General features: G+C 63.5%; 102 protein-coding genes (2 of these 102 cut by a window edge). 52 read left to right on the top strand and 50 right to left on the bottom strand.

Annotation, left to right across the window (positions count from 1 at the left end):
* The 10 genes from PCLY_RS06260 to PCLY_RS06305 all read right to left on the bottom strand — a co-directional run.
* On the bottom strand, positions 1-1,266 hold the 5' portion of the coding sequence (locus PCLY_RS06260; RefSeq protein WP_061238426.1) for an FAD-dependent oxidoreductase. The gene continues 153 nt to the left of window position 1, outside the view; the window shows 1,266 of its 1,419 coding nt (coding positions 1-1,266); it begins with the start codon at positions 1,264-1,266; the stop codon falls past the left edge of the window.
* A 34-nt stretch (positions 1,267-1,300) separates the two neighbouring features.
* The gene (gltB, locus tag PCLY_RS06265; protein WP_061238427.1) at positions 1,301-5,749 is read right to left on the bottom strand and encodes a glutamate synthase large subunit; all 4,449 of its coding nucleotides are present in this window, start codon (positions 5,747-5,749) and stop codon (positions 1,301-1,303) included.
* Between the two features lie 237 nt (positions 5,750-5,986).
* A complete protein-coding gene (locus tag PCLY_RS06270) occupies positions 5,987-7,534 on the bottom strand; it encodes an AAA family ATPase (RefSeq protein ID WP_061238428.1) in 1,548 nt (515 codons plus the stop codon).
* 10 nt (positions 7,535-7,544) lie between these two features.
* Entirely contained in the window at positions 7,545-8,648 is a 1,104-nt protein-coding gene (aroB, locus tag PCLY_RS06275) for a 3-dehydroquinate synthase (RefSeq protein ID WP_061238429.1), read from the bottom strand.
* Between the two features lie 51 nt (positions 8,649-8,699).
* A complete protein-coding gene (gene aroK, locus PCLY_RS06280) occupies positions 8,700-9,218 on the bottom strand; it encodes a shikimate kinase AroK (RefSeq protein ID WP_082768026.1) in 519 nt (172 codons plus the stop codon).
* A gap of 5 nt (positions 9,219-9,223) precedes the next feature.
* On the bottom strand, positions 9,224-11,308 hold the full coding sequence (gene pilQ / locus PCLY_RS06285) for a type IV pilus secretin PilQ (RefSeq protein WP_061238431.1): 2,085 nt from the start codon (positions 11,306-11,308) through the stop codon (positions 9,224-9,226).
* 54 nt (positions 11,309-11,362) lie between these two features.
* Positions 11,363-11,890 (bottom strand): pilus assembly protein PilP, encoded by a 528-nt coding sequence (locus tag PCLY_RS24395; protein ID WP_082768027.1) that lies wholly within the window; start codon positions 11,888-11,890, stop codon positions 11,363-11,365.
* The gene (gene pilO, locus PCLY_RS06295) at positions 11,887-12,510 is read right to left on the bottom strand and encodes a type 4a pilus biogenesis protein PilO (protein WP_061238433.1); all 624 of its coding nucleotides are present in this window, start codon (positions 12,508-12,510) and stop codon (positions 11,887-11,889) included. The genes PCLY_RS24395 and pilO overlap by 4 nt, the downstream gene beginning before the upstream one ends.
* Positions 12,507-13,082: a PilN domain-containing protein gene (locus tag PCLY_RS06300; protein WP_061238434.1), complete on the bottom strand. Its 576-nt coding sequence runs from the start codon at positions 13,080-13,082 to the stop codon at positions 12,507-12,509. Before PCLY_RS06300 ends, pilO begins: the two co-directional genes overlap by 4 nt.
* The gene (locus tag PCLY_RS06305; protein ID WP_061238435.1) at positions 13,082-14,146 is read right to left on the bottom strand and encodes a pilus assembly protein PilM; all 1,065 of its coding nucleotides are present in this window, start codon (positions 14,144-14,146) and stop codon (positions 13,082-13,084) included. The genes PCLY_RS06300 and PCLY_RS06305 overlap by 1 nt, the downstream gene beginning before the upstream one ends.
* Before the next feature lie 373 nt (positions 14,147-14,519).
* Between PCLY_RS06305 and PCLY_RS06310 the strand changes: the two genes are divergently transcribed.
* Complete coding sequence (locus PCLY_RS06310; RefSeq protein ID WP_394326847.1) at positions 14,520-16,739, top strand: penicillin-binding protein 1A; 2,220 nt, start codon at positions 14,520-14,522, stop codon at positions 16,737-16,739.
* An 89-nt stretch (positions 16,740-16,828) separates the two neighbouring features.
* Here the strand turns inward: PCLY_RS06310 and PCLY_RS06315 are convergent, their stop codons facing one another.
* The 4 genes from PCLY_RS06315 to rpmE form a co-directional block, all read right to left on the bottom strand.
* The gene (locus PCLY_RS06315) at positions 16,829-18,097 is read right to left on the bottom strand and encodes a malic enzyme-like NAD(P)-binding protein (RefSeq protein ID WP_061238437.1); all 1,269 of its coding nucleotides are present in this window, start codon (positions 18,095-18,097) and stop codon (positions 16,829-16,831) included.
* Positions 18,098-18,200: 103 nt separating this feature from the next.
* A complete protein-coding gene (locus tag PCLY_RS06320; RefSeq protein WP_061238438.1) occupies positions 18,201-19,637 on the bottom strand; it encodes a M48 family metalloprotease in 1,437 nt (478 codons plus the stop codon).
* Positions 19,634-20,434 carry a thermonuclease family protein gene (locus tag PCLY_RS06325; protein WP_061238439.1) on the bottom strand — a complete coding sequence of 267 codons (801 nt, stop codon included), beginning with the start codon at positions 20,432-20,434 and terminating at the stop codon, positions 19,634-19,636. The genes PCLY_RS06320 and PCLY_RS06325 overlap by 4 nt, the downstream gene beginning before the upstream one ends.
* Positions 20,435-20,460: 26 nt before the next feature.
* Positions 20,461-20,673: a 50S ribosomal protein L31 gene (rpmE, locus tag PCLY_RS06330; protein WP_003459015.1), complete on the bottom strand. Its 213-nt coding sequence runs from the start codon at positions 20,671-20,673 to the stop codon at positions 20,461-20,463.
* A 158-nt stretch (positions 20,674-20,831) separates the two neighbouring features.
* On the opposite strand from rpmE, the gene PCLY_RS06335 reads away from it, so the two are divergent.
* The 10 genes from PCLY_RS06335 to PCLY_RS06380 all read left to right on the top strand — a co-directional run bounded on the left by PCLY_RS06335 (position 20,832) and on the right by PCLY_RS06380 (position 33,856).
* On the top strand, positions 20,832-23,051 hold the full coding sequence (locus tag PCLY_RS06335; RefSeq protein WP_061238440.1) for a primosomal protein N': 2,220 nt from the start codon (positions 20,832-20,834) through the stop codon (positions 23,049-23,051).
* Positions 23,052-23,175: 124 nt separating this feature from the next.
* On the top strand, positions 23,176-24,915 hold the full coding sequence (gene argS / locus PCLY_RS06340; RefSeq protein ID WP_061238441.1) for an arginine--tRNA ligase: 1,740 nt from the start codon (positions 23,176-23,178) through the stop codon (positions 24,913-24,915).
* Positions 24,916-25,590, top strand: a complete 675-nt coding sequence (locus PCLY_RS06345; protein ID WP_061238442.1) for an SPOR domain-containing protein — start codon at positions 24,916-24,918, stop codon at positions 25,588-25,590. It abuts the gene before it with no gap.
* Between the two features lie 95 nt (positions 25,591-25,685).
* Positions 25,686-26,216: an ATP-dependent protease subunit HslV gene (hslV, locus tag PCLY_RS06350; RefSeq protein WP_003459006.1), complete on the top strand. Its 531-nt coding sequence runs from the start codon at positions 25,686-25,688 to the stop codon at positions 26,214-26,216.
* Between the two features lie 96 nt (positions 26,217-26,312).
* Positions 26,313-27,653, top strand: a complete 1,341-nt coding sequence (hslU, locus tag PCLY_RS06355; protein WP_061238443.1) for an HslU--HslV peptidase ATPase subunit — start codon at positions 26,313-26,315, stop codon at positions 27,651-27,653.
* Positions 27,654-27,814: 161 nt separating this feature from the next.
* Entirely contained in the window at positions 27,815-28,186 is a 372-nt protein-coding gene (locus PCLY_RS06360) for a gamma-butyrobetaine hydroxylase family protein (RefSeq protein ID WP_061238444.1), read from the top strand.
* Between the two features lie 295 nt (positions 28,187-28,481).
* Positions 28,482-30,161: a class II poly(R)-hydroxyalkanoic acid synthase gene (gene phaC, locus PCLY_RS06365; protein WP_061238445.1), complete on the top strand. Its 1,680-nt coding sequence runs from the start codon at positions 28,482-28,484 to the stop codon at positions 30,159-30,161.
* Between the two features lie 143 nt (positions 30,162-30,304).
* The gene (gene phaZ / locus PCLY_RS06370; RefSeq protein ID WP_061238446.1) at positions 30,305-31,162 is read left to right on the top strand and encodes a poly(3-hydroxyalkanoate) depolymerase; all 858 of its coding nucleotides are present in this window, start codon (positions 30,305-30,307) and stop codon (positions 31,160-31,162) included.
* Positions 31,163-31,488: 326 nt separating this feature from the next.
* Positions 31,489-33,171: a class II poly(R)-hydroxyalkanoic acid synthase gene (gene phaC / locus PCLY_RS06375; protein ID WP_061238447.1), complete on the top strand. Its 1,683-nt coding sequence runs from the start codon at positions 31,489-31,491 to the stop codon at positions 33,169-33,171.
* Between the two features lie 70 nt (positions 33,172-33,241).
* On the top strand, positions 33,242-33,856 hold the full coding sequence (locus PCLY_RS06380) for a TetR/AcrR family transcriptional regulator (RefSeq protein ID WP_061238448.1): 615 nt from the start codon (positions 33,242-33,244) through the stop codon (positions 33,854-33,856).
* Positions 33,857-33,947: 91 nt separating this feature from the next.
* Here PCLY_RS06380 and PCLY_RS06385 read toward each other — a convergent pair whose 3' ends face one another.
* The 3 genes from PCLY_RS06385 to PCLY_RS06395 all read right to left on the bottom strand — a co-directional run bounded on the left by PCLY_RS06385 (position 33,948) and on the right by PCLY_RS06395 (position 35,708).
* Positions 33,948-34,772, bottom strand: a complete 825-nt coding sequence (locus tag PCLY_RS06385; protein ID WP_061238449.1) for a phasin family protein — start codon at positions 34,770-34,772, stop codon at positions 33,948-33,950.
* 10 nt (positions 34,773-34,782) lie between these two features.
* Positions 34,783-35,229 (bottom strand): phasin family protein, encoded by a 447-nt coding sequence (locus PCLY_RS06390; RefSeq protein WP_061238450.1) that lies wholly within the window; start codon positions 35,227-35,229, stop codon positions 34,783-34,785.
* Between the two features lie 203 nt (positions 35,230-35,432).
* Positions 35,433-35,708, bottom strand: coding sequence for a polyhydroxyalkanoic acid system family protein (locus tag PCLY_RS06395; protein ID WP_061238451.1), 276 nt, complete (start codon positions 35,706-35,708; stop codon positions 35,433-35,435).
* A 147-nt stretch (positions 35,709-35,855) separates the two neighbouring features.
* Between PCLY_RS06395 and ubiE the strand changes: the two genes are divergently transcribed.
* The 9 genes from ubiE to PCLY_RS06440 all read left to right on the top strand — a co-directional run bounded on the left by ubiE (position 35,856) and on the right by PCLY_RS06440 (position 41,728).
* Positions 35,856-36,626: a bifunctional demethylmenaquinone methyltransferase/2-methoxy-6-polyprenyl-1,4-benzoquinol methylase UbiE gene (gene ubiE, locus PCLY_RS06400; RefSeq protein WP_061238452.1), complete on the top strand. Its 771-nt coding sequence runs from the start codon at positions 35,856-35,858 to the stop codon at positions 36,624-36,626.
* Entirely contained in the window at positions 36,626-37,243 is a 618-nt protein-coding gene (locus PCLY_RS06405) for a ubiquinone biosynthesis accessory factor UbiJ (RefSeq protein ID WP_061238453.1), read from the top strand. Before ubiE ends, PCLY_RS06405 begins: the two co-directional genes overlap by 1 nt.
* Entirely contained in the window at positions 37,240-38,823 is a 1,584-nt protein-coding gene (ubiB, locus tag PCLY_RS06410; RefSeq protein WP_061238454.1) for a ubiquinone biosynthesis regulatory protein kinase UbiB, read from the top strand. The genes PCLY_RS06405 and ubiB overlap by 4 nt, the downstream gene beginning before the upstream one ends.
* Before the next feature lie 70 nt (positions 38,824-38,893).
* On the top strand, positions 38,894-39,292 hold the full coding sequence (hisI, locus tag PCLY_RS06415) for a phosphoribosyl-AMP cyclohydrolase (protein WP_061238455.1): 399 nt from the start codon (positions 38,894-38,896) through the stop codon (positions 39,290-39,292).
* Positions 39,285-39,620: a phosphoribosyl-ATP diphosphatase gene (locus PCLY_RS06420; protein WP_061238456.1), complete on the top strand. Its 336-nt coding sequence runs from the start codon at positions 39,285-39,287 to the stop codon at positions 39,618-39,620. Before hisI ends, PCLY_RS06420 begins: the two co-directional genes overlap by 8 nt.
* A gap of 22 nt (positions 39,621-39,642) precedes the next feature.
* Positions 39,643-39,876 carry a Sec-independent protein translocase subunit TatA gene (tatA, locus tag PCLY_RS06425; protein ID WP_061238457.1) on the top strand — a complete coding sequence of 78 codons (234 nt, stop codon included), beginning with the start codon at positions 39,643-39,645 and terminating at the stop codon, positions 39,874-39,876.
* A 3-nt stretch (positions 39,877-39,879) separates the two neighbouring features.
* The gene (tatB, locus tag PCLY_RS06430; protein WP_061238458.1) at positions 39,880-40,224 is read left to right on the top strand and encodes a Sec-independent protein translocase protein TatB; all 345 of its coding nucleotides are present in this window, start codon (positions 39,880-39,882) and stop codon (positions 40,222-40,224) included.
* On the top strand, positions 40,221-41,021 hold the full coding sequence (gene tatC / locus PCLY_RS06435) for a twin-arginine translocase subunit TatC (protein WP_061238459.1): 801 nt from the start codon (positions 40,221-40,223) through the stop codon (positions 41,019-41,021). The genes tatB and tatC overlap by 4 nt, the downstream gene beginning before the upstream one ends.
* Positions 41,018-41,728 (top strand): 16S rRNA (uracil(1498)-N(3))-methyltransferase, encoded by a 711-nt coding sequence (locus PCLY_RS06440; protein ID WP_061238460.1) that lies wholly within the window; start codon positions 41,018-41,020, stop codon positions 41,726-41,728. Before tatC ends, PCLY_RS06440 begins: the two co-directional genes overlap by 4 nt.
* Before the next feature lie 43 nt (positions 41,729-41,771).
* Here the strand turns inward: PCLY_RS06440 and dtd are convergent, their stop codons facing one another.
* A complete protein-coding gene (gene dtd / locus PCLY_RS06445; protein ID WP_061238461.1) occupies positions 41,772-42,209 on the bottom strand; it encodes a D-aminoacyl-tRNA deacylase in 438 nt (145 codons plus the stop codon).
* Positions 42,206-43,177 carry a prolyl aminopeptidase gene (gene pip, locus PCLY_RS06450; protein WP_061238462.1) on the bottom strand — a complete coding sequence of 324 codons (972 nt, stop codon included), beginning with the start codon at positions 43,175-43,177 and terminating at the stop codon, positions 42,206-42,208. The genes dtd and pip overlap by 4 nt, the downstream gene beginning before the upstream one ends.
* A gap of 78 nt (positions 43,178-43,255) precedes the next feature.
* Between pip and PCLY_RS06455 the strand changes: the two genes are divergently transcribed.
* On the top strand, positions 43,256-43,693 hold the full coding sequence (locus PCLY_RS06455; RefSeq protein WP_061238463.1) for a hypothetical protein: 438 nt from the start codon (positions 43,256-43,258) through the stop codon (positions 43,691-43,693).
* Positions 43,694-43,735: 42 nt separating this feature from the next.
* Here the strand turns inward: PCLY_RS06455 and PCLY_RS06460 are convergent, their stop codons facing one another.
* The 7 genes from PCLY_RS06460 to PCLY_RS06490 all read right to left on the bottom strand — a co-directional run bounded on the left by PCLY_RS06460 (position 43,736) and on the right by PCLY_RS06490 (position 53,100).
* A complete protein-coding gene (locus tag PCLY_RS06460) occupies positions 43,736-44,278 on the bottom strand; it encodes a lipocalin family protein (protein WP_061238464.1) in 543 nt (180 codons plus the stop codon).
* Between the two features lie 11 nt (positions 44,279-44,289).
* Positions 44,290-44,541, bottom strand: coding sequence for an outer membrane protein assembly factor BamE domain-containing protein (gene bamE / locus PCLY_RS06465; RefSeq protein ID WP_061238465.1), 252 nt, complete (start codon positions 44,539-44,541; stop codon positions 44,290-44,292).
* 69 nt (positions 44,542-44,610) lie between these two features.
* Positions 44,611-45,213, bottom strand: coding sequence for a DUF924 family protein (locus PCLY_RS06470; protein WP_061238466.1), 603 nt, complete (start codon positions 45,211-45,213; stop codon positions 44,611-44,613).
* The gene (locus PCLY_RS06475) at positions 45,213-46,220 is read right to left on the bottom strand and encodes a class 1 fructose-bisphosphatase (RefSeq protein ID WP_037004510.1); all 1,008 of its coding nucleotides are present in this window, start codon (positions 46,218-46,220) and stop codon (positions 45,213-45,215) included. Before PCLY_RS06475 ends, PCLY_RS06470 begins: the two co-directional genes overlap by 1 nt.
* 35 nt (positions 46,221-46,255) lie before the next feature.
* Entirely contained in the window at positions 46,256-47,956 is a 1,701-nt protein-coding gene (locus PCLY_RS06480; RefSeq protein ID WP_061238467.1) for a histidine kinase N-terminal 7TM domain-containing diguanylate cyclase, read from the bottom strand.
* 192 nt (positions 47,957-48,148) lie between these two features.
* Positions 48,149-49,492: a DUF3999 domain-containing protein gene (locus PCLY_RS06485; protein ID WP_061238468.1), complete on the bottom strand. Its 1,344-nt coding sequence runs from the start codon at positions 49,490-49,492 to the stop codon at positions 48,149-48,151.
* On the bottom strand, positions 49,489-53,100 hold the full coding sequence (locus PCLY_RS06490) for a DUF2339 domain-containing protein (protein WP_061238469.1): 3,612 nt from the start codon (positions 53,098-53,100) through the stop codon (positions 49,489-49,491). The genes PCLY_RS06485 and PCLY_RS06490 overlap by 4 nt, the downstream gene beginning before the upstream one ends.
* 229 nt (positions 53,101-53,329) lie before the next feature.
* On the opposite strand from PCLY_RS06490, the gene PCLY_RS06495 reads away from it, so the two are divergent.
* Positions 53,330-53,725, top strand: coding sequence for a YkgJ family cysteine cluster protein (locus tag PCLY_RS06495; RefSeq protein WP_061238470.1), 396 nt, complete (start codon positions 53,330-53,332; stop codon positions 53,723-53,725).
* Positions 53,726-53,781: 56 nt separating this feature from the next.
* Here the strand turns inward: PCLY_RS06495 and PCLY_RS06500 are convergent, their stop codons facing one another.
* The 4 genes from PCLY_RS06500 to choX form a co-directional block, all read right to left on the bottom strand.
* Positions 53,782-54,255, bottom strand: coding sequence for a thioesterase family protein (locus tag PCLY_RS06500; protein WP_061238471.1), 474 nt, complete (start codon positions 54,253-54,255; stop codon positions 53,782-53,784).
* A 112-nt stretch (positions 54,256-54,367) separates the two neighbouring features.
* Entirely contained in the window at positions 54,368-55,333 is a 966-nt protein-coding gene (locus tag PCLY_RS06505; RefSeq protein WP_061238472.1) for an L-carnitine dehydrogenase, read from the bottom strand.
* Positions 55,334-55,485: 152 nt separating this feature from the next.
* Entirely contained in the window at positions 55,486-56,370 is an 885-nt protein-coding gene (gene cdhC / locus PCLY_RS06510; RefSeq protein WP_061238473.1) for a 3-dehydrocarnitine:acetyl-CoA trimethylamine transferase CdhC, read from the bottom strand.
* 99 nt (positions 56,371-56,469) lie between these two features.
* Complete coding sequence (choX, locus tag PCLY_RS06515; protein ID WP_061238474.1) at positions 56,470-57,402, bottom strand: choline ABC transporter substrate-binding protein; 933 nt, start codon at positions 57,400-57,402, stop codon at positions 56,470-56,472.
* 431 nt (positions 57,403-57,833) lie between these two features.
* On the opposite strand from choX, the gene PCLY_RS06520 reads away from it, so the two are divergent.
* From PCLY_RS06520 to PCLY_RS06555, 8 genes are all read left to right on the top strand, one after another.
* Positions 57,834-58,781: a GlxA family transcriptional regulator gene (locus tag PCLY_RS06520; RefSeq protein WP_061238475.1), complete on the top strand. Its 948-nt coding sequence runs from the start codon at positions 57,834-57,836 to the stop codon at positions 58,779-58,781.
* 221 nt (positions 58,782-59,002) lie between these two features.
* Complete coding sequence (locus PCLY_RS06525; protein WP_061238476.1) at positions 59,003-59,980, top strand: dipeptidase; 978 nt, start codon at positions 59,003-59,005, stop codon at positions 59,978-59,980.
* Positions 59,981-60,101: 121 nt separating this feature from the next.
* Positions 60,102-60,632: a 4-vinyl reductase gene (locus tag PCLY_RS06530; protein ID WP_061238477.1), complete on the top strand. Its 531-nt coding sequence runs from the start codon at positions 60,102-60,104 to the stop codon at positions 60,630-60,632.
* Between the two features lie 89 nt (positions 60,633-60,721).
* A complete protein-coding gene (dgcA, locus tag PCLY_RS06535) occupies positions 60,722-62,782 on the top strand; it encodes a dimethylglycine demethylation protein DgcA (RefSeq protein ID WP_061238478.1) in 2,061 nt (686 codons plus the stop codon).
* 159 nt (positions 62,783-62,941) lie between these two features.
* On the top strand, positions 62,942-64,903 hold the full coding sequence (gene dgcB / locus PCLY_RS06540; RefSeq protein WP_061238479.1) for a dimethylglycine demethylation protein DgcB: 1,962 nt from the start codon (positions 62,942-62,944) through the stop codon (positions 64,901-64,903).
* Between the two features lie 115 nt (positions 64,904-65,018).
* Positions 65,019-66,251, top strand: coding sequence for an electron transfer flavoprotein subunit alpha (gene etfA, locus PCLY_RS06545; protein ID WP_061238480.1), 1,233 nt, complete (start codon positions 65,019-65,021; stop codon positions 66,249-66,251).
* A gap of 101 nt (positions 66,252-66,352) precedes the next feature.
* Entirely contained in the window at positions 66,353-67,126 is a 774-nt protein-coding gene (gene etfB / locus PCLY_RS06550) for an electron transfer flavoprotein subunit beta (RefSeq protein ID WP_061238481.1), read from the top strand.
* A gap of 224 nt (positions 67,127-67,350) precedes the next feature.
* On the top strand, positions 67,351-67,602 hold the full coding sequence (locus tag PCLY_RS06555; protein WP_061238482.1) for a hypothetical protein: 252 nt from the start codon (positions 67,351-67,353) through the stop codon (positions 67,600-67,602).
* Positions 67,603-67,785: 183 nt separating this feature from the next.
* Here the strand turns inward: PCLY_RS06555 and gbdR are convergent, their stop codons facing one another.
* The gene (gbdR, locus tag PCLY_RS06560; RefSeq protein WP_061238483.1) at positions 67,786-68,880 is read right to left on the bottom strand and encodes a choline metabolism transcriptional regulator GbdR; all 1,095 of its coding nucleotides are present in this window, start codon (positions 68,878-68,880) and stop codon (positions 67,786-67,788) included.
* 630 nt (positions 68,881-69,510) lie between these two features.
* Between gbdR and PCLY_RS06565 the strand changes: the two genes are divergently transcribed.
* From PCLY_RS06565 to betA, 8 genes are all read left to right on the top strand, one after another.
* The gene (locus PCLY_RS06565) at positions 69,511-70,410 is read left to right on the top strand and encodes a glycine betaine ABC transporter substrate-binding protein (protein ID WP_061238484.1); all 900 of its coding nucleotides are present in this window, start codon (positions 69,511-69,513) and stop codon (positions 70,408-70,410) included.
* 956 nt (positions 70,411-71,366) lie between these two features.
* Positions 71,367-72,572 carry a quaternary amine ABC transporter ATP-binding protein gene (locus PCLY_RS06570; RefSeq protein ID WP_061238485.1) on the top strand — a complete coding sequence of 402 codons (1,206 nt, stop codon included), beginning with the start codon at positions 71,367-71,369 and terminating at the stop codon, positions 72,570-72,572.
* Positions 72,565-73,443: an ABC transporter permease gene (locus PCLY_RS06575; RefSeq protein WP_061238486.1), complete on the top strand. Its 879-nt coding sequence runs from the start codon at positions 72,565-72,567 to the stop codon at positions 73,441-73,443. The genes PCLY_RS06570 and PCLY_RS06575 overlap by 8 nt, the downstream gene beginning before the upstream one ends.
* Before the next feature lie 29 nt (positions 73,444-73,472).
* On the top strand, positions 73,473-74,417 hold the full coding sequence (locus PCLY_RS06580) for a choline ABC transporter substrate-binding protein (protein WP_061238487.1): 945 nt from the start codon (positions 73,473-73,475) through the stop codon (positions 74,415-74,417).
* A 206-nt stretch (positions 74,418-74,623) separates the two neighbouring features.
* A complete protein-coding gene (locus tag PCLY_RS06585) occupies positions 74,624-75,475 on the top strand; it encodes a glycine betaine ABC transporter substrate-binding protein (RefSeq protein WP_061238488.1) in 852 nt (283 codons plus the stop codon).
* A 135-nt stretch (positions 75,476-75,610) separates the two neighbouring features.
* Positions 75,611-76,204 (top strand): transcriptional regulator BetI, encoded by a 594-nt coding sequence (betI, locus tag PCLY_RS06590; protein ID WP_061238489.1) that lies wholly within the window; start codon positions 75,611-75,613, stop codon positions 76,202-76,204.
* 170 nt (positions 76,205-76,374) lie between these two features.
* Positions 76,375-77,847, top strand: coding sequence for a betaine-aldehyde dehydrogenase (gene betB, locus PCLY_RS06595; RefSeq protein ID WP_061238490.1), 1,473 nt, complete (start codon positions 76,375-76,377; stop codon positions 77,845-77,847).
* A gap of 104 nt (positions 77,848-77,951) precedes the next feature.
* A complete protein-coding gene (betA, locus tag PCLY_RS06600) occupies positions 77,952-79,658 on the top strand; it encodes a choline dehydrogenase (RefSeq protein ID WP_061238491.1) in 1,707 nt (568 codons plus the stop codon).
* Here the strand turns inward: betA and torT are convergent.
* A complete protein-coding gene (gene torT, locus PCLY_RS06605) occupies positions 79,647-80,666 on the bottom strand; it encodes a TMAO reductase system periplasmic protein TorT (RefSeq protein WP_061238492.1) in 1,020 nt (339 codons plus the stop codon). The two genes, betA and torT, sit on opposite strands and share 12 nt — an antisense overlap.
* A 132-nt stretch (positions 80,667-80,798) precedes the next feature.
* On the opposite strand from torT, the gene mdtD reads away from it, so the two are divergent.
* Genes mdtD through PCLY_RS06620 form a run of 3 tightly spaced genes read left to right on the top strand, consistent with a single transcriptional unit; the run spans position 80,799 to position 84,923 of the window.
* Positions 80,799-82,220 carry a multidrug transporter subunit MdtD gene (gene mdtD / locus PCLY_RS06610; RefSeq protein WP_061238493.1) on the top strand — a complete coding sequence of 474 codons (1,422 nt, stop codon included), beginning with the start codon at positions 80,799-80,801 and terminating at the stop codon, positions 82,218-82,220.
* 49 nt (positions 82,221-82,269) lie between these two features.
* Positions 82,270-83,646, top strand: a complete 1,377-nt coding sequence (gene dbpA / locus PCLY_RS06615) for an ATP-dependent RNA helicase DbpA (protein WP_061238494.1) — start codon at positions 82,270-82,272, stop codon at positions 83,644-83,646.
* Between the two features lie 41 nt (positions 83,647-83,687).
* Positions 83,688-84,923, top strand: coding sequence for a GGDEF domain-containing response regulator (locus PCLY_RS06620; protein WP_061238495.1), 1,236 nt, complete (start codon positions 83,688-83,690; stop codon positions 84,921-84,923).
* Here PCLY_RS06620 and PCLY_RS06625 read toward each other — a convergent pair whose 3' ends face one another.
* Positions 84,924-85,655, bottom strand: a complete 732-nt coding sequence (locus PCLY_RS06625; RefSeq protein WP_061238496.1) for a substrate-binding periplasmic protein — start codon at positions 85,653-85,655, stop codon at positions 84,924-84,926.
* A gap of 206 nt (positions 85,656-85,861) precedes the next feature.
* On the opposite strand from PCLY_RS06625, the gene PCLY_RS06630 reads away from it, so the two are divergent.
* Complete coding sequence (locus PCLY_RS06630; protein ID WP_061238497.1) at positions 85,862-87,046, top strand: BaiN/RdsA family NAD(P)/FAD-dependent oxidoreductase; 1,185 nt, start codon at positions 85,862-85,864, stop codon at positions 87,044-87,046.
* Positions 87,047-87,156: 110 nt separating this feature from the next.
* Entirely contained in the window at positions 87,157-88,965 is a 1,809-nt protein-coding gene (locus PCLY_RS06635) for an SLC13 family permease (protein WP_061238498.1), read from the top strand.
* 9 nt (positions 88,966-88,974) lie between these two features.
* On the opposite strand, the gene ald is transcribed toward PCLY_RS06635, so the two are convergent.
* The 6 genes from ald to PCLY_RS06665 all read right to left on the bottom strand — a co-directional run bounded on the left by ald (position 88,975) and on the right by PCLY_RS06665 (position 94,394).
* A complete protein-coding gene (gene ald, locus PCLY_RS06640; protein WP_061238499.1) occupies positions 88,975-90,096 on the bottom strand; it encodes an alanine dehydrogenase in 1,122 nt (373 codons plus the stop codon).
* Between the two features lie 92 nt (positions 90,097-90,188).
* Entirely contained in the window at positions 90,189-90,872 is a 684-nt protein-coding gene (locus PCLY_RS06645; protein WP_061238500.1) for a glutathione S-transferase N-terminal domain-containing protein, read from the bottom strand.
* Complete coding sequence (locus PCLY_RS06650) at positions 90,869-91,570, bottom strand: glutathione S-transferase family protein (RefSeq protein ID WP_061238501.1); 702 nt, start codon at positions 91,568-91,570, stop codon at positions 90,869-90,871. Before PCLY_RS06650 ends, PCLY_RS06645 begins: the two co-directional genes overlap by 4 nt.
* Before the next feature lie 52 nt (positions 91,571-91,622).
* A complete protein-coding gene (locus tag PCLY_RS06655; protein WP_082768029.1) occupies positions 91,623-92,162 on the bottom strand; it encodes a TetR/AcrR family transcriptional regulator in 540 nt (179 codons plus the stop codon).
* Between the two features lie 88 nt (positions 92,163-92,250).
* Positions 92,251-93,012, bottom strand: coding sequence for a slipin family protein (locus PCLY_RS06660; RefSeq protein ID WP_061238503.1), 762 nt, complete (start codon positions 93,010-93,012; stop codon positions 92,251-92,253).
* Positions 93,012-94,394 carry an NfeD family protein gene (locus tag PCLY_RS06665; RefSeq protein ID WP_061238636.1) on the bottom strand — a complete coding sequence of 461 codons (1,383 nt, stop codon included), beginning with the start codon at positions 94,392-94,394 and terminating at the stop codon, positions 93,012-93,014. The genes PCLY_RS06660 and PCLY_RS06665 overlap by 1 nt, the downstream gene beginning before the upstream one ends.
* Before the next feature lie 268 nt (positions 94,395-94,662).
* Between PCLY_RS06665 and yccS the strand changes: the two genes are divergently transcribed.
* Genes yccS through PCLY_RS06685 form a run of 4 tightly spaced genes read left to right on the top strand, consistent with a single transcriptional unit; the run spans position 94,663 to position 99,518 of the window.
* Positions 94,663-96,834, top strand: coding sequence for a YccS family putative transporter (yccS, locus tag PCLY_RS06670; protein ID WP_061238504.1), 2,172 nt, complete (start codon positions 94,663-94,665; stop codon positions 96,832-96,834).
* 57 nt (positions 96,835-96,891) lie between these two features.
* A complete protein-coding gene (locus tag PCLY_RS06675) occupies positions 96,892-98,697 on the top strand; it encodes a diguanylate cyclase (protein ID WP_061238505.1) in 1,806 nt (601 codons plus the stop codon).
* 44 nt (positions 98,698-98,741) lie between these two features.
* Entirely contained in the window at positions 98,742-99,224 is a 483-nt protein-coding gene (locus PCLY_RS06680) for a GreA/GreB family elongation factor (RefSeq protein WP_061238506.1), read from the top strand.
* Positions 99,225-99,284: 60 nt separating this feature from the next.
* Complete coding sequence (locus PCLY_RS06685) at positions 99,285-99,518, top strand: DUF2789 domain-containing protein (protein ID WP_061238507.1); 234 nt, start codon at positions 99,285-99,287, stop codon at positions 99,516-99,518.
* A gap of 42 nt (positions 99,519-99,560) precedes the next feature.
* Here PCLY_RS06685 and PCLY_RS06690 read toward each other — a convergent pair whose 3' ends face one another.
* Genes PCLY_RS06690 through PCLY_RS06700 form a run of 3 tightly spaced genes read right to left on the bottom strand, consistent with a single transcriptional unit; the run spans position 99,561 to position 101,691 of the window.
* Positions 99,561-100,061: a YgjP-like metallopeptidase domain-containing protein gene (locus PCLY_RS06690; protein WP_197432154.1), complete on the bottom strand. Its 501-nt coding sequence runs from the start codon at positions 100,059-100,061 to the stop codon at positions 99,561-99,563.
* 39 nt (positions 100,062-100,100) lie between these two features.
* A complete protein-coding gene (locus tag PCLY_RS06695; RefSeq protein WP_061238509.1) occupies positions 100,101-101,201 on the bottom strand; it encodes a PQQ-dependent sugar dehydrogenase in 1,101 nt (366 codons plus the stop codon).
* 13 nt (positions 101,202-101,214) lie between these two features.
* Positions 101,215-101,691 carry a hypothetical protein gene (locus PCLY_RS06700; protein ID WP_061238510.1) on the bottom strand — a complete coding sequence of 159 codons (477 nt, stop codon included), beginning with the start codon at positions 101,689-101,691 and terminating at the stop codon, positions 101,215-101,217.
* Between the two features lie 359 nt (positions 101,692-102,050).
* Here PCLY_RS06700 and PCLY_RS06705 point away from each other — a divergent pair, with 359 nt between their 5' ends.
* The gene (locus PCLY_RS06705) at positions 102,051-102,734 is read left to right on the top strand and encodes a polysaccharide lyase family 7 protein (protein WP_061238511.1); all 684 of its coding nucleotides are present in this window, start codon (positions 102,051-102,053) and stop codon (positions 102,732-102,734) included.
* Between the two features lie 79 nt (positions 102,735-102,813).
* Here the strand turns inward: PCLY_RS06705 and fba are convergent, their stop codons facing one another.
* The 7 genes from fba to PCLY_RS06740 all read right to left on the bottom strand — a co-directional run bounded on the left by fba (position 102,814) and on the right by PCLY_RS06740 (position 110,228).
* On the bottom strand, positions 102,814-103,878 hold the full coding sequence (fba, locus tag PCLY_RS06710; RefSeq protein WP_061238512.1) for a class II fructose-bisphosphate aldolase: 1,065 nt from the start codon (positions 103,876-103,878) through the stop codon (positions 102,814-102,816).
* A gap of 123 nt (positions 103,879-104,001) precedes the next feature.
* Positions 104,002-104,328 carry an MliC family protein gene (locus PCLY_RS06715; RefSeq protein WP_061238513.1) on the bottom strand — a complete coding sequence of 109 codons (327 nt, stop codon included), beginning with the start codon at positions 104,326-104,328 and terminating at the stop codon, positions 104,002-104,004.
* Between the two features lie 12 nt (positions 104,329-104,340).
* Positions 104,341-104,526, bottom strand: a complete 186-nt coding sequence (locus PCLY_RS06720; protein WP_061238514.1) for a hypothetical protein — start codon at positions 104,524-104,526, stop codon at positions 104,341-104,343.
* Positions 104,527-104,630: 104 nt separating this feature from the next.
* Entirely contained in the window at positions 104,631-105,791 is a 1,161-nt protein-coding gene (locus PCLY_RS06725) for a phosphoglycerate kinase (RefSeq protein WP_061238515.1), read from the bottom strand.
* Between the two features lie 12 nt (positions 105,792-105,803).
* Positions 105,804-106,859 (bottom strand): erythrose-4-phosphate dehydrogenase, encoded by a 1,056-nt coding sequence (gene epd, locus PCLY_RS06730; RefSeq protein WP_061238516.1) that lies wholly within the window; start codon positions 106,857-106,859, stop codon positions 105,804-105,806.
* A gap of 104 nt (positions 106,860-106,963) precedes the next feature.
* Positions 106,964-108,964, bottom strand: a complete 2,001-nt coding sequence (tkt, locus tag PCLY_RS06735) for a transketolase (RefSeq protein ID WP_061238517.1) — start codon at positions 108,962-108,964, stop codon at positions 106,964-106,966.
* Between the two features lie 109 nt (positions 108,965-109,073).
* Complete coding sequence (locus PCLY_RS06740) at positions 109,074-110,228, bottom strand: TDT family transporter (RefSeq protein ID WP_061238518.1); 1,155 nt, start codon at positions 110,226-110,228, stop codon at positions 109,074-109,076.
* Between the two features lie 109 nt (positions 110,229-110,337).
* Here PCLY_RS06740 and PCLY_RS06745 point away from each other — a divergent pair, with 109 nt between their 5' ends.
* The 3 genes from PCLY_RS06745 to metK all read left to right on the top strand — a co-directional run bounded on the left by PCLY_RS06745 (position 110,338) and on the right by metK (position 113,485).
* Positions 110,338-111,219 (top strand): LysR family transcriptional regulator, encoded by an 882-nt coding sequence (locus PCLY_RS06745; RefSeq protein WP_061238519.1) that lies wholly within the window; start codon positions 110,338-110,340, stop codon positions 111,217-111,219.
* 73 nt (positions 111,220-111,292) lie between these two features.
* Positions 111,293-112,294: an ArsR/SmtB family transcription factor gene (locus PCLY_RS06750; protein WP_061238520.1), complete on the top strand. Its 1,002-nt coding sequence runs from the start codon at positions 111,293-111,295 to the stop codon at positions 112,292-112,294.
* Entirely contained in the window at positions 112,295-113,485 is a 1,191-nt protein-coding gene (metK, locus tag PCLY_RS06755; protein ID WP_061238521.1) for a methionine adenosyltransferase, read from the top strand.
* 62 nt (positions 113,486-113,547) lie between these two features.
* Here metK and PCLY_RS06760 read toward each other — a convergent pair whose 3' ends face one another.
* The gene (locus PCLY_RS06760; protein ID WP_061238522.1) at positions 113,548-113,766 is read right to left on the bottom strand and encodes a hypothetical protein; all 219 of its coding nucleotides are present in this window, start codon (positions 113,764-113,766) and stop codon (positions 113,548-113,550) included.
* A 90-nt stretch (positions 113,767-113,856) separates the two neighbouring features.
* Between PCLY_RS06760 and ligB the strand changes: the two genes are divergently transcribed.
* Positions 113,857-115,002, top strand: partial view of an NAD-dependent DNA ligase LigB gene (ligB, locus tag PCLY_RS06765; RefSeq protein WP_061238523.1) — the 5' portion only. It continues 552 nt past the right edge of the window; only the first 1,146 of its 1,698 coding nucleotides appear in the window; its start codon is at positions 113,857-113,859; the stop codon falls past the right edge of the window.

Genomic DNA, 115,002 nt, shown 5'->3' on the forward strand with positions numbered 1-115,002 from the left:
GACGCGGCCCTGGCTATCGGTCTGAATCTCGAACTGCTCGAACCAGGGTGCCGGGCTCGGGCGGAAACCGAAGGCGATCAGCACGGCCTCGGCCGGGATGACTTCCTCGGAACCGGGGATCGGCTCAGGACTGCGGCGGCCACGGGCATCCGGCTCGCCGAGACGGGTCTCGACCACCTTGATGCCTTCCACCTTGCCGTCGCCAACGATGGCGATGGGCTGGCGGTTGAAGAGGAACTTCACGCCCTCTTCCTTGGCGTTCTTCACTTCCTTGCGCGAGCCCGGCATGTTCTCTTCGTCACGACGGTAGGCGCAGGTCACGGCCTTGGCGCCCTGGCGAATCGAGGTGCGGTTGCAGTCCATCGCGGTGTCGCCACCGCCGAGTACCACGACGCGCTTGCCCTTCATGTCGATGAAGTCTTCCGGCGACTTCTCGAAACCGAGGTTGCGATTGACGTTGGCGATAAGGAAGTCCAGCGCGTCATAGACGCCTGGCAGATCCTCGCCCGGGAAACCACCCTTCATGTAGGTGTAGGTGCCCATGCCCATGAACACGGCATCGTACTCATCCAGCAGTTGCTGCATGGTCACGTCCTTGCCGACTTCGGTGTTCAGGCGGAACTCGATGCCCATGCCGGTGAAGACTTCACGGCGGCGGCTGAGTACGGTCTTTTCCAGCTTGAACTCGGGAATGCCGAAGGTCAGCAGACCACCGATTTCCGGGTTCTTGTCGAACACCACCGGGGTCACGCCGTTGCGCACCAGCACGTCGGCGCAGCCCAGACCGGCCGGGCCGGCACCGATCACCGCGACACGCTTGCCGGTCGGCTTGACCTTGGACATGTCCGGGCGCCAGCCCATGGCGAAAGCGGTATCGGTGATGTACTTCTCCACCGAACCGATGGTCACCGCGCCGAAGCCGTCATTGAGGGTGCAGGCACCTTCGCACAGACGGTCCTGCGGGCACACGCGGCCGCAGACTTCCGGCAGGGTGTTGGTCTGGTGCGAGAGCTCGGCGGCAGCCAGGATGTTGCCTTCCGACACCAGCTTGAGCCAGTTCGGAATGAAGTTGTGCACCGGGCACTTCCACTCGCAATACGGGTTGCCGCAACCCAGGCAGCGATGCGCTTGGTCGGCAGCTTGCGCCGGCTTGAAGTTGTCGTAGATCTCGACGAACTCCTTCTTGCGCTGACGCAGCAGTTTCTTCTTCGGGTCTTTGCGCCCGACTTCGATGAACTGGAAGTCGTTATTCAGACGTTCAGTCATTGCATTACCTCATCAAACCACTTCAGGCGCATTCTTATTGCGGGTTGGCACGGGTGCTGGACAGCAGCGACTTCAGACTGGCCGCTTTCGGTTTCACCAGCCAGAACTTGCGCAGGTAATCGTCCAGGTTTTCCAGCAGGTTCTGGCCCCACTCACTGCCGGTCTCTTCGACGTACTCGGCGAGCACGCTTTCGAGGTGGCTGCGGTAGGCCTCCATCGCTTCATTGTTGATGCGTTGGATTTCCACCAGCTCGTGGTTGACGCGGTCGTAGAAGCCGTTGTCCATGTCGAGCACGTAGGCGAAACCGCCGGTCATGCCCGAGCCGAAGTTGTAGCCGGTCTTGCCCAGTACGCAGACGAAACCGCCGGTCATGTACTCGCAGCAGTGGTCGCCAGTGCCTTCCACCACGGCATGGGCGCCGGAGTTACGCACGGCGAAACGCTCACCCGCGGTGCCGGTGGCGAACAGCTTGCCGCCGGTTGCACCGTACAGACAGGTGTTGCCGATGATGGCGCTGTCCTCGGTGGCGAACGGGCTGCCAGCGGGCGGGGTGATGACGATCTTGCCTGCCGTCATGCCCTTGCCGACGTAATCGTTGGCGTCGCCTTCCAGGCGCAGGTGCAGACCACCGGCGTTCCACACGCCGAAGCTCTGCCCGGCAGTGCCCTTGAAGCGGAAGGTGATCGGCGCGCCATTCATGCCCTGGTTGCCATGCACGCGGGCGATCTCACCGGAAATCCGCGCACCGATGGAGCGGTCGCAGTTACCGATGTTCAGCTCGAACTCACCGCCAGTCTTGCCGGCGATGGCGTCCTTGGCCAATTCGACCATCTTCTCGGCCAGCAGGCCTTCGTCGAACGGCGGGTTCTTCGGCACCTGGCAGAACTGCGGCTTGTCAGCCGGGATATGCGCGCTGGCCAGCAGCGGCGACAGATCCAGGTTGCCTTGCTTGGCAGTTTCGCCCGGCAGCATTTCGAGCAGGTCGGTACGCCCGATCAGCTCTTCCAGGCTGCGTACGCCCAGCTTGGCCAGCCACTCGCGGGTTTCCTCGGCGACGTAGGTGAAGAAGTTCATCACCATTTCGACGGTGCCGATGAAGTGATCCTTGCGCAGCTTGTCGTTCTGCGTGGCCACGCCGGTGGCGCAGTTGTTCAGGTGGCAGATGCGCAGGTATTTGCAGCCCAGAGCGACCATCGGCGCGGTACCGAAGCCGAAGCTCTCAGCACCCAAGATCGCGGCCTTGATCACGTCCAGGCCGGTTTTCAGACCGCCGTCGGTCTGCACCCGCACCTTGCCGCGCAGGTCGTTACCGCGCAGGGTCTGGTGGGTTTCGGCCAGGCCCAGCTCCCACGGCGCGCCGGCATAACGGATGGAGGTTAGCGGCGATGCGCCAGTACCACCGTCGTAACCGGAGATGGTAATCAGGTCGGCGTAGGCCTTGGCCACACCCGCGGCGATGGTGCCAACACCGGCTTCCGCTACCAGCTTGACCGACACCAGCGCCTTCGGGTTGACCTGCTTGAGGTCATAGATCAGCTGCGCCAGGTCTTCGATCGAGTAGATGTCGTGGTGCGGCGGCGGCGAGATCAGGGTCACGCCCGGTACCGCATAGCGCAGCTTGGCGATCAGACCGTTGACCTTGCCGCCCGGCAGCTGGCCGCCCTCACCAGGCTTGGCGCCCTGGGCCACCTTGATCTGCAGCACCTCGGCATTGACCAGGTATTCCGGGGTCACGCCAAAGCGGCCGGTAGCCACCTGCTTGATCTTCGAGCTCTTGATGGTGCCGTAGCGGGCCGGGTCTTCGCCGCCCTCACCGGAGTTGGAACGGCCACCCAGGCGGTTCATCGCCTCGGCCAGGGCCTCGTGGGCCTCCGGCGACAGCGCGCCGAGGGAGATACCTGCGGCATCGAAGCGCTTGAAAATAGCCTGCAGCGGCTCGACTTCGCCCAGGGCGATCGGCGAAGCGGACTCCTTGACCTTGAGCAGGTCGCGGATCATCGACACCGGGCGGGTGTCGACCAGCGTCGAGTATTCCTTGTACTTCGCGTAGTTGCCCTGCTGCACGGCTTCCTGCAGCGTACGCACCACGTCCGGGTTGTAGGCGTGGTATTCGCCGCCGTAGACGAACTTGAGCAGACCTCCCTGCTGGATCGCCTTACGGTTGTTCCAGGCTTCGAAGGACAGCAGCTTCTGCTCGCTTTCGAGGTCGACGAAACGCGCGCCCTGAATACGGCTGGCCACGCCACGGAAGCACAGCTCGGTGACTTCATCGGCCAGGCCGACCGCTTCGAACAGCTGCGCACCGCGGTAGGACGCGACCGTGGAGATCCCCATCTTCGACAGGATCTTCAGCAGGCCCTTGGAGATGCCCTTGCGGTAGTACTTGAAGACTTCGTACAGATCGCCCAGCACTTCGCCGGTACGGATCAAGTCGCCCAGCACTTCGTAGGCCAGGAACGGGTAGACCGCCGAGGCGCCGAAGCCCAGCAGCACGGCGTAGTGGTGCGGGTCACGCGCGGTGGCGGTTTCCACCAGGATGTTGCAGTCGCAGCGCAGGCCTTTCTCGGTCAGGCGGTGATGCACGGCGCCAGTGACCAGCGCGGCATGCGCCGGCAGCTTGCCCGGGGCGATGTGACGGTCGGTCAGCACCAGCAGCACCTTGCCGGCGCGCACGGCTTCCTCGGCCTGGTCGGCCATGTTGCGCACGGCGGCTTCCAGACCCAGCGACTCGTCGTAGTTCATATCGATGACATGACGGTCGAAACCAGGGCGATCCAGGCTCATCAGCGCGCGCCACTTGGCCGGCGAGATCACCGGGCTACTGAGGATCACGCGGGTAGCGTGCTCCGGCGACTCGCTGAAGATGTTGCGCTCGGCGCCCAGGCAGATTTCCAGGGACATGACGATCGCTTCGCGCAGCGGGTCGATCGGCGGGTTGGTGACCTGCGCGAACTGCTGGCGGAAGTAGTCGTACGGCGAACGCACGCGCTGGCTGAGCACCGCCATCGGCGTGTCGTCACCCATGGAGCCGACCGCTTCCTGGCCCTGCTCACCGAGCGGGCGCAGCACCTGGTCACGCTCCTCGAAGGTGACCTGGAACATCTTCATGTACTGCTTGAGCTGATCCGGGTCGTAGAAGGCCGAACCATGGTCACGGTCTTCCAGCGTCGCCTTGATCCGCTGGGCATGCTTGCGCAGCCACAGTTTGTAGGGGTGGCGCGACTTCAGGCGGCTGTCGATGGACTCGGTGTCCAGCACCTGGCCGGTCTCGGTGTCGACGGCGAGGATCTGCCCCGGGCCGACACGGCCCTTGGCGATAACGTCCTCGGGCTGGTAATCCCACACGCCGATTTCCGACGCCAGGGTGATGTAGCCGTTCTTGGTGGTGACCCAGCGCGCCGGGCGCAGGCCGTTACGGTCGAGCAGGCACACGGCATGGCGACCATCGGTCAGCACCACGCCGGCCGGGCCATCCCATGGCTCCATGTGCATGGAGTTGTATTCGTAGAACGCGCGCAAGTCGGCGTCCATGGTTTCGACGTTCTGCCAGGCCGGCGGAATGATCATGCGCAGACCGCGGAACAGGTCGATGCCACCGGTGACCATCAGCTCGAGCATGTTGTCCATGCTCGAGGAGTCGGAACCGACGCGGTTGACCAGCGGGCCCAACTCGTCGAGATCGGGGATCAGCTCGTTGGCGAACTTGGTGCGCCGGGCCTGCGCCCAGTTACGGTTGCCGGTGATGGTGTTGATCTCACCGTTGTGCGCGAGGAAGCGGAACGGCTGCGCCAGTGGCCACTTCGGCAGGGTGTTGGTGGAGAAGCGCTGGTGGAAAACCGCGATGGCGGTCTGCAGGCGCTCATCACCCAGATCCGGGTAGAACTGCTGCAGGTCCGCCGGCATCATCAGGCCTTTGTAGATGATGGTCTTGTGCGAGAAGCTGCAGATGTAGTGATCGCTGTCGCCGGCATTGGCAACCGACGAACGGCGACGGGCACTGAACAGCTTGATGGCGAATTCCTGGTCGCTCAGGCCTTCGCCGCCGATGAACACCTGCTCGATCTGCGGCAGGCGCTCCAAGGCCAGTTGGCCGAGCACGCTGGTATCGATCGGCACCTTGCGCCAGCCCACCAATTGCAGGCCGGCCGCGAGGATTTCGCGGTTCATGTTCTCGCGCGCGGCTTCGGCCTTGGCCGAATCCTGGTTGAGGAACACCATGCCCACGGCGTATTGCCCAGGCAGTGCGACACCAAATTGCTCCTGGGCGATTGCGCGCAGGAATTGATCAGGCTTCTGGATCAGCAGGCCGCAGCCATCACCGGTTTTGCCGTCGGCGTTGATACCGCCGCGGTGGGTCATGCAGGTGAGGGCTTCAATAGCGGTATTGAGCAGGTGATGACTAGGTTCACCTTGCATGTGGGCGATCAAGCCGAAGCCGCAGTTATCCTTGAACTCATCAGGACGGTACAAACCTGCTTTCATAGGGGAACTCTCACCAGGCTGCCTAGACCTCAGGCAAATTACTTTCTAATTCAATTACTTAAACCCGAAAAGCGGGCACGGGCCAGCTTTGCGTGGGCAAAAGGGAGGTCATTGTACATATCCCCCCATGTCGTCACAAATCTTCGTGACGAGGGGGTGAAAATTAATGTCGCAAAACCGAAGGATAAGACCGCAAGGTCGTGCTAACGACCAGGCGGTCATCTTGCGACAGAGCGCTTAGCGGCTCATTTCCTGCTGGATGCTGCCCAAGGTCCGAGGCCAGGGCTTGCCCGCCTGAAGCTTGGCCGGCAGGGTTTTGACCGCTGCCTGAGCGGCGTCGCGACTGGAGAAACTACCATAGGTCAGCACGTACAGCGGCTGTCCTTGATGGATCTTCTTGAAGTAGCGGTATTCGCTACCCCCCTCACGCACCAGCGCCTGGATATTGGCCTCGGAGCGCGAGCCGACCACCTGCAGGGCGTAGCGGGACGCAGGTTGTTGCGCGTACCAGCCTCCTGAAGCGGCACTAGGCGTCGCAGCTTGAGCGGGCGCGGGCTTGGGGGCAGGTTTCGGCGCAGGGGGCGGAGCTGGAGCTGCAGGCTTGGGCGCAGCAGGCTCAGGCTGCTTGGCCGGTGCCGGTGCCGGTGCCGCAGCGACTGGAGCCGAGGGCGCAGTCACTGTCGAGGGCTCAGTCGATGCCGGCGGCTCGAAGTCGTCCAACTCCTCACCTGCAGCCTCGGCCAAGGGCTGGCGAATCACCGCTTGCGACTCACCCACCAGCGGTAGTGGCAGCGGCTGACTGGCCCCCGCGAATTCGATGGCGGGAGCAGGCCCCTCGGCGGCCGGCGTTTGCGCCGGCTCTTCAGCTTCCACGGCAGGTGCAGAGGACTGCAGAGGCAGCGAGGTATTGCTGGCCACCGGCGCCGACGAAGAAGACTCACGGCCCTGCATGAACCACGCCGCGGCAACGCCCACCAACACGACAGCCAGTGCCAGCACATGCTTCTTCGGCAGCGAGAAACCGCCACCGGGTCCGCGCCCAGAGGAGCGCTGCGCAAGCATCTGCTCGACCAGCAACTCACGAGCTTCCTGATTGATCGCCCCCGGCCACCCCTGGGAACGGGCATGAATGTCTTCGATCTGCTCCTCGCTCAGCACATCGATATCCTGACCAGCACCCTCGAGACGCTGCGCCAGATAGTCGCGCGTCTCGTCCTCGCCATAAGGCTGCAGCTCGATGGCGTGATAGCACTCTTCACCGCCCGCCAAAGCCTCCAGTCGAGCCAGCAATTCCTGCTCGGCGAACAGAAAGACGTGAGGCCGCCCCTCGCCGCCCCCGGCAGCGAGCACCAACAGATTCTTCAGGGCCACGTCGTCCAGCTGATCAGCATCATCGACCAGCAGATAGACCTCCTGCCCCGTCAGTGCCAACTGCCCAACTTGCGCCAGAATCGAGCGCACATCAGCCTGCGCAACGGACAAGCCCTGCGCCACCTGGCGCAACAGCGCCTCGCTACTGGTGACACCCTGCGCAATCACTACGCTCTGCACCGCCTGCTTGTTGGTACTGGCGACAAGCGCCTGCCGCAACAGCGTTTTACCACTGCCCTGCGGCCCAACCACCGCCAGCAAAAGCTGGCTGTATCGCGCCAGGTGGTGCAACTGCCCCAGCACCGGCTTGCGCTGGGCAGGAAAGAACTTGAAGCCGGGCACGCGCGGCGCAAAGGGGTCGTGACTGAATTGGTAATGCGCCAGGAAAGCTTCGTCAGCATGCAAACTGGTCATGAATCACTCTTCAAGAGTTGGACGACTGAGCCAGCGCGACGTAATCGCTACGCAGCGTGGCGTCGAGAATTTCACGCGGATAATCAGCGGTCACTACCGCTTCACCCAGGCGTTTGAGCAACACGAGGCGCAACTGCCCATCGAGGACCTTCTTGTCGACCGCCATATGTTCCAGGAACTGCTCTGGCGTCATGTCCTGCGGAGGCACGACAGGCAGGCCGGCAGCCTGCAGCAGGCGCACACCACGATCGCGCTCTTGTGCCGACAACCAGCCCAGACGATAAGACATTTCCAGCGCCATCACCGTTCCGGCGGCGACAGCCTCGCCGTGCAACCAGACACCATAACCCTGCTCGGTCTCGATGGCATGACCGAAGGTGTGCCCCAGATTCAACGTCGCACGCACGCCGGACTCACGCTCATCCGCACCGACCACCTGGGCTTTGGCCGCACACGAACGCTCGATAGCATAGGTCAGCGCAGCACCATCCAGAGCACGCAGGGCAGACATATTGCCCTCGAGCCAGTCGAGAAAAGGCTCGTCGCAGATCAAACCGTACTTGATGACCTCGGCCAAGCCGGCGGAAAGCTCACGCGGCGGCAAGGTATGCAGGCTAGCCGTATCGATCAGCACCGCCTTGGGTTGATAGAAGGCGCCCACCATGTTCTTGCCCAGCGGATGATTGATCCCGGTCTTGCCGCCGACCGAAGAATCGACCTGCGACAAAAGCGTGGTCGGCACCTGAATGAAATCCACGCCGCGCTGGTAGCAAGCGGCAGCGAAACCCGCCATATCACCGATCACGCCACCGCCAAGGGCAACAACAGTGGTGCGCCGATCATGGCGTGCCGTCAGCAGTCCATCAAAGATCAGTTGCAGGGTTTCCCAATTCTTGAAAGCTTCGCCATCGGGCAAAACGACCGACGCGACCTTGAAACCCTCGAGGGAGCGCATCAGCGATTCGAGATAAAGAGGCGCCACGGTCTCATTGGTAACCACCGCCACCTGCCGCCCAGCGATATGACGCGTGAGCAGCTCGGAGCGCGCCAACAGGCCATCGCCGATGTAGATGGGATAACTACGCTCGCCGAGTTCAACGTGAAGAGTCTGCATGAGGCCCCCAGAGTAAAAAGGCCACTAGGATAGCGCAGTTCGCTCCGCGCTTTAACGGGGCGACAAGGCTTCCAGACGCGAGAGAATTTCCTGAACGACCATACGCGGCGGACGCTCGTCAGTCTCGATGATGATGTCAGCGACCTCTCGATACAGAGGATCGCGCATGGCCATCAGATCCCTGAGCACCTGAGCGGGATTGGCCGTACGCAACAAAGGACGATTTCGATCACGCGATGTGCGGTCGATCTGCTGCTCGACCGACGTATGCAGGTAAACCACACGCCCACCGGCATGCAACGCCTGCCGGTTCTCTGGACGCATGACCGCCCCACCACCAGTAGCCAGGACAAGGCCATCCTGCATCGAAAGCTCGGCGATCACCGCCTGCTCCCGCTCACGAAAGCCCTGCTCCCCCTCGACATCGAAGATCCAGGGAATGTCGGCACCGGTACGCTGCTCGATCTCCTTATCGGAGTCCTTGAAAGGCACACGCAGCTCTTTGGCAAGCAAACGCCCGATGGTGCTCTTTCCAGCACCCATCGGGCCAACGAGGATTACATTCCGCACTTAGGTCATCGATTCACGGCAATGGCTTGATTGTTCATGATACGCGGGGTAAGGAAAATCAACAGCTCTTCCTTGCTATCTTGAACAAGATCACGCCGGAACAAACGCCCCAGGTAAGGCAGATCGCCAAGGAATGGAACCTTATCGACGGACTTGGTCTGCGTGTTAGAGAAAACACCACCAATGACGATGGTTTCACCATCAGACACCAGTACCTTGGCGTTGACCTCATTCTTTGCTATTGCAGGGACCCCATTAGTTTGAGCAGCCTGTGAAAAGTCCGGCGCATCCTTTGTAACTTTAACCTCAATAAGGATGCGATTATCAGGCGTGATCTGCGGCGTAACCTCCAGGGAAAGCGCCGCCTCTTTGAACGAAGTACTAGTCGCCCCACTCGAACTAGCTTCCTGATAAGGAACTTCAGAACCCTTCAGTATCTTGGCGGTCTCTTTGTCAGAGGTAACAACTTTCGGCTGAGAAACCACCTCACCATTACCACTAGCCTCCATTGCAGAAAGCTGAAGATCCAAGATAGTGTTATCAGTGATAAACCCTATACCAAAACCAGAACTGGCACTGGTCGCACCAAGATCTACAAAATTGCCGAGGGAAGGGGTTGGATTCTGCACCCCAGGGTTTTGACCATATCCTGGGGCACCAGGCCTATTACCGCCCTGACCACCGATTACAAAATTATTATCACCAACCCTTGCTCCACGCCAGTTCACACCTATCTGTTTTTCGTAATCGACGTTCGCCTCAACAATACGCGCCTCAATCATAACTTGGCGAACCGGGATATCGAGCTGAGCGACAATCCGACGCAACTCATCCAGGCGGTCCTGTGTCTGATAAGCAATAATGCTATTAGTGCGATCATCAACAGTTATCGAACCCCGATCCTCAGCGGCGCCATCAACAGTCGTAACCGACTGAAACAGTTTCGCCATATCAGCAGCCTTTGCATAGTTAACTTGAATTAATTCACGACGCAGAGGAGCCAACTCTGAAATCTGACGACGCGACTCTAGCTCCTGCCTCTCACGTGCTGCGATCTCATCGGCAGGGGCAACCAAAAGAACATTGCCGACCTTTCTTTGGTCCAGCCCCTTGGTTTTAAGCACCAAATCCAAGGCTTGATCCCAAGGAACATTTTGCAATCGCAGAGTAATATTACCGCGCACAGTATCACTGGCAACCAAATTTAAATCAGTAAAGTCTGCAATTAGCTGCAAAACGGAACGGACGTCAATATCCTGAAAATTTAACGACAGCTTCTCGCCTGAATATGCAAACTGATCGACTTTTCTCTGTTCCTGATCCGCAGCAGTGAGCGGCTTAACACTAACAGTAAGTTTATTATCTGCTTGATAAACCAGATAATCATACATACCGGTAGGCTCAATTAAGATGCTAGCTTTGTCAGAAGAAGCACTAGCATTTACGAACTGTACTGGCGTAGCAAAATCCTTTACATCCAAGCGAACCCTTAAAGATTCAGGCAACTGAGTCCTTGCAAAATCCAAACGAATTTTACCACCCTGATCCTGAATATCAGGACTTACAGAGGAATCCGCGAGCTCGATTACTACATTACCCTCGCCTTGCTCCCCCCTTTGAAAGTCGAGATCACGAATCGCCCTACCCACAACAGCCGGCGCCTTCGCAGGCGCAGCCGCCGAGCGCGACGTAGAACCACTCCGCCCTGCAGATACATCGCCTACCAATATAAACAGCTCATTACCCTCAACACGGGTACTGTATGGAGCCAGAGAGGTAAGATTTACTATAAGACGCGTACGATCCTTGGCCTCGACAACAGTTACACTTCTGGCATTACCCATGCCAAGCTCGCGACTCTTGCTACCCAGCTGATTAACAACACCCGGAAGATCAAGCGCAATACGAGCCGGCTGCTCAATCGTATAGCCCCTAGGAGCCACAACTGGTTCATCAAACCGCAATTTTAGCTCAACGCGATCACCCGGCAACGAGGCCACATCCAAATGCTGCAAATTGGCTGCCAGCAATACCGGCGAAATAAACAGCATTGACAACGCATAACCAAATTGCGAGAAGGAGATATTCATTAGGTGCTTCCGTTGTGCAGACTGGTATTTTTTTTTCATATAACCCTCGCCTTTCTAAGAGCGCTCTTTGAGCACCAGGCTTCGCGGCCGTTCCAACCACCCACCATCACCATCAGGAACGATTTCAACAACCTCGATAGCGGCAGTATCTACGGCTACTATTCGACCATGGTTTCTTCCAAGATAGTCACCCACCTTAACTCGATGCACTCCGCCCGCACCGCTGACTAGCGCATATGTACCCGCACCATTAGAGAGCGTACCAACCATTTCAAAGCTTTCTATATTAAAGCCTTCAAGAAACTCTCGAACACGCTGTTCATCAGGCTTGATTTCTTTAGAACCTTTTGGCCGGCTAACAGTCTCTACTTTAATAGGAGGCTGAAACGGACTACGAAGGGAGGATGCATTGTAGGAAAATGCCTCATAGGGCTGAAACTTCGGTAATGGCTCGATGGAACCTTTAGGCCTAGCCTTAACCTCCGCCATAAAGGCCTGCAAGTCAGAGAAATTACCCTCACCACCACACCCCTGCAGCAGTACGAGAAAAAAAGAAAGCAACAAAAACCTGTCAGCCCTCACTTGTCCACCCCCTTATCGTTATAACGATAAGTCTTCGCCAAAACGGTCATGCGCAAAACAGATGAACCGTCCTGAGCAACTGGTTTTATTTCAAAGTCATGCAAGGTAACGATGCGCGGAAGGCTGGCTACGCCACTTACAAATGTAGCGAGATCATGATAGGTCCCCTCAACAGCAATCTGTATCGGCAACTCTATATAGAATTGCTGAGCAACCTCAGGAAGCAGCTTAATCTCTTCAAACTCCAAGCCACTCCCCAAACCAGTGCGAGTAATATCCTCCAGCAGCCCTGGCACCTCAGTATCGCTTGGCAGCTGCCTAAGTAGAGCGCCAAATGACACTTCCATCTCAGCCATCTGCTCTTTATAGGCCTCTAAATTTGCTGCCTGGAAAGCCTTGGTTGAGAACTGCTGCTTAAGAGCCTCCTCTTGACCTCTTGATACATCCAAAGCACTTCGCAAATCACTAAGATAGAAATAGTATCCACCACCGACAACCAACAAAAAAAACAGCAGAAAAACTATTCCTTTCGCCGCAGCAGGCCAGCTGCCGATATTGTTCACATCCAGATCATTTAGATCGACTTTACGCAGGCTATCGATAGATTCAGCGAGGCTCATTTTTTATCACCCTCAACTACTTCTACTTGAGGCTGAGTCTGCTGCACACTCAGCTGAAAGACATTAGCCTGATCCAGCGCTCCCGCCGTAGTTGCTTTGACCTGACTCAAATTCGGCAGCTCCAGCCAATCAGACGAATCCAAATTACGCATAAGATTAGAAACACGATTGTTGGACTCGGCTGCCCCGAGAATGGCTATATTCTTACCAGTCATTTTGATACTAGTGAAATACACTCCATCAGGAAGAGTTCTCGCCAACTGATCAAATATTCGACCAATTATCGGTCGGTTACCCTGCAGATCCTGGATAATCTTCATTCGCTCTAAAAGCTGCTGGCGACGCGTTTTCAGTTCACTGATTTCTTTTATCCGCGAATCCAGCACAGCAATTTCCGACCGGATAAAATTATTACGGGCATCCTGCTGCTCAATAGCTCCATTGAGCAGCTGCCCGCCAAGGAATACAACGCCAGCGCCCAGAACCAGAACACCGACCAAAGTGACCAAAAACCGCTGCTTGCGCTCCTCGCGCAGCTGTTCACGCCAGGGAAGTAGGTTAATCCGCGCCATCAGTCGAAACTCCTCATCGCCAGACCACAGGCAATCATCAGTGCCGGCGCATCACTGGCCAGCGCACCGGCGTTGACCTTGCTGCTAAGCGCCATATCGGCAAAGGGATTGGCCACTAACGTCTGCGTACCGATCTTCTGCTGGATCAGCCGATCGAGATCAGGGATGGACGCGGTGCCACCGGCCAGAAGGATGTAGTCGACATCGTTGAACTGGCCTGCGGCGAAGAAGAACTGCAGCGATCGCGAGACCTGCTGAACGACAGCCTCCTTGAACGGTTGCAAAACCTCACTGTCGTAGTCATCTGGAAGACCACCCTGCTTCTTGGCAAGCCCAGCCTCCTCGACGGAGAGACCATAGCGACGCTGAATCTCCTCGGTTAGCTGCCTGCCACCGAAGAGCTGCTCACGGGTGTAGATGGTGCGGCCGTTGTGCAGAACGCTGAGTGTGGTCATGGTCGCGCCGATATCCACGACCGCAACCGTGAGCTCCTCATGGCCTACACCCAGTTGCGCTTCCAGCAGCCCGTAGGCGCGCTCGAGGGCGTAGGCTTCGACATCGACCACCTTTGCAGTCAGACCGGCGAGCGCCAGAGCCGCTTCGCGGACCTCCACGTTTTCCTTGCGGCAGGCTGCCAGCAGCACTTCTACCCGATCAGGGTTACGCGGAGCCGGGCCTTGCACCTCGAAGTCGATGGCGACTTCTTCCAGGGGATAAGGAATGTACTGGTCGGCCTCGATCTTCAGCTGGTTTTCCAGATCATCATCGGACAATCCAGCTTCCATCTCGATGGTCTTGGTGATCACAGCCGAGCCGGCAACCGCAACGGCAGCTGTCTTGACGCCGCTCTTGGCCTTGGCCAATACGCGAGAAAGCGCCTGACCGACCCCTTCCAGCTCGGCGATGTTCTTTTCGACCACTGCGTTTGGCGGGAGCGGCTCGACTGCGTAAGCCTCTACCTTGTAGCGGCTTCCCGAGCGACTCAGTTCGAGGAGCTTGACCGAAGTCGAGCTGATATCGATCCCCAGCAGCGTATTCGCTTTCTTAGTGAAGAGCCCTAGCACGACCGTTTTCCTATTGGCATCCGCGACTTACGGACTATTTATGTTTTTCCACATTAAATATCAGTCTTGACAGAAGCGCAAATGGCTCCCCGGGAAAAAAAACGCTTATAATGTGATCAGCTTTTCCCTTTTCGCCTCAGCTCCTGCTTAACTCATTCTTTTACTTGGAATTCCGAACATTTTGATACGCCTGCTGAAGTTCATCTGGTGGTCTTGCGTTGCCGTTTTTTGTGGGCTGTTGCTCAGTTTCAGCGGCGCGTTTCTTTATCTTAGCCCGACCCTTCCGTCCGTCGAGTCACTGCGTCAGGTGCAGCTGCAGATTCCTCTGCGGGTCTACAGCAGCGACGCCAAGCTGATTGCCGAGTTCGGCGAGATGCGCCGCTCGCCCATTCGCTTCGATGAAATCCCCAAGGAATTCATCAGTGCCTTGCTGGCTGCCGAAGACGATAATTTCGCCAATCATTATGGCGTCGATGTGACCAGCCTGATGCGCGCTGCCACGCAATTATTGAAAAGCGGTCAGATTCAGAGCGGCGGCAGCACCATCACCATGCAGGTGGCGAAGAACTTCTTCCTCACCAACGAGCGAAGCTTCTCCCGCAAAGCCACCGAAATCCTCCTGGCCCTGCAGATCGAGCGCGAACTGAGCAAGGACGAGATCCTCGAGCTCTACGTCAACAAGATCTACCTTGGTCACCGAGCTTACGGCATCGAAGCGGCGGCACAGGTGTACTACGGCAAGTCCATTCGCGACCTCAACCTGGCGCAGATGGCAATGATCGCCGGCCTGCCGAAGGCCCCTTCGCGCTACAACCCGCTGGTCAACCCGACCCGAGCCAAGGAACGTCGCGACTGGATTCTCGGCCGCCTCTACCGCTTGGGCCGCATCGACCAGGCCAGCTACGAAGAAGCACTGGCCGAAGAGGTGGACGCCCGTTATCACGTTCCGACGCCGGAACTGAGTGCTCCTTATATAGCCGAGATGGCGCGCGCGGAAATGGTCGGCCGCTATGGCAGTGAGGCCTACACCGAAGGCTTCAATGTCACGACCACCGTTCCCAGCCAGCTGCAGGAAGTGGCCAATACCGCGCTGCGTGACGGACTGATCACCTACGATCAACGTCACGGCTACCGCGGCCCAGAAAGCCGCCTACCAGGCATGACACGAGAAACCTGGCTCGCCGAACTGGGCAAGTTCCGCAGCATCGGCGGCCTGGAACCCGCCGTAGTGACTCAGGTCGAGAAGAGCGGCATCCTGGTGATGACCCGCAATGGCGAAGAACAGGCCGTGGCGTGGGACAGCATGAAATGGGCGCGTCCCTTCCTCAATACCAACAGCCTCGGTCCACGCCCGCAGCAACCCGGCGACGTTGCCCAGGTCGGCGATATCGTGCGCGTGCAGCGCCAGGACGACGGCAGCCTGCGCTTCACCCAGGTTCCCGCAGCGCAGAGCGCGCTGGTGTCTCTCAACCCTTACAGCGGAGCTATCCAGGCGCTGGTGGGCGGTTTCTCCTTCGACCAGAGCAACTACAACCGCGCAGTACAGGCCAAACGCCAACCGGGCTCCAGCTTCAAACCCTTCATCTATAGTGCGGCACTGGATAGCGGCTACACCGCCGCCACACTGGTCAACGACGCCCCGATCATCCTCTCCGACGATTACCTGTCACAGAAGTGGCGGCCGAAGAACGACAACAACACCTTCCTCGGCCCGATCCGTATGCGCGAAGCCCTGTACAAGTCGCGCAACCTGGTCTCGATTCGCCTGCTGCAGGATATGGGCGTCGACCGCAGCATTCGCTACATCGAACGCTTCGGGTTTGCCCCGCAGGACCTGCCACGCAATCTGTCGCTGGCGCTTGGCACTGCCAGCCTGACACCGATGGAAATCGCCGAGGGCTGGGCGACCTTCGCCAATGGCGGCTACAAGATCGAACCCTACCTGATCGAACGCATCGACGATCGCAACGGCAAGCCATTGTTCCGCGCCAACCCGGCACGCGTCCCCGGCAGTCAGCCGACCGAGGAAAATGCCAACATGACCGTGAACGCGACGGACGACCTGCCACCGGAAGAGCCCAAAGTCGCTGAACAGATCATCGACGAGCGTACGGCCTACATCATGACCAGCATGCTGCAGGACGTGATCAAGCGCGGCACCGGCCGCCGCGCCCTGGCTCTTGGACGTAGCGATCTGGCTGGCAAGACCGGCACCACCAACGAGTCCAAGGACAGCTGGTTCTCCGGCTATAACGCTGACTACGTGACCACCGTCTGGGCTGGCTTTGACCAGCCGGAAAGCCTTGGTCGCCACGAGTATGGCGGCACAGTCGCACTGCCGATCTGGATGAACTACATGGGGCCGATACTCAAGGATCGTCCGAGCCATCTGCCCAAGGAACCCAAGGGCATTCTGACCCTGCGCGTCGACCCGGTCAGCGGCCGCGCTGCGGCGCCGGGCACCCCGGATGCCTACTTCGAGCTGTTCAAAAGCGAGGACTCACCGCCGCCGATGAGCGAGTTCGAACCCGGCATGGGCGCGCCTGGCAGCCCGCTGCCAGCCGACGAAATGGCGCCGATCGATCTGTTCTGATCGGCACCTTGCCGGCGCGCGCTGACGAGCAAACAGCAGACAACAAAAAACCCGCCTAGGCGGGTTTTTTGTTTGTGCATCCAATCGGCTTAGCCGTTGAATACCTCATCCACCGACGTCAGCGGATAGTGCTTCGGATACGGCAGAGTAGCCACACCGGACTCGATGGCGGCCTTGGCCACGGCATCGCAAACCACGGTGATCAGGCGCTGATCCATCGGCTTCGGAATGATGTACTCACGACCGAACGACAGCGCGATGCCGCCGTAGGCGTCGCACACGTCCTGCGGTACTGGCAGCTTGGCCAGGTCACGCAGCGCCAGCGCGGCAGCGATCTTCATCTCTTCGTTGATGCGAGTGGCGCGAACGTCCAGAGCACCGCGGAAGATGAAGGGGAAGCCCAGCACGTTGTTGACCTGGTTCGGGTAGTCGGAACGACCGGTGGCCATGATCACGTCGTTGCGGGTCTCGTGCGCCAGCTCCGGCTTGATTTCCGGATCCGGGTTGGAGCAGGCGAAGACGATCGGGTTGGCCGCCATGCGCTTGAGGTCTTCCGCGCTCAGCAGGTTGGCACCGGACAGGCCAACGAACACGTCAGCACCTTCGAGCGCGTCGGACAGCGTGCGCTTGTCGGTCTCGGTGGCGAACACGGCCTTGTACTGATTGAGGTCGTCACGACCGGCATGGATCACGCCCTTGCGATCGATCATGAAGATGTTCTCGACCTTGGCACCCATGCTCACCAGCAGTTTCATGCAGGAGATGGCTGCAGCACCGGCGCCCAGGCAGACGATCTTCGCCTCTTCGAGCTTCTTGCCGGCGATTTCCAGCGCGTTGAGCATACCGGCAGCGGTCACGATGGCGGTGCCGTGCTGGTCATCGTGGAACACCGGGATGTCGCACTGTTCGATCAGCGCGCGCTCGATCTCGAAGCACTCGGGGGCCTTGATATCTTCCAAGTTGATGCCGCCGAAGGTGATGGAGATGCGCTTTACGGTGTCGATGAAGGCCTGCGGGCTTTCCGCATCGACTTCGATATCGAACACGTCGATACCGGCGAAACGCTTGAACAGCACGCCTTTGCCTTCCATTACCGGCTTGGAAGCCAGCGGGCCGAGGTTACCCAGACCGAGGATGGCAGTACCGTCGGAAATCACGGCGACCAGGTTGCCTTTACCGGTGTAACGGTAGGCCAGCTCGGCATCGCGAGCGATTTCGCGTACCGGCTCGGCGACACCTGGGCTGTAGGCCAGCGACAGGTCGCGGGCAGTAGCGGTGGCTTTGGTCAACTCGACACTCAGCTTACCGGGACGGGGCTGAGCGTGATATTCGAGAGCGGCAGTTTTTAGATCTGACATAGTGGCATTTCCGCTTTTGTTGGCTGTTGAACGGGCAGCGGCCGAGGATACGCAAGTTGTATACACCTGCACAAGACCGTTCGGTCGCGATTGAAGCACCACACTAGCGCAGCGTTTTCAGCCACTCGCCAGGGCGCGGCTCACCACTCGGATACAACCCATTGAGCAACCTGAGCTGTGCTTCGCCATCAACCGGTAGCGGCGAATCCTTGGCCAGAGTGGAGAAGCGCTGGCCCGCCCTGGCCCGCACCACATGCAGACGCACCGGCTCGGCCAGCTTGCGCTCGGCTGCCTTCAGCGGCCGATAACTGCGGATGACATCGAGAAAGTGCCCATCCTCGGTTTCCAGCGAAGCGCGCCCCTTGACCGCCGCCACGAACAGGTACGCATTGTCGCCGCGATAGATCACCGCAACGCGGCGCGCCGCCTGCCCCTGCAGGATCGCCGTATAGCCTTGCAGCGCACCCACCTTCAGCTCCTCGTCCGCCACCAGACGCTGATTACCGACGCGCTTACGCAGGAATTCGGCCGGCGAAAGCCGCCTGTCCACCGCCTCCAGGGTCATGGCGATGAAGGCCTGCTCATCCGCGGTATGGCCAATCAGCACATCCGGGCGATTGACCAGTTGCCAGCCCTGCGGGTAGGTCAGAGCGAAGTCCAGTTCGCCATGATAGAAATTGCGCCCACGGCGAATACCGCTGGCGGCCGAATCGCCGAACACCAGACCGTCGAGCATCTGCAGAAAGTTGTCGCGCCCGACCTCCTGATTACCACCTACCAGCGCACTCGCCGGGCCGATTACCTGCTGCAGGCGGCGATCATTGTCCGGATGGGTGTCGAACAAGCCGTGATAACCACCGGCAGCCGGTGCTTCTCCGCGCTTGGCCGCCTGCGCGCGGGCGAAGTCCTCCTGGCCCTTGAGCACCTTGACCACCTCTATCATCGCTTGCGGGTCATAGCCACTGCGTGCCAGATACTGCGCGCCCAGACCGTCCGCCTCCAGTTCCATGTCACGTCCATAACCGCGCACGAAGGCGTTGCCCATGACACTGGTCAGATCGCCTACTGCACCGACGCCCGTGCCGATGGCTGCGGCCTGGCCAAGCAGCCCCCAGGCCGTGGACTGACTCTGCTGGCGCACGCTGTGACGCGCCGTCACGTGGCCCACCTCGTGCCCCAGCACGGCAGCCAGCTCCGCCTCGGAGTTGAGATAGGCGAGCAGGCCGCGATGGATATAGATGTAGCCCCCCGGCAGTGCGAAGGCGTTGACGTCAGGACTGTCGACCAGGGTGAAGACGTAGTTGAGCTGATTGCGATGGCTGCTGCGCGCCACCCGCTCGCCAACGCGCTGGATATAGGCCTGCAGCTTGGCGTCTTCGTAGCGCGGATATTGCTTGAGGATTTCCTGGTTGTAGCGCGCGCCGAGATCCAGCTCCTGGCGCTCGCTCATCATCACGAAATCGGTACGCCCGGTGGCGGGATTGACCGCACAACCGGCCAACCAGCTGCAGAACAAGCACAGCGTCAATGCACGAATCATGGCAACACCTCCAGCATCGCCGAATGGGTAAGCGACAGCATCCAGCGCGCCTGCCCGGATTTCAAGCCGCCACGACTCTGCCGATCGATGACCCAGCCTCGCGCCTCCACCCGCCGACCCTTGAGCGCCTGCAAGGCGCGCAGATCGAACTCATCGAGCAGCTCTGGCGCCACGCGCAACACCCGACCGCCATCGAGGTCGAGCCAGAGGCCGCCACGATTGTGCTGCACAGCGATGACCCGGCCGCCGAGCAAGGCGAAGCCACCGCCGCGCAGTTGGCCAGCCGTCTTCACCTGCTCGTCACGCCACACGCCAAGTCGCTTGCTGCGCGCCTGACGCTCGGCTTGTGCCTGGCAGGTCACCAGTGCCGCATTGGGCGACACTGCCACCATGAAACCAAGGCCTTCGCTTAGCAGTTGCGCTTCGAGATTGCGCCCCTGGCGGTCATAGAGATGGGCCAGGGTGCGTCCGTAACGATCCTCGCGCTGCGCGCCATAGAGAAGCCCGACGCGGCCATCGCTGGCATCCACCAGCGCCTGCAGGCGGCGCGTGGCCTGCACGGCATAGGGCTCATCACTGCGGCCCTTGCGGCCCAGTTCAGGGGCGTTGATGCCGATCAGACGAATGCTGCGCCCGTCGGCCAGGCGCACGGTGTCGCCATCGACCACATGGCGCACGGCGACCTGAGCAAGGTCGGCGCGCTGCGGACAGAAGGCCTGAGCCAGATCGACGCACAGTAGAGAAACGAAAAAGGCGCCCACCAGGGACGCCTTTTTCAGTATCACGGAGTGGCGCATGCCAGATTCCGTTATCGTTCGGCCGCTTACTTGGCGCCGAATACGCCGAAGCGCTGCTTGAAGCGATCGATACGGCCGCCGGTGTCCAGCACTTTCTGCTTACCGGTGTAGAACGGGTGGCACTCGGAGCAAACGTCGAGGCTCAGGTTCTTGCCCAGGGTGGAGCGGGTCTTGATCACGTTACCGCAGGAGCAGGTAGCGTCGATTTCGACGTAGTTCGGATGGATATCGGCTTTCATCGTGCTTTCCTCAGGGTAGTCGTGCCGCCACCCGACCAATGTCAGGCACCGCACAGAAATAGGCCGCGCATCTTACCAGACGCGCGAGTCGATGCAAGCTGCGCAAGGCGCCGGTCGTCGCGTGCTAAGATCGCCGGCCTGTCAAAGGAGCTCCTGGCTTGCCCAACCTGATCCTGCGCCTCGCCCTGCCCTCGCCGCTGCGCCGCCTGTTCGACTATCTGCCGCCTGCCGGCGTGTCGCGCAGCGCCTTGCAGCCAGGCGCACGCCTGCGCGTGCCCTTCGGCCGGCGCGAGATGATCGGCGTGCTGGTGGAGGTCGACAGCCAGAGCGAAGTGCCTCTCGACAAGCTCAAACCCGCACTGGAGCTGCTCGACGCCCGCCCGCCACTGCCAGCGCCGCTGTTCAAGCTGTGCCTGTGGACGGCGCAGTACTACCAGCACAGCCTCGGCGACACCTTGAGCTGGGCCTTGCCGGTGTTGCTGCGCCAGGGTGAACCGGCCGAGACCCGCCAGGAGCGTTACTGGCTGGCCAACACAGGCGCCAGCGTCGAAGACCCACGGCTGGCCCGCGCGCCACGCCAGCGCGACGCGCTCAAGGCGCTGGCGCAACATCCTCATGGCGTGGCCCACAGCCTGCTCAGCCAGCTGCAACTCAATCGCGACAGCCTGCAATTGCTGCATGAGAAGGGGCTGGTACGGGTCGAGGTGCGCCGCACCCAACCTCACGCCAAGCCCGCGCACTGGCTGGCGCAACCGGAACTGCCGCTCAACGCCGAACAACGCGCCGCCGTCAACGCCGTCGCCTCGGGCTGGGATCAGTTCAATGCCTTTTTGTTGGCGGGCGTCACCGGCAGCGGCAAAACCGAGGTCTACCTGCAGCTGATCCACCAGTGCCTGGAGGCTGGCAAGCAGGCCCTGGTGCTGATCCCCGAGATCAACCTCGGCCCGCAGACCTTCGACCGCTTCGCCCGTCGCTTCAACGCGCGCATTGCCCTGCTGCACTCGGCGGTCAATGATCGCGAGCGCCTGGACGTCTGGCTGGCCGCGCGCGATGGCGAAGCCGACATCATCATCGGCACCCGCTCGGCACTGTTCACGCCGATGAAGAACCCGGGGCTGATCATCGTCGACGAAGAACACGACGCCTCCTATAAACAGCAGGAGGGCCTGCGCTACCACGCCCGCGACCTGGCGCTGGTGCGCGCCCGCCAGGAAGATGTGCCCATCGTCCTCGGCTCGGCCACCCCCTCGCTGGAAAGCCTGCACAACGCCCACAGCGGCCGCTATGCACTGCTCAAGCTGACCCAGCGCGCCGGCGGTGCCAGCCAGCCACGCTTCCTGCGCCTCGACGTAAAGAGCCGACCGCTGGACTCGGGCATGTCCGGGCTGATGCAGCAGGCCATCGCCCAGACCCTGGCGGCCGGTCAGCAGGTGCTGGTGTTCCTCAACCGCCGTGGCTTCGCCCCGACCCTGCTCTGCCACGACTGCGGCTGGCTGTCCGAGTGTCCGCGTTGCGATGCCCGGATGACCGTGCACCAGCGCTACCAGGAACTGCGCTGCCACCACTGCGGGCATGTGGAGAAGCAACCGAGCAACTGCCCGAAATGCCAGCACGTCGACCTGCGCCCGGTCGGCGCCGGCACCGAGCGCGCGGAAGAGCGCCTGGCGGTGCTGTTCCCCGATTACCCGGTACTGCGCATCGACCGCGACAGCACCTCGCGCAAGGGCGCGATGGATCGCCTGTTCGCCACCATCAACAAGGGCGAACCCTGCATCCTGGTCGGCACCCAGATGCTCGCCAAGGGTCACCATTTTCCGCGGGTGACCCTGGTGTCGATTCTCGATGCCGACGGCGGCCTGTTCTCTGCCGACTTCCGCGCCAGCGAGCGCATGGCGCAGCTGATCGTGCAGGTCGCTGGCCGCGCCGGCCGCGCCGAGGAGCCGGGCAAGGTGATCATCCAGAGTCACCTGGCCGACCATCCGCTGCTGGTGCAACTGACCGAGCAAGGCTACTTCGCCTTCGCCGAACAGGCGCTAAGCGAACGCCGCAGTGCCGGCCTGCCGCCGTTCTGTCACCTGGCCCTGTTGCGCGCCGAAGCGCACAAGCCAGGGCAGGCGGAGGGCTTCCTCGATGAAGCCTGCAGCGAGGCCGAACACCTGCTCGGTGAACTGAATCTCTCCGGCATCGAACTGCTTGGCCCGGTTCCGGCACCGATGGAACGCCGCGCCGGCCGCTTCCGTGCGCAACTGCTGGTGCAGGGCAATGCCCGTGCGCCACTGCACCGCCTGCTCAACCGCTGGCTGCATGCACTCGAGCAAATGCCCAGCGGCCGCGCAGTGCGCTGGTCACTGGACGTCGACCCAATCGACCTGTTCTAGGGTAGGGTGCCCATGCGCAGCGACTGCCGCGCACAGCACAGCCCACAAGTTATGGCCTGCCGCTCGCTGCTGCTTTTATAATGCGCAGTTTTCGACCAAAGCCCCAAGGCAACCCGAGCCGAACATGAAAGACAGCATTCGCCACCTGATCCAGCAAGCCCTCGACCGCCTCACCGCCGAAGGCGTGCTGCCTGCCGGGCTGACACCGGCCATCCAGGTGGAGAACACCAAGGACAAGAGCCACGGCGACTTCGCCAGCAACATCGCCCTGATGCTGGCCAAACCGGCCGGCATGAAGCCGCGTGACCTGGCCGAGAAGCTGATCAAAGCACTGCCGGCCGACGAGCAGGTCACCAAGGTGGAAATCGCCGGCCCGGGCTTTCTCAACTTCTTCCAGAACAGCGATGCCCTGGCCCAGAGCCTGGAAACCGCACTGGCCGACGCCAAGCTCGGCGTGCGCAAGAGCGGCCCGGCGCAGCGCGTGGTGGTCGACCTGTCGGCCCCCAACCTGGCCAAGGAGATGCACGTCGGCCACCTGCGCTCGACCATCATCGGCGATGGCGTGGCCCGTGTACTGGAGTTTCTCGGTGACACGGTCATTCGCCAGAACCACGTCGGCGACTGGGGCACCCAGTTCGGCATGCTGCTGGCCTACATGCAGGAAAACCCGGCGGCTGCCGAGAGCGAGCTGGCTAACCTGGAAGGTTTCTACCGCGCCGCCAAGAAGCGCTTCGACGAGTCGCCCGAGTTCGCCGACCGCGCCCGCCAGCTGGTAGTGCAACTGCAGGCCGGCGATGCCGAGTGCCTGCGCCTGTGGCACCGTTTCAACGACATCTCGCTGAGCCATTGCCAGGCGCTGTACGACCGCCTCGGCGTCAAACTGGGGATGGCCGACGTCAAGGGCGAGAGCGCCTATAACGACGACCTGCCCAAGGTAGTCGCCGATCTCGCCGCCAAGGGCCTGCTGACCGAGGACAACGGCGCCCAGTGCGTGTTCATGGACGAGTTCAAGAACAGCGAAGGCAACCCGCTGCCGCTGATCGTGCAGAAGGCTGGCGGCGGCTACCTGTACGCCACCACCGACCTGGCCGCCACCCGTTACCGCGCCGGCACGCTCAAGGCCGACCGCGTGCTGTACTTCGTCGACCAGCGCCAGGCCCTGCACTTCCAGATGGTCTTCGCCTGTGCGCGCCTGGCCGGCTTCGTCCCCGCCAGCATGGACATGGAGCACATGGGCTTTGGCACCATGAACGGCCCTGATGGTCGCCCGTTCAAGACCCGCGACGGCGGCACCGTGAAGCTGGTGCAACTGCTCGACGAAGCCGAACAGCGCGCCTACACCCTGGTCAAGGACAAGAACCCGGATCTGGCAGAAGACGAACTGCGCCAGATTGCCCGCGTGGTCGGCATCGCCTCGGTGAAGTACGCGGACCTCTCCAAGCACCGCGCCAGCGACTACAGCTTCAACTTCGACCTGATGCTGAGCTTCGAGGGCAACACCGCGCCCTACCTGCTGTACGCCTACACCCGTGTCGCCAGCATCTTCCGCAAGCTGGGCAAGGGCGTCGACGAGATCGGCGGACAGATCAACCTGGTCGCCGATCAGGAGCAGGCCCTGGCCGCCAAGCTGGCGCAGTTCAACGAGCTGCTCGGCAACGTCGCCGAGAAGGGCACGCCGCACATGCTGTGCAGCTACCTGTACGACATCGCCGGCCTGTTCTCCAGCTTCTACGAGAACTGCCCGATCCTTACGGCCTCCGACGAGGTGACTCGCAACAGCCGCCTGCGCCTGGCCGCCCTCACCGGCCGCACCCTCAAGCAGGGCCTGGAACTGCTCGGCCTGGAAACCCTGGAGCGGATGTAAATGGCAGCGCGCAAGAAACCGGCACCGAAACGCGGCGCCAGTCGCTATCAAGCCCCGGCGAAGAAGCCCGTACCGGGCTGGATCTGGCTGGCCTGCGGTCTGGTGGTCGGCGGTTTCTTCATGTTCCTGTTCAGCCTCGAACCGGGTCGTGACGAGATCAAGCGCGACACGGGCGAGCAGGTGCGCAGCACCAAACCGGAACCCAAACCGACCAAGCCGGAACCCGCCAGGCCCAAGTACGACTTCTACACCCTGCTGCCGGAGTCGGAAGTGATCCTGCCGCAGGCGCTGGAAGAAACGCCTCCACCTGCGCCCGAGCCAAAGCCGGTTACCCCGGAGGAAGCTGCGAAAATCGACACCGCTCGCGCCGAAGCAGCACTCAACGGCCAGGTGCCGCCGCCCGCACCACCGGTGCTGGCCAGCGCGCCGGTCACCACGCAGTTCTTCCTCCAGGCCGGCTCGTTCCGCAAGCGCGACGATGCCGACACCGTGCGAGCGCAGATCATCCTGCTGGGGCAGAACGTACGTGTGGAAACCGGCAAGGTGCGCGAGGAAACCTGGCACCGCGTCCTGGTCGGCCCGTTTGCCAGCCGCGAACAGCTGGCAGCAGCGCAGAAAACCCTCGCCGGCAATGGTTACAGCAACCTGCTGTTACAGCAGCGCCAAGTCCGCTGATCGCCGTTTGATCCGCCGCTGGTTGAAAAGCCGCGGCGGGCACCCCATCTGATTCTCCATCCGGGCAATTCGCCCCGCAGCGTGGAGATTCACCCTTGACCACCATCGTTTCAGTGCGCCGCCACGGCAAGGTCGTGATGGCAGGCGACGGCCAGGTATCCCTCGGCAACACCGTCATGAAGGGCAACGCCAAGAAGGTGCGTCGCCTCTACCACGGCCAGGTGCTGGCCGGCTTCGCCGGTGCCACCGCCGATGCCTTCACCCTGTTCGAGCGCTTCGAAGGCCAGCTGGAAAAACACCAGGGCCACCTAGTGCGCGCCGCTGTCGAACTGGCCAAGGACTGGCGTACCGACCGCAGCCTGAGCCGCCTGGAAGCCATGTTGGCGGTGGCCAACAAGGACGCCTCCCTGATCATCACCGGCAACGGTGACGTGGTCGAACCCGAGGAAGGCTTGATCGCCATGGGCTCCGGCGGCAACTTCGCCCAGGCCGCGGCGCGCGCCCTGCTGATGAAGACGGACCTGTCCGCCCTAGAGGTAGCGCAGACTGCACTCGGTATCGCCGGCGACATCTGCGTCTTCACCAACCATCACCAGACCATCGAGGAACTGGACGCGCCCGAGTGAGGCCTATCTGAAAACTGCCGGCATTGTCATCGCCTGCGGTTTTAGAGCCCCCAAAGCGTCCACTTTTTTCATAGATTCGATAGCGAGCCCGATTCCATGTCCATGACGCCCCGCGAGATCGTTCACGAACTCAACCGCCACATCATCGGCCAGGACGACGCCAAGCGCGCCGTCGCCATTGCCCTGCGCAATCGCTGGCGGCGCATGCAGCTGCCGGCCGAACTGCGCCAGGAAGTGACGCCGAAGAACATTCTGATGATCGGCCCGACCGGCGTCGGCAAGACCGAAATCGCCCGGCGCCTGGCCAAGCTGGCCAACGCGCCATTCCTCAAGGTCGAAGCGACCAAGTTCACCGAGGTCGGCTATGTCGGCCGCGACGTCGAGTCGATCATCCGCGACCTGGCCGATGCCGCCGTGAAGATGCTGCGCGAGCAGGAAATCATCAAGGTCCGCCACCGCGCCGAAGATGCCGCTGAAGAGCGCATCCTAGATGCCCTGCTGCCGCCGGCACGCCAGGGCTTCGGCGACGAGCCGCCGCGCAACGAGGACTCCAACACCCGCCAGCTGTTCCGCAAACGCCTGCGCGAGGGACAACTGGACGACAAGGAAATCGACATCGAAGTGGCCGAATCGCCCATGGGTGTCGAGATCATGACCCCGCCGGGCATGGAGGAAATGACCAACCAGCTGCAGAACCTGTTCTCCAGCATGGGCAAGGGCAAGAAGAAGAGCCGCAAGCTCAAGGTCGCCGACGCCCTGAAACTGGTGCGCGACGAGGAAGCTGCTCGTCTGGTCAATGAGGAAGAGCTCAAGGCGCGCGCGCTGGAAGCCGTTGAACAGCACGGCATCGTCTTCATCGACGAGATCGACAAGGTGGCCAAGCGCGGCAACACCGGCGGCGCCGACGTCTCCCGTGAGGGCGTACAGCGCGACCTGCTACCGCTGATCGAGGGCTGCACGGTCAACACCAAACTGGGCATGGTCAAGACCGACCACATCCTATTCATCGCCTCGGGCGCCTTCCACCTGTCCAAGCCCAGCGACCTGGTGCCGGAACTGCAGGGCCGCCTGCCGATCCGCGTCGAGCTCAAGGCGCTGAGCCCGGAGGACTTCGAGCGCATCCTCAGCGAGCCGCACGCGTCGCTCACCGAGCAGTACAGCGCGCTGCTCAAGACCGAGGGGCTGGACATCGAGTTCGCCGAAGACGGCATCAAGCGACTGGCGGAGATCGCCTGGCAGGTCAACGAGAAGACCGAGAACATTGGCGCGCGCCGCCTGCACACCCTGCTCGAACGCCTGCTGGAAGAGGTATCTTTCAGCGCCGGCGATCTGGCCGCGCAGCATGATGGTCAGGCCATTCGCATCGACGCTGCCTACGTCAACGGCCACCTCGGCGAGCTGGCACAGGACGAAGATCTGTCGCGCTACATCCTGTAAACCCAGAAGCACGATCTTGTCGCCGATGGCCGGCGTCATTCTGTAGGAGCGGCTGGGCAGCAGCCCGCTTCAGCCGCGAAATTCGCGGATGAATCCGCTCCTACAGAACAGTGCAATCACTCACCTGGGCGTAGCGCCTAACTAGATCACGGAACTCAGCCATGCCCATTCCCAGCGCAATCAAACTGCACAAGGCGTCGAAAACCCTGGAGCTGCGTTACGGCGAGCAGAGCTACTCGCTCAGCGCCGAGTTCCTGCGCGTGCACTCGCCTTCAGCCGAAGTACAGGGGCACGGCACGCCGATCCTGCAGACCGGCAAGCTCAATGTCGGCCTCGATAAAATCGAACCGGCTGGCAACTATGCACTGAAACTGTGCTTCGACGATGGCCACGACAGTGGCCTGTTCACCTGGGACTATCTCTTCGAACTGGCCACACGCCAGGATGCGCTGTGGGCCGACTACCTGGCCCAATTGAGCGCCGCCGGAAAAACCCGCGACCCCAACGAGTCAGTCGTGCGCCTGATGCTCTGAGCCGCTGCAAAAGCCCTGCAGCAGAGCGCTCGCGCCCATTACATAGAGTCACGTTAGCGACAGTTAGAGCGCGTTTTCTAATCTATCGCGGCATACTCCTGCCCCACTGACTAGCTTGCTTAACTGCAAAAACTCGGGTAACCAAGGAACTGGCAGGTTCCCTGCATTTGGCTGTGCCAGGTGCAACGAAAGATGCGGACTCGATCCGCCCCCGGTAACCCGAGCAGTACCAGGCCCCGTGTCGCCGCGCGCCCTCGCAGGCCGGTATTCGTCTCAGGACAATGGAGCGTCGTAGATGAGTGACAAGAATAACGAAGACCTGAAACGCCAGGCCTCGGAAAACACACTGGGACTCAACCCGGTGATCGGCATCCGCGGCAAGGATCTTCTGACCTCTGCCCGCATGGTGCTCACCCAAGCACTCAAGCAACCCTTCCATAGCGCCAAACACGTCGCCCATTTCGGCCTCGAACTGAAGAATGTCGTGCTCGGCCAGTCCGCACTCAAGCCCGAAGACGGCGACCGCCGCTTCGCCGACCCGGCCTGGAGCCAGAACCCGCTGTATCGTCGCTATCTGCAGACCTACCTGGCCTGGCGCAAGGAGCTGCACGACTGGATCGAACACAGCTCGCTGTCCGAACAGGACGCCAGCCGCGGCCACTTCGTGATCAACCTGATGACCGAAGCCATGGCCCCCAGCAACAGCATGGCCAACCCGGCAGCGGTCAAGCGCTTCTTCGAGACCGGCGGCAAGAGCCTGCTGGACGGCCTCTCGCACCTGGCCAAGGACATGGTGCACAACGGCGGCATGCCCAGCCAGGTCAACATGGAGGCCTTCGAAGTCGGCAAGAGCCTGGCCATCACCGAGGGCGCGGTGGTATTTCGCAACGACGTGCTGGAGCTGATCCAGTACAGGCCAATCACCGAAAGCGTGCATGAGCGCCCACTGCTGGTGGTGCCGCCGCAGATCAACAAGTTCTATATTTTCGACCTATCGCCGGACAAGAGCCTGGCGCGCTTCCTCCTGCGCAGCCAGGTGCAGACCTTCGTGGTCAGCTGGCGCAACCCGACCAAGGCGCAGCGCGAATGGGGCCTGTCCACCTATATCGAGGCGCTCAAGGAAGCCATCGAGGTCATCTGCGCCATCACCGGCAGCAAGGACATCAACATGCTCGGCGCCTGCTCTGGCGGCCTGACCACCGCGTCGCTGCTCGGCCACTATGCGGCCCTCGGCCAGCCGAAGGTCAACGCCCTGACCCTGCTGGTCAGCGTGCTCGACACTCAGCTCGACACCCAGGTCGCGCTGTTCGCCGACGAGAAGACCCTGGAAGCAGCCAAGCGCCGCTCCTACCAGGCCGGCGTGCTGGAAGGCAGCGACATGGCCAAGGTGTTCGCCTGGATGCGCCCCAACGACCTGATCTGGAACTACTGGGTCAACAACTATCTGCTTGGTAACGAGCCGCCGGTGTTCGACATCCTCTACTGGAACAACGACACCACGCGCCTGCCGGCCGCGCTGCACGGCGAGTTCATCGATATGTTCCAGACCAACCCGCTGACCCGTCCGGGCGCGCTGGAGGTCTGTGGCACACCGATCGACCTGAAGCAGGTCACCTGCGACTTCTTCGTCGTCGCCGGCACCACCGACCACATCACCCCCTGGGACTCCTGCTACAAGTCGGCCCACCTGTTCGGCGGCAAGTGCGAGTTCGTGCTGTCCAACAGCGGCCATATCCAGAGCATCCTCAACCCGCCGGGTAACCCCAAGGCGCGCTACATGACCAACAGCGAGATGCCGCTGGACCCGAAGGCGTGGCAGGAGAGCTCGACCAAGCATGCCGACTCCTGGTGGCTGTACTGGCAGGCCTGGCTGACCGAACGTTCGGGCAAGACCAAGAATGCATCCAGCACGGTGGGCAACAAGAAATTCCCGGCCGGCGAGGCCGCCCCGGGCACCTACGTACATGAACGCTGATCGTCAGCATCAACCGCAGCGGCACCGGGAAGTGCCGCACGCCTCGACGGGCCAACCGGCGCGGCGAACCAGGTAGATCCTGGTAACCCTGGAGGCGGCCCGGATGGCCCTCTCCAGCGCTCAACTCCACAGGGGCTGCGCCCATGCCGCAACCATTTGTATTCCGCACCATCGACCTCGATGGGCAGACCATCCGCACCGCGGTGCGGCCGGGCAACAGCCAACTGGTGCCACTGCTGATCTTCAATGGCATCGGCGCCAACCTGGAACTGGTGATGCCCTTCGTCGCCGCCCTCGACCCGGAGCTGGAAATCATTGCCTTCGATGTCCCCGGTGTCGGCGGCTCCTCGACCCCGGCAATGCCCTATCGCTTCCCCGGCCTGGCCAAGCTCGCGGCACGCATGCTGGACTACCTCGACTACGGTCAGGTCAATGCCATCGGCGTGTCCTGGGGCGGCGCCCTGGCGCAGCAGTTCGCCCATGACTACCCCGAACGCTGCAAGAAGCTGATCCTCGCCGCCACCTCGGCTGGCGCGGTGATGGTGCCAGGCAAGCCCAAGGTGCTTTGGCGCATGGCGAGCCCGCGGCGTTATGTGCAGCCCTCCTATGGCGTACGCATCGCCCCGGACATCTACGGTGGCGCCTTCCGCCGTGACCCCAAGCTGGCCATGGCGCATGCCAGCAAGGTGCGCTCGGGCGGCAAGATGGGCTACTACTGGCAACTGTTCGCCGGCCTCGGCTGGACCAGCATCCACTGGCTGCACAAGATCCGCCAACCGACGCTGGTGATGGCGGGCGACGACGACCCGCTGATCCCGCTGATCAACATGCGCCTGCTGGCCTGGCGCATTCCCAACGCCGAACTGCACGTGATCGACGACGGCCACCTGTTCCTGGTGACCCGCGCCGAGGCGGTGGCCCCGATCATCATGAAGTTTCTCGAAGAGGAACGGCACCGCGCGGTGATGCACCCGCAGCCAACACCCGTACGCCAGCACTAGCAAACCGTTCGAAAACCTAGGCGAAGACTGCATGGATGCAGGAGGTAGAGCGAAGCATGAAGCCCGAGCCGAGCCAGTTTTCTAACGGCTTGTTGACCCGCACCAGCTTAGTGCGCAATGTAGGGCATGCTCGAAGAAGGGGCCGGTATCGGCCCCTTCGATTTTCCAGCCAGCGCTCTGGGACGGACCTCCCGCGCGCCTGGTACAGGGCTTGCTGCACATCGTGCACAAGCACAAGGTGCGCGTCAGGCAGTCCGCGCCATGAAAGTCTCTTGCAGGTCGTTTTCAACGGCTTGCCAGGCGGTTTGACGATGGAGTGTTACACCATGCGAGACAAATCGACTCCGGCTTCACTGCCGGCACCTGCCAGTTTCATGAATGCCCAGAGCGCCGTAGTCGGCGTTCGCGGCCGCGACCTGCTATCGACCATGCGCCTGCTGGCCGCCCAGGGCCTGAAGAACCCGGTGCGCAGCGGACGCCACCTGCTGGCTTTCGGCGGCCAGCTCGGCCGGGTACTGCTCGGCGACACCCTGCACAAGGTCAACCTGCAGGACCCTCGTTTCGCCGACCCGACCTGGCACCTCAACCCCTTTTACCGACGCAGCCTGCAGGCCTATCTGGCCTGGCAGAAGCAGTTGGCGGCGTGGATCGATGACAGCGACCTGTCAGCCGATGACCGTGCCCGCGCGCGCTTTCTCGCCTCGCTGATGAGTGACGCCCTGTCGCCCTCCAACAGCCCGCTCAACCCGCAGGCGCTCAAGGAACTGTTCAATACCGGTGGCAGCAGCGCCTTCAAGGGCCTGCGCCATCTGCTCGACGACCTGCTGCACAACGACGGGCTGCCCAGCCAGGTCACCAAGCATGCCTTCGAGGTCGGCCGCAATCTGGCCTGCACCCCGGGCGCGGTGGTGTTTCGCAATGAGCTGCTGGAGCTGATCCAGTACAAGCCGATGAGCGAAAAACAGTACCTGCGTCCGCTGCTGATCGTGCCGCCGCAGATCAACAAGTACTACATATTCGATCTGTCCAACGACAAGAGCTTCGTCCAGTACGCGCTGAAGAACGACCTGCAGACCTTCATGATCAGCTGGCGCAACCCCGACCCACGGCATCGCGAATGGGGCCTGTCGAGCTACGTACAGGCCGTCGAGGAAGCCGTCGACGCCTGTCGGGCCATTACCGGCAGCAAGGATGTCAACCTGCTCGGCGCCTGTGCCGGCGGCCTGACCATCGCTGCCCTGCAAGGTCACCTGCAGGCGCGCCGCCAGTTGCGCAAGATCGCCAGCGCCACCTACATGGTCAGCCTGCTCGACAGCCAGATCGACAGCCCGGCGATGCTTTTTGCCGACGAGGAAACCCTGGAATCGGCCAAGCGCCGCTCCTACCAGCAAGGCGTGCTGGATGGTCGCGACATGGCCAGGGTATTCGCCTGGATGCGCCCCAACGACCTGATCTGGAACTACTGGGTCAACAACTACCTGCTCGGCAAGCAACCACCGGCGTTCGACATTCTCTACTGGAACAACGACAACACCCGCCTGCCCGCCGCCCTGCACGGCGACCTGATCGACTTTTTCAAGCACAACCCGCTCAGCCGCACTGGCGGCCTTGAAGTCTGCGGCACGCCGGTAGACCTGGCCAAGGTCACCGTCGACAGCTTCAGCGTGGCAGGCATCAACGATCACATCACACCCTGGGATGCGGTCTATCGCTCGACCCTGCTGCTTGGCGGCAACCGCCGCTTCATCCTGTCCAACAGCGGCCATATCCAGAGCATTCTCAACCCGCCAGGCAACCCCAAGGCCAACTACTACGAGAACGCCAAGCTCACCTCCGACCCACGCGCCTGGTACCACGACGCCCAGCACCAGCAGGGCAGTTGGTGGCCGCAGTGGCTGGAGTGGATCCAGGCCCGTTCCGGCGAGCAACGCGAAACCCTGATGGCCCTGGGCAACCAGGGCCATCCGCCCATGGAAGCAGCGCCGGGCACCTACGTGCACATCCGCTGAAAGCGATGGCCGGCAGCGTAGCGGCCGGTTATCGTCAGGTCTTCGCGCCCAGCCGAACAAGAAGCCAAGGATGAAAACCCGCGAACGTATTCTGCAAACCGCCCTGCAGTTGTTCAACGAGCAGGGCGAACCCAACGTTTCCACCCTGGAGATCGCCAACGAGCTGGATATCAGCCCCGGCAATCTCTACTACCACTTCCACGGCAAGGAGCCGCTGGTATTGGAGCTGTTCGAGCGTTTCCAGAGCGAGATGGCGCCGCTGCTCGATCCACCTGCGGAAGCCCAGCTGGACGTCGAGGATTATTGGCTGTTCCTGCACCTGATCGTCGAGCGCCTGTCGCAGTACCGCTTTCTCTTCCAGGACATGTCCAACCTGACCGGGCGCCTGCCGAAACTGGCGCGCGGCATACGCCACTGGCTGAACGCCCTCAAGCGCACCCTGGCGGCCTTGCTCGCCCGCCTCATGGCCGCCGGACAGTTGAACAGTGGCACTCAAGCGCTCGGCCAACTGGTCGAGCAGATCACCCTGACCCTGCTGTTCTCCCTCGACTACCAACGCATTCTCGACCGGGAAGGCGAAGTGCGCCTGGTGGTGTACCAGATCATGATGCTGGTGGCACCGCACCTGAACCAACCGTCACGCGGCACCGTCGAGCAACTGGCGCAGCGTTATCTGGAAGCCTGACACTGCTCCGCCGTTGCTAGGCATCGCGTGCCCGACGACCTGAAATGAAAACGCCCGGCACTAGGCCGGGCGTTGTCCATTACCGAGAAACTCAGGACGAAGTAGCTGGCGCTGCAGGCGTGGCAGCCGGAGCTGCGGCCGGGGTAGCAGCGGCAGGCGCCGCCGGAGCCGGAGTAGCCGCTTTCGGCGCTGCTGCCTTGGCCGCAGCAGGTTTCTTCGCGGCCGGCTTCTTCGCAGCTGCCGGCTTGGCCGCAGGTTTGGCAGCGGGTTTCGCGGCCGCCTTGGCTGCTGGTTTCGCCGCTGGTTTAGCTGCCGGCTTGGCCGCCGCCGCAGGCTTCGCCGCAGCTTTGGTAGCGGCCGGTTTGGCTGCTGCTTTGGCTACTGGCTTGGCCGCCGGTTTGGCAGCGGCTTTCGCAGCTGGCTTGGCGGCAGCCTTGGCAGCGGGTTTCGGCGCAGCTTTGGCAGCAGCAGGCTTGGCGACCGACTTGGCGGATACGCCAGTGATCTTCTCCAACTGCTTGGTCAGGCTGTCGACCTTGTCGTTCAATGCCTTGACCTCGTTGCGGCTGGGGACACCCAGACGCGAGATGGCATTGTTCAGACGCTTGTCGAAAGCCTCTTCCAGCTCACCCCATTTGCCGATCGCCTTGCCCCGCACTTCATCGACCTTGGAGCGGGCCGAACCGACTTTGGAACCGACGCCGGTTTTCACCGCATCGACCTGCTTGTCGACTTCGCTCTTGGCCAACTTCTCGGCTTTCTCGCCATCCTTGACCAGCGTATCGAACAGCTTGGTGCCGTCCTTGCTGACCTTGGAGTAAGCGCCCAAGCCTGCCAACCAGATCTGGCGCGAGTATTTCTCGACCTCGCCGATCCAGGAGCTGGTCTGTTTCTCGGTTTTCTTCTTAACAGCCATCCTGATCTCCTTATTTGGTACGCGCGACATGCTCGAGCAACGCGCTCAGCTCATCCAGCTTAGCAGAGAGTGCTTCAACATCCTGCTTGGACGGAATGCCGATACGGTTCAGAGCGGAAGCCACACGAGTATCGAAAGCCTTCTCGATCTTGTCGAGTTGAACTTCGACCCTGCCTTTAACGCTGGTGACGTTGCTGTTGACCGACTGCTTGACCGATTCGATCTGGCTGTTGGCAGCATCTACCTGCTCGTCGACCAGCTTCTTGCCTTTGCTCTCGACGCCTTCGCCGGCCTTGACCAGCTCCTTGAAGTATTCGGCCCCCTCGACACCCGCCTTGGCGTAGGCGCCCAGGCCAGCGAGGTAGATCTTGCGGGCATAGCCCTTCACGTCGTCGAACAGACCGGCTTTGTCTTCGACCACGGTTTCTACTTTTTTCTTCACGGCGACTTTCGACATGGTGCACCTCACGCGCTTTGACAGTTAGCGGAAACGCCCACGGATTGCAGGCTTGGGTACACCCTAAGGAGAAAAATTAGAAATCGCATACTAGGAGCAGCTGCAGCGGCTCGGAAGGATCACGCGTCACCGTTCCCCCCATCTGGCGGATGGAAACAGCGCCATCCGCCCTACGTACTGACTTGAAGCTTGAGGCGGCCTGTTCAGACCAGGGATTTGTCCAGCACCTGCTCGATCTCGCGCTGAATCATGCCGCCCATCGGCGACAGCAGCAGCCCGAGCTTGAGTTCGACGCGCACGGTATCGTCACCGACCGCGATGCTGCCATCGGCACCGCTGCGATTGAATTCCAGGGTGTCGCCATTCCAGCGATAGCGCACGTCGTACTCGCTGGCCAGGCGTTCGGCCAGGCGCTCGGCCTTTTCGCGGGCGGCTTCGCGGCCGAGGGAATGGGATCGTTCGACACGAATACGGGACATGACAACTCCTTGAACTGGCAGCGCGCCGCGTGGCTGCGGCATGAGGTCACATCACTCTACCAGCCCACCGCACGGCCGGGCACCCGAGCAAGACAAAGACTGCCTGCACCTTTAGAATGGGGCGGTTTTCTACCCGGTGAGAGCGACATGAGCGATCCACGCAAGGCCCAGGAGCAGGAACCCACCACTCACTTCGGTTTCCAGGATGTACCGGAAAGCCAGAAGGCGGAAAAGGTAGCCGAAGTCTTCCATTCGGTGGCGGCCAAGTACGACCTGATGAACGACGTACTGTCCGGCGGCCTGCATCGCCTGTGGAAGCGCTTCACCATCGAGCTGTCCGGCGTACGCCCGGGTAACCGCGTGCTCGATATCGCCGGCGGCACCGGTGACCTGACCCGCAAGTTCGCCAGCATCGTCGGCCCCACCGGCCAGGTGGTACTGGCCGACATCAACGACTCCATGCTCAAGGTCGGCCGTGACCGCCTGCTGGACAAGGGCGTGGCCGGCAACGTGCAGTTCGTTCAGGCCGATGCCGAGAAGCTGCCGTTCCCCGACAACCACTTCGACGTGGTCACCATCGCCTTCGGCCTGCGCAACGTCACCCACAAGGAAGACGCCCTGCGCTCCATGCTGCGCGTGCTCAAGCCCGGTGGCCGTCTGCTGGTGCTGGAATTCTCCAAGCCCGGCAACCCGCTGCTGGCCAAGGTCTACGACACCTATTCGTTCAGTTTCATGCCGCTGGCCGGCAAACTGATCACCAATGACTCGGAAAGCTATCGCTACCTGGCCGAGTCGATCCGCATGCACCCGGATCAGGAAACCCTCAAGGCGATGATGGTCGACGCCGGCTTCGAGCGCGTCACCTACCACAACATGACCGGCGGTATCGTCGCCCTGCACCGCGGCATCAAGCCCTGATGCTGATAACCGGCTTGCTGGCCAGCGTCGAAGCCGGCCTCAATCGTGTTCTGCGCCTCGACGGCACGGCCTTGCCGCGCCTACAGGCGCTCAGCGGCAAGGTGATTGCCGTGCATTGCCAGAGCCCGACGCTGGAGCTGTTCATCCTGCCCAGCGGCGCTGGCCTGCAACTGGCATCACAGTGGCACGCCCCTGCCGACTGTACCCTCACCGCCCCCGCCGCCAGCTTGGCGCGCCTGGCCCTGAGCCGCGACAAGACCGCTGTACTGCACCGCCCGGAAGTTTCCCTCGATGGCGACAGCGCCGTGCTGCTGCAGTTGGCCGGCATCCTCCAGGATCTGGAGCTGGACTGGGAGTACGAAATATCCCGCTGGCTCGGCCCGCTGGCCACCACGCTGTTCGCCAGCCATTTGCGTAGCCGGGTCAACCTGGCGACCAATGGCGCCGCCAGCCTCAAGCAGGACCTGGCCGACTACCTGGCCGAAGAGTCACGCACCCTGGTGGGCCAGCGCGAAGCCGATGTGCGCTTCGCCGAGCTGGACCAACTGAAACTCGCCCTCGACCGCCTGGAAGCACGCATCGAGCGCCTCACTTCTGCCAATAAGTCCGACGCATGAAGCTGCTTGCCGTTCGCCGTCTGCTGCGCATCCAGCGCGTAGTCATCCGCTACCAACTGGACGAAATGCTGTTCGAGCTGCCGCTGCCGTTCTGGCTGCGCGCGCTGTCCTACCTGCTGCCCTGGCGCTGGCTGCCGCGCAAGCCGCTGGAGCTGTCGCGCGGTGTGCGCCTGCGCCTGGCGCTCGAAGACCTCGGGCCGATCTTCATCAAATTCGGTCAGTTGCTGTCCACCCGCCGCGACCTGATGCCGCCGGACATCGCCGACGAGCTGGCGCACCTGCAGGACCGCGTCCCGCCGTTCCCCGAGGATCAGGCCATCGCCCTGATCGAGCGTCAGCTTGGCGCCCCGGTAAGCGAGCTGTTCGCCCGCTTCGACAGCCAGCCGCTGGCCTCGGCCTCGGTGGCCCAGGTGCATGCGGCGCAGCTCAAGACCGGCGAGGAAGTGGTGGTCAAGGTGGTGCGGCCTGGCCTCAAACCGGTCATTCGCCAGGATCTGGCCTGGCTGTTCCTGATCGCGCGCATCGCCGAGAAAGCCTCCGCCGACGCCCGCCGCCTGCATCCGGTGGAAGTGGTCAGCGATTACGAGAAGACCATCTACGACGAGCTCGACCTGCTGCGCGAGGCGGCCAACGCCAGCCAGCTGCGGCGCAATTTCGACGGCTCGCCGCTGCTCTACGTGCCGCAGGTGTACTGGGACCTGTGCCGTCACCAGGTGCTGGTGATGGAGCGCATCTACGGCATCCCGGTGACCGACCTGGAGACCCTGGCCGACCAGCGCACCGACATGAAGCTGCTGGCCGAGCGCGGCGTGGAGATCTTCTTCACCCAGGTGTTCCGCGACAGCTTCTTCCACGCCGACATGCACCCCGGCAACATCTTCGTCAGTACCCGCACGCCCTGGAGCCCGCAGTACATCGCCATCGACTGCGGCATCGTCGGCAGCCTCACCGACGAGGACCAGGACTACCTGGCGCGCAACCTGCTGGCCTTCTTCAAACGCGACTACCGCAAGGTCGCGCAATTGCACATCGACTCGGGCTGGGTGCCGGCAGAAACCAAGGTCAACGAATTCGAAGCGGCGATCCGCACTGTGTGCGAGCCGATCTTCGAGCGGCCGCTGAAGGATATTTCCTTCGGTCAGTTGCTGCTGCGCCTGTTCCAGACCGCGCGACGCTTCAACATGGAAGTGCAGCCCCAACTCGTGCTACTGCAGAAAACCCTGCTCAACATCGAAGGCCTGGGCCGCCAGCTCTATCCGGACCTGGACCTGTGGAGCACCGCCCAGCCCTACCTCGAACGCTGGATGCGCGAGCGCATCAGCCCCCTGCACCTGCTGCGCAACCTGCAGCAACAGGCCGAACAGGTGCCACACCTGTCGCAGATCGCCCGCGACACGCTGCAGCGCCTGCAGCAATCGCAACGCGAAGAACAGCGACCCAGCAGCGACCGCTGGCCACTGCGCCTGCTCGGTGCTGCACTGATTGGCGCCGGCACCCTTCAGGGGCTGGCGCCGCTGCTCGCCGCCTGGCCTGCCTGGCTAATGGTCGGCGGCGGCCTCTATCTGGTGCTGCGCCGATAGCCAGCTAGCCACGGCACTGGCACACTTGGCGAATTGACAGTCCGGCAACCCCGGCAGACTTGGAACACCGATGAACGATTGGCTCGACGAAATCCACTGGAACGAAGACGGCCTGGTGCCGGCCATCGCCCAGGATCACAAGACCGGCCGCATCCTGATGATGGCCTGGATGAACCGCGAATCCCTCGCCCTCACCGTCAGCGAGCAGCGTGCCATCTACTGGTCACGCTCGCGTGGCAAACTGTGGCGCAAGGGCGAAGAATCCGGCCACGTGCAGAAGCTGCATGAGCTACGTCTGGACTGCGACGCCGACGTCATCGTGCTGATGGTCGAGCAACTGGGAGGCATCGCCTGCCACACCGGGCGCGAGAGCTGCTTCTACCGCGTATACGAGAATGGCGCCTGGAAAACCGTCGACGCCGTACTCAAAGATCCGCACGCCATCTATGCAGGACACAGCCATGAGTGACACTCTTAGCCGTCTGGCCGAGGTACTGGAAGCGCGCAAGGGTGCAGCACCGGACAGCTCCTATGTCGCCAGCCTGTATCACAAGGGCCTGAACAAGATTCTGGAAAAGGTCGGTGAGGAATCGGTGGAAACCATCCTCGCCGCCAAGGACGCCGCCAACAGCGGCGACTGCAAGGACCTGATCTACGAAACCGCTGATCTGTGGTTCCACAGCCTGGTCATGCTCGCCGCCCTCGGCCAGCATCCACAGGCCGTGCTGGATGAACTGGATCGCCGTTTCGGCCTCTCTGGCCACGCGGAAAAAGCCGCGCGACCGCAATCCGAATAACTTTCACAACGGAGAACTCATCATGGGTTTCGGCGGTATCAGCATCTGGCAACTCCTGATCATCCTGCTCATCGTGGTCATGCTGTTCGGCACCAAGCGCCTGAAGAACCTGGGCTCGGATCTGGGCGACGCGGTCAAGGGCTTCCGCAAGTCGATGGACAACGGCGAAGCCGACAAGCCGGCCGTCGAAGAGCCCAAGGGGCAGACCATCGACGCCCAGGCACGCAAGGTCGAAGAGCCGGCGAAGAAAGACTAAGCCATGTTCGACATCGGTTTTACCGAACTGCTGCTGGTAGGCCTGGTGGCCTTGGTAGTGCTCGGCCCTGAGCGTTTGCCAGGCGCGGTGCGCACGGCCAGCCTGTGGATCGGCCGGATCAAGCGCAGCTTCAACTCGATCAAGGCCGAGGTGGAGCGCGAGATCGGCGCCGATGAAATTCGTCGCCAGCTGCACAACGAGCGAATTCTCGAGCTTGAGCGCGAGATGAATGCGATGAAGCAGGACATCCTAGGCACCGGCAACGGCACCAGCCCGCCTGCCGAAAGCAGCGCCAAACCGACAGCCGAAGCGACCCCGAGCGTTCAGGACAAGAATCCCCAGCCATGAGCAGAAACCCGCAAGACGACCAGGAAATGCCTCTGGTCTCGCACCTGACCGAGTTGCGTACTCGCCTGTTGCGCTGCGTCGTGATCATCCTGCTGATCTTCGCCGGCCTCTTCTACTTCGCTCAGGACATCTACGCCCTGGTAGCTGCGCCGCTACGCGCTTACTTGCCGGCCGGCGCGACGATGATCGCCACCGGTGTCGCCTCACCGTTCCTGACGCCGTTCAAGCTGACCCTGATGTGCGCACTGTTCCTTGGCATGCCGGTGATCCTGCATCAGGCCTGGGGCTTCATCGCACCGGGGCTCTATACCCACGAACGACGGATTGCAGTGCCGCTGCTGATTTCCAGCATCTTTCTGTTCTACGCCGGCATGGCCTTCGCCTACTTCGTGGTCTTCCCGATCATGTTCGGCTTCTTCGCCAGCGTGACGCCAGAAGGCGTGGCGATGATGACCGACATCGGTCAGTACCTGGACTTCGTCCTGACCCTGTTCTTCGCCTTTGGCGTGGCTTTCGAGATCCCCATCGCCACCTTCCTGGTGATCTGGGTGGGCCTGGTCGACGTCGCCACGCTGCGCAAGAGCCGTCCCTACGTGGTCGTTGGCTGCTTCATCGTCGGTATGGTGCTGACGCCGCCGGACGTGTTCTCGCAAACGCTGCTGGCGCTGCCGATGTGGTTGCTGTTCGAAAGCGGCCTGCTGGCTGGCGCGCTGCTCAAGCGCAAGCAGAAGCAAGAGCAGGAAGAGGCTGAAGACCAAGCCAAACCCGAAGACCAGCCACCCGCGCCGCAGCCGTGAATCTGCTGCTACTGGAAGACGCCGACTTCATCGGCGTCGATAGAGTGCGTCTCAGTGGTCGGCGCCTCAAGCATCTGCATGAGGTACACCGCGCCGAAGCCGGGGATCGCCTGCGTGTAGGGCGCCTGGGAGGCCTGATGGGCGAAGGGCATTTGCTCAGCCTGGATGCCGACAGCGCCGAGCTCGCCGTCGAACTCAACCAGGCGCCACCGGCCAAGTTGCCACTGACGCTGATCCTCGCACTGCCCCGGCCGAAGATGCTCAAGCGCACCCTGCAGACCATCGCCAGCATGGGTGTACCGCGCCTGGTGCTGGTCAACAGTTACCGGGTGGAAAAGAGCTTCTGGCAGACGCCCTTCCTGCAGCCCGAGGAGATTCGCGAGCAGTTGATCCTTGGCCTGGAGCAGGCGCGCGATACCGTACTGCCGGAGGTCAGCATCGAAAAGCGCTTCAAACCTTTCGTCGAGGATCGCCTACCGGCACTGGCGGCCGGCACCCTCGGCCTGACCGGACACCCCGGCGACTACCCAACCTGCCCTCGCTCGGTAGAACAGCCCGTGACGCTAGCCATCGGCCCGGAAGGCGGCTGGATCCCCTACGAAGTGGAACTGCTACGCGAGGCCGCCGGCCTGCAGCCGGTGCAGCTGGGCGAGCGCATTCTGCGCGTTGAAACGGCGGTACCGGTGTTGCTGGCAAGACTGTTCTGAGGGACTCAGCGGCGAACACGCTTCGCGTTCCCCGCCCTACACGCTATACCTCGAGCAAGAAGGTCACCGGCCCGTCGTTGACCAGATGCACCTGCATGTTGGCGCCAAAGCGCCCTGTGGCGACTTGCTCATGCTCACTGCGTGCGCGCTCGACCAGGGCATCGAACAGCGCGGCGCCCTGCGCGGGCGGCGCAGCACTGGAGAAGCTGGGGCGCATGCCGCTTTTGGTGTCGGCCGCGAGGGTGAACTGTGACACCAGCAACAGGCCGCCCTGCACGTCCGTCAGCGAGCGATTCATCTTGCCCGCCTCGTCGCTGAACACGCGATAGCCGAGCAGCTTGTGCAGGGCCCGCCCCACACTGGCCTGATCATCCTGTGGCTCGATGCCGACCAGCGCCAGCAGGCCCTGGTCGATGCTGCCCACCACCTCACCTTCGACCTCGACCCTGGCGGCGCTGACGCGCTGGATCAGCAGCTTCATGCATCCTCCAGCGGCAGGTCGAGCAGGCGTCGGGCCATCTGCTCGGCGGCGCGGATCAGCGCATCGGTAATGCCCGGCTCCGCCGCCGAATGACCGGCGTCGCGGATGATCTGCAACTCGCTGTTGGGCCAGGCCTGGTGCAGCGCCCAGGCATTGTCCAACGGACAGATGGCGTCGTAACGACCATGCACGATGATGCCCGGCAGATGGGCGATCTTCGGCATGTCACGGAGCAGTTGGTTCGGTTCGAGGAAGGCATCGTTGACGAAGTAGTGGCACTCGATACGAGCGATGGACAGCGCCCGATGCGCCTCGCTGAAGCGGTCGACCACCTGATTGTTCGGGCGCAGGGTGGCGGTGCGACCTTCCCAGGTCGACCAGGCCTTGGCAGCATGCATCTGGGCGATCTGGTCGGCGCCAGTCAGGCGCTTGTAGAAAGCCTGCATCAGGTCGCCACGCTCCTCCACGGGGATGGGCACGACATAGTCTTCCCAGTAATCGGGGAACAGGCGACTGGCGCCCTCCTGATAGAACCAGCTGAACTCCTGCGGCCGGCACAGGAAGATGCCACGCAGGATCAGCCCGTGCACTCGCTGTGGATGCGCTTGCGCGTAGGCCAGCGCCAGGGTGGAACCCCAGGAGCCACCGAACAACACGAACTTGTCGATCCCCAGGTGCTCGCGAATGCGCTCGATATCGCCGATCAATGCCTGGGTGGTGTTGTTTTCCAGGCTCGCGTGCGGCGTGGAACGACCGCAACCGCGCTGGTCGAAGGTGACGATGCGATACAGCGCGGGGTCGAAATAGCGGCGGCTGGCCGAATCGCAGCCGGCGCCTGGGCCACCATGGATGAACAGTACCGGCAACCCGTCCGCCGAGCCGCTCTCGTCGACATAGAGGACGTGCGGCGGCTCGACCGCCAGCTCGTGGCGGGCGTAGGGTTTGATCTCCGGGTACAAAGTCTGCATGGTTGGCTCCTGTTGGCTGGGCTACAACTGCCGTGTTCCACTCTGCCCGGCATCATAACCATGAAAAGGACGTTCAGCATGTCGATGCGTCAACTGTATTGGTCGCTGTTTATTTCTCTCAGCCTGCTGCTCGTCGGCTGCGGCGCTCGTGACGATCCGCAGGCCGCTCTGGAAGCCGCTGTGCAGCAGCTGCAGGACAATATCGAAACCAAGCGTACTGGCGCGGTAATGGACCAGCTGCATGGCGACTTCCTGGCTCGTCAGGAGCTCGACAGCGAGTGGGCCAAGCGCACCATGACCCTGTTGTTCCTGCGCCACAAGAACGTCAAGGTGATCGCCCTGGGCAAGAACAGCTGGATCGACCCGGCAATCAGCAGCAAGGGCTACACCGAGGCGCAGGTGGGCCTTAGCGGCGCAGAAGGACTGATTCCCGACAGCGCGCGGCACTACTCGGTGAAGCTGCAATGGTGGCTCGATGGCGGCGAATGGAAACTTGCGCGCCTGGACTGGGAATGAAGGCCTGGCCCGGCTCGCATCCGGGCCAGCACGGGCGCTGAGTCAGTCAGCCTGACGCCAGATCAGATCCGAGGTGACGTAGCCCTGCTCACGCGCCACCTCGAGCAGCTTGTCGCGGGTTTCCTGATCGACCTCCGGTGTACGTGACAACAGCCACAGGTACTTGTGCTCCGGGTGACCGACCAGCGCCACACGGTAATCCTCGTCGTGGTAGATCACCCAGTAGTCGCCCTTGATCGGCAGCAGCTTGCTGGCCCAGTTGTCGAAGCGCACCCACAGTTTGTCGGTTTGCCCTTCGACCTGAGGCTCGGCGACGCCCTTGGCCTCGATCCACTCGCCATCCTTGTCGCGGCAGCGATTGGTCACGTCGATACGACCATCATCACGCAGGCCGTAATGCGCTTCGGACTGCACGCAATTGCGCTGAAAGAACATCGGCAGGCGCGCCAGCTCGTACCAGGTGCCCTGGTAGCGCTGCAGGTCGACCTGCATGGTCTGCGGTGGCGGTTTGGAGATGCTGCCGGTACCCGAGTTGGCGCAGCCTGCCAGAGCGAGAATGGCGCTGGCGATGAGGATCGAACGCATGGAGGCTCCTGTTACTTGAGTCCCTTGCCGGAGAACAGCATGACCTTGTCCCCGGCGTACTGGACGCTGATATAGGCTTTGTCGTCGCCCCAGGTGCAACTGGTCATCCCGAGTGCACCCGCGCACTCGCCCGGCGCGCCGAGCAGGCTTTCCACTTCCTGCTTGCTCATGCCCGCTTCGAGCTTGGAATAATTTTCCTGATTGACCTTGCCGCAGGCGGCAAGCAGGCAACAGGCGAGCAACGCGAAGATACGCATCGACATGGATGAAGCTCCTGATGGGAAGGTGCCAGCAAGCTTGGCATAGCCGGCGACGACTTGCCCGCTTGGAGTTCAGAAACTCGAGCCGGGTTCCCGCAGAAAGGCCAGCTCTTGGGCGCTAGAGGTGCGACCAAGAATCGCATTGCGATGGGGAAAGCGGCCGAAGCGGGCGATCACCCGCTGATGACGCTCGGCGAAATCGAGGAAGTTCGCGAACAATGGCTGCTCATTGGCAGCGGCCTCGCTCAGCAGATCACCAAACAGCTCGACCGCGCGGTCCTGCAAGGGCAGATCCTCGGCGTGCTCGAAGATCAGGTAGGCGAAGACGCGCTGGATGGGCGTCAGCCTGCGATCCCAACCGCGATCCAGGCCAGCGCGCAGCAGCGGACGGGCAAGTGGGTCGCCAGCGAATGCGCGAGGCGTATCGCGGAAGATCATGCGCGGTAGCTGATCGAGCAGGATCAGTTGCGCCAGCCAGCCCTGCGGGTCGTCCGCCCAGCCTTGCAGCTCGCCAGCCAGGGCCTGCTCGACCAGCGCGCCGAAACGCGCCTCGGCCTCACGGTCCTGGCTGTCGCGCTTGCCGAACCACAACCCCTGGCGCGCAGCGGCCACCTCGGTGGCCGGGCCGTGATCGGCCCCGAACCACCAGTCGAGCAACGGCTGCCAGGCTTGCATCAGTTGCGGTGGTACGCGGTGATGCGCAGCACTTCTTCTTTCGAGCCGAGGTAGACCGGCACGCGCTGATGCAGCGAAGTGGGCTGAATATCGAGAATACGCTGGCTGCCGTCGGTTGCAGCGCCACCGGCCTGTTCGATGATCATCGACATGGGGTTGGCTTCGTACATCAGGCGCAGCTTGCCCGGCTTGTCCGGCTCGCGCGCGTCACGCGGGTACATGAACACACCGCCACGGGTGAGGATGCGATGCACGTCGGCCACCATCGAGGCGATCCAGCGCATGTTGTAGTTACGCCCCAGCGGCCCGGTTTCACCGGCCAGCAGCTCGGAGACGTAGCGCTGCACCGGGGCTTCCCAGTGGCGCTGGTTGGACATGTTGATGGCGAATTCCTTGGTCGACTCGGGCACCTTGATGTTGTCGTGGGTGAGCACGAAGCTGCCCAGTTCACGATCCAGGGTGAAGCCCTTCACGCCGTCGCCAAGGGTCAGCATCAGCATGGTCTGCGGGCCGTAGATGGCGTAACCGGCCGCGACCTGCTGGGTACCCGGCTGCAGGAACGCTTCCTCGCCCAGGTCACCGGTCTGGCCATTGCGCTCAGGGCAGCGCAGCACGGAGAAGATGGTGCCGACCGAGACGTTGACGTCGATATTGCTGGAGCCGTCCAGCGGGTCGAAAACCAGCAGGTAAGCACCTTTCGGGTACTTGCCGGGAATCTGGTAGGCGTTGTCCATTTCCTCGGACGCCATGCCGGCCAGGTGACCGCCCCACTCGTTGGCTTCAAGCAGGATCTCGTTGGAGATCACGTCGAGCTTCTTCTGCACTTCGCCCTGCACGTTCTCGCTGTCCAGGCTGCCCAGTACACCACCGAGGGCGCCCTTGGAGACCTGATGGCTGATCGCCTTGCAGGCCCGTGCCACGACTTCGATAAGGAAACGCAGGTCGGCCGGGGTGTTGTGACTGCGGGTCTGCTCAATCAGGTAGCGGCTGAGGGTGACGCGGGACATGGACGGCTCCGGAAAGGGAAAAAATCGCGCGCAGTTTAACCCGAGTCGCCGCGCAATGCTGCCTGCCGGGATGGATGGCTGGGTTTGGCCTCTGTCAGCAGGTCGCAAACGCGGTTACGTCCGTCGCGTTTGGCCTGGTAAAGCGCGGCATCGGCGACCTGTAGCAGCTCGTCGAGCGCCTGCCCTTGCTCAGGCCAGTGGGCCAGGCCGGCAGACAGGGTCACGCGTTGATCACCACCCCGGGTGGCGACATCCTGAGCGGCCAGCTGCGCGCAGATGCTCTGCAGGCGTTCGCCGGCCTCATGCGGGTCGGCGCCCGGCAGTATCAACAGAAACTCCTCACCGCCGATACGAAATACCGCGTCAGTACTGCGCAGGTTGTCCAGCAGGTGCTGGGCGACGGCCTTGAGCACATCGTCGCCGACCAGGTGGCCGCACTCGTCGTTGAGGCGTTTGAAGTTATCGAGATCGATCAGCGCCAACCCCAACGGCAACTTTTCGCGTTGTACCCTGGCCAGCTCGCGGGCGAAGAATTCGTCCAGGTAACGACGGTTGTACAGCCCTGTCAGCGGATCGCACAGCGCTTGCTCACGCAGTTGCTCATGCAGGCTGGAGATGGTGCTCAGGCGCTCCTCGCTGAGTGCCAGGGCTTCGGCCAGCTTCAGCTCACTGAGGTGGCGCTGGGTCACGTCACGGATATAGAGCATATGGCCAAGCAGAGTCGGACCATGACGAGTGACGCGCTGGATGCCTCGCACCCGCAACTCGTAGTAGCGCGCGGCGCAGGTCAGCGTCAGCGGCACGTCCGCCTCGGTAGCGCCGCGCTCTTGCAGCAGTCGTTGCACGTCGGCGCCGAAAACCGGCCACTGCGCCAATGCCATGCCGTGCCATCCTGATTGCAGGCCCGCCAGCCTCAGCGCTGCCGGGTTGGCCTCGATCACACGGCCCCGTGGGTCTATCACCAGCACCGGATCGAGCAAGGCCTCCAGCAGCAGGTGACGCGCTACCGGCAGGAGATCGAACAGACGCACGCCGACGATCAGCCAGGAAAAAGCCAACAGGGTGAACGCGAAACTGAAGGGCGTCGGATCGAAGCCGAACAGGGTCCAACCGAATACGACGTAACCTACGTTGGCCGCCCAGGGCACAGCCGTGACCAGCACGAAGGCCAGGTAGTGGCGGCGATGCAGCCCCTGGCTGAGCGCAGCGGCACGCGTGACAACGCCCATGCAGAAGGCCATGAACAGGTACACATAAACGGCCGTGGCGTAGAACAGCGGGCCATGCTCGTAACGCACGGGCGCACCCAGGCTGGCGTCGATCGGTGCACTGCCAGCGCCGTAGAACAAGCCGTGCCAGGGATTGCTCAGCGCCAGCCCCCAGACCAGCAGTGGCACCAGACCAAGCCCGAGGATGCTGCTACGCGCCAGCGGCGTGCGCATGCTGTTGACGTATTGCCAGAGGAAAACCGCCCAGAACGTGGGCGTGGCGACGATGCCGGGCCAGGCCATGCTGGCCCAGAACATCTTGCAGTCGGCGCTGAGGAAGGCCATTTCCAACGCTGCAGCGACCATCCACCAGAGGCTGGCCAGGTGCAGCAGGAAGAAGCTGTCACGCCCAGGGAAGTCGCGCTGACGGGTGACCCAGCAGGCCAGCAGGATCACGCCGAGACATACCAGCAGCGTTCCCAGCACTGGCGCCGACAGGCTCCAGCCGGAAGCCATGCACGCGTGCATCAGCGCCCCCTCCGCATTCCCGGCGAAGCAGTGCGTGAGTCGCGGACACAAGCGACACTGGACGACTGGGCAGTGACGCGAATCGAAATACGCAAGGGCCTTCCTGACCTTCAATGCTGGATTAGCGCAAGGTGCCTAAGATACTGCAAAACCCCTGCCGCAGCAGGGGTTTGTTGGTCCGTAGCGCCTCGTTCAGGCGTCTGGCGGACGGCGCAACAGGCTGGCGGCCATCGCCGCCAGCAAGCCGACTCCCAGCAAGAGTACAGCCCAGAGTCCCCAGCGCTGCCAGTGCTGAGTGGAGCCCGCTTGCGAATCGACCGGGGCGCCAAGCGGTTCGGCCAACTCGGCACGCCCCAGGCTGGCCAGCCGTTGCGCCTGATAACCGGGAATCAGGGTTTGCAGCGGCAATGCCGCCGACTGTGCATTTAGGCGGCCCAGCGCCAGTCGATAGGGCGCTTCGCCGCGGGCGAGAAACACCAGCTGCGTGGCGCGCAGGGCAACCCGCATGTCTGGCGTATCCGCGCCCAAGCCGCCACCACGGGCATCCACTTGCACACGCAGCTGGCGCACTGGCCAGCCGGGCAGGGCCAATTCATCGTTGACCACCTCGCGCCCGGCCTCCGGTAGCCGATAGAGAACCCCGCTGACCAGCTGACGCCAGGCGCCCTGGTCGCTAGTACGCGCCTCGAAACGCAGCGGCGCCAGGGTATTGCTCTGCGGCAACTCGATACGTAGCCGCTCCAGCGGTAGAGCCAGCGGCAACTGCCACTGGTACTGCCCCTCACCATTGGCCTGTGCCGGCATGGCCTCGGACCACACCAGAGGCGCCGCCTGATGATCCTGCCGTTGACTGCGCAGGGTGACGGCCTCCAGTTGCGGGGCCAGGGTAGGATTGCTCCACAGCAGGCGCAGATAGCGGGCACGCTGCCCGGGCAACTCGACCTGGCGCTGATCGATGCGCTCGTCGGCAAAACTCAGGCGGGCCACCTGCCCTTCTCCCCAGCTGCGCCAGTGCTGCAGGTCGTCGCTGGCCTCGATGCTGAAACGCTGGAATCCGTCTTCGGCTGCGCTCCACTCCAGGTTCAGACTCACCAGCGGCGCATCGATGGCGCTGGCATCGAGCAGCCAGCCCCGCAACTGCTGCCCGCTTGTCGCCGGCGCATCGCCACGCAGCTCGATCAGGGTACCGCTGGTACTGCGCTCGACGCGTAACGCGGGCATCTCCTGAGCATCGACACGCCCCCGTAGCGGAAACCAGCGCACGCCGTGTTCCTGCTCATGCTGCAGCGTCTCGCTGTGCCCCGGAATCAGCGCATAGGCCTGCATCTGGTCTTTGCTGTCGAATACGCGCAGATCGCGCAAATCGCCATAGCCGGCAGCGAGGTGAGCAGCGAATGGCAGCTCCAGGCGATACCAGGGCCCCTCACCAGCAAGTTGCAGGGCGGCACTGTGCCGATAATCCTGCAGCTGCTCGCTGGCCTGGCCGAGTGTACTCAGCGATAAACCCAGAAGCAGGCCCCAACGGATGAACCTCATACGGCAGACTCCTGTTCCTTGGCCGCAGTATCGTCGGCCTTGCGCGGCGGCAGCGGGGCGAAATAGCCCACCACCAGCAGCAGCACCCCGACCCCGATGAACGACACGATGCGCTCCAGACCGCCGCGGTTACCCAGCTCGACGAAGAACAGCTTGGCCACCACCAGGGCAATCAGTGCAGCGCCGACCAGCCACAGCTCGCGACGTACGCGCAGATGGCCCGACAGCATCAATGCCAGGGCGATCAGGGTCCAGACAATGGACCAGCCAGCCTGTGCCAGCATCGAGTCCAATAGCGCCGACGTCTGCCAGGGCACGCCGCCCCAGTGATGCGCCGAACGCATCACCATCACTGTCAGCAGCGCGAACAGCGACACCCCTGCCACGCCCTGCACCAATTGCTGCGCACGCACAGGTTCCAGACCAAAGCGCGGCAGCGCATCACGCGCCCAGACGAACAGCGCACCCAGGCACAGCAGCAGGCCCAGCTCCAGCGGATTGATGAGCGGCAAGTAGGGCAACGGGTCACTGTCGCCGGCGCTGTTGGCATTAGCCAGCCAGAACCAGATGAGCATCAGTGCGGCCAGCGGCGCCGCCGCCCACAGGCGGTATTCGCGCTCGAAGCTGGCAATCGGCCAGGGCAAGCGCCGCGCCTGCGCCATCGCCCACAGGTAAGCGGTGGGCAGCAGCGCCCAGCCCAGCCAGCGCCAGGCGTTGTAGTGATCGGACAGGCTCAGCAGCAGGTAACGCAGCTCCAGCGCCAACACAGCGATCAGCAACCAGCAGCCGAGCACATGGGCAACGCTGGCCGCGCTGCTCGGTAGCAACCCGCTCAGGCGCCTCAGCATCAGCAGATGCACGGCGATCACAGCGCCCCAACCCAGCCAGCCGAAGTTCGCCGCCGGGTGATACAGCGGATGCCAGGCATAAGCCAGGATCAGACCTGCCACCGGCGCCAGCAGGCTGCACAGCACGGCCAGGTCGCGCCAACCAGTGCGCAGCGCCAGCAGCATCCAGGCCAGGCTCGACGCGGCGGCCAGTACCAGCAGCGCACTGGCTTGCAGATCGACACTGACGAAGCGCAGCACCTCACTGGCCAGGGCCAGCGCCCACCAGGCCGCGCCCCAAGCCAGCAAAAGCTGACCCAAGCGTTGCAGACTGATGCCATCGAGCCCAGTTTCCCGCCCACTGTGCGCCAGACTGTGCAAGCGCCAGGCGCCGATCTGCGCAGCCAGGCCAAGCACTGCCGGCGTCCAGAAACCGGTGTGTGCGAGCGGTGACAGGCCCTCGCCACTGATGCCCGAGAGCAGCAGCGGCCCTGCCGCGAGGAAGGCCAGGCCAGCGAAAACCTGCAGCACCAGGCTGAACAGGAAGGCCGCGCGCTGCTGCAGATACAGCGCCAGCCACAGAATCAACAGCCCGGTGCCGCCCCACACCGCGGCAGCCGCCACCCAGGGCAGCACGAACAGCACCGCCAGGTTGATGAACACCAGCCCCACCAGCATCACCATCGACAGGGCACCGAGCAGACGGCGATTGTCGCGGATCTGCGGATCACGCGCGGCCAGCAGCATCCCGGCGATCAGCCCCAGGCCGACCATCGACGCTGCCAGCAGGCCGAACCAACCAGCGCTGAAGCCGCCACGGCCGAACAGTGAATCCAGTGCCATCTGGCCGAGGAACAGCAGGCCACCGAGCAACTGGATGAAGAAGGCGCTGTAGACGAAGCTCGGTGCCGCGATACGCAGGCCGACGAACAGCGTCGCAAGGCCGGCCAACGCCCAGGCGATGGCGGTGCCGGGTGCCTCGAACAGCAGCGGAGCGATCAGATAGAGAAACGCCAACCCCGCCAGGCCCAGCCAGGGTTGCAAGCGGCTCTCCCGGGCACTGGCGGCCTGCGGCGCCCGGCGTAGCTGCCAATAGCTGAACAGCAGGGCCACACCGAGCATCAGCGCGCCCAGCGGCGAGCCGTCGAGCAGGCGGTCATGGCCGTAATCCAGAGCACTGACGAACGCCAGGGCGGCGCCCAGCTGCAGCAACAGGGCGAACGCACGCGCCAGCGGTCGGCCCTGACGCAGCCCCAGCCAGAAGATGCCGGCGCCCTCCACGGCCCAGGCCGCGCTGGTCCAGCGCGCATCCAGCGCGAGCGGAATGGCCAGGCTGGCGAATACCACGCCGAGCGCCAGGCAGGTTTCCATCAGCAGCAAGGCGCGCTGGCCAGCACGTGCCGTGAGCACCCGCGCCAGCAGCAGATAGAACAGCCCCAGGCCGAGGGCGCTGAATGCAGCGGCGAACTCGATATGCCGCACCAGTGCGACCTGCAGACCGAAGCCGACCAGTGGCGGGCCGAACAGCGTGGTGGCATCGACGTAATCGCCGCGGCGCAGCGACCAGCGCAGCAGTTCGTCGCGTGCCTGCGGGGCATCTGCCGCGTCACGCAGGGTGCGACGGGCGAACAACAGGCCGATGGCCACGTACATCAGGAAGAACAACACCAGGAACGGCTCGGTGCTCCACAGCAGCTCCGGTGTGTAGGAACGCAGACCCCAGGCGAAACCGATGCCGAAGGTGCCGACGAAGCCGATCAGGTTGAGCAGACGCCAGGCCTTGAACCAGGCGATGGCGAAGATGCCGGCATTGAGCAGGGCGAAATAGGAGAACAGCGCGACATGGTTGCCGCTACCAGTGGAGGTGAGAATCGGCGCGGCGAAGCCGCCCAGCGCGGCAGCCGCCGCCAGGCCCAGGGCATTCTGCTGCACGGCGAGAATGGCCGAGAACAGCGTCACCGCCACCAGCAAGCCGAGGGCCATGCCCGGATCGAGCAACGGGTGCAGGCGCATGGCGGCGAACACCGTCAGATAGAGCACGGCGATGCCGGTACCCTGCAGCACCAGGGCATAGCTGCGGTTACGCCGCCGCAGCCACCAGCCAAGACCGAGCAAGGCCAGGGCGCTGGCCGCAACGCCCATGTAGCGCAGCTCGATCGGCACCTCGACGCCTTCGGTGGCGTAACGCAGGAGGAAGGCCAGGCCAAGGAACAACAGCACCACGCCGACCCGCAGCACGGTATTGCCGCCAAACAGCCAGGCCTTGGCCGCCGCGATACCGCGCTCGACCAGGTTCGGCTCGCGCGGCGCTCGCTCGCGCCAGGGGCTTTGCTGTGGGGCAGGCTGCGGCTGGTGGGCGACCTGCGCGGCCAGCGGTGCGGGCTCATCGACAGGTTGCGGCGCTTCGGTTTCCGGCACGGCTTCGAGCGTCCAGTCCAGCTCCGGCACGGGTTCTTCGGCAGCGACCGGCTCGGGCGTAGGCTCGGGAGGCAAGTCGATAACGGGTTCAGCAGGTGCCGGGGCAGGCACTGGCTCAGGCTCGCCGTATTCGCCCTGCTCCACCTTGAGCAGGCGCTCGTGCATGGCGCGGGTGCCGCGCTCGAAACGTTCGGCGAAATCCTTGAGCTGCGCGGCCAGCTGCGCATTGCGCGCCTCCATCCCCTGCAGGCGCAGCGCCTGGCCCAGGCTGAGGCCGATCAAGCCGCCGAGAAGTGCACCGGTGACCGATTCGCTGGCGCCCACGCCGAGCACCAAACCGACCAGCATGAAGATCCATTGCATGCGTTATGTCCCAACCCTGAGAAAGATCGCCTCGCGCACCTAGCAGCCACCCGAGACGGGCACACAGTATAGGAGTCGCATCGACCAACACCCAGAGAGACGACTGCCAAGCCGTTCACAGGCACAACGCATCGCAATCAGCCGCCAGCCGGTGCTTCACAAACGCCACGCGCCCGCTATCATCGCCGCCCCGTGACAGCAGCGGCACCGACCGCACGATAGCCAAACCATGATGAAGCCCCGCCTGATAGCCGCTGCAGAGATCGATCGCCTGGAAACCTGGGCCAAATACACCGCCGACATGTGCCACAGCTGCATCTCCAGTTGCTGCACCCTGCCGGTGGAAGTGCGCTTGAACGACCTGATCCGCCTGGAACTGGTGGACGAGTTCGAACGCAGCGAACCGCCGAAGAACATCGCCAAACGTCTGCAAAAGGACGGCGTGGTGGAGCGCTTCAACCAGAAATCGGGCATTTTCACCCTGACCCGCATGTCCAACAACGACTGCCTGTTCCTCGACCGCAAGACGCGCCTGTGCACCGTCTACGAGAAACGTCCGGACACCTGCCGCCACCATCCCAAGGTTGGCCCACGACCGGGGTACTGCGCGTACAAGCCCAAATAAGGGTTGCCGCGCGGGAGTAACGCGGAGGCGTGCGCCCTAGAGGGCCGCGCGACAGCCTAGGAAGCGCGGCGCAGGCCGATGAGCCGGCCAACACAGTCCGGCTGTGGCAATCCCTGATGCTCGCTGGCCAACTGCCCCACCCTGAGCGCCACTTGCTCGTCGAATGGCGCACCACGGCCAGCTGCGCTGTCGATATTCATCAGCATTTGCTCGCTTTGCGCCAGGCTGGCGTCTTCGCCCGACCGGTAGAGGCCATGGTGGATATGCAGGCGCTTGGCGTCGTGCGCCAGCAGTTGGGTGCGCACTTCTACCCGTTCGCCCTCCTTCACCTCCGCCAGGAAATTGAGGTGGCATTCCAGGGTGTACAGCGTGTGGCCGGTACGGGCGCGGCCGGCCTCATCCAGCCCCAGCACGTCCATCAGCGCATCGGTGGCATGGCTGAAGATCAGCAGGTAGAAGGCATCGCGCAGGTGGCCGTTGTAGTCGACCCAATCGGGGGAAATGATGGTCCGATAGGTTGGTAGATTCATGTTCGGCTTCCGATTAGGCCTTCTCCCCCGGCCCCTCTCTCATAAATGGGAGAGGGGCGCACGATAGGAGGCTGCCCGTAGGGTGCGCCGCGCGCACCGGGAATGACTCGTTTTATTCGGCGAAGGCAAAGCCATGCTTGGCCTTGGTCTGGCGAATCGCCTCCAGCACGGCCAGCAAGCAGTCATCGCGGTAGCGTTCGAGGGCATCCAGGCTGCGCTCACCCTGCTGCTCGGCCGTGCCTTCGACCACCGCGTCGATCAGCCCGTCGGTCAGCTCCGGCGCCTCGAGGTAGGTCCAGGGCAACTTCAGCGCCGGGCCGAACTGCGCCATGAAGTGGCGCATACCCGCCGGGCCACCGGCCAGGGTGTAGGTCAGAAAGCTGCCCATGAACGACCAGCGCAGACCGGCGCCGAAACGGATCGCATCGTCGATCTCACCGGTGGTCGCCACGCCGTCGTTGACCAGGTGCAGTGCCTCGCGCCACAGCGCTTCGAGCAGGCGGTCGGCGATGAAGCCTGGCACTTCCTTGCGTACATGCAGGGGGCGCATGCCCAGCGCTTCGTATACCTTCATGGCCGCCTGCACCGCCTCGGGCGCGGTCTTCGCGCCGCCCACGACCTCCACCAGCGGCAACAGGTACACCGGGTTGAACGGGTGACCGACCACGCAGCGCTCGGGGTGCGCGGCACCTTCATAGAATTCGCTGGGCAGCAGGCCTGAGGTGCTGGAGCCGATCAATACGTCAGGGCGCGCGGCGGCGCTGATCTTCGCGTGCAGTTCGCACTTGAGCTCGAGGCGCTCGGGCGCGCTTTCCTGAATGAAATCGGCAGCGCGCACGCAGTCTTCGATGCTATCGACGAAGCGCAGACGCTCAAGCGAGGCGCCAGGCGCCAGGCCCTGTTTTTCCAGTGCAGGCCAGGCATTGGCCAGGCGCGTGCGCAGTGCCTGTTCGGCGCCGGGCGCCGGGTCCCAGGCGATCACGTCGAGGCCGTGGGCCAGGGCACGGGCGATCCAGCCGGCGCCGATGACGCCGGTGCCGAGAGCAGCGAAGGTCTTGATATCGGTAACGAAGGTCATGGTTGAACTCCGGTAGCCCGGATGCGATCCGGGGAATTGGCGTGAGGAAATGCCCCGGATTGCATCCGGGCTACGGGAGATGCACACAAACCCTCTCCCGATCGCGGGCCGCCCCTGCCCCTCTCCCGCAAGCGGGAGAGGGGAGAAAATCGCTAGCGACGCTTGAGCTTCATCTTTTCCCGGCCCTCGGCCGGGGTCAGGGCGCGGCCGCCGAGGCGCTCGATGATCTCGATGGCGCGTTCGACCAGTTGCCCGTTGCTCGCATGCACACCGCGATCCAGCCAGATGTTGTCCTCCAGCCCCACGCGCACATGGCCGCCGAGCAGCATGGCCTGGGCGACCATGGGCATCTGCATGCGGCCGATGCCGAAGCCGGCCCAGGTGATGCCAGGCGGCAGGTTATCGGCCATGGCCTTCATGGCCGTGGTGTCGGCCGGCGCGCCCCAGGGAATGCCCAGGCACAGCTGGATCAGAGGATCGTCCAGCAAGCCTTCCTTGATCATCTGCTTGGCGAACCAGAGGTGACCGGTGTCGAAGATTTCCAGCTCGGCCTTCACCCCCAGTTCGCTGATGCGTTTGGCGCCGGCACGCAGCTGCGCCGGGGTGGAGACGTAGATGAAGTCGCCGTCGCCGAAGTTCAGCGTGCCGCAGTCCAGGGTGCAGATTTCCGGCAGCAGCTCCTCGACATGCGCCAGGCGGGTGATCGGCCCGACCAGATCGGTGCCGGCACCGAACTCCAGCGGCTGCTCGCCACGGCCGATCTCCAGGTCGCCGCCCATGCCGGCGGTGAGGTTGATGATCACATCGGTATCGCTTTCGCGGATGCGCTCGACCAGCTCGCGGTAAAGCGCCACGTCGCGGCTCGGTTTGCCGGTCTGCGGGTCACGCACATGGCAGTGGGCGACGGTGGCGCCGGCCTTGGCCGCCTCGATGGCGGCGGCGGCGATTTCCTTGGGGGTGACCGGGATCGCCGGGTGCTTGCCGACGGTGTCGCCAGCGCCGGTCACCGCGCAGGTGACGATAACCTCGTAGTTCATCTTCGACTGTCCTTTCCAGGGGCGAACAAGGGCCGACGGCCAGGCCGCAGGCGTTGTACAAAAAAGGGAATCGGCGCCGGTTGAGCCGGCGCCGGTGCATCAGTTACCGGCGACCAATGCGGCGTTGGCGGGCTTGCCATCCAGCGTGGTGACGCCTTGCAGCCAGGCATCGACCACCTTCGGATTGGCCTTGATCCAGTCGCGCGCGACCTGTGCGGCCGGCTTGCGCTCCATGATCGGCTGCATCAACGCGGCTTCCTGTTCGCTGGTGAAGCGTAGGCTGGTGAGCAGCCGGTTGGCATTGGGGCAACGCTCGGCATAGTCCGGCGCGGTGACGGTGGAAACCGTGGCGGCGCCATCGTTGGGGCCGAACACGTCCTCGGTGCCGGTGAGGTAGGTGATCTGCATCGACAGGTTCATCGGGTGCGGTTTCCAGCCGAAGAACACCACCGGCTTGTCGTTACGCACGGCGCGGCCGACGGCGGCGAGCATGCCCGCCTCGCTGGACTCGACCAGCTTGAAACCGCCCAGGCCGAACTGGTTGGAGTCGATCATCTTCTGGATCGCGGTATTGGCGCCGGAGCCGGCCTCGATGCCGTAGATCTTGCCGTCCAGCTGATCCTTGAACTTGGCGATATCGGCCAGGGTCTTCAGGCCCTTTTCAGCGGTGTAGCTGGGCACCGCAAGCACGGCCACGGCATCATCCAGCGATGGCTCGGCCGCGACCTTGACCGCACCGGCCTCGAGGAAGGGCTTGATGTTGTCGTCCATGATCGGCTTCCAGTAGCCGAGGAAGGCATCGATCTGCCCCTTCTGGATACCGGCGAAGATGATCTGTTGCGACGCCTGGGTCTGCTTGGTTTCGTAGCCGAGGCCGTGCAGCAGTTCGCTGGCGACGGCGGTGGTGGCGACCACGTCGGTCCAGCCGACGGCGCCGATTCGAACGTTCTTGCAACTGGCGTCATCAGCCAGCAGGGAGGTACTGAACAGGCTCAGGGTGCAGCACGCGGCCAGCGCGGTAAGACCTTTCATCTGGGTGCTCCTCATCGTGTCACAGCGGTTCTATTTCGTTCTTCTAGAGGCCCTGGAACCTGTTCGCGATCTCGCGCGCCGCAGCGAAAGCAGCCTCGCCAAAACAACTGAGAAACGCTCGGTGTCGCGCTCGATATTGCGCATGGCAAATGAGCATTGCGAGCGAGCTGGCGTTCCAGCTTGTTTTGACGCGGTAGCAGCGACGCGCACAGATCGTGGTCAGGTTCTTGACCCCCACCGTGCTCGGGTTTCTGATCTCCCGATGAAACCACCTTACGCCTCACCCTCGCGCACCATTCGCACTTTGGCGACGCTTTGTTGACCCATGTCGACCAGTTGCTGACGCAGAAGCCGTAATGGCGTATTAATTCCAGGCCGCCCCCGGATCGCATCCGGGCTACCCGTCACCCTGCACCGGTGCCATGCCCCGTATGCCACAAACCTACTGCTTTCTGCTGTTACCCGGCTTCTCGATGATGGGCCTGATGTCGGCGATCGAACCGCTGCGCGTGGCCAATCGCTTTCGTGGCGAGCTGTATCGCTGGCGTCTGCTGAGCCAGGACGGCAACGCCGTGCAGGCGAGCAACGGCATGTCGCTCAACGTCGACGACGGCCTGCAGCTGCCCGATGACTGCCAGGCATTGTTCGTGGTCGCCGGCTTCGAACCGCTGGCGCACTACGACCATCACCTGGCGCACTGGCTGCAACGGCACGAGCCTGAACTGGCAATCCTGGGCGGCATCGACACCGGCGGCTTCCTGCTGGCCGAGGCCGGGCTGTTCCAGCACCAGCGCCTGACCCTGCACTGGGAAGCCATCGATACCTTTCGCGAGCGCTATCCGGCGCTGCTGGTCACCCAGGAACTGTTCGAGATCGACGGCAAGCGCATCACCAGTGCGGGCGGCACCAGCAGCCTCGACCTGATGCTCGGCCTGATCAGCCAGGCACATGGCGAACCGCTGGCCGTAAAGATCTCCGAGCAGTTCGTGGTCAGCCGCATCCGCACTCGCCTGGATCACCAGCGCATGCAGGTGGCCAGCCGCTACGACCTGCACAACAAGAAGCTGGTGCGGGTGATCGGCGAGATGGAGCGCCAGTGCGAGCAGCCGCTGCCCAACGAGGCGCTGGCCGATCAGGCGGGCATCAGCGTGCGCCAGCTGGAACGCCTGTTCCGCCACCACCTGGCAACCACGCCGTCGGCCTTCTACCTCGGCCTGCGCCTGGACAAGGCACGCCAGCTGTTGCGCCAGAGCGATCTCAGTGTGCTGGAGGTAAGCCTGGCCTGCGGCTTCGATTCGGCGTCGTACTTCTCGCGCTGCTACCGCAGGCGCTTCGCCACCAGTCCCAGCCAGGATCGCCACGAACGACCTGCGCCCTAGGCACAGCGTCAGCCGCTTGCCGTCTCAAAACGACGCGCTTCGCAGGCCGTTTGTGCCGATGACGAGGTGCGCCGAGGCCGCGTATCCATTCGCGACCTCGGCTTGACGCTTTCGGCAAACCCCCAGTCGTTTTTGCACCGGGTCACCTTGCCCCCCAGGGATAAGCTCTCCCCAAAGCGCCGACAGCCGACTCGGCGCATCCGTATTAGGGGACAAGCCTGATGAGCCCAGCCGAATTGCACGCCGACAGCATCGTCATCGACGGTCTGATCATTGCCAAATGGAACCGCGAACTGTTCGAAGACATGCGCAAGGGCGGCCTGAGCGCCGCCAACTGCACGGTGTCCGTATGGGAAGGTTTCCAAGCCACCGTCAACAGCATTGCCGCCAGCAGCAAGCTGATCCGCGAGAACAGCGACCTGGTCATGCCGGTACGCACCACTGCCGACATCCGCAAGGCCAAGGAGCAGGGCAAGACCGGCATCATCTATGGCTTCCAGAACGCCCACGCGTTCGAAGACCAGATTGGCTACGTCGAAGTGTTCAAGCAGCTCGGCGTGGGCATCGTGCAGATGTGCTACAACACCCAGAACCTGATCGGTACCGGCTGCTACGAGCGTGACGGCGGCCTGTCCGGCTTCGGTCGCGAGATCGTCGCCGAGATGAACCGCGTCGGCATCATGTGCGACCTGTCGCACGTCGGCTCCAAGACCAGCGAGGAAGTCATCCTCGAGTCGAAGAAGCCGGTGACCTACTCGCACTGCCTGCCCTCGGGCCTGAAAGAACACCCGCGCAACAAGTCCGACGAAGAACTGAAGTTCATCGCCGACCACGGCGGTTTCGTCGGCGTGACCATGTTCGCGCCGTTCCTGGCCAAGGGCATCGACTCGACCATCGACGACTACGCCGAAGCCATCGAGTACGTGATGAACATCGTCGGTGAAGACGCCATCGGTATCGGTACCGACTTCACCCAGGGCCACGGCAAGGAATTCTTCGAATACCTGACCCACGACAAGGGTTACGCCCGCCGCCTGACCAACTTCGGCAAGATCATCAACCCGCTGGGCATCCGCACCGTGGGCGAGTTCCCCAACCTCACCGAGACCCTGCTCAAACGCGGCCATTCCGAGCGCGTTGTGCGCAAGATCATGGGCGAGAACTGGGTACGCGTACTTGCCGACGTCTGGGGCGAATAAGCCCTTTCCAATCCAATTTCTGTAGGAGCGGCCTCAGCCGCGATTCGTCCCCAAGGGCGGAATAGCCAGAGGCTTCGCGGCTTAGGCCGCTCCTACCGCTCAAACTCAGGAGTTATCCAACATGTCCACCCACGCCCCCGAAATGCCCATCCTGGTCGACGACGAAACCGGCGTATGGACCACCGACGCCCTGCCGATGCTGTACGTGCCGCGTCACTTCTTCGTCAACAACCACATTGGCATCGAGGAAGTGCTCGGCGCCGACAAGTACGCCGAGATCCTCTACAAGGCCGGCTACAAGTCCGCCTGGCACTGGTGTGAGAAGGAAGCCGAGTGCCATGGCCTGTCCAGCGTAGCGGTATTCGAGCACTACATGAAGCGCCTGTCGCAGCGCGGCTGGGGCCTGTTCAAGATTCAGTCGATCGACCTCGAGGCCGGCACCTGCGAAGTGCGCCTGGACCACTCGGCCTTCGTCTATGTCTACGGCCAGTGCGGCCGCCCGGTCGACTACATGTTCACTGGCTGGTTCGCCGGCGCCATGGACCAGATTCTGCAAGCCCAGGGCAGCAGCATCCGCACCGTCGCCGAACAGGTCTACGGTGCCTCGCAGGAAGGCCACGACCACGGCCTGTTCCGCGTCAAACCGCTCTAAACACAATAAAGGTAGGAGGGAGGGCTTCGCCGTACTGAAGCACCTCTCGACAAGAAGACCCCAGGCCGCTTTTCCGTGAGGGTGCCGCAATGGCTTTTGAAGCAATGTTCCAGCCGATTCAAATCGGCAAACTGACGATCCGCAACCGCGTGCTCTCCACTGCGCACGCCGAGGTCTACGCCACCGATGGCGGCATGACCACCGAGCGCTACGTCAAATACTACGAAGAGAAAGCCAAAGGCGGTATCGGCCTGGCCATCTGCGGCGGCTCGTCCGTGGTTGCCATCGACAGCCCGCAGGAGTGGTGGAGCTCGGTCAACCTGTCCACCGACCGCATCATCCCGCACTTCCAGAATCTCGCTGACGCCATGCACAAGCACGGCGCCAAGATCATGATCCAGATTACCCACATGGGCCGCCGCTCGCGCTGGGACGGTTTCAACTGGCCGACCCTGATGTCGCCGTCTGGCGTCCGCGAGCCGGTACACCGCGCCACCTGCAAGACCATCGAGGTAGAGGAAATCTGGCGCATCATCGGCAACTACGCCCAGGCCGCACGTCGCGCCAAAGAGGGTGGCCTGGACGGCGTCGAACTGTCTGCCGTGCACCAGCACCTGATCGACCAGTTCTGGTCGCCGCGCGTGAACAAGCGTACCGACGAATGGGGCGGCACCTTCGAGGGCCGCATGAAGTTCGGCCTGGAAGTGCTCAAGGCCGTGCGCGCCGAAGTCGGCGACGACTTCTGCGTGGGCATGCGCATCACCGGTGACGAATTCCACCCGGACGGCCTGTCCCACGAGGACATGAAGCAGATCGCCGCCTACTACGACGCCACCGGCATGCTCGATTTCCTCGGTGTGGTCGGTTCCGGCTGCGACACCCACAACACCCTGGCCAACGTCATTCCGAACATGAGCTTCCCGCCGGAGCCTTTCCTGCACCTGGCGGCCGGCATCAAGGAAGTGGTCAAGGTTCCAGTGCTGCACGCACAGAACATCAAGGACCCGAACCAGGCCACGCGCATCCTCGAAGGTGGCTACGTGGACATGGTCGGCATGACCCGCGCGCACATCGCTGACCCGCACCTGATCGCCAAGATCAAGATGGGCCAGATCGACCAGATCAAGCAGTGCGTCGGCGCCAACTACTGCATTGACCGCCAGTACCAGGGCCTGGACGTGCTATGCATCCAGAACGCCGCCACCAGCCGTGAATACATGGGCGTGCCGCACATCATCGAGAAAACCACCGGCGTCAAGCGCAAGGTCGTGATCGTCGGTGGTGGCCCGGCCGGTATGGAGGCAGCCCGCGTCGCCGCAGAACGTGGCCACGACGTGACCCTGTTCGAGAAGCAGGAACAACTGGGCGGCCAGATCACCCTGGCCTCCAAGGCACCTCAGCGCGATCAGATCGCCGGTATCACTCGCTGGTACCAGTTGGAATTGGCGCGTCTGGGCATCGACCTGCGCCTGGGCACCGGTGCCGACGAGGCGAGCATCCTCGACCTGCGTCCGGACATCGTGGTACTGGCCAATGGCGGTCATCCGTTCCTCGAGCAGAACGAACACTGGGGCGCAGACGAAGGTCTGGTGGTGAGCAGCTGGGACGTGCTTTCGGGCAAGGTCGCACCGGGCAAGAACGTGCTGGTGTACGACACCATCTGCGAATTCACCGGTATGTCCGCAGCCGACTTCCTCGCCGACAAGGGCGCACAGGTGGAGATCGTCACCGACGACATCAAGCCGGGCGTGGCCATCGGCGGCACCAGCTTCCCGACCTACTACCGCAGCCTGTACCCGAAAGAAGTCATCATGACCGGCGACCTGATGCTGGAGAAGGTCTACCGTGAAGGCGACAAGCTGGTCGCCGTACTGGAGAACGAATACACCGGCGCCAAGGAAGAGCGCGTGGTCGACCAGGTGGTGGTGGAGAACGGCGTACGTCCTGACGAATCGCTGTACTACGCCCTCAAGGAAGGCTCGCGCAACAAGGGTCAGATCGACGTCGAGGCACTGTTCGCGATCAAGCCGCAACCCTGCCTGTCCGAGGCGGGCGACGGTTACCTGCTGTTCCGCATCGGTGACTGCGTGGCCCAGCGCAATACCCACGCGGCGATCTACGACGCCTTGCGCCTGTGCAAGGACTTCTGATGCCGGTCTCCCCTCTCCCGCTTGCGGGAGAGGGGTCGGGGGAGAGGGGTCGTTGGGCAATGATTTTCGCTCTTTGCTCCCCCTCTCCCTAACCCTCTCCCCGCAGGGGCGAGGGGACTGAACCGTGTTGTTTTCCGGTCCCGCGAAGGAGACCACTAGATGTTGAACACCATCCTCCCCATCCTGCTCTTCGCCGCCCTGGCCCTTGCGGTCATTGGCGCGGCCAAGCGCTTCTTCATGTGGCGTCGCGGTCGTCCCGCCAAGGTCGACTGGATCGGCGGCCTGCTGAAAATGCCGAATCGCTACCTGGTGGACCTGCACCACGTGGTCGAGCGCGACAAGTACATGTCCAAGACCCACGTGGCCACCGCCGGTGGTTTCGTCCTGGCAGCGGTACTGGCCATCGTCGTGCACGGTTTCGGCCTGCATAACCGCATCCTCGGCTTCGCCCTGCTGGCGGCCACGGTACTGATGTTCGTCGGCGCCCTGTTCGTCGCCAAGCGTCGCCTCGACCCGCCAGCGCGGCTGTCGAAAGGCCCGTGGATGCGCCTGCCGAAAAGCCTGCTGATGTTCGCCGCCAGCTTCTTCATCGCCACACTGCCGGTGGCCGGCATCCTCCCCGAGAACTTCGGTGGCTGGGTAATGGCGATCATCCTCGCCGTTGGCGTGGCCTGGGGCGTGTCCGAGCTGTTCTTCGGCATGACCTGGGGCGGGCCGATGAAGCACGCCTTCGCCGGTGCCCTGCACCTGGCCTGGCACCGCCGCGCCGAGCGTTTCGGCGGCGGTCGCTCGACCGGCCTGAAAGCCCTCGACCTGGACGATCCGAAAGCACCGCTGGGCGTGGAAAAACCCACCGACTTCACCTGGAACCAGCTGCTCGGCTTCGACGCCTGCGTGCAGTGCGGCAAGTGCGAGGCCATGTGCCCGGCCTTCGCCGCCGGCCAACCGCTGAACCCGAAGAAGCTGATTCAGGACATGGTCATCGGCCTGGCCGGTGGCAACGACGCCAAGTTCGCCGGCAGCCCCTACCCGGGCAAGCCGCTGGGCGAACACAGCGGCGGTCCGCACCAGCCCATCGTCGACCTGGGCGGCAAAGCCCTGGTCGACGCCGAGACCCTCTGGTCGTGCACCACCTGCCGCGCCTGCGTCGAGGAATGCCCGATGATGATCGAGCACGTCGATGCCATCGTCGACATGCGCCGCCATCTGACCCTGGAAAAGGGCGCCACCCCGAACAAGGGTGCCGAGGTACTGGACAACCTGATCGCCACCGACAACCCGGGCGGCTTCAATCCGGGCGGTCGTCTGAACTGGGCGGCCGACCTGAACCTGCCGCTGCTCGCCGACAAGAAAGAGACCGACGTGCTGTTCTGGGTCGGTGATGGCGCCTTCGACATGCGCAACCAGCGCACCCTGCGCGCCTTCGTGAAGATCCTCAAGGCGGCCGACGTCGACTTCGCCGTACTCGGCCTGGAAGAGCGCGACAGCGGTGACGTGGCGCGTCGCCTGGGTGACGAAGCGACCTTCCAGCACCTGGCCAAACGCAACATCGCCACCCTGGCCAAGTACAGCTTCAAACGCATCGTCAGCTGCGATCCGCACAGCTTCCACGTGCTGAAGAACGAATACGGCGCGCTCGGCGGCAACTACCAGGTCCTGCACCACAGCACCTTCATCGAAGAACTGGTACGCAAGGGTTCGCTCAACGTTGGTCAGAGCAAGGCCACCAGCGTGACCTATCACGACCCGTGCTACCTCGGCCGTTACAACGGCGAGTACGAAGCGCCCCGCGCGGTACTCAAGGCCATCGGCATCGAGGTCAAGGAGATGGAGCGTTCCGGCTTCCGTTCACGCTGCTGCGGCGGCGGTGGCGGCGCGCCGATCACCGACATCCCCGGCAAGCAGCGGATCCCCGACATGCGCATGGTCGACATCAAGGAAACCGGTGCCGAACTGGTGGCCGTAGGTTGCCCGCAGTGCACCGCGATGCTCGAAGGCGTGGTCGCACCGCGACCGGAAATCAAGGACATCGCCGAGTTGGTGGCCGAAGTATTGATCGAAGCCACCGAGGTAGCGGCCAAACGGCCGAACGCCAAGCGCGAAGTGGCGGAGGCGCAATGATGAATCTGTCCCTGCGCCATGCGAGCTACCCTGCAGAAGCGGCTGAGCGGCATTGCGCCTCAGCCCTGCAGCTCTCCTTCACGGCCGCGCCTGCACTCATTCTGGAGGTCATGCAATGAGCGACATCATTCGCCGCGACCCACGTGCCGAGTGGATCGCCCGTAACCGCCTGCATCCGCTGCACGCAGCCATGCAGAGCCAGAATCAGACCAGCTGGATGGGCCCCAACGGCATCCTGCGCAAGAACCCGCACGCCATTGCCGCTGGTTTCATCGGCCCGGCCGGCCTCAAGCGCATCGATCGCAGCGGCGCCCAGCAGGGCACCGCCGGCAAACGCAGTAGCGCCAGCGTCGAGGTCCAGCTGCCGCTGCACGTCGTCGAGCAACCGGCCTTCCTGATCTGCGTGGTGCCGGACATGGTCGGCGGTCGCCTGTCCAGTCATGACAAGGACCTGCTCGGCCTGGCCCACAAGCTGGCCGGCGAAGGCGGCGCCGTGGCGGCCGTGGTATTCGGCGAGGACAAGGAAAGTGCCTTCGACACAGCTGGCGTCGACCGCCTGCTGCGCATCACCGGCGATGCCTTCGACGGCTACGCTCCGGAAGCTCGCGTACTGGCGCTGAGCGCCGTGGAAAGCCAACTGGCGCCGCGTCACTGGTTGCTGCCCGACAGCCGCACCGGCGGCGGCGAGCTGGGCCGTCGCCTGGCCGCCAAGCTGGGTGAGCGTCCGGCCACCCGCGTCTGGCAGGTCGCCGGCGAGCAGGTCATCGGCCGCGCAGGCAGTGGCCAGCAGGATATTCAACGCGCACTGCCGCGGCTGATTCTGGCCGCTGCCGAATGCGCCGAGCCCGTCAGCGAAACCCGGCATGAAGCCCGGCCGCTGGAGCTGGCCGAGAAGGTCGCCCACAGCCTGCCGCGCATCGAAGATCTCGGCCCGGTGGCCGTGGACCCGGCGCAGATCCCCATGGCCGAAGCGGAGTTCATCCTCTCCGGCGGCAACGGGGTGAAGGATTGGGACCTGTTCCACCAGGCCGCAGTCGCCCTCGGCGCCACCGAAGGTGCCTCGCGCGTGGCGGTCGACGACGGCTTCATGCCGCGCAACCGCCAGGTCGGCGCCACCGGCACCTGGGTCACCGCTCGCGTCTACCTGGCCGTCGGCATTTCCGGCGCCATCCAGCACCTGCAGGGCATCGGCGCCTGCGACAAGGTGGTGGCGGTGAACATGGACCCCGGCTGCGACATGATCAAACGCGCCGACCTGTCAGTGATCGGGGACTCGGCGGCCATCCTCCAGGCGCTGATGGAGCGAGTCGCCGCCTGGCGCCAGGAGGGCAAGCGTGAAGCAGCCTAATCCTCACAAATACTCCCTCGTGGGAGGGGCTTCAGCCGCGACAGATTGCGCGTACGGCCATATCGCGGCTAATGCCGCCCCCACGGCTCGAGGTTGCCCAAATGACTGATCTGAATATCGTCGCCCTGGTCTCGGTCGGCGCGCACCCGACCTCCGCCCGTGCGCGCCGCGCCGAGCAGGATGCCCGCGCGGTCGAACTCGGCCTGCGCCTGGCCGGGCAGAACCTGCAATTGCTGCACGCCGGCGACCCACAGTCCGAAGCCTTGCGCGGCTACCTGGGCATGGGCCTGGAACAGCTCGACGTGCTGGAACAGCCGGAGGGCGCCGATGCCCTGCCGCTGCTGGTGGATTACCTGCAAGGCAGCCGCACCCAGCTTGTACTGACAGGGAGCCAGGCGGAAACCGGCGAAGGCTCCGGCATGTTGCCGTTCCTGCTGGCCGAACGCCTGGGCTGGCCGATGGTGGTCGGCCTGGCTGCCGTGGAAAAGGTCGAGAACGGCGTGGCCCATGTGCTGCAGGCGCTGCCACGTGGCCAGCGACGTCGCCTCAAGGTCCGCCTGCCCTGTGTCGCCAGCGTCGACAACGCCGCCCCGGTCGCCCGTCAGAGCGCGTTCGGCCCGGCACGACGCGGCCAGATCGAAGCGCACGAGGTCACGGTGGTGGACGATGTACTGCTGGCCGAGGCCAGCCTGCAACCGGCCAAGCCACGGCCCAAACGCCTCAAGGTGATCAAGGCCAAGACCGGCGCTGAACGCATGAAAGCCGCCACGGCCAAGGCCAGTGGTGGTGGCGGTCAGGTCCTCAAGGATGTCTCGCCGCAGGACGGCGCGGAAGCTATCTTCAAGCTACTGGTCGAAGAAGGCGTACTGCGCTAACAGGTGGGCTCGGCCAGCCGTTGGGCGGTGATCGCAGCCAGTCTGGCTGATCACCGTTCACGGCTGGCACCAGCGAATGTCCGGGAGCGAGCGAAGCGGGTACTATCAAGCTCTCGTCCGCGACTGCGAGTGCCACTCGCCTGTTCTGCGAAGCCACATGGGTCAGCACGCCGCTGGTTTCGCCCAAGTGTTTAATCGCCTGCCTTGCCATAAGGAGCACGACCATGATGCATGCCGATCTTATCGACCAGGAAGATTTCCGCGAGCGCCTGGTGGCGCTGGGTCTGAGCATTCCGCCGGGTTCCTCGCCGGAGCAGGCTTGCGAGCTGGCCGTCAGCGGTCTCAGCAGCGAACGCGCCGTGGCCCTGCGCCGCCTGGTGGAAGAGCTGCTCGGAGGTAGCGCCACCCTGCTGCCGAACGTGCGTGAGGCCATCAGCCGCCATCTGTTGCCGGCACTGGTGCCGAAGCCCGCCTGACAGACGCCAGCGGCATATACACCGAGTCAGCCAAGCGGCTCTGTACCGACTTGAGGTCACAAGGTTGCAGTGGCGCTTGCTTCGCAGCGGGGCCGCTCCCTGAAGTGAAGCTGAGCACTCATGAATCACCTTCCACAATGAAAACGGGGCGCCAGTGGCGCCCCGTTTTCATCATCGTTCGACTCAGATACGCACACTGGCAAAAGTCGACTCGCCCTGCGCACGACTGAGCGCCAACACGGCACTGGAATTGACCTGCTGATCGGGAATCGGCAACAGCACCACCAGGTTGTTGCCCTGCTGGCCTGCACGCTCATCACGCGGCGGAATACCAAAGTACTCGCGGTAGCACTTGGAGAAGTGCGGAGTCGATACGAAGCCACAGACCGAAGCCACCTCGATGATCGACATGCTGGTCTGCTTGAGCAGTTGGCGCGCACGGATCAGGCGCAGCTTCAGGTAGTAGCGCGACGGAGAGCAGTGCAGGTATTTCTGGAACAGGCGCTCGAGCTGACGACGCGAAATGTCGACGAAGCAGGCCAGTTCGTCGAGGTCGATCGGCTCCTCCAGATTGGCTTCCATCAGCGCGACGATTTCCTGCAGCTTCGGCTGGTTGCTGCCAAGCATGTGCTTGAGCGGCACACGCTGGTGATCCTGCTCGTTACGAATGCGTTCGTAGATGAACATCTCGGAGATGCCGGCAGCCAGTTCACGGCCGTGCTGCTGGGCGATCAGGTGCAGCATCATGTCCATCGGCGCGGTACCGCCGGAGGAGGTATTGCGATTGCGATCGATGGAGAACAGGCGGGTGGTGATGGCTGCGCGCGGGAAGGCTTCCTGCATCGAGGCCAGACACTCCCAGTGCACGCTACAGTCGTAGCCATCGAGCAGACCGGCCTTGGCCAGCGCCCAGCTACCGGTGCACACGGCACCAAGCTGACGGCCCTGACGCGCCTGGAGCTGCAGCCAGCTGACGTGCTCGCGCTTGACGCTGTGCTGGATGTCCACACCGCCGCAGACGATCACCGCATCCAACGCCGGAGCTTTTTGCATGGCGGCGTCCGGGGTGATCTGCAAGCCATCACTGGCACAGACCGGCAGGCCGTCATGAGTGAGGGTGTGCCAGCGATACAGTTCCTTGCCTGAAAGCTGATTGGCCATGCGCAGGGGTTCCACCGCCGAAGCGAGGGAAATCAGGGTAAAGTTGTCCAGGAGCAAGAAGCCGATGGACTGGGCGACACGGTTCTGGGGTTGTACCCCTTGGTTGAACTGCGACATTGATGAAACCCTCACGCTAAGCACGGTTTCGACCCGCCGATGGCGGGTCGTAGTTTTGTTATGGCGCTGGTTCGCGACCAGCTGGTCATGTTCCTCAGGCAAAGCCCATGCCGAATTTGATCAGTCCTTCAATAAAAAAACATGCCCAAGCCACCCGGGCTTTCCAAGCCTCTGCACAGTACCCGCAAATCATCCAGGAAGCCCGCTCTCAAGGGGCTCTGTGCATTTCGGTAGCACTACTGAGCATACCCCCTACACAGAGGACCAGAAGCAGTAACGGATGGGCGGTAACAGCCGCTCTAAACTGCAGCCCTGGGCAAGATTCGAGCGCACCAAAAGCTGGCGAGAAAAACGTCTCTCGCCCCAGCCTGGATCAAATGCGCTTCGCCTTGAAAAGGACGGTTCTCAGCCGCTTGTCCCGGCACTGGCAGACGGAAGCAGCGCCGCAAAGCGGTCGCCAACTTGCCGGCAGCCGCGCCGACACCCACCTCGACCGAGAGCGGAAATAGGCAATGAACGAAGCACGGCCAGCCTGGGCATGTGGAAGTCGCTTTTCACGATGCAAGCGGCCCGCCATTTGCTTTCTAGTCAGCAACCGAATTCCTCTCTACGAACAGGCAGGTGTGATCCATGAACCGACTCGCTCATTGGCTACTCGCATTTGGCGTCCTTTACGGATCAAGTCTGCAGGCCGCCGAAGCCGAACGCTGTGAGCTGATCACTCTCGCCGACGTCGGCTGGACCGATATCACCATGACGACTGCCGTCGCCCGGCTGGTGCTGACTGACCTCGGCTATCGCACCCAGGTGAAGCGCCTGTCGCTTCCGGAGACCTATCAAGCCCTCGCCCACGGCAACGTCGATGTCTTCCTTGGCAACTGGATGCCGGCGCAGGCCCAGCTGGTAGACCCCCACCTGCAAAGCGGCCGCATCGAAAAACTGCAAACCAATCTGCCCACCGTGCGTTACACCCTCGCCGTGCTCGAGCCTGCTTACAAAGCCGGCCTGCAGGACTTCGCCGACATCCATCGCTTCAAGGACGAGCTGGGCGGCCAGATATTCGGCATCGAGCCGGGCAACGAGGGCAACGGCATGGTCAAGACCATGATCCGCGAGAATGTGTTCGGCTTGCGTGACTTCACCCTGGTGGAAAGCAGCGAGAAAGGCATGCTCAACCATGTCGAACGCGCCCAGCAGATGGGCCGTTCTGCCGTCTTCCTCGGCTGGGAACCACACCCGATGAACGATCGCCTGAAGATGTTCTACCTCTCCGGCGGCGACAAGTATTTCGGCCCCAACTATGGCGCCGCCCAGGTCAACACCGTCGCTCGTGGCGGCTTCACCAACGACTGCCCCAACCTGGCCCAGCTGTTTCGCAATATGACCTTCACCATTGCCGCGGAAAACCAGTTGATGAGCAGCGTACTCGAGGGCAACACCAACCGGCGGCGCGTGGCCAAGAAGTGGATGAACAAGAATCCCGAAATGGTCAACAGCTGGCTCGTGGGCGTGAACAAACGCAGCGAATGAAATTCACATAAAAATCAATAAAAACAACTAAAAATCCGCAAACTCCAGATATGTCGCCAAATAAATCACGACCTTAGCCGACAACGCTCCACCCAGCTGGCGATCGTATCCGCTGCCGGTCTCAATCGACCGGCACGCAAACCTTTTCGACGCAAAATGATCTTTTTCGACGCACTGCTGTCAATTTTTTTCAACACAAGCGCAGCCCCCGTAAAACGGCGCCTGCAGCCCGCCCAACACGCGCAAAACCGCGCCGCACGCGGCTTTCAGGGTTGACCTGAGGGTAAAAAAGTCTGTTAAGGTTTTTAACGCGTGCGCCGCACCACTCAAGCGAAACCTCATTCAGAGAAGGATTCAAGAACCGTGGAACAGCCCCCACATCGACAACTCGATAACGGGGAAAAAACGGCAAACACGCAGCGGTCAGCCCCATGTCGTCGCCCAACATGTCAGAGTCGCAAACCGACAATTGCGCAGGCTCCAAGGCTATATCGTTGAGTCAGCCGATGACGTCGCTGCCGACTCCTGCAGAGGAGCGGCAGACTGGGGCCCCACAACCCCAGACCGAAGAACAGATAAGCGCTGGCCCACCACCACGGGCGCCGGCCGAACAAGAAATTTCGGATGTACGCATGTTCCAGGATGGAACATGAACCTCCAACGGACTGGATTTCGAAACACTGCCAGAGGGTTTGGAAGCGGTTTGCAGCACGGCAAGGCAATGATCACTCACCTACACGATTCAACGGCGCGATGGCCTGCAACTGCAACCGTCAGCGTGTCGTCCGGACGTGCCCGAGTGTCGGCACCCGCCAGTGCAGCGAAACGTTCGCCAACCTCGACTTTCAGAAAACACCCACAAAAATCAGAGGTCTGCCACAGCTGTTCTACGCTTCGATGATGCGTGCCCAGCCGTGCCAGCGCCCACTAGATGCCGATTGAAGGGGAAACGTCCCATGCAGTCTGGAAAGATCGTGGTCGAACACCTGTACAAGGTTTTCGGCTCTAACCCACAAGAAGCCATCGAGCTGCTCAAGGAAGGCTGGAGCAAGGAAAGGATTCTGGCCGAGAAAGGCGCCGTAATCGGTGTCAGCGATGTATCGTTCAGTGTCGAAGAGGGCGAAATCTTCGTACTCATGGGCCTGTCCGGCTCTGGCAAATCCACCCTGATCCGCCTGATCAACCGCCTGGTCGAGCCCAGCGCCGGTGACGTCTACATCGATGGCCAGAACGTGGCCAAGCTGCCGCAGTCGCAACTGATCGACCTGCGCCGCCGCGACATGAGCATGGTTTTCCAGTCCTTCGCCCTGATGCCCTCGCGCACCGTGCTGGACAACGCCGCCTTCGGTCTGGAGGTAGCGGGAAGCGGTCGCAAGGAGCGTGAAAAGCGCGCCATGGAAGTGCTCAAGCAGGTCGGCCTGGACACCTTCGCCCACAAGTATCCGCACGAACTCTCCGGCGGCATGCAGCAGCGTGTCGGCCTGGCCCGTGCGCTGACGGTGAACCCGTCGATGATCATCATGGACGAGGCTTTCTCCGCTCTCGACCCGCTCAAGCGCCGTGAGATGCAGGACGTGCTGCTGGAGCTGCAGAAAACCCATCGCCGCACCATCATCTTCGTCTCCCACGACATCGAAGAGGCCATGCGCATCGGCACCCGCATCGGCATCATGGAAGGCGGCAAGCTGATCCAGGTCGGCACCCCGCAGGAATTGATCGAGAAGCCGGCGAACGAATACGTGCGCAACTTCTTCGATACCGTCGACACCAGCCGCTACCTCACCGCCGGCCAGCTCAAGGCCGACAGCGTACCGACCTACGTCTACAACGGCATGGCGCCGGATGCGGCGAAGATCTGCAAGGAGCTGCAGGCGCTGGACAAGCACTACGCCTTCATCGTCGACGAGCAGAACAACTTCCAGGGCTCCATCAGCCTGGAGAAGATCGCCCTGATGGTCGACGGTGACGAGTCAGTACCGCTGAACAACGCGGCGCTCAAACAGGTCGTTCCGGTACCGGAGGACATGCCTCTGGAAGACGTCATCACTCGCCTCGTGGACAACGAGGGGCCGATTCCGGTGGTTGACGCCGAAGGCCACTACTGCGGCGCTATCAGCAAGGGCCGCCTGCTGACCCGACTGCAGGGGGAATCCCATGAATGACAAGAAACTCGACCTGGGCAGCTGGGTAAATGACGTCGTACAGCATCTGCTGGACAACTACAGCGGCGCCTTCGACAGCATCGGCAAGGTAGTCAGCGGCTTCTCCGAAGCCATCGAAAGCCTGTTGATGCTGCCGCCAGCCTGGCTGCTCATCGCCATCTTCGTCGCGCTCGGCCTGTGGCGTATCGGTGCGCGCTTCGCCGTCTTCACCGCGGTAGCCTTCATCCTCATCGTCATGACCGGTTTCTGGGAACAGACGGTGGTAACCCTCGGCCTGACCTTCTCCTCGACGCTGATCAGCCTGCTGCTGGGCATCCCGCTCGGCATCTGGGCAGCCAAGAGCGAGCGCGTGGCGACCATCATCCGGCCGATCCTCGACTTCATGCAGACCATGCCGGCGTTCGTCTACCTGATTCCGGCTGCGATGCTGTTCGGCCTCGGTCGCGTGCCCGGCATCATCGCCACGGTGATCTTCGCCATGCCGCCCGCCGTACGCCTGACCAGCCTGGGGATTCGCCAGGTGAACAAGGAAATCGTCGAAGCCGGCCAGTCCTTTGGCTGCACCAGCCGCCAGTTGCTGTTCAAGGTACAGCTGCCCAACGCCATGCCGTCGATCATGGCCGGGGTCAACCAGACCATCATGATGGCCCTGTCGATGGTGATCATCGCCTCGATGGTCGGTGCAGGCGGCCTCGGTAACGATGTATTGGCGAGTATCCAGCGTCTGGATATCGGTCTAGGCTTCGAAAGCGGCATGGCCGTGGTGTTGCTGGCGATCATCCTCGACCGCATCACCGAAAGTTTCGGCACCAAGCAGACCGCCAAGCGCGGCGTGTTCGCCTGGTTCAGCGGCAAACTGCAGCGCCAATAAATACTTTTTCACTTCACAGGGAACCGCAGATGAAATCGTTCAAGACCACCGCCGCCATCGGCCTGCTGTCGTGCGCAATGATTCAGGGCGCCATGGCCGCAGAGCCGGAGAGCTGCAAGCAAGTGCGTTTCGCCGAGATCGGCTGGGCCGACATCGCCGCCACCACTGGCGTGGCCATGACCCTGGCCGAAGGCCTGGGCTACCAGCCGCGCAAGATCATGGCCTCGGTACCCATTGCGTTCACCGGCGTGAAGAACGGCCAGATCGACGCCTTCCTCGGCTACTGGGCGCCGTCGATGGACTCGGTGATCGAGCCCTTCCTCAAGGACGGCGGCGTCAAGGTGCTGGAAAAAGCCAACCTCGAAGGCGCCAAGTACACCCTGGCAGTACCGACCTACGCCGCCGAAGCCGGCCTCAAAAGCTTCCAGGACATCGCCAAGTTCAAGGATCAGCTCGGCGGCAAGATCTACGGCATCGAACCGGGTAACGACGGCAACCTGCTGATCGACGGCATGATCAAGAACAACCAGTTCGACCTCGGCAGCTTCCGCATGGTCGAGTCCAGCGAAGCCGGCATGCTGGTTCAGGTGTCGCGCGCGATCAAGAAGAAGGAACCGGTCGTGTTCCTCGGCTGGGCACCACACCCGATGAACACCCAGTACGACATCACCTACCTATCCGGTGGTGACGATGTGTTCGGCCCAGACTACGGCGCAGCCAAGGTCTACACCGTGGTACCGCCGGACTATGAAGCCCGCTGCGAGAACGTCGGCAAGCTGCTGAACAACCTGCAGTTCACCGTCGACATCGAAAGCCAGCTGATGGAAAAGGTACTGGAGAAGGAAAACCCGCAGAGCGTCGCCAAGGAGTGGATCAAGGCCAACCCGGCGATTCTCGACCAGTGGCTGAGCGGTGTGACCACCTTCGACGGTCAGGACGGCGTCGCCGCCGTAAAGAAACACGTCGGGCTGTAACAGGCCGCGACCCAATTCGGGCTCGCACCCCAGGGTTCGAGCCCGGAAACCTCCTCGCTTAACGCTAGCGGCCCATGGGTCGTGACGGGGAGACCTTGCGCGCGAACCGGCAATCTGCTGCGCAATACGGTTTCGCAAGGCCCGCAATGAGAACGAGCCAGTCAATGATTTTGCAACTGCCACTCAACTGACGGAGCACAACAAACATGCGCGTACTCAAACACCTCTGCCTCGGCGCTGCCGCCCTGGCCATCGGCATCGGCAGCGCTATGGCCGCCGACAAACCCACTCTGAAGATCGGCTACGTCAACGGCTGGGATGACAGCGTCGCCGTCACCCACGTCGCCGGGGAAATTCTGCAAAGCAAACTCGGCTACACGGTCGAGCTGAAGCCGGTCGAACCCGCCATCATGTGGCAGGGCGTGGCCCGCGGCGACCTCGACGCCACCCTCTCCGCCTGGCTGCCCGCCACCCACGGTGAGTACTACGAGAAACTCAAGGACAAGGTGGAAATCCTCGGCACCAACTACGCTGGCGCCAAGATCGGCCTGATCGTGCCGGACTACGTGCAAGCCAAGAGCATCGAAGACCTGGAGAAATACGCCAAGGACTTCGACGGCAAGATCACCGGTATCGACGCCGGCGCTGGTGTGATGCGCCGCACCGAAGAGGCCATCAAGGAATACAACCTGGCCAGCATCAAGCTGATGCCGAGCTCCGGTCCGGCCATGGCTACCGCCCTGACCCGCGCCGAGAAAGGCCAAAAGCCGATCGTGGTCACCGGTTGGATTCCGCACTGGATGTTCGCCAAGTGGAAACTGCGCTTCCTGGAAGATCCGAAGAAAGTCTTCGGTGATGACGAACACGTCGACACCGTGGCCAACCCTGATCTGAAGACCAAGGCTGCCGACGCTGCCGCCTTCCTCAGCAAGATCTCCTGGAGCGGTGAAGAAGTGGGCTCGGTCATGCTGGCCATTCGCGAAGGCGCCAAGCCGGACCAGGCCGCCAAGGACTGGATCGCCAAGAACCCGGATCGCGTTGCCGAGTGGCTGAAATAAGCTAATCCACGCTCAAGACGAAGCGGGCTACGGCCCGCTTTTTCGTTTCTGGCGCCTGCCGGGTCACTCTGTTTAATTGATCAGGCGATCAAAGTCCGCCTAGACTGCGCCCTCCTGTTCCCCATGGAGAGCCCCATGCCCAAGGTCGGCATGCAGCCCATTCGTCGTTCGCAATTGATCGCCGCTACCCTGGAAGCCGTCGACCAGGTCGGCATGGCCGACGCCAGCATCGCCTACATCGCCCGCCTGGCCGGGGTCTCCAACGGCATCATCAGCCACTACTTCAAGGACAAGAACGGCCTGCTCGAGGCGACCATGCGCCACCTGATGCAGGCGCTACGCGATGCCGTGGCCGAGCGACGCCAGGGCATGACCGACGACAGCCCACGCGCCCATCTGCGGACGATGATCGACGGCAACTTCGATGACAGCCAGGTCAGCGGCCCGGCGATGAAGACCTGGCTGGCGTTCTGGGCCAGCAGCATGCACCAGCCCGCGTTGCGCCGGCTGCAACGGGTCAACGACCACCGCCTCTACTCCAACCTCTGCGGCCAGTTCCGCCGCGCCCTGCCGCAGGATCAGGCGCGCCAGGCCGCGCGCGGCCTGGCCTCGCTGATCGACGGCCTGTGGCTGCGCGGTGCGCTGTCCGGCGAAACCTTCGATACAGCCCAGGCGCGCCGCATCGCCTATGACTACCTCGACCTGCAGTTGGCCAAGGCTGCCGACTAATTCCGTCATGCAGGCGGCTGAACCCCGCCGCTCGATCTGACTCACGCCCCGTGACAGCCATGCGGCCATGTCGTGATTGGCTGCGCCCTGTCGTTTTTATTGATTGATCGTTCAATTTAAATAAAATAGGCTGTTCTCCAAGCAGATTGACCGAGTTCAGAGGACAGCCCATGCCCCGTTTCGCCGAACAGCAGCTGTACATCGGTGGCCAGTACGTCGCCGCCAGCAGTGGAGAAACCTTCGACAGCATCAACCCGGCCACCGGTGAAGTACTGGCCAAGGTGCAGCGCGCCAGCCAGGCCGATGTCGACCATGCGGTAGCCAGTGCCAGCGAAGGGCAAAAGGTGTGGGCGGCGATGACAGCCATGCAGCGCTCACGCATCCTGCGCAAGGCGGTGGATATCCTGCGTGAACGCAACGATGAGCTGGCCGAGCTGGAAACGCTCGACACCGGCAAGCCGCTCTCGGAAACGCGCTACGTCGATATCGTCACCGGCGCCGACGTGCTCGAGTATTACGCCGGCCTGATTCCGGCCATCGAGGGCGAGCAGATCCCGCTGCGCGAAACCTCCTTCGTCTATACCCGTCGCGAGCCACTGGGCGTGGTCGCAGGCATCGGCGCCTGGAACTACCCGATCCAGATCGCCCTGTGGAAGTCCGCACCGGCCCTGGCCGCCGGCAACGCGATGATCTTCAAGCCCAGCGAAGTGACCTCGCTGAGCGCACTGAAACTGGCCGAGATCTACACCGAGGCCGGCCTGCCCGCCGGTGTGTTCAACGTACTGACCGGCAGCGGCCGCGAAGTTGGCCAGTGGCTGACCGAGCATCCGGGCATCGAGAAGATTTCCTTCACCGGCGGCACCGTCACCGGCAAGAAGGTGATGGCCAGCGCCTCCAGCTCCAGCCTCAAGGAAGTGACCATGGAACTGGGCGGCAAATCGCCGCTGATCGTCTTCGAAGACGCCGACCTGGACCGCGCCGCCGATATCGCGGTGATGGCCAACTTCTACAGTTCCGGCCAGGTGTGCACCAACGGCACCCGCGTGTTCGTGCCGCGCATGCTGCAGGCGCGTTTCGAAGCCAAGGTCCTGGATCGGGTCAAGCGCATCCGCCTCGGCGACCCGCTGGATGACGCCACCAACTTCGGTCCGCTGGTGAGCTTCGCGCACATGGAGAGCGTGCTCGGTTACATCGACAAGGGCCGCAGCGAAGGCGCGCGCCTGCTGATCGGCGGCACACGCGTCACCGATGGCGACTACGCCAATGGCGCCTACGTCGCCCCCACCGTGTTCACCGATTGCCGGGACGACATGACCATCGTGCGCGAGGAAATCTTTGGCCCGGTGATGAGCATCCTCATCTACGACGACGAAGAGGAAGCGATCCGCCGCGCCAACGACACCGACTACGGCCTGGCCGCTGGCGTGGTGACCCGCGACCTCAACCGCGCGCACCGGGTGATCCACAAGCTGGAAGCCGGCATCTGCTGGATCAACACCTGGGGCGAGTCGCCGGCCGAAATGCCAGTGGGCGGCTACAAGCAGTCCGGCGTCGGCCGCGAGAACGGCCTGGTCACCCTCGGCCACTACACCCGTATCAAGTCGGTGCAGCTGGAAATGGGCGACTACGCCTCGGTGTTCTGATCGCAAACGCCGCTCCTACAAAAAGCGCCGCCTCGTAGCCCGGATGCAATCCGGGGACATTCATCCAGGTTTTCCCGGCTCGCAGCCGGGCAACAGGAGGAGCCATGACCCAGGAATTCGACTACATCATCATCGGCGCCGGTTCGGCCGGCAACGTCCTGGCCACCCGTCTGAGCGAAGACGCAGATGTCAGCGTGCTGCTGCTGGAAGCCGGTGGCCCCGACTACCGTCTGGATTTCCGCACCCAGATGCCCGCCGCACTGGCCTTTCCGCTGCAGGGCCGGCGCTACAACTGGGCCTATGAGACCGACCCCGAGCCGTACATGAACAACCGGCGCATGGAGTGCGGACGCGGCAAGGGCCTGGGTGGCTCGTCGCTGATCAACGGCATGTGCTACATCCGCGGCAACGCGCTGGACTTCGACAACTGGGCCACGGCCAAGGGCCTGGAGGACTGGACCTATCTGGACTGCCTGCCGTACTTCCGCAAGGCGGAAACCCGCGACATCGGCCCCAACGATTACCACGGCGGCGACGGCCCGGTCAGCGTGACCACGCCCAAGGCCGGCAACAACCCGCTGTTCCACGCCATGGTCGAGGCCGGCGTGCAGGCCGGCTACCCGCGTACCGATGACCTCAACGGCTATCAGCAGGAAGGTTTCGGCCCGATGGACCGTACTGTGACGCCGGAAGGCCGCCGCGCCAGCACGGCTCGCGGCTATCTGGACCAGGCCCGGGCCCGCCCCAACCTGACCATCGTCACCCACGCCACCACTGACCGCATCCTCTTCGATGGCAAGCGCGCCAGCGGCGTCAGCTATCTGATCGGCAACTCGAACGATGCCAGCGAGGCGCGCGCCCGCCGCGAAGTGCTGCTGTGCGCTGGCGCCATCGCCTCGCCGCAAATTCTGCAGCGCTCCGGCGTCGGCCCCGCTGCGCTGCTGCGCGAGCTGGAGATCCCGCTGGTGCATGCACTGCCTGGCGTCGGCCAGAACCTGCAGGATCACCTGGAAATGTACCTGCAGTACGCCTGCACCCAGCCGGTGTCGCTGTACCCGGCGCTCAAGCTGCTCAACCAGCCGGGCATCGGTGCCAAATGGTTGTTCGCCGGCGAAGGCATCGGCGCCAGCAACCAGTTCGAAGCCGGTGGTTTCATCCGCACCCGAGCGGAATTCGCCTGGCCCAACATCCAGTTCCACTTCCTGCCGGTAGCGATCAACTACAACGGCAGCAACGCGGTGAACGAGCACGGTTTCCAGGCTCACGTCGGCTCGATGCGCTCGCCCAGCCGTGGGCGTGTGCAGCTCAAGTCCAAGGATCCGCGTCAGCATCCGAGCATCCTGTTCAACTACATGAGCGCCGAGCAGGACTGGCAGGAGTTCCGCGACGGCATTCGTCTCACCCGCGAGATCATGGCGCAGCCGGCACTCGATCCTTACCGTGGCCGTGAAATCAGTCCTGGTGCGCATGTGCAGAGCGACGCCGAACTGGATGCCTTCATCCGCGAGCATGCAGAGACCGCCTTCCACCCTTCCTGCTCATGCAAGATGGGTGAGGACGACATGGCGGTAGTCGATGGCCAGGGCCGCGTGCACGGTCTGCAGGGGCTACGCGTGGTGGATGCGTCGATCATGCCGGAGATCATCACCGGCAACCTCAACGCCACCACCATCATGATGGCCGAGAAGATCGCCGACCGGATTCGCGGTCGCCAGCCATTGCCACGCAGCACCGCGCCCTACTTCGTCGCTGGCGAACGCCCGGTTCGCGGCACGCCGCTGCGCAGCCTGGAAGACCGCTTAGTCGGGTAACTCCTGGCGGATCATCCAGTGCCCCTCGGGCGGCATCAGCCGGCCGAGATCGAAGCGATCCAGTGAGCCCGCGTCGAGCATTTCGATCTGCGGGCTCACCAGGCGCGGCAGTTTTTCGCCCTGCAAAGCACGTACGGCCAGATCCAGCGCGATACGCGCCTGAATCACCGGTGAATCGGTCGGTGCGGCCAGCACCTGTCCCTCGCGAATCTGCTCCAGCACACGCTCGCTGGCGTACAGCGACAGCACTTGCGCCTTGGAGCCGACATTGCGCACCAGCTGTGCGGCAAAGGCCGCCGCTTCGGCATTGGCGATCAGGTAATCGAGATGCGGATGCTGCTTGAACAGCTCGCGCGCCAGCTGCGCCTGCCGGCTGCGATCCACCGGACCATAGCCGCCATGGGCCAGGGTCACCTGGGTTCCGCGCAAGGCATCACGCAGGCCACGCTCGGCGTCCTGCACCCAACCGGCATCGGCCGGCCCCGGTAGCCAGCCGACCTGAATCGGCCGACCGCCGCTGGCGCGCACCAGGTACTCGAGCGTGGTACGCGCCATGTCGGCGAAGTCGACCCGCGAATGTGCGCTGAGCCTCGGGCATTCCAGACGATTGACCAGGTCGATCACTGGCCGCCCGGCCTTGATCTGCACTTCTGCCGCGCGGCACAGGTCATAGGTGTTGATACTGGCGACGACGAAGGCATCGGCACCCTCGGCCACACAGTGCTCGAACTGCTCCACCTGCACATCGGCATGCTCGTAACCACCCGCCTCATAGATGCCCAGGCGCACGCCCAGACGGCTGGCCTCCTGATCCAGGCCCCAGGCCACGCCCCACCAGTAACGGTCCTTGCCATGGGGCAGTAGCGCGCAAATGCGCCAGGGCTGACTGGCCACTGGCAGAGGCCGGTAATCCAGCAGGCGGCCATCGACACGCACCGGATACGGAAACCACTCGGCAGCCAGCAGCGACTGGCAGGCCAGCGAAAGCCACAGAGAGAACCAGCGCATGAAGCCATCCTTAGCCCTTGCGGGGCAATGTGCCAGTCAATCCAGCGTAGCACTGCCGTTGACTCGCGCCTGCCGCAGTTGCCGCAGCCGAGCCGTCAGCCTAGAGTGAATCGCACAGACCATGAGAACAGCATGACCAACCCCAGCCTGCTTGACCCACGCACCGCCCGCCTGCTGCCCTGGATAGTCGCCATCGCCTTCTTCATGCAGACGCTGGACGGCACCATCCTCAATACCGCACTGCCGGCCATGGCCGGCGATCTCGGCGAAGACCCGCTGCGCATGCAGTCGGTGGTGATCGCCTACATGCTCACCGTAGCCCTGCTGATTCCGGCCTCGGGCTGGATCGCCGACCGTTTCGGCACGCGGCGCATCTTTTTCGGTGCCATTGCCCTGTTCAGCCTCGGCTCGCTGCTCTGCGCGCTGTCGGGGTCGCTCAGCATGCTGATCGCCGCGCGTGTCATCCAGGGTCTTGGCGGCGCCCTGATGATGCCCGTCGGGCGCCTGGTGGTGCTGCGTGCCTATCCGCGCTCGGAGCTGGTGCGAATCATGAGCTTCATCACCCTGCCCGGCCTGCTCGGCCCGCTGATCGGCCCGAGCCTCGGCGGCTGGCTGGTGGAAGTAGCCAGTTGGCACTGGATCTTCCTGATCAACCTGCCGGTGGGACTGCTCGGTTGCTGGGCGGCGCTGCGGCATATGCCGGACCTGCGCGGGCCGGAGCGCAGTCGTTTCGATACGGCCGGTTTCCTGCTGTTCGGCGCCGCCATGCTGCTGATCACCGTGGCGCTGGAAGGGCTTGGCGAACTGCACCTGCCAACCATGCGCGTGGTGCTGTTGCTGCTCGGCGGCATGGCCTGCCTGGCCGCCTACTGGCTGCGCGCCGGGCGTATCGAACACCCCCTGTTCGCCCCCAGGCTGTTCCACACGCGCAGCTTCGCCGTGGGCATCATCGGCAACCTGTTCGCCCGTCTGGGCAGCGGAGCACTGCCCTTTCTCACGCCGTTGCTGTTGCAACTGGCGATGGGCTATTCGCCGGCCCAGGCCGGCATGAGCCTGATCCCTCTGGCGCTGGCCGCCATGGCCGCCAAACCGCTGGCCAGGCCGCTGATCGAACGCCTCGGCTACCGCAACATCCTCACCAGCAACACCCTGCTGCTCGGCGCCCTGATCGCCAGTCTGGCCCTGGTCGATGCCGAGAGCTCGACGCTGCAACTGGTCATCCAGCTGAGCCTGATCGGCGCCTGCAATTCGCTGCAATTTACCGCGATGAACACCGTGACCCTGATCGATCTGGACAACCGCGACGCCAGCAGCGGCAACAGCCTGCTGTCGGTCGTGGTGCAACTGGCGATGGGCCTTGGCGTTGCCTCGGCAGCTGCGCTGCTCAGTGGTTTCAGCCGTGAGCTGGGCGACCATGAGCATGTGCTGCAGGCATTCCAGGCCACCTACCTGTGCGTCGGCCTGCTGTCGATGCTGGCGGCGGCGATCTTCCTGCAACTGGATGCGAACGAGGGCCGTGGCAGCCGCAATATCGAGGTTTCAGCGGACGAATGAGCCAGCCTGCTACACTGCCGCCCTGTTTCGTCACCCCCGAGCACTTGCCGTGACCGCTACCGCCTTCGCCAGCCTGCCCCTCTCTGCCGCCATGCAGGCCAACCTCGCCGCCATTGGCTATACCGAGATGACCCCCATCCAGGCTGCCAGCCTGCCGCTGATCCTCAAGGGCCGCGACCTGATTGCCCAGGCCAAGACCGGTAGCGGCAAGACCGCGGCCTTCGGCATCGGCCTGCTGCACCCGCTCAACCCGCGCTTTTTCGGTTGCCAGGCGCTGGTGCTGTGCCCGACGCGGGAGCTGGCCGACCAGGTGGCCAAGGAACTGCGCCGCCTGGCCCGCGCCGCCGACAACATCAAGATACTGCCCCTCTGCGGTGGCGTGCCCTTCGGGCCGCAGATCGGCTCGCTGGAGCATGGCGCCCACGTCATCGTCGGCACGCCGGGACGGGTGCAGGAACACCTGCGCAAGGGCACGCTGAAAGTCGACGGTCTCAATACCCTGGTACTCGACGAAGCCGACCGCATGCTCGACATGGGCTTCATCGACAGCATCAGCGAAATCATCCAGCAGACCCCGGCACGCCGGCAGACCCTGCTGTTCTCCGCCACCTACCCAAGCAGCATCGAGCAACTCGCTGCACGCTTCCTGCGTAGCCCGGAGCGGGTCGAGGTCGAGGCCCAGCACGACGACGGGCAGATCGAACAGCGTTTCTACGAGATCGCTCCCGGCCAACGCCTGGAGGCGGTCAGCACCCTGCTGCGGCATTTCCGCAAGCAGCCGGTGGTGGCCTTCTGCGCCACGCGCCAGCAGTGCGATGAACTGGCCGCGCAACTGGAAGCCGAGAAGATTTCTGCTGCGGCCCTGCATGGCGATCTGGAGCAACGCGAGCGCGACCAGATCCTCGCCCTGTTCGCCAACCGCAGCCTCAGCGTGCTGGTGGCCACCGACGTGGCCGCGCGCGGCCTGGACATCGCCGGGCTGGAAATGGTGATCAACGTCGAGCTGTCGCGTGATGCCGAGGTGCACATCCACCGTATCGGCCGCAGTGGCCGCGCCGGCGAGAAAGGCCTGGCGCTGAGCCTGGTGGCACCGTCCGAAGCGAGTCGTGCCCAGGCCATCGAAACGCTGCAAGGCCGGGAGCTGGCCTGGTACCCGCTGCCGCAAGCCAAGGCGGGCGGCGAGCCGCTGCTGCCGCCGATGCATACGCTGTGCATCGGCGCCGGGCGCAAGGAGAAGCTGCGCCCCGGCGATATCCTCGGAGCCCTGACCGGCGATGCCGGCATTGCCGGCGACCAGGTGGGCAAGATCGCCCTGTTCGATTACCAGGCGTTCGTCGCCGTGCAGCGCGACGTTGCGCGCCACGCGCTGAAGCGCCTGAGCGAAGGAAAAATCAAGGGTAGAACTTTGCGTGTGCGTCTATTGTAAGGCTGATATAAAGACTCAAACGGCCTGGGCCGGGGTTACCCATGCGCAATATTCTGGTCATTGAAGACAGTCCACTGGTACTGAAAATCCTCGAACATCTGTTCCGTCAGGAAACCGATCTGGAACCGATCTTCTGTGCCTCGCTGGCAGAAGCCGAGGTGATGCTGGAAACTTCGGCGGCGCTGTTCTTCGCCGCCATCGTCGACCTGAACCTTCCAGACGCACCAGACGGCGAGAGCGTCGATCTGGTGATGCGCTACCACCTGCCCTGCATCGTGCTCAGTGGCAGCTACAACGAGCAGCGCCGTGACGAGCTGTTGATGAAAGGCGTGGTCGACTACGTGCTCAAGGAAAGCCAACACTCCTACGAGTACGCCTTCCGCCTGCTGCACCGGCTCGACCACAACAGCCACATCAAGATTCTCATCGCCGACGACTCTAGCGCGCAGCGCCGCTTCATTCGCCACATTCTCGAGCCGCACCACTACCAGATCATCGAGGCCAGCGACGGCAAGGAAACCCTGCGCCGGCTCAATGATCACCCGGATCTCGACCTGATGGTGCTCGACCATGCCATGCCCGGCGTCAGCGGCTTCGAACTGGTCAAGCTGCTGCGGCAGAAGCTGCGTCTCAATGACCTGATCATCATCGGCGTGTCTGCCGACCCCAAGGGTTCGCTCAGTGCGCAGTTCATCAAGCATGGCGCCGACGACTTCCTGCGCAAGCCCTTCTGCCCGGAAGAGCTGAACTGCCGAGTGATGTCCACCCTGGAGCGACGCGATCTGCTGCGTGCGTTGAAGAAGGCCGCGCAGTTCGATGCCCTGACCGGCCTGAACAATCGCCGTGCCTTCTATGAACAGGGCGCGCAGATGCTGCAGAAAGCGCAGCGCGAGAACCGCGAGGTCAGCGTGGCGATGCTCGACCTCGACCACTTCAAGCACATCAACGACGGTTTCGGCCATGCCAGCGGCGACAGTGCCCTGGTGGTGTTCGCACGGGCGATGAGCAATGCCTTTCCCGACATGCTGCTGGGCCGCCTGGGCGGCGAGGAGTTCGCCCTGCTGACCCTGCACCCAGCGCAGCATGTGGTTCAGATACTGGACAAGTTGCGCCGGCAATGCGCCGAGCTGCACTACGCCGTCGGTGCCCCGGCCTTATCGTTCAGCGCCGGGCTCTATCAGGGTGAGCCGGAAGATCTGGAAAGCCTGCTGCATGAAGCCGACATTCGCCTGTACCAGGCCAAGCAGCAAGGCCGCGCGCGCACTGTCCTGGCCTGATCAGTGCGTGTGCCGCTGCAGCGTCGCGGCATAGCTGCCATCGTCGCTCATCGCCTGAATCGCGGCATCGAAGCGCATGGCGATCTCGCGATGATGGGGATGGCTGCGCCGGACCAGGATATGCAGACCGTTCTCGCTCAACGGCAGCGGCAGAAACTCCAGCTCGTCGCGAATGCTGCTCAGCGTGTTGCCAAGCATGTAGCGCGCGACCACTTCGTCCTCCAGCGCCAACTGCACGCGCCCGGCATGCAACATGCGCGCGGCGATTTCGAAGCTGCCAACGCCAACCTTGAGCAACTGCGGATCACTGTCGAATTCCTTGGAATAGGCATAGCCCCTGACCACCGCAATGCTGTGCGAGTAGAGATCGGCCAGAGTCTCGAAGTGGATATCGCTGCCCTTGCGCTGCATGAAGCGGATGCGATTGACCAGATAAGGCTGGGAGAAATAACCATACTCGGCACGCTCATCGCTGTACCAGGCGTTGATCAGGACGTCGTAATCCTTGCGTTTGAGCCCCAGCACCGCGCGCTCCCAGGGCACCTCTACATAACTGGTGGTGTAGCCGGCGCGGGCCAGAGCCTGCTCCACCAGGTCGGTGGAAAGCCCTTTGCCGGGCAGCCGCTGATCATTGAATGGCGGCCAGGGGTCTGCCACCAGTCGCAACAGCTCAGCCGAAGCCAGTGCCGGCGACAGTAGCAAAAGCAATAGCCAGGCACGCAAAGCGGTCATTGGTGGCGATCCATCCGAAATGATCAGCTCTATTGATAGCAGGCACAACGCCACGCGTCACTGTCTCATATGTGAAACAGCCCGCCAGGTGCACCTGCCCCGCCGACAACGCGCAGGTCAGGACCGCGGTGCAGAGCGGCTTCGGGTAAACTTCAGCGGTTTCACGCAGCGCTGGCTGCGTCAGCCGATTCACCTGAGGACATCTCGTGTTGCAAACCGACGTACTGATCATCGGCGCAGGGGCCGCCGGCCTGATGTGTGCAGCCAGCGCAGCCGCCCGTGGTCGCCGCGTATTGATGTTGGACCACGCCAACAAGGCCGGCAAGAAAATCCTCATGTCCGGCGGCGGGCGCTGCAACTTCACCAACCTGTACTGCGAGCCGGGCAACTTCCTGTCCGGCAACCCGCACTTCTGCAAGTCCGCCCTGGCGCGCTTCACTCAGTGGGACTTCATCGGCCTGGTGGCCAAACATGGCGTGCCCTACCACGAAAAGAAGCTTGGTCAGCTGTTCTGCGACAACAAGTCCAGTGACATCCTCGAACTGCTGCTGGCCGAATGCGCCGAAGCCGGCGCGCAGATTCGCCTGAATACGGCCGTGCAGAACATAGCCAAGAGCGAAGACGGTTTCCTGCTGCAGAGCGACCTCGGCGAGATACGCTGCCAATCCCTGGTGATCGCCACCGGAGGGCTGTCTATCCCGACCCTGGGCGCCACCGGTTTTGGCTATCAGGTGGCCAAGCAGTTCGGCCACGAACTGCTGCCGACACGCGCCGGGCTGGTGCCCTTCACTCTTACCGACCCGCAGCTCAAGACATTGTGCAGCGAGCTTTCCGGTACCTCGGTGGAGGACTGCCGGGTGAGTTGCAACGGCCAGAGTTTCGTCGAGAACATCCTCTTCACTCACCGTGGGCTGTCCGGGCCGGCGATCCTGCAGATTTCGTCTTACTGGCAAGCGGGCGATACCCTGCACATCGACCTGCTGCCGCACATCGACCTGCCCGAGTGGCTGGCGACGCAGCAGCGCGAGCGCGGCAACAGCGAACTGAAGACCCTGTTGGCCGAGCTGTTCACCAAGAAGATGGCGACCCTGCTGGTCGATAGCTGGTTCGCCAACAAACCGCTCAAGCAGTACACGCCCGGTGAACTCAAGGCGATTGCCGAACGCCTGTCCGACTGGCAATTGGTGCCGGCGGGCACCGAGGGCTACCGCACCGCCGAAGTGACCCTGGGCGGGGTGAACACCGACGAAGTGTCATCGAAGACGCTGGAGTCGCTGAAGGTGCCGGGCCTGTATTTCATCGGCGAAGTGCTCGACGTCACCGGCCATTTGGGCGGTTTCAATTTCCAGTGGGCCTGGGCCTCGGGTTACGCCGCCGCACAGTACGTCTGAAGGCGCGACGTTGCGCCTCCATTGATGGCGCGCCGGGAACTGCCGACGCGGCGCAGACTCTGCTATGAACAGCAGATGCAAAGCTGCAATTTCAAGGACGGCGCCGCTTCATGACACTCGAACAAGGCCAGATATTCGTCATTCTCCTCGCCAGCATGGGCCTGTTCATCTGGGGCCGCTGGCGTCACGACGTGGTGGCGCTGGCTGCGCTGCTGGCCTGCGTGATCGTCGGCCTGGTGCCGGAGCGCGAAGCCTTCGTCGGCTTCGGTCATCCGGCGGTCATCACCGTGGCTTGCGTGCTGGTGCTCAGCCATGGCCTGCAACGCACCGGAGCGGTCAATCGGCTGGCGTTGCGCCTGTTGCCCAGCGGCGCCGGAGTGATGGTCTCGATCGCTGCACTGACCGCGCTCGGCGCCCTGCTGTCGGCCTTCATGAACAATGTCGGCGCCCTGGCGCTGCTGATGCCGATCGCCCTGCAGATCGCCTCACGCCTGGAACTGCCACCCGGGCGCCTGCTGATGCCACTGGCCTTCGGCACCATTCTCGGCGGTATGACCACGCTGATCGGCACACCGCCGAACCTGATCGTCTCCAGCTTCCGTGCGCAACAAGGCGCCGGTCCCTTCGCCATGTTCGACTTCAGCCCGGTGGGCGTGGCCGTAGCCCTGGCAGGCGTGCTGTTCATCAGCCTGCTCGGCTGGCGCCTGGTACCGAAGCGCGAAGTCGGCAACGCCGCCAGTTTCGACACCGGCCATTACCTGACCGAGGCGCGAATCAAGGAAGGCGGCATGGCCCAGGGCAAGACGCTGCGCGAGATCGAGCAACTGCTCGATGAAGCCGACGCCCAGGTGGTGGCCATGGTGCGCAACAAGCTGCGTCTGACGGCGCCCAATCCACGGCGCGTGCTGCAGGCCGACGATGTGCTGGTGATCGAAGCCGACCCGGAAGAGCTGGGAGAGGTGCTCAGCAAGCTGGACCTGCTGCTGGAGGCCGAGCGCGAGGCGCAAGAGGAACAGCACAAAGAAGAACCGAGCGACACGGAGAACAAGGAAAGCAACGGCGACGAACGCGCCATGCAGGAGCTGCTGGTCAAACCCGACTCATCGCTGATCGGACGCTCGGCCAGCAGCACACGCTTGCGCAGCCGTTACTCCATCAACCTGCTGGCCATTTCGCGACAGAGCCACCGCTCGATAAAGCGCCTGCGCTCGACCACGATGCAAAGCGGTGACGTCCTGTTGCTGCAGGGCAGCAGTGAAGACATCGGCGAATTCGCCAACGACTATGGCTGCGTGCCCCTGGCGGCGCGGGCGATCAATATTCCGGATTCGAGTCAGGCCAACCTGGCCCTCGTCATCATGTTGCTGGCCATCGCTGCAGCGGCCTTCGGCTTGCTCTCGGCAGCGATTGCATTCGCCTGCGGGGTGCTGGCCTACATGCTGCTGCGCCTGGTACCGCTGCGAGCCGTCTACGAAGCCATCGACTGGCCGGTGATCGTGCTGCTCGGCGCACTGATTCCGGTGGCGGGGGCGATGTCCACCAGCGGCGCGGCCGATCTGCTGGCGCGGCTGCTGATGGAGCAACTGGCGCAAGGCAACCCGATCATCATCGTCACCCTGCTGCTGGTGGTGACCATGACCCTGTCGGATTTCATGAACAACGCCGCGACCGCAGCGGTGATGTGCCCGATTGCCCTGAGCGCCGCCAGTCAGCTCGGCGTGAGCCCGGATGCCCTGCTCATGGCCGTGGCCATCGGCGCCTCGTGCTCGTTCCTGACGCCCATCGGTCACCAGAACAACACCCTGATTCTCAGCCCAGGCGGCTTTAATTTCGGCGATTACTGGCGCCTGGGTTTGCCGCTGGAGATTCTCGTGGTCTGCCTCAGCGTCCCCCTGCTGCTGTGGGTCTGGCCCTTGTAGGCCACCAGCCTACAGCTGCTCGAGCACGCTGGCAGGTGACTGAAACTTGAGTCCATGCGCCTCGGCGACGCTGCCACAGGTAATCACCCCGCGGGCAACGTTGAGGCCGGCGAGCAGATGCGGATCGTCCTCCAGCGCTCGCCGCGTACCTTTCTGCGCCAGCGCCACGACGAAAGGCAGCGTGGCGTTGTTCAGCGCCAGTGTCGAGGTTCGCGCCACCGCGCCGGGCATGTTGGCCACGCAGTAGTGCACCACATCGTCGACCACATAGATGGGGTCGGCATGGGTGGTCGCATGTGAGGTTTCGGCGCAGCCGCCCTGATCGATGGCGACATCCACCAGCACCGCGCCCGCCTTCATTTGCCGCACCATGTCCGCGGTGATCAGCTTCGGCGCTGCGGCGCCGGGAATCAGCACCCCACCAATCACCAGATCGGCGTCCAGCACCTGTTCGCGTACCGCCGCGCGAGTGGAGTAGAGCGTGGTGATGCGATTGCCATACTGGGCATCGAGCCGGCGCAACGCATCGACGCTGCGGTCGAGTACCGTGACATTCGCGCCCAGCCCAACCGCCATGGCCAGGGCATGACTGCCAACCACCCCACCGCCGAGAATCACCACCTTGCCCGGCGCCACACCTGGCACACCACCCAGCAATACGCCACGCCCGCCGCGAGCCTTCTCCAGGCAACTGGCACCCGCCTGGATCGACATGCGCCCGGCCACTTCCGACATCGGCGCCAGCAGCGGCAGGCGGCCCTGGGCGTCGGTCACCGTTTCATAGGCGATACAGGTGGCACCGCCGGCCATCAGCTCGTCGGTCTGCGCACGATCCGGGGCCAGGTGCAGGTAGGTGAACAGCGTGTGGTGGGCTCGCAACCTGGCGCGCTCCACCGCCAGCGGTTCCTTGACCTTGACGATCAACTGCCCCTGCTGGAACACCTGCGCCGAGTCCTTGGCGATCTGCGCGCCGGCCTCGAGATAATCCTCGTCGGCGAAACCGATGGCGGCGCCAGCCTGGGTTTCGATCCACACCTCATGGCCGAGCGCAGTCAGCTCGGCCACCGACTGCGGCGTGAGACCGACGCGGTACTCGTGGTTCTTGATTTCCTTGGGTACGCCGATTCGCATGACCATCTCCAACCATTGCGGGCCAACAGTCTGAAGTCTAGGAAAGCGTGAGCCAGCTCACCGGAAAATCCACGAGAAATTTCGCCCGTCCGTCACTGCCCGAACAGCAGGCGCCGCGCCTCGGCGCTAAGCAGCGCCTGTGGGTCGGCGTTCACCTGCTCCACCAACGCATAAGCACGCTGCACCGCCGGGCGCGCATCGATGCGTTCGAGCCAGGCGGCCATGTTGGGAAAGTCCTCCAGCTTCTGCTGCTGCGTCTTCCACAGCTTGGCCCAGGGGTAGATGGCCATGTCGGCGATGGAGTACTCACCCGCCACGTAATCGCGCCCGGCCAGTTGGCGGTCGAGCACAGCGTACAGGCGCGCGGTCTCCTTCACGTAACGGTCGATGGCATAGGGAATAGGCTCCGGCGCATAACGCACGAAGTGATGGTTCTGCCCCGCCATCGGTCCGACGCCGCCCATCTGCCAGTACAGCCACTGCAGCACGCCGAAACGCGCACGCGTCTCGCGCGACAGGAACTGCCCGCTCTTGTCGGCCAGGTATTCGAGAATCGCCCCGGACTCGAACAACGCGATGGGCTCGCCGCCATCGGCCGGCGCGTGATCGACGATGGCCGGAATGCGGTTGTTCGGCGCGATCTTGAGAAACTCCGGCGCGAACTGCTCGCCCTTGCCGATATGCACCGGCACGATGCGGTAGTCGAGCCCGGCCTCCTCGAGAAAGATGCTGACCTTGTGGCCGTTGGGTGTGGTCCAGTAGTACAGGTCGATCATTTGCTCTGCTCCACATGGATAGAGGCCCGCTTGACCGGGCCGTGGGTCGCTTCATAAACCTGCAGGATACGCGCGAACCAGGCCCCCAGCGCCGAGTCGTCGGCCCAGGGCTGCGCGCCCAGGCACCAGGCCCAGAACAGCATGCCGGCCAGCAGGTAGTCACAACCGCCAGGCGCCTGGCCTTCGAGGAAAGGCTGATCACGCAGCCACATTTCCAGCGGCGCCACGCCTTCACGGAACAGCCGCTCACCGCCCTGCGGATCGGCGAACGCCTCCAGGCTCATGCCCAGCGCCTTCTCCCGGCTGCTGCGGAAATACTCGCGGTCGGCCGGGTCGATCACCTGCCACACGCGCGGGATGAGCATCTTCAACAAGGGCACGCGCACCATGTTAAAGCTCAGGCGTTCCACCAGGCGCGCGCGCTCGCTGGCCAGGCCATCGCCGAGCAAGGGCTGCTGCGGATAACGCTGGTCCAGGTAGGCGAAGATCGCCAGGCTGTCATGCACCGCCTCGCCATCCTCGGTCAGCACCGGCACCAGCTTCTGCCCGGAAAAGGCGATCAGCTCCTTGTCGGTGAAGCGTATCGGCCGGCTCTGCCAGTCCAGCCCCTTGTGCGCCAGGGCCAGACGCACGCGCCAGCAGTAGGGCGAGAACAGCAGCTCTGGATCGGCGCCACACAACTCGAACAATTCCCGCATATCACCTCCTTTAAAAACCAATCAGTCCAAAATTAGTCGAACAAAAAACCGCTCAAACGCAATCCAGACTGGCCATCACCACTGCAACGGTGGCGCGAATCGAATCCGCCGGCACCGCCGACTTGACCTGAGTACGCAGGCCGCTCATCACGCATTGCAGATAACCGGCGCGGGCCGCGAAGTTCTCGCCGTTGCTCAGCTCCCCGCAGGCCACGGCACGTTGCAGTGCCTGCTCGAAAATCTGGCAGATACCCGCCGTCGCTTGCTGCAGTACCGGCACCAGCGCCGGTTCCGACAGGGAGAATTCATTGGCCACGTTGACCAGCATGCAGCCGCGCGGCACGCCATCAGGACCATCGTCTTCGAGCACGCTGAGCAGGCGCTCACGGATGAAGGCGAGCGGCGAGGTGCTCGCCTGCAGTTGCTCCAGCAACAGGGCGCGACGCTGCGCCACGTACAGGCTGAAGGCCGCAGCGAACCACGCCTGCTTGCTCGGGTAGGTTTGATAGAGACTGCTCTTCGACAGCCCGGTTACCGCCTGCAGGTCCTGTAGCGACGCGGCTTCGTAACCGCGCTGCCAGAACAGTTGCATGGCGCTTTCCAGGGCTCGCTCGGGGCAGAAGCTTTTGGGTCGTCCACGTGTCGTCATGCGCGCAATTTAGAACCGATCAGTTCTAAATTCAAGCCTTGGGCTCCTTCAGATCGACGATGCCGCGCAACAACTCCACCGGCAACGGAAAGACGATGGTCGAGCTCTTGTCACTGGCGATATGGCTCAGCGTCTGCATGTAACGCAACTGCATGGCGCCGCTCTGCCGGCCAAGTATCTCGGCGGCCTGCATCAGCTTTTCCGAGGCCTGCAGCTCGCCTTCGGCGTGAATCACCTTGGCGCGCCGCTCACGTTCAGCTTCGGCCTGACGGGCGATGGCGCGCACCATCGACTCGTTGATGTCGACATGCTTGATCTCGACGTTGGCGACCTTGATGCCCCAGGCGTCGGTCTGCGCGTCCAGCACCTGCTGGATGTCGGAATTGAGCTGTTCGCGCTCGGCGAGCATCTGATCGAGGTCGTGCTTGCCGAGCACCGCACGCAATGTGGTCTGCGCCAGCTGACTGGTGGCGACCATGTAGTCCTCGACCTGGATGATGGCGTTCTCTGGATCGAGCACGCGGAAGTAGAGCACCGCGTTGACCTTGACCGAGACGTTGTCGCGGGAGATCACGTCCTGCGGTGGTACGTCGAGCACGATGGTACGCAGGTCCACCCGCACCATCTGCTGCAATCCAGGGATGATCAGGATCAGCCCCGGGCCCTTGACCCGCCAGAAGCGGCCGAGCTGGAACACCACGCCACGTTCATATTCGCGCAGGATGCGAAACGATGAGACGAGCAGCACCAGGACGATGATCGCCAGTGAAAGAAAACTCAATTCGAAACCCATCAGTGACCTCCTTGGGGCGGTGGGTCATCCACCGCGCTGACCTGCAGATGCACGCCTTCGCGCGCCGTGACTCGTACCTGCTGCCCGGGCCGTAACGGCGAGGCGCTATGCACCTGCCAGCGTTCGCCCTGCAGCGCCACCCAACCAGCGCTCGGATCGTCGTCACGCACCGCAGCGACCGCCACCAGGCTGCCTACCAGACCGCTGCCACCGGCCACTTGCTGACGCTGCCTGGCCCGGAGCGCCATGCTGACGATGGCCAGGATCGCCGCCGCGCTGATCAGCGCCAGGGTGAAGATCAGCGCCAGCGGGATGCCGAAGCCCGGCACGTCGGTATCGATCAGGATCAGCCCACCGAAGACGAACGCCACCACCCCACCGATGCCGAGCACGCCGAAGCTGGGCAAGAACGCCTCGGCGGTGATGAAGGCAATGCCGAGCAGGATCAACGCCACCCCCGCATAGTTCACCGGTAGCAGTTGCAGGGCGTAGAGCGCGAGCACCAGGCTGATGCCACCGATCACCCCGCCGACGCCGCTACCGGGATTGGAGAACTCGAAAAACAGGCCGTAGACACCGATCATCATCAGAATCAGCGCCACGCTGGGGTTGGTGATCACCGCCAGCAACCGGGTACGCCAGTCCGGCGCATGGCTGATGAGCGGCGCACCGGCGGTAGCCAGGGTGACTTCGACGCCTGCAGCCTGCAGGGTCTTGCCGTCCAGCTGGCGCAGCAGGTCGCCCTGGTCCTTGGCCAGATAGTCGATAACCTTCTGCTCCAGCGCCTCTTCGGCGGACAGGCTGACGGCCTCGCGCACCGCCCGTTCGGCCCACTCGGCATTACGCCCGCGCATGTTGGCCAGACCGTGGATGTAAGCGGCTGCATCGTTGACCTGCTTGGCGGTCATGGCATCGCCCGAGCCCTTTGCGCCTTGCGCGGGCTTGTCCGTGTCGCCCTTGCCATCGCCCTCCGGCTTGCTCGGCGAGCCAGACATACCGATGGCCACCGGCGTGGCAGCGCCAAGGTTGGTCCCTGGCGCCATGGCGGCGACATGGCTGGCATAGAGGATGTAGGTGCCGGCGCTGGCAGCCCTTGCACCGCCTGGGGCGACGTAACTGGCCACCGGGATGGGGCTGGCTAAAATCGCCTTGATGATCGCGCGCATGGAGCTATCCAGGCCGCCAGGGGTGTCGATCTCGATCAGCACCAGCTGCGCGTCCTCGTCCACCGCCTTGGCCAGACCGCGCACCAGGTAGTCGGCACTGGCCGGGCCGATCACCCCATCCACCTGCAAGCGCACCACCGCGCCCGGCGCCGCACTCGCCCCCACCGAACCGCAGAGGATCAGAGCACACAGACACTGACGCAACCAGCCAGGCAACACGTTCGACTCCCAGGCCCCGCAGCAATACCGAACAGGTGGCGGAGGGCCTGTGTTGAGCATAGTCCATGTCCCAGCGCGGCCCGCGACGCGGCCGGCGCATGTGCTACGGGTCCACCAGCAGTTGCTAACCGCAGGAGCGTATCTATCCGCGATACGGACGACGCAATCGCGAAAGGTGCCAGGCCGAACAGATTGCCGGCAGACAGATACCCAGTGACTGGTCAGTTCCGGTAGGCTGCACGCATCGCTCCAGATCAGATTTCGTATGCCGCGCCCTCGTCTTCGCCAATCGCTACGCCGCCTCTGGGCACTGGATAAATTCAGCGCCAGCCTGCGAGTACTCATCGCCCTGACGGGCGCCCTGGCGCTGTGCTGGTGGCAGGGCTGGATGCATGGGCTGATTCCGCTGTTTCTCGGCATCATCGCCTGCGCCCTGACCGAGACCGACGACAGCTGGCAGGGCCGCCTGGGTACCGTGCTGGTCACCCTGCTGTGCTTCAGCGCGGCGGCCTATGCGGTGGAGTTTCTCTTCCCCTATCCCTGGCTGTTCGTCATTGCCCTGGCGCTTTCCGCTTTTTCCCTGACCATGCTCGGCTCCCTGGGCGAGCGCTTCGCCACCCTCGGTTCGGGCACGCTGATCCTCGCCGTGTACAGCATGATCGGCGTCGAACAGCGCGGCGGTGTCGCCGGCCTGTGGCTGGAACCCCTGTTGCTGGTGGCCGGCGCCGCCTGGTACGGCCTGCTGTCGGTGATCTGGCACGGCCTGTTCGCCCATCAGCCGGTGCAACAGAGCCTGGCCCGGCTGTTTCGCGAGCTGGGCAAGTACCTCAAGCTCAAGGCGGCCTTGTTCGAGCCCGTGCGCCAACTGGATATCGAGCAACGCCGTCTGGACCTCGCCCAGCAGAACGGGCGGGTGGTCTCCGCGCTGAACGCGGCCAAGGAGATCATCCTGCATCGCGTTGGCGGCGGGCGTCCCGGGCCCAAGGTCAATCGCTACCTGAAGCTGTATTTCCTCGCCCAGGACATTCACGAGCGCGCCAGCTCGTCGCACTACCCCTACAACGAGCTGGCCGAAGCCTTCTTCCACAGCGACGTACTGTTCCGCTGCCAGCGTCTGCTGCGCCTGCACGGCGAAGCCTGCCAGCGCCTGGGCAGCGCCATCGAGCTGCGCCAGCCATTCGAATACCGCGAGCTGTGCAGCCAGGCCCTGGAAGACCTGCATGCCTCGCTCGACCATCTGCACCTGCAGAGCAATCCGGCCTGGCGCCGTCTGCTGCGCTCGCTCGGCGCGCTGGCTGGCAACCTGGCCAGCCTGGACCTGCTGCTGGGTAACGCCAGCAACCCCGATGCCCTGGCCGATGAACAGGACAGCAGCCTGCTCGATCGCGAACCGCATTCATTGCGCGAGGTGGTCGACCGTATCGGCCAGCAGCTGACCCCCACCTCGCTGCTGTTTCGCCATGCCCTGCGCCTGTCCATCGCCCTGGCGGCCGGCTACGGCCTGCTGCACCTGATTCACCCGACCCAGGGCTACTGGATCCTGCTGACCACCCTGTTCGTCTGCCAACCGAACTACGGCGCCACGCGCCTGAAGCTGGTGCAGCGTATCGCCGGCACCCTGCTCGGTCTGGGTATCGGCTGGGCGTTGTTCGATCTGTTCCCCGACCCGCGTATCCAGGCCCTGTTCGCCGTGGTCGCCGGGGTCGCCTTCTTCGCCACGCGCAGCACGCGCTACACCCTGGCCACGGCGGCAATCACCCTGCTGGTGCTGTTCTGCTTCAACCAGATCGGCAACGGTTACGGCCTGTTCCTGCCAAGGCTGATCGACACCCTCATCGGCGGTGTGCTGGCCGGGCTGGCGGTATTCCTGATCCTGCCGGACTGGCAGGGCCGGCGCCTGGGCCGCATGCTGGCGAGCACGCTGAGCTGCAACAGCGCCTACCTGCGCCAGATCATCGCCCAATATGCGCGCGGCAAGCGTGACGACCTCGGCTACCGCCTGGCCCGGCGCAATGCGCACAACGCCGATGCGGCGCTGTCCACCACCCTCGGCAACATGCTGATGGAGCCCGGACACTTCCGTAAAGACGCCGACCTCGGTTTCCGCTTCCTGGTGCTTTCGCACACCCTGCTCAGCTACCTCTCCGGACTGGGCGCTCACCGTGGCGAACAACTGCCGCAGGCCGCTCAGGCGCACCTGCTGGAACAGGCCGAGGCACTGGCCAGAAGCCTCGACGAAATCGCCACCGGCCTGCGCGGCGAACAACCGCTGGCCATTCACAGCGACGAGGAAGAAGCACTGGCGCAGAGCCTGGAACTGATCGCCGACGACGTCGACGAGCGCCAGCGGCTGGTGCAGACGCAGTTGGCGTTGATCTGTCGCCAGCTCGCGCCATTGCGCACACTGGCCGTACACCTGCAGAAAGATCGCCACTAGCAGGCTAACGGGGCTTTCTGCCACTATCTGGCGATGCCTATTCACCAGGCCTTGCCCATGCCAGCCAACCGACACACCGCCCTCGCCTACCTGGCCGCATTGCCGGGCTTGCTGCTGGTGTGCTGCCTGCTGCTGACCGGCCAATCGGCACTCGCCAATACCCAGCTGGACGACAACAGCAGGCCGCAGGACCTCTATGGTCTGGTCGATTTCCTCGCCGACCCGCAAGGCACCCTGACCCTGGATGATGTCCGCGCCGGCGACGCCCCGTTTCACGCCTCGCTGACGCGCCGCGACCTCAGCTTCGGCTACGTGCCGGGCGCGATCTGGCTGCGTCTGCCGCTGCAGTCGGATGCCCAGGAAAAACGCGTCTGGCGCCTGGAGCTGAACTACGCCTCGCTCGACGAAGTGCGCCTCTACGACATCGGCGCCGATGGCGTGCGCGAGTCACGCAGCGGCGACACCGTGCCCTACGCCGAACGCAGCGTCGGCCATCGCAACCCGGTATTCGAAATCACCCTGCAACCTGGCGAGCAGCGCACGCTGTACCTGCGCGTCGACTCACGCGGCAGCATGACCCTCAGCGGTGCGCTGATGCCTTCACGCGATTTCGAGCAGCACAGCCAGAACGGCTATCTGGTGCACGCCCTCTACTTCGGCGTACTGGTCGCCCTCGGTCTGTACAACCTGCTGCTGTTCCTCGCCCTGCGCGAACGCCCCTTCCTCAACTATGTGCTGTTCATGTTTGCCTTCGCCCTCAGCGTGCTGTCGCTCAACGGTTTTGGCGCGCAGTACCTGTGGTCCGAGGCCGCGCCCTGGAGCAACCGCATGCTGCCAGTCAGCCTGACCTCGGCGGCGCTGCTCTCGGTGGTGTTCGCCCGCAGCTTCCTCGATACCCGACAATGGCTGCCGCGCTGGGACAAAGGCCTGCTGATGCTGTGCATCGCGATCGCTGCGGCCTTGCTGGGCACCGTACTGCTGCCGGTACAGCGCGCACTGCAGCTGATGTCGCTGACCGGCCTGATCGCCACCCTGACCCTGCTGCTCACCAGCTTCGTCTGCGTCGGCTACCGGGTGCCCGGCGCGCGCCTGTTCGCCCTGGCCTGGCTGATGCTGCTGACCGGCGCGGTGCTGCTGGCGCTGCGCAACTTCGCCCTGATTCCGTCGAACTTCCTCACCCTGTACGCCATGCAGATCGGCTCGGCGCTGGAGATGATCCTGCTGTCCTTCGCCCTGGCGGCTCGCTTCAACGAACTCAAGCGCCAGCGCGAAGCGGCGCTGCAACTCAATGAACAGGTCCTTGCCAAGCGCGTCACCGAGCGCACCCTGGCACTGGAGCAGGCCAACCAGCGCCTCAGTGAACTGGCGCTACAGGACCCGCTGACCGGCCTGGCCAATCGCACCGCCCTGCAACAGCATCTGGATCAGGCTCTGGCGCGTAGCCAACGACGCAACGAGCTGATCGCGGTGATGCTGATCGACCTGGACGGCTTCAAGCCGATCAACGACCAGCACGGCCACGGCTTTGGCGACCAGGTACTGGCGGAAATCGCCCGACGCCTGCGCCAGTACATCCGTGATGCCGACCTGCCGGCGCGCCTCGGCGGCGACGAATTCGTGGTGATCTGCGAGAACGTGCAATCGGCCGAAGACGCCCAGGACCTGGCCAAGCGCCTGCTGGAAGGGCTGGACACGCCGATCTATCTGGAAGATCGTGCCGTGCGAGTCGGCGCCAGCATCGGTATCGCCCTGAGTCGCGGCACCGATGACGCCACCACGCTGATTCGCCTGGCCGACGTGGCCATGTACCGGGCCAAGGCCGAAGGTCGCAACCGCGTGCAGTTGGCGCCCCATTCTCTTTGAAGAGGGCCACGGCCTCTCTCTCACCTCGAACCCGATAGCGCACCATGGACAAGAATCTGCTGCTGCAAGACGTGCTCGCCCATCTGCAGGCCGACCTCGAACAGGCCACTCTCGCCGCCCTCAGCGCACACGAAACGGCCACCCACGAAGAGAACGTCGCCGAGAACAAGTACGACACCCTGGGGCTGGAGGCCGCCTATCTGGCCAGCGGCCAGGCGCGCCGCGTCGAGGAGCTGCGTCAAACCCTGATCACCTGGCGCCAGTTGCGTCCACGGCCGTTCGACGAGGCCCAGGGCATCGAACTGGGTGCACTGGTTCAGGTGATCGATGCACAGGACCAGTCGCGCTGGCTGTTCCTCGGCCCGCAGGGCGCGAGCATGAAGTTGCAGCAGGCGGAGCAAACGATTCAGGTGCTCGGCAGCGCCGCGCCCCTGGGCCGCGCCTTGCTAGGCAAGGGCCCGGGCGATGAAATCAGCCTGCCGATGGCCAGTGGCGCGCAGTCGTTCGAGGTACTCAGCGTCGAGTGAGCGGGAACTATCCGGGCTATGGTTGGTAAACATCTATACACCCCAAGCCGGGAGCGCCCCATGGAATCGCCCGTTCACGACCTGCCCGCACTGTTCAAGCAACTCGGCCTGGCCGATGACCACGCCAGCATCGAAACCTTCATCAAGCGCCACTCGCCGCTGGCCGATGATCGCAAGCTGGCCGACGCCGCCTTCTGGAGCCCGGCACAGGCCGCCTTCCTGCGCGAGGAAATTCTCGAGGATGCCGACTGGGCGGAAGTGGTCGACCAGCTCAACGTGCGCCTGCGCGGCTAGGACGTCCCAGGCCTCGCAGAGGCCAGGCCGCACACCCGCGATTCAGCCTGAGCCGGTCATCTCGCGCCAGGTCAGGTACATGCGCAGATCGAATTCGATCTGCGCATAGCCCGGCAGCATGTGGTCGCACAGCTTGTAGAACGCCTTGTTGTGGTCGCTCTCTTTCAGGTGAGCCAGCTCGTGCACCACGATCATCTGCAGAAAGGCCGGCGCCGCATCGCGAAACAGCGAGGCGACGCGAATCTCCTTCTTCGCCTTGAGCTTGCCGCCCTGCACCCGCGAGATCGCCGTGTGCAGCCCCAGTGCGCGGTGCGTGAGGTCGAGGCGATTGTCGTAGAGCACCTTGTCGATGGCCGGCGCGTTCTTCAGGTGCTCCTGCTTGAGCGCCATCACGTAGCCGTAAAGCGCCTTGTCGCTCTGCACCTCATGCCGGCCCGGATAGCGCTGCGCCAGGTAGTCGCCCAGCCGATCATCGGCGATCAGCTGACGAACCTGCTGCTGCAAGGCCACCGGATAACCCTGTAGATACTTCAACACTAAGATCCCGTCTTCATCAGGACCGCCAGTGTAACGGATGCCAGGCTATTCGCTGGGCACCACGCGTAACAGGCGCCCCTGCGGGTTATCGGTGAGCAGATAGAGCGCGCCGTCGGGCCCACTGCGCACATCGCGAATCCGCTCGCCCACCTCTTCGAAGAGAATTTCCTCCCCCGCCAGCATGCCGTCACGCACACGGATGCGTCGCACGCTGCGCTCGGCCAGGGTGGCCGCGAACAGGTCGCCCTGCCAGTCAGGGAAGCGCTCGCCGCGATACAGCGTCAGGCTCGCCGGCGCCACCGACGGCGTCCAGTGCAGCAGCGGCGCGGTCAGCCCCGGCAGCTCGGTGTAGGGGCTGATACGCGCGCCGGTGTAGTCGATGCCGAAGGTTGCCAGCGGCCAGCCGTAGTTGTTGCCGGCCTCGATCAGGTTGAGTTCGTCCCCGCCGCGCGGCCCGTGCTCGTGGCTGTACAGGCGCTCGTGCTCGGCATCGAAGAAGATGCCCTGCACGTTGCGATGGCCGAGGCTGTAGATCTCCGGCGCAGCGCCTTGCTGGCCGACCAGCGGGTTGTCCTGCGGCACGCTGCCATCACGGTTGAGGCGCACGATCTTGCCCAGGTGGTTGGCGGGGTTCTGCGCCTGCTCACGCCAATCGAAACCGTCGCCCAGGGTCAGCACCAGGGTCTTGTCGGCGAGAAAGGCGATACGTCCACCGTAATGCGCGGCCCCGGCCTTGAGCGGCTGGGCGGTGAACAACACCTCGAAGTCACGCAGCTCGTCATCCACCAGGCGTGCCCGGGCCAGACGGGTGTTGTTGGCCTCCGGCGAGCCGTGCGCATAGGTCAGATACAGCCAGCGGTTTTCACTGTAGTCCGGGTCCAGGGCCACCTCCATCAGCCCGGCCTGGGCAGCGATGAACGCTTCGGGCAGGCCCGCCACCGGTTCGGGGTCGACACGGCCATCGGCTTCGACGATACGCAAACGCCCGACACGCTCGGTGACCAGCATGCGCCCGTCGGGCAGGAAGGCCAGCGCCCAGGGATTCTCCAGCCCCTCGCTGAGGGTTTCGACACGGTAGTCCAGGGCCAGTAGCGGCGTGCTGACCAACAGGGCGCCGAGCAGCAGCGCGCGAGAGCATCTCAACATGGATAGCGCCTTGTCACAGGGAGTCGGAAGAAGTCGGCTGCACCCGGTAGCGCACTCGTCGGCCGAGCAGGCCGAACAACAGCGCACCAACGCTGCCACAGGCCATCAGCCCGAGCGTGCCGAAAGGGTCGCGGTCGGCAGCGATCAGGGTCGGCATCGGCGCCAACGCATTGGCCAGGGCCAGTGCCGTCCAGATGGCTGCAGCGCCGGCCAGCACGAATATCAGCCACCGCAGCGGCGGCATGCGCCGCGCCAGCCAGTTAGCCAGCGGCAGGGCGATGAGAAACCCCAAGGCACTGAGCAGAGCGAAGGTCGGGGCGAAGCCAAGTAGATCGAGACAGGTGGTGCCGACGCGCACATCCAGCGGCATCGGCGCGCCGAGCGCCTGCAGCGCGGCGAGGTTGGTCTGGGTCTGGAAGATCGAGGCAAGCAGCGAGGCCAGCAACACGGCAAGAAGGAAAGCGAGCAACAGACGTGGCTTGCTGGACATGGGGGGCAGTTCCCGGAACGACAGTGCACGAATTATGGCGCACCCCACCGGCCGTTATGCCCCAGGTGTTTTACAGGGTTTTACCTGTGACGGACGGCGCACCAGCCGCGCCAGCCAGGACTGCGCAGTGGAGCGAAAACGCCAATGACAATGACTTTATATTGGCGCCAATAAGGCGACGGACGGTTATCAGGCTTTCACCCAGACTGCCGCTATAGAGCGCGCCACGAGCACACCCACCGCTCGTGACAGCCACCTTCTCGCTCGCGCGTCACTGGCCGGAACGCCAAGTAAGCCGTTACTGACTCCTGGATGAGATGCGCCCCGACAGAAGTTTCCGTCTTTCAGGAGCTTTGAACATGATCGAACTCGCCATGTGGAACCTCAGCATCCCGGTCGGCGTCCCCGCGACCACCATCGAAACCCGAGTTCTGGCTGGTGGCTATCAGGACCACTACTTCCAGTCCAAGGATGGCGCCATCTTCTTCTGGGCGCCGGTCAATGGCACCACCACCGAGAGCGCCAAGTACCCACGTTGCGAGCTGCGTGAGACCTATTCCGATGGTCGCCTGCGTAACTGGACCTATCCGGGCGCCGATCATTTCCTGCGCGCCGCCCTCAGCGTCAACCAGGTGCCCTCGACCGGCAAGATCGTCATTGGCCAGATCCACGCCTACCAGAGCTCGATGCCGCTACTCAAGCTGGAGTACCAGTACAAGACCAAGACTGCCAGCGGCAACATCGTCGCCAAGGTGCGCATGACACCGACCGCCGCGATTCAGACGATCACCGTAGTCAGCGGCATCGTGCTCGGTCAGGCGTTCAGCTATGCGATCAACCTCAAGCCCGACGGCACCCTGGTGATCGACCTCGACAGGACCCGCTGGAGCACCCGCCTGGATTCCTCCTGGGCGGCAAAGCCGCTGTACTTCAAGGCCGGCGTCTACACCCAGGACAACACCGGCTACGAAACCGAAGCCGGCGCCGCCCGTTTCGACCAGTTGAGCATCGAACATCGCGCGCTACTCAGCACAGCGCCCTGAGCCCCGAACGCCAGGCATGAAAAAGCCGCGACGCTTGCGCAGTCGCGGCTTTCGGCTGAGCGCCTGCGCCCGCCGCGGATCAGTTGACCTTGGAGTTGAGCTCGCCGCTGGCGTAGCGCTGGAACATACCTTCCAGGGACACCGGCTTGATCTTCGAGGCGTTACCGGCAGTGCCGAAGGCTTCGTAGCGCGCGATGCAGATGTCACGCATGGCGACGATGGTCTTGGCGAAGAACTTGCGCGGGTCGAACTCGCTCGGGTGCTCGGCCATCATGCGACGGATCGCGCCGGTAGAGGCCAGGCGCAGGTCGGTGTCGATGTTGACCTTGCGCACGCCGTGCTTGATGCCTTCGACGATTTCCTCGACCGGCACACCGTAGGTTTCCTTGATGTCGCCGCCGAATTCGTTGATCACCTTCAGCCATTCCTGCGGAACGGAGGAAGAACCGTGCATCACCAGGTGGGTGTTGGGGATGCGCTTGTGGATTTCCTTGATGCGCTCGATGGAGAGCACGTCGCCGGTTGGCGGCTTGGTGAACTTGTAGGCGCCGTGGCTGGTGCCGATGGCGATGGCCAGGGCATCGACCTGGGTAGCCTTGACGAAGGCAGCGGCTTCTTCCGGGTCGGTCAGCAGCTGGCTGTGGTCCAGCACACCTTCGGCGCCAACGCCGTCTTCTTCACCGGCCATACCGGTTTCCAGGCTGCCCAGGCAACCCAGTTCGCCTTCGACGGAAACACCACAAGCGTGGGCGAAGGCCACGGTCTGCTGGGTCACGCGAACGTTGTAGTCGTAGTCGGCCGGGGTCTTGCCGTCTTCCTTGAGCGAGCCGTCCATCATCACCGAGGAGAACCCCAGCTGGATGGAGCGCTGGCAGACGTCAGGGCTGGTGCCGTGGTCCTGGTGCATGCACACCGGGATGTGCGGGAATTCTTCGATGGCAGCCAGGATCAGGTGGCGCAGGAACGGCGCACCGGCGTATTTGCGGGCACCAGCGGAGGCCTGGACGATGACCGGCGAATCGGTCTTGTCGGCGGCTTCCATGATGGCGCGCATCTGCTCGAGGTTGTTGACGTTGAAGGCCGGCACGCCGTAGCCGAATTCGGCGGCGTGGTCGAGCATCTGGCGCATGCTGATAAGTGCCATGGTGTCACTGTCTCCCAATTTGGAGTTCGTTAGTCGTGCAAGCCTGCCGCAGGGGCCGACGTTGTTCAAGTTTCGTCGAGCCGGGGCCTGCGCCCACAGCTCGTCTCGGCATCGCCGAAGGTGTTACGGAGCCTTGCAGCCGCGGCCGATCAGGTCATCGGTGGCGGTCCAGTAGACCAGCCCTTCCTCACCCTTGGTGTGGAAGGACAGGCGCCCGTCGCTGTACAGCGCGCCGGATGCAGCAGGTTCCTGGGTCAGGCGGTGGACGATGTCATCGCCACCCAGGCGCACATCCACCTGGTCGGCGCTGCCATTGGCAAAACGCCACAACACCTCGGCCTGGCTGTCGCACACCCAGCGATTCCACTGATCCGACACCTGCGGCTGACTGCTGCAGGCCGCAAGCAACAGAGCGCTAGCAGCGAGCCCCGCGAGTCTGATCCCGATCATTGTTTCTCCTCGTCAGCAACGCTGTTCCGGCGCTGGGCCAGCGGACTGGCCAGTACTTTCATCAACACGTTGATCATCCTGAGTGGTCGGGGTTTCGATCTGCGCAGGGCTGAATACCTCGCAGGCGGCCTCCCGACCACCGCTGGCACAACCGGCCAGCAACATACCAATGACGCTCAAGGCGGCTAACTTGTCCATGACACGACTCCTTGTTCGATGATCCGGTTTTCTACAGACCACCCGTTCGCGTCAGGGTTTAATCAGCCAGGGCGCAGGGTGAGTCGCTTCACCCTAGCAGGCCTTTACTTGGCGCGCTGCTCCAGCACTTCCACGGCCGGCAGCACCTTGCCCTCGACGAACTCGAGGAAGGCACCACCACCGGTGGAAATGTAGGAAATCTTGTCGGCTACGCCGTACTTGTCGATGGCCGCCAGGGTATCGCCACCACCGGCGATGGAGAACGCCGGGCTTTCGGCGATGGCCAGGGCCAGGGCCTTGGTGCCGTTACCGAACTGATCGAACTCGAACACCCCGACCGGGCCGTTCCACAGGACGGTCTGCGAAGCCTTGAGCATCTCGGCGAACTGCTTGGCGGTCTGCGGGCCGATGTCGAGGATCATGTCGTCCTCGGCCACGTCCTTGACCGCCTTGACGGTGGCTTCGGCGTCTTCGGCGAAAGCCTTGGCCACTACCACGTCGACCGGCAGCGGCACGCTGACCTTGGCCGCGATGGCCTTGGCGGTGTCGACCAGATCGGCCTCGTACAGCGACTTGCCCACCGGCAGGCCAGCAGCGGCGAGGAAGGTGTTGGCGATACCGCCACCGACGATCAGCGAGTCGCAGATATCGGCCAGGGAGTTGAGCACGTCGAGCTTGGTCGACACCTTGGAGCCGGCGACGATGGCCAGCATCGGCCGGGCCGGCTTGTCCAGAGCCTTACCCAGGGCATCCAGCTCGGCGGCCAGCAGCGGGCCGGCGCAGGCCACCTTGGCGAACTTGGCCACGCCATGGGTCGAACCCTGGGCGCGGTGGGCGGTGCCGAAGGCGTCCATCACGAACACGTCGCACAGGGCGGCGTACTGCTGGGCCAGCTCATCGCTGTTCTTCTTCTCGCCCTTGTTGAAGCGTACGTTCTCCAGCAGCACCAGCTCGCCGGCCTTGACCTCGACACCGCCGAGGTAGTCCTTGACCAGCGGCACGTCACGACCGAGCGCCTTGCTCAGGTAGGCCGCGACCGGCGCCAGGCTGTCTTCCTCGCTGTAGACGCCCTCTTCCGGGCGGCCCAGGTGCGAGCAGACCAGCACGGCTGCGCCCTTCTCCAGCGCCAGCTTGATGGTCGGCAGGGAGGCGAGGATGCGCGCGTCGCTCTTGACCACGCCATCTTTCACCGGGACGTTGAGGTCTTCGCGGATCAGCACGCGCTTACCAGCGAGGTCGAGTTCGGTCATCTTCAGAACGGTCATAGATTCAGTCCTTCACGGAGCAGGATTGGCTTTATTGGCTTGCAGGAGAAAATGTTCGGCGACATCGAGCATGCGGTTGGCGAACCCCCACTCGTTGTCGAACCAGGCCAGCAGGTTGACCAGGCGCGGGCCGGACACGCGGGTCTGGCTACCGTCGACGATGGCCGAGTGCGGATCATGGTTGAAGTCGCAGCTGGCGTGCGGCAGCTCGGTATACGCCAGCAGCCCCTTGAGCGGGCCGCTGCGCGCCGCCTGTCGCAGCACGCGATTGATTTCCTCGGCAGAGGTGTCGCGCGCGGTCTGCAGGGTGATGTCCAGGCAGGAGACGTTCACCGTCGGTACGCGAATGGCCTTGGCCTGAATACGCCCGGCCAACTCCGGCAGCAGGCGCTCGATACCACGCGCCAGGCCGGTGGACACCGGGATCACCGACTGGAAGGCCGAGCGCGTGCGGCGCAGGTCTTCGTGGTGGTAGGCATCGATCACGGGTTGGTCGTTCATCGCCGAGTGGATGGTGGTAATGGAGACGTACTCCAGACCCACCACCTCATCGAGAAGTTTCAACAGCGGCACGCCGCAGTTGGTGGTACAGGACGCATTCGACACCAGGCGCTCGCTGCCCGTCAGGCCATCCTGATTGACGCCATAGACGATGGTGGCGTCGATATCCGCCTCGCTGGCCATCGGCTGCGACAGCAGCACGCGCGGCGCACCAGCGTCGATGAAACGCTGCGCCTGGTCACGGGTCACGTACTGCCCCGAGCATTCCAGCAACAGATCGATGTCCAGCGCAGCCCAGTCGATACCCTCGGGTTCGCTCTGGCGCAAGACCTTCACGCAGTCGCCGTTGATATGCAGGCAGTCGCCATCGACCTTCACCTCGCCGGGAAAACGCCCGTGGGTGGAGTCGAAGCGGGTCAGGTATTCGATGCTGGCCTGGTCGGCCAGATCGTTCAGCGCGACGATTTCCAGACTCGCAGCATTGCCTCGCTCGTGCAGCGCACGCAGCACGCAACGGCCAATGCGGCCGTAGCCGTTGAGGGCGACACGATAAGGGCGGTTGGACATGGACGGTCTCGTATGATCCGTAGGGTGGATCGCGCTTCATCGATCCACCGTCGGTGTAACGGCGGGTGAAAACAGCGTCACCCGCCCTACGGCGTCGCTCTCGCTTAGGCGTCGAGCAGTTCTTCGGCGGTGCCGACCACGTTGTCGACGATGAAGCCAAACTCCTCGAACAGCGCCGGAGCCGGGGCCGACTCGCCGAAGCTGGTCATGCCGATGATGCGACCTTCCAGACCGACGTACTTGTACCAGTAATCGGCGTGCGAGGCCTCGATGGCGATGCGCGCACCGACCTGCAGCGGCAGCACGTCCTGCTTGTAGGCGGCGTCCTGCTGGTCGAACACGCTGGTCGACGGCATCGATACCACGCGTACCTTGCGACCGGCGGCAGTCAGCTTGTCGTAGGCGGCAACGGCCAGGCCGACTTCCGAACCGGTGGCGATCAGGATCAGCTCCGGCTCGCCGCCGCAGTCCTTGAGCACGTAGCCGCCGCGCGCGACGTCAGCCAGCTGCTGGGCATCACGCGACTGGTGCGGCAGGTTCTGGCGGCTGAACACCAGGGCGCTCGGGCCGTCGGCGCGCTCGATGGCGTATTTCCAGGCCACGGCGGATTCCACGGCATCGGCCGGGCGCCAGGTGTCGAGGTTCGGCGTGCCACGCAGGCTGGCCAGCTGCTCGATCGGCTGGTGAGTCGGGCCGTCTTCGCCCAGGCCGATGGAGTCGTGGGTGAACACGTACAGCACGCGTTTCTTCATCAGCGCGGACATGCGCACGGCGTTGCGCGCGTATTCCATGAAGATCAGGAAGGTCGCACCGTAAGGCACGAAGCCGCCGTGCAGGGCGATACCGTTCATGATCGCGCTCATGCCGAATTCGCGCACGCCGTAGAACATATAGTTGCCGGAAGCGTCTTCGGCAGACACACCCTTGCAGCCCTTCCACAGGGTCAGGTTGGAGCCGGCCAGGTCGGCGGAACCGCCGAGGAACTCCGGCAGCAGCGGGCCGAAGGCATTCAGCGCATTCTGGCTGGCCTTGCGGCTGGCGATGGTTTCGCCTTTCTCGGCGACGTCCTTGATGTAGGCGGCGGCTTTCTCGGCGAAATCGGCCGGCAGCTCACCGGCAATGCGGCGCTTGAACTCGGCAGCCAGCTCAGGGAAAGCGGCGGCGTAGGCAGCGAACTTGTCGTTCCAGGCGGCTTCGGCGGCAGCGCCGGCGGCCTTGGCGTCCCACTCGGCGTAGATCTCGGCGGGGATTTCGAACGGGCCATGGTTCCAGCCCAGGGCGGCGCGGGTCAGGGCGATCTCGTCATTGCCCAGCGGCGCGCCGTGACACTCTTCCTTGCCCTGCTTGTTCGGCGAACCGAAGCCGATGGTGGTCTTGCAGCAGATCAGGGTCGGCTGATCCACGCTCTTGCGCGCGGTCTCGATGGCCATCTTGATCTCTTCGGCATCATGGCCGTCGACGTTGCGGATCACCTGCCAGCCGTAGGCTTCGAAGCGCTTCGGCGTGTCATCGGTGAACCAGCCCTCGACCTCGCCGTCGATGGAGATGCCGTTGTCGTCGTAGAAGGCGACCAGCTTGCCCAGGCCCAGAGTGCCGGCCAGCGAGCAGACTTCATGGCTGATGCCTTCCATCATGCAGCCGTCACCGAGGAACACGTAGGTGTTGTGGTCGACGATAGCGTGGCCTTCACGGTTGAACTGCGCGCCCAGCACCTTTTCGGCGATGGCAAAACCGACGGCGTTGGCGATGCCCTGGCCGAGCGGGCCGGTGGTGGTTTCCACGCCCGGGGTGTAGCCGTACTCCGGGTGGCCCGGGGTCTTGCTGTGCAGCTGACGGAAGTTCTGCAGATCGTCGATCGACAGGTCGTAGCCGGTCAGGTGCAGCAGCGAGTAGATCAGCATCGAACCATGGCCGTTGGACAGCACGAAGCGGTCACGATCGGCGAAGTTCGGATTGCTCGGGTTGTGCTTGAGGAAGTCGCGCCACAGCACTTCGGCGATGTCCGCCATGCCCATGGGGGCACCGGGGTGGCCGCTGTTGGCTTTCTGCACAGCATCCATGCTGAGGGCACGAATGGCATTGGCTCGCTCACGACGGCTGGGCATCGCTGAATCTCCTACGGGGGCTGCTTCTGAATGAAGGGGGCGAAAAAAGGGTGCCATTTTCGCCCAGCCGGGCCCCGTGGGGCAATGACAGATAGTCGTAGAGCGCAAATCAGCTGGTTTGCTCGCTCAGAACGCTCACCGCAGGGCTGCCCGGCCCACCCAGGCACGGCGCCTGGAACAACTCGCCATGCCAGACGCCGGCGAGCGTGCGGCTGAACACCAGCGCCCACACGGCGGCCAGCTGGACAGCCAGCACCAGCCCGACCAGAGCGAAGAAGGCCAGCCCGGTCAGCGCCTGCAGCTCGAAGGTCGCCAGGGCGAACACTCCCAAGGGGAAGGTAAAGCCCCACCAGCCGAGGTTGAACGGCATGTTGTCGCGGATGTAATGGCGGGTGAACAGGGTCGCGATCACCAGCCACCAGAGCCCCGCGCCCCACAGCGCCAGGCCGCCGATCAGGCCAAGATCGCGGGTCAGCTCGGCGGCACTGACCAGAGGCGTACCGGCGAAAGCCAGCGGCGCTGCCTGGCCCATGCTCAGCAGCCCCAGGCAGCCGGTGGCCAGCGGCCCCAGGGGCAGCCAGCTGGTAGCGGCAAAGTCGGTATCCGGCAATTTGTGCAAGGCCAGACGCAGCAGCACCAGGGTGATCAGCGAGAAGGCCAGCGACAGCGACAGCCCCCAGAGCACGAACCCCACCACCAGCAGTTGCTGCGCAGCCGCTGCGTCCAGGTGCGGCGCCAGCGCCCCCGCCGAGCTGGCGACCACCTCGGGTGCGACGATAGGTAGCAGCCAGACTGCGGTCAGTTTTTCCAGCGCATGATGCTGCCGGGTGAACATCAGATAGGGCACCAGCAAGGCACCGAGCAGCGCCAGCCCCGCATTCAGCCACCACAAGGCATGGGCCAGCGCATAGACGCCGCCACCCCAGCGCGGCACGCCGAACAGCAACAGCCCCTTGATCAGCACCGCCAGGCCCATCGGGATGGCACCGAGGAACATCGACTGCACCGGATGCAGCAGCATCGGCCAGACGGTGTCGCCAAACAGCGCCAGGCGCAGCAGGAGCAGGAGGCTGAACAGGGCGAACAGCGCCACAGCGAAGAACCACAACCCTTCGGCCAGCATCGCCAGGGCTGGCAGCTGCCAGGGCAGATGGCCGATCACCAGCGCCAGCACACCGGTCCCCATGGTCATGGCGAACCAGTTGGGCGTGAAGTGACGAATGAAGGCGAGCGGCTCGGGCAGGCGACTGAAAGGGCGCAGCATGAATCGAGTTGTCCCGTGAGAGGAGTGACAGCACAAGGTTAAGAATTGGCTTGCCATATTAAAAATACATATTCAGCATCCAATGCATGCCTTTTGCTTATGCACTCTCATGAACCTTCATCACCTCAAAGTCTTCCTTGCCGTGGCAGACGCCGGCAGCATCAGCGCTGGCGCCGAACGCCTGCATATCAGCCAGCCAGCGGTCACCCGGGAGATTCGCGACCTCGAGGCCAGCCTTGATCTGCGCCTGTTCGACCGCCTGCCGCGAGGCGTACAACTGACCGAAGGCGGGCTGCGCCTGCTCGACTACGCCCAGCGCATCTTCAGCCTGGAACGTGCCGCCGAACGTGATCTGCGAGACTTCGCCCAACTCGAGCAGGGCGAACTTCACCTCGGTGCCAGCGCCACGCTCGGCTCCTACCTGCTGCCCCCCCTGCTCACCCGCTTTCGCGCCCTGCACCCACAGATATTCGTCAGCCTGGAAGTGAGCAATACCGACGTGGTGACCCGGCAACTGGACGAAGGCCGCATCAGTCTCGGTTTCGTCGAAGGCCCCTTCGCACACGCCGACTATGCCCATCGCCTGCTGGCGCGCGACGCCCTGCTCCCGGTGGTTGCGCCGCACCACCCGCTGGTCGCCAGCCCTAGGCTCATGGCAGTGCAACTGCAAGACTACCCGCTGTACATGCGCGAGCCGGGCTCCGGCGCACGCGTCAGCATCGAACAGGCCTACCACGCACACGGGCTCGAACCCCGCGCGGGCATGGCCATCGGCAGCACCGAGGCGCTCAAACGCCTGCTCGCTGACGGCCAGGGCATTGCCTGGCTGTCGCAGCGGGTGGTCGAGCGCGAACTGGCCAGCGGCGAACTGCGCCATCTGCCCGTCCAGGATCTGCAGATCGAGCGCGAGCTGCATGTCCTGTGGCGCCTGGGCGCCAGCCTGAGCCCGGCCCCTGCGGCATTTCTCGAGCTGAGCCAGGCGCCGGAATGACAGCAATACCAATATCAAAACTTTTTGATATTGGTATTGCTGTATGAAAATTGACCGACTAGACTGCGCCACCATGACCCTGCGCGCACCTGAGTTGGAATTCGACCCCTGCGACGAGCTCGCCGCCCTGTGCAAAGCCGGCGGCGATCCGCTGCGCCTGAACGTCCTGCGCGTCCTGAGCAACGACTCCTTCGGCGTGCTGGAGCTGGCGCAGATATTCGCCATTGGCCAGTCGGGCATGAGCCACCACCTCAAGGTCCTGGCCCAGGCCGACCTGGTGGCCACGCGCCGTGAAGGCAACGCGATCTTCTACCGCCGCGCCCTACCCAACGGTCGCCTGCATGCCGCCTTGCTCGACGATATCGATGAACTGCCGCTGCCTGCAGATGTGCAGGCCCGTATCGCCACCGTGCATCAGCAGCGCGCCACCGTCAGCCGCGACTTCTTCGCCCGCATGGCCAGCAACTTCCAGGCCCAGCAGGACCTGATCGCCGGCCTGCCGCAGTACCGCGACAGCCTGCTGGCCCTGCTCGATGCCCTGCACTTCGCCCCCAGCGCCAGCGCAGTGGAAATCGGCCCTGGCGACGGTGCCTTCCTGCCCGAGTTGGCGCAGCGCTTTGCCCAGGTCACGGCACTGGACAACAGCCCGGCTATGCTCGAACTGGCAAGCCAGCGCTGCGCCGCCGAAGGGCTGGACAACGTCGAGCTGAAACTGGCCGATGCGCTGCAGGACGCGCCCGTCACGGCCGATTGCGTGGTGCTGAACATGGTTCTGCACCACTTCGCGGCCCCGGCCGAGGCCTTTCGCAAGCTGGCTGACCTGGTCGCCCCAGGCGGCAGCCTGCTGCTCAGCGAACTGTGCAGCCACGACCAGAGCTGGGCGCGCGAAGCCTGCGGCGACCTGTGGCTGGGCTTCGAGCAGGAAGACTTGGCGCACTGGGCGACGGCCGCCGGCCTGACGCCCGGTGAAAGCTTGTACATAGGCCTGAAAAACGGCTTTCAGATTCAATTACGGCACTTTGCCAAACCCGATGCGCACAGCGCCTTCAGCCTCCGGCAAGAAAGGAACCGATAGATGAGCGAATATTCCCTGTTTACTTCCGAGTCCGTGTCCGAAGGGCATCCGGACAAGATCGCCGACCAGATTTCCGATGCGGTGCTCGACGCCATCATCACCCAGGACAAGCACGCCCGCGTGGCCGTGGAAACCCTGGTCAAGACCGGCGTGGCCATCGTCGCCGGCGAAGTCACCACCAGCGCCTGGGTCGACCTGGAGCAGATCGTCCGCGACGTGATCTGCGATATCGGCTACACCAGCAGCGACGTCGGCTTCGACGGCGCCACCTGCGGCGTGCTCAACATCATTGGCAAGCAGTCCCCGGACATCAACCAGGGCGTCGACCGCGCCAAGCCGGAAGATCAGGGCGCTGGCGACCAGGGCCTGATGTTCGGCTACGCCAGCAACGAAACCGACGTGCTGATGCCGGCACCGATCTGCTTCTCGCATCGCCTGGTCGAGCGCCAGGCCGAAGCGCGCAAGTCCGGCCTGCTGCCGTGGCTGCGCCCGGATGCCAAATCCCAGGTCACCTGCCGCTACGAGAACGGCAAGGTCGCCGCCATCGACGCGGTCGTGCTGTCCACCCAGCACAACCCGGAAGTGAAATACGACGACCTGCGCGACGGCGTGATGGAACTGATCGTCAAGCACGTGCTGCCGGCCGAACTGCTGCACGCCGACACCCAGTTCCACATCAACCCGACCGGCCAGTTCATCATCGGCGGCCCGGTGGGTGACTGCGGCCTGACCGGGCGCAAGATCATCGTCGACAGCTACGGCGGCATGGCCCGTCACGGCGGCGGTGCCTTCTCCGGCAAGGACCCGTCCAAGGTCGACCGTTCGGCTGCCTACGCCGGCCGCTACGTGGCCAAGAACATCGTTGCCGCCGGCCTGGCCGAGCGCTGCGAGATCCAGGTGTCCTACGCCATCGGCGTGGCCCAGCCGACCTCCATCTCGATCAACACCTTCGGCACCCACAAGATCGCCGAAGACAAGATCATCGCGCTGGTGCGCGACGTGTTCGACCTGCGCCCCTATGCCATCACGCGCATGCTCGACCTGCTGCACCCGATGTATCAGGACACCGCAGCCTACGGTCACTTCGGCCGCACGCCGCAGCCCAAGACCGTCGGTGACGACACCTTCACCACCTTCACCTGGGAGCGCACCGACAAGGCTGCCGACCTGCGCGCCGCTGCCGGCCTGTAAGCGACGCCCGCCAAAAAGCCCCGCCTGCGTGAGCAGTGCGGGGCTTTTTCGCTTTGTGCGCCTCAGGAAATCTGGAGACTGCCGCCGAGATACATCATCCCCAGCCCAATGGCCATGAACAGCAACGGCGCACGCATGGGCGGCTCGTACAGGGCGAAGATCCCCTGCGAGACGGGCGGAAACAGGAAGTTGAGCACAACGCAGATCAGCGACACCTGGACGCCACGCGCCACAGACCAGATCCAGGCTGCCAACGCGAGGAGAAAACCGATCACGTCCATTTACCATTCCTTGGCTAGAGTAGAAGTTGGGGCGCGAAATATATCAGCCCCCAGGAAAAGCAACAGCACGAAAGGGTTCAAGGAGGAACCATGCGCAACGCTCTGGCATTCGCCGCACTGCTCGCATCCATGTCGAGCCTTGCCACACCCTGCCCCGACTGGTCCAGCGCACAAGCCACGCATGAGCTGACCGCCCTGCAGGCCCAGCTCGCCACCTGGGACGACGCCTACCATAACCAGGGCCGCAGCCTGATTGCTGATGAGCTCTACGATCAGGCCCGCGTCCGCCTGAGCCAATGGCAGACATGTCTCGGCCAAGCGCAACAGGCACCAGACGCTGCTCTGGCAGGCGCGAGCACCGAACTGCCTCACCCCATAGCCCAAACCGGCCTGCGCAAGCTCGACGAAGCCGGCATCGGCCAGTGGCTAGCCGGTCGCACCGATGCCTGGATTCAGCCCAAGGTCGACGGCGTCGCCGTGACCCTGGTCTATCGCCAGGGCCACCTGCGGCAGGCCATCAGCCGCGGCGATGGACGCAGCGGGCAGGCCTGGACAGCTCGCGCCCGCGAACTGCCGGCCATCCCCCAACAACTGCCCCAGCCGCTGAACGCCATCCTGCAGGGCGAGCTGTACTGGCGCCTGGACAGCCACCAGCAGGCCCGCGACGGCAGTGCCGGCGCACGCGGCAAAGTGGCAGGACTGATGGCAAGACAGACGATATCCGTCGAGGAAGCGGCTGGCATTGGCCTGTTCGTCTGGGATTGGCCAGATGGCCCGGCCGATATGCAAGAACGCCTGGCCGGCCTGCAGCGCCTGGGCCTGCAGGACAGCCACACTTATAGCCGCCCGGTCGAAAACCTGGCGCAAGCAGCTGAATGGCGGCAGCACTGGTATCGCAGTGCCCTGCCCTTCGCCAGCGATGGCGTGGTGCTGCGTCAGGGCCAACGGCCTGCGGGCGAGCGCTGGCAGGCCGAACCACCACATTGGGCAGTAGCCTGGAAATACCCGGCCAGCCAGGCGCTGGCCGTGGTGCAGAGAGTGAAGTTCAACATTGGTCGCACCGGCCGCATCAATCCAGTGCTGGAACTGCAGCCTGTACTACTCGACGACCGGCGCATCAGCAGGGTCGCGCTCGGCTCGCTGCAGCGCTGGCAAGAACTGGACATCCGCCCCGGCGATCAGGTCGCCATTTGCCTCTCCGGCCTCACCATCCCGCGCCTCGACCAGGTGATCTGG

The organism is Ectopseudomonas composti (assembly GCF_001567565.1).
Taxonomy (GTDB): Bacteria; Pseudomonadota; Gammaproteobacteria; order Pseudomonadales; family Pseudomonadaceae; genus Aquipseudomonas; species Aquipseudomonas composti_A.

What these genes read in the sequence shown, in the direction of transcription:
- PCLY_RS06745 (WP_061238519.1), top strand. Translation starts at nt 110,338, where the DNA reads ATGAACCTTCATCACCTCAAAGTCTTCCTTGCCGTGGCAGACGCCGGC.
- betA (WP_061238491.1), top strand. Translation starts at nt 77,952, where the DNA reads ATGACCCAGGAATTCGACTACATCATCATCGGCGCCGGTTCGGCCGGC.
- PCLY_RS06580 (WP_061238487.1), top strand. Translation starts at nt 73,473, where the DNA reads ATGAAATCGTTCAAGACCACCGCCGCCATCGGCCTGCTGTCGTGCGCA.
- PCLY_RS06520 (WP_061238475.1), top strand. Translation starts at nt 57,834, where the DNA reads ATGCCACAAACCTACTGCTTTCTGCTGTTACCCGGCTTCTCGATGATG.
- PCLY_RS06680 (WP_061238506.1), top strand. Translation starts at nt 98,742, where the DNA reads ATGGACAAGAATCTGCTGCTGCAAGACGTGCTCGCCCATCTGCAGGCC.
- PCLY_RS06385 (WP_061238449.1), bottom strand. Translation starts at nt 34,772, where the DNA reads ATGGCTGTTAAGAAGAAAACCGAGAAACAGACCAGCTCCTGGATCGGC.
- PCLY_RS06585 (WP_061238488.1), top strand. Translation starts at nt 74,624, where the DNA reads ATGCGCGTACTCAAACACCTCTGCCTCGGCGCTGCCGCCCTGGCCATC.
- PCLY_RS06300 (WP_061238434.1), bottom strand. Translation starts at nt 13,082, where the DNA reads ATGGCGCGGATTAACCTACTTCCCTGGCGTGAACAGCTGCGCGAGGAG.
- yccS (WP_061238504.1), top strand. Translation starts at nt 94,663, where the DNA reads ATGCCGCGCCCTCGTCTTCGCCAATCGCTACGCCGCCTCTGGGCACTG.
- PCLY_RS06750 (WP_061238520.1), top strand. Translation starts at nt 111,293, where the DNA reads ATGACCCTGCGCGCACCTGAGTTGGAATTCGACCCCTGCGACGAGCTC.
- PCLY_RS06475 (WP_037004510.1), bottom strand. Translation starts at nt 46,220, where the DNA reads ATGTCCCGCGTCACCCTCAGCCGCTACCTGATTGAGCAGACCCGCAGT.
- dgcB (WP_061238479.1), top strand. Translation starts at nt 62,942, where the DNA reads ATGTTGAACACCATCCTCCCCATCCTGCTCTTCGCCGCCCTGGCCCTT.
- phaZ (WP_061238446.1), top strand. Translation starts at nt 30,305, where the DNA reads ATGCCGCAACCATTTGTATTCCGCACCATCGACCTCGATGGGCAGACC.
- PCLY_RS06685 (WP_061238507.1), top strand. Translation starts at nt 99,285, where the DNA reads ATGGAATCGCCCGTTCACGACCTGCCCGCACTGTTCAAGCAACTCGGC.
- PCLY_RS06555 (WP_061238482.1), top strand. Translation starts at nt 67,351, where the DNA reads ATGATGCATGCCGATCTTATCGACCAGGAAGATTTCCGCGAGCGCCTG.
- epd (WP_061238516.1), bottom strand. Translation starts at nt 106,859, where the DNA reads ATGTCCAACCGCCCTTATCGTGTCGCCCTCAACGGCTACGGCCGCATT.
- etfB (WP_061238481.1), top strand. Translation starts at nt 66,353, where the DNA reads ATGACTGATCTGAATATCGTCGCCCTGGTCTCGGTCGGCGCGCACCCG.
- PCLY_RS06480 (WP_061238467.1), bottom strand. Translation starts at nt 47,956, where the DNA reads ATGCACGCGTGCATGGCTTCCGGCTGGAGCCTGTCGGCGCCAGTGCTG.
- PCLY_RS06270 (WP_061238428.1), bottom strand. Translation starts at nt 7,534, where the DNA reads ATGACCAGTTTGCATGCTGACGAAGCTTTCCTGGCGCATTACCAATTC.
- PCLY_RS06505 (WP_061238472.1), bottom strand. Translation starts at nt 55,333, where the DNA reads ATGACCTTCGTTACCGATATCAAGACCTTCGCTGCTCTCGGCACCGGC.
- PCLY_RS06700 (WP_061238510.1), bottom strand. Translation starts at nt 101,691, where the DNA reads ATGTCCAGCAAGCCACGTCTGTTGCTCGCTTTCCTTCTTGCCGTGTTG.
- bamE (WP_061238465.1), bottom strand. Translation starts at nt 44,541, where the DNA reads ATGTCGATGCGTATCTTCGCGTTGCTCGCCTGTTGCCTGCTTGCCGCC.
- PCLY_RS06455 (WP_061238463.1), top strand. Translation starts at nt 43,256, where the DNA reads ATGTCGATGCGTCAACTGTATTGGTCGCTGTTTATTTCTCTCAGCCTG.
- PCLY_RS06635 (WP_061238498.1), top strand. Translation starts at nt 87,157, where the DNA reads ATGACACTCGAACAAGGCCAGATATTCGTCATTCTCCTCGCCAGCATG.
- PCLY_RS06420 (WP_061238456.1), top strand. Translation starts at nt 39,285, where the DNA reads ATGAGTGACACTCTTAGCCGTCTGGCCGAGGTACTGGAAGCGCGCAAG.
- tatA (WP_061238457.1), top strand. Translation starts at nt 39,643, where the DNA reads ATGGGTTTCGGCGGTATCAGCATCTGGCAACTCCTGATCATCCTGCTC.
- PCLY_RS06380 (WP_061238448.1), top strand. Translation starts at nt 33,242, where the DNA reads ATGAAAACCCGCGAACGTATTCTGCAAACCGCCCTGCAGTTGTTCAAC.
- mdtD (WP_061238493.1), top strand. Translation starts at nt 80,799, where the DNA reads ATGACCAACCCCAGCCTGCTTGACCCACGCACCGCCCGCCTGCTGCCC.
- PCLY_RS06320 (WP_061238438.1), bottom strand. Translation starts at nt 19,637, where the DNA reads ATGATTCGTGCATTGACGCTGTGCTTGTTCTGCAGCTGGTTGGCCGGT.
- gbdR (WP_061238483.1), bottom strand. Translation starts at nt 68,880, where the DNA reads ATGTCGCAGTTCAACCAAGGGGTACAACCCCAGAACCGTGTCGCCCAG.
- PCLY_RS06500 (WP_061238471.1), bottom strand. Translation starts at nt 54,255, where the DNA reads ATGAATCTACCAACCTATCGGACCATCATTTCCCCCGATTGGGTCGAC.
- PCLY_RS06570 (WP_061238485.1), top strand. Translation starts at nt 71,367, where the DNA reads ATGCAGTCTGGAAAGATCGTGGTCGAACACCTGTACAAGGTTTTCGGC.
- PCLY_RS06715 (WP_061238513.1), bottom strand. Translation starts at nt 104,328, where the DNA reads ATGATCGGGATCAGACTCGCGGGGCTCGCTGCTAGCGCTCTGTTGCTT.
- PCLY_RS06490 (WP_061238469.1), bottom strand. Translation starts at nt 53,100, where the DNA reads ATGCAATGGATCTTCATGCTGGTCGGTTTGGTGCTCGGCGTGGGCGCC.
- tkt (WP_061238517.1), bottom strand. Translation starts at nt 108,964, where the DNA reads ATGCCCAGCCGTCGTGAGCGAGCCAATGCCATTCGTGCCCTCAGCATG.
- argS (WP_061238441.1), top strand. Translation starts at nt 23,176, where the DNA reads ATGAAAGACAGCATTCGCCACCTGATCCAGCAAGCCCTCGACCGCCTC.
- PCLY_RS06620 (WP_061238495.1), top strand. Translation starts at nt 83,688, where the DNA reads ATGCGCAATATTCTGGTCATTGAAGACAGTCCACTGGTACTGAAAATC.
- PCLY_RS06310 (WP_394326847.1), top strand. Translation starts at nt 14,520, where the DNA reads ATGCGCCGCTCGCCCATTCGCTTCGATGAAATCCCCAAGGAATTCATC.
- PCLY_RS06405 (WP_061238453.1), top strand. Translation starts at nt 36,626, where the DNA reads ATGCTGATAACCGGCTTGCTGGCCAGCGTCGAAGCCGGCCTCAATCGT.
- pilO (WP_061238433.1), bottom strand. Translation starts at nt 12,510, where the DNA reads ATGAGCCTCGCTGAATCTATCGATAGCCTGCGTAAAGTCGATCTAAAT.
- PCLY_RS06485 (WP_061238468.1), bottom strand. Translation starts at nt 49,492, where the DNA reads ATGAGGTTCATCCGTTGGGGCCTGCTTCTGGGTTTATCGCTGAGTACA.
- PCLY_RS06395 (WP_061238451.1), bottom strand. Translation starts at nt 35,708, where the DNA reads ATGTCCCGTATTCGTGTCGAACGATCCCATTCCCTCGGCCGCGAAGCC.
- PCLY_RS06565 (WP_061238484.1), top strand. Translation starts at nt 69,511, where the DNA reads ATGAACCGACTCGCTCATTGGCTACTCGCATTTGGCGTCCTTTACGGA.
- dtd (WP_061238461.1), bottom strand. Translation starts at nt 42,209, where the DNA reads ATGAAGCTGCTGATCCAGCGCGTCAGCGCCGCCAGGGTCGAGGTCGAA.
- aroB (WP_061238429.1), bottom strand. Translation starts at nt 8,648, where the DNA reads ATGCAGACTCTTCACGTTGAACTCGGCGAGCGTAGTTATCCCATCTAC.
- ubiB (WP_061238454.1), top strand. Translation starts at nt 37,240, where the DNA reads ATGAAGCTGCTTGCCGTTCGCCGTCTGCTGCGCATCCAGCGCGTAGTC.
- PCLY_RS06695 (WP_061238509.1), bottom strand. Translation starts at nt 101,201, where the DNA reads ATGTTGAGATGCTCTCGCGCGCTGCTGCTCGGCGCCCTGTTGGTCAGC.
- PCLY_RS06315 (WP_061238437.1), bottom strand. Translation starts at nt 18,097, where the DNA reads ATGTCAGATCTAAAAACTGCCGCTCTCGAATATCACGCTCAGCCCCGT.
- hisI (WP_061238455.1), top strand. Translation starts at nt 38,894, where the DNA reads ATGAACGATTGGCTCGACGAAATCCACTGGAACGAAGACGGCCTGGTG.
- PCLY_RS06345 (WP_061238442.1), top strand. Translation starts at nt 24,916, where the DNA reads ATGGCAGCGCGCAAGAAACCGGCACCGAAACGCGGCGCCAGTCGCTAT.
- PCLY_RS06360 (WP_061238444.1), top strand. Translation starts at nt 27,815, where the DNA reads ATGCCCATTCCCAGCGCAATCAAACTGCACAAGGCGTCGAAAACCCTG.
- PCLY_RS06460 (WP_061238464.1), bottom strand. Translation starts at nt 44,278, where the DNA reads ATGCGTTCGATCCTCATCGCCAGCGCCATTCTCGCTCTGGCAGGCTGC.
- PCLY_RS06725 (WP_061238515.1), bottom strand. Translation starts at nt 105,791, where the DNA reads ATGACCGTTCTGAAGATGACCGAACTCGACCTCGCTGGTAAGCGCGTG.
- betI (WP_061238489.1), top strand. Translation starts at nt 75,611, where the DNA reads ATGCCCAAGGTCGGCATGCAGCCCATTCGTCGTTCGCAATTGATCGCC.
- phaC (WP_061238447.1), top strand. Translation starts at nt 31,489, where the DNA reads ATGCGAGACAAATCGACTCCGGCTTCACTGCCGGCACCTGCCAGTTTC.
- PCLY_RS06675 (WP_061238505.1), top strand. Translation starts at nt 96,892, where the DNA reads ATGCCAGCCAACCGACACACCGCCCTCGCCTACCTGGCCGCATTGCCG.
- PCLY_RS06740 (WP_061238518.1), bottom strand. Translation starts at nt 110,228, where the DNA reads ATGCTGCGCCCTTTCAGTCGCCTGCCCGAGCCGCTCGCCTTCATTCGT.
- cdhC (WP_061238473.1), bottom strand. Translation starts at nt 56,370, where the DNA reads ATGAACTACGAGGTTATCGTCACCTGCGCGGTGACCGGCGCTGGCGAC.
- gltB (WP_061238427.1), bottom strand. Translation starts at nt 5,749, where the DNA reads ATGAAAGCAGGTTTGTACCGTCCTGATGAGTTCAAGGATAACTGCGGC.
- choX (WP_061238474.1), bottom strand. Translation starts at nt 57,402, where the DNA reads ATGAAAGGTCTTACCGCGCTGGCCGCGTGCTGCACCCTGAGCCTGTTC.
- phaC (WP_061238445.1), top strand. Translation starts at nt 28,482, where the DNA reads ATGAGTGACAAGAATAACGAAGACCTGAAACGCCAGGCCTCGGAAAAC.
- PCLY_RS06625 (WP_061238496.1), bottom strand. Translation starts at nt 85,655, where the DNA reads ATGACCGCTTTGCGTGCCTGGCTATTGCTTTTGCTACTGTCGCCGGCA.
- betB (WP_061238490.1), top strand. Translation starts at nt 76,375, where the DNA reads ATGCCCCGTTTCGCCGAACAGCAGCTGTACATCGGTGGCCAGTACGTC.
- hslU (WP_061238443.1), top strand. Translation starts at nt 26,313, where the DNA reads ATGTCCATGACGCCCCGCGAGATCGTTCACGAACTCAACCGCCACATC.
- PCLY_RS06655 (WP_082768029.1), bottom strand. Translation starts at nt 92,162, where the DNA reads ATGCAACTGTTCTGGCAGCGCGGTTACGAAGCCGCGTCGCTACAGGAC.
- PCLY_RS06650 (WP_061238501.1), bottom strand. Translation starts at nt 91,570, where the DNA reads ATGCGGGAATTGTTCGAGTTGTGTGGCGCCGATCCAGAGCTGCTGTTC.
- PCLY_RS06390 (WP_061238450.1), bottom strand. Translation starts at nt 35,229, where the DNA reads ATGTCGAAAGTCGCCGTGAAGAAAAAAGTAGAAACCGTGGTCGAAGAC.
- tatB (WP_061238458.1), top strand. Translation starts at nt 39,880, where the DNA reads ATGTTCGACATCGGTTTTACCGAACTGCTGCTGGTAGGCCTGGTGGCC.
- PCLY_RS06720 (WP_061238514.1), bottom strand. Translation starts at nt 104,526, where the DNA reads ATGGACAAGTTAGCCGCCTTGAGCGTCATTGGTATGTTGCTGGCCGGT.
- pilQ (WP_061238431.1), bottom strand. Translation starts at nt 11,308, where the DNA reads ATGAATATCTCCTTCTCGCAATTTGGTTATGCGTTGTCAATGCTGTTT.
- etfA (WP_061238480.1), top strand. Translation starts at nt 65,019, where the DNA reads ATGAGCGACATCATTCGCCGCGACCCACGTGCCGAGTGGATCGCCCGT.
- pip (WP_061238462.1), bottom strand. Translation starts at nt 43,177, where the DNA reads ATGCAGACTTTGTACCCGGAGATCAAACCCTACGCCCGCCACGAGCTG.
- PCLY_RS06495 (WP_061238470.1), top strand. Translation starts at nt 53,330, where the DNA reads ATGATGAAGCCCCGCCTGATAGCCGCTGCAGAGATCGATCGCCTGGAA.
- PCLY_RS06760 (WP_061238522.1), bottom strand. Translation starts at nt 113,766, where the DNA reads ATGGACGTGATCGGTTTTCTCCTCGCGTTGGCAGCCTGGATCTGGTCT.
- PCLY_RS06530 (WP_061238477.1), top strand. Translation starts at nt 60,102, where the DNA reads ATGTCCACCCACGCCCCCGAAATGCCCATCCTGGTCGACGACGAAACC.
- fba (WP_061238512.1), bottom strand. Translation starts at nt 103,878, where the DNA reads ATGGCACTTATCAGCATGCGCCAGATGCTCGACCACGCCGCCGAATTC.
- PCLY_RS06325 (WP_061238439.1), bottom strand. Translation starts at nt 20,434, where the DNA reads ATGCGCCACTCCGTGATACTGAAAAAGGCGTCCCTGGTGGGCGCCTTT.
- ald (WP_061238499.1), bottom strand. Translation starts at nt 90,096, where the DNA reads ATGCGAATCGGCGTACCCAAGGAAATCAAGAACCACGAGTACCGCGTC.
- dgcA (WP_061238478.1), top strand. Translation starts at nt 60,722, where the DNA reads ATGGCTTTTGAAGCAATGTTCCAGCCGATTCAAATCGGCAAACTGACG.
- PCLY_RS06575 (WP_061238486.1), top strand. Translation starts at nt 72,565, where the DNA reads ATGAATGACAAGAAACTCGACCTGGGCAGCTGGGTAAATGACGTCGTA.
- ubiE (WP_061238452.1), top strand. Translation starts at nt 35,856, where the DNA reads ATGAGCGATCCACGCAAGGCCCAGGAGCAGGAACCCACCACTCACTTC.
- PCLY_RS06470 (WP_061238466.1), bottom strand. Translation starts at nt 45,213, where the DNA reads ATGCAAGCCTGGCAGCCGTTGCTCGACTGGTGGTTCGGGGCCGATCAC.
- metK (WP_061238521.1), top strand. Translation starts at nt 112,295, where the DNA reads ATGAGCGAATATTCCCTGTTTACTTCCGAGTCCGTGTCCGAAGGGCAT.
- torT (WP_061238492.1), bottom strand. Translation starts at nt 80,666, where the DNA reads ATGCGCTGGTTCTCTCTGTGGCTTTCGCTGGCCTGCCAGTCGCTGCTG.
- PCLY_RS06525 (WP_061238476.1), top strand. Translation starts at nt 59,003, where the DNA reads ATGAGCCCAGCCGAATTGCACGCCGACAGCATCGTCATCGACGGTCTG.
- PCLY_RS06645 (WP_061238500.1), bottom strand. Translation starts at nt 90,872, where the DNA reads ATGATCGACCTGTACTACTGGACCACACCCAACGGCCACAAGGTCAGC.
- rpmE (WP_003459015.1), bottom strand. Translation starts at nt 20,673, where the DNA reads ATGAAAGCCGATATCCATCCGAACTACGTCGAAATCGACGCTACCTGC.
- PCLY_RS06705 (WP_061238511.1), top strand. Translation starts at nt 102,051, where the DNA reads ATGATCGAACTCGCCATGTGGAACCTCAGCATCCCGGTCGGCGTCCCC.
- PCLY_RS06660 (WP_061238503.1), bottom strand. Translation starts at nt 93,012, where the DNA reads ATGGGTTTCGAATTGAGTTTTCTTTCACTGGCGATCATCGTCCTGGTG.
- tatC (WP_061238459.1), top strand. Translation starts at nt 40,221, where the DNA reads ATGAGCAGAAACCCGCAAGACGACCAGGAAATGCCTCTGGTCTCGCAC.